Genomic DNA, 115,343 nt, shown 5'->3' on the forward strand with positions numbered 1-115,343 from the left:
GGCGATGCGGCACGCGATGGTGCCGGGGTCGTTGCATGTGGGTGAGCCGTCGGGGTTGGTGGATTGGTCGTCGGGTGCGGTGGAGGTGGTGCGGGAGTCGCGGGAGTGGGTGGTGGCTGAGGGGGGTCGTCGGCGGGCGGGGGTGTCGTCGTTCGGGATCAGTGGGACCAACGCGCACGTGATCGTGGAGGAGCCGCCGCCGGTGGAGCCGGACGATCCGGAGCCGGACGCGGTGGTGCCGGGTTCGTCGGTGCCGGTGGGGGTGACGCCGTGGCCGGTGTCGGCGCGGTCGGTTGCCGGAGTGCGGGAGTTGGTCGAGCGGTTGCCGTCGGCGGTGGCTGGGGTGTCGGGGGTGGATGTGGGGTGGTCGTTGGCGTCGACGCGGTCGGTGTTCGCCGAGCGGGCGGTGCTGCTCGACGGTGAGACTGTCGCGGATTCGGCGTCGCTGATCCCGGAGATCCGGGAACTGGCCGCAGGCGATGGTCCGGTGACGGTCCCAGCCGCCGGTCTGGGCCTGGTGTTCGGGGGGCAGGGTGGTCAGCGGGTGGGGATGGGTTCGGGTCTGTACCGGGCGTTCCCGGTGTTCGCGTCGGTGTTCGACGAGGTGTGTGACCTGTTGGGTGCGGATGTGCGGGAGGCGATCTCGTCCGGGGTTGGTCTGGAGGGGACGGGTGTTGCGCAGCGGGCGCTGTTTGCGGTGGAGGTGGCGTTGTTCCGGCTGGTCGAGTCGTGGGGTGTCCGCCCGGCGGTCCTGGTCGGCCACTCGATCGGGGAGATCGCCGCCGCACACGTCTCGGGGGTGCTGTCCCTTGAGGATGCGGTGACGTTGGTGTCGGCGCGGGCCCGTCTGATGGCCGCGCTACCCGCCGGGGGAGCGATGGTGTCGCTGCGGGCTTCGGTGGAGGCGGTGGAGCCGTTCCTGTCGGGTGATGTGGTCATCGCGGCGGTGAATGGGCGGTCGGCGGTGGTGATCGCCGGTCCGGAGCGGGAGACGCTGCGAGCGGCGGAGGCGGTGGCGACCGCGTTGGGGGTGCGACAGCGGCGGTTGTCGGTGAGTCATGCGTTTCATTCGCCGTTGATGGAGCCGATGCTCGACGAGTTCCGCACGGTGGTGGAGGGGTTGTCGTTCCATCCGGCACAGATTCCGGTGGTGTCTACGGTGACCGGGCAGGTCGGGGATCTGGCGGACCCGGATTACTGGGTGCGGCAGGTGCGTGAGCCGGTGCGGTTCCACGACGCGATCGAGGCTGCCGGTCCCCGGTCGTGGTGGGAGTTGAGCGCGGACGGTGGTTTGTCGTCCCTGCTGGCCGACGGCATCCCGATGCTCCGCCCGACCCTCGACGAGGCGACGTCGGCGGTGACCGGGTTGGCGCAGGTGTGGGTGCGGGGGCACGAGGTCGACTGGCGGGCGTACTACGGCGGCGGGAGGGTCGTCGACCTGCCGACGTACCCGTTCCAACGCCAGCGGTACTGGCTCGACGCCGTACGCCGCGGCGACGAGCCGTACCTGATCCAGGAAACCTGGCACAGCATCGACCTGCCGGCGGCCCCGACCCTCGACGGCGACTGGCGCATCGTCACCGACGGCACTATCGACGCGCGTCCGTTCGCCGAGCTGCTCACCGGGCACGGTGCCCGGGTCGAGGTCGCCGACGGCCCTGGCAGCACCCCGGTCACCGGCATCCTCGCCCTCACCGCCGACCCGGTCCCGGTGCTCGCCGCCGGCACCGGCCCGGTGTGGCAGATCACCGGGGACGCCGCGACCATCGGCCGGGGCCGGGCCCTGGGCTGGGCGTGGCCGGACACCTGGCGGGGCACCCTCGACCTGCCCGCCGGCCCGGACCCGCGCACCGGTGCCCTGCTGGTGGCCGCCCTCGCCGCCACCGGCCCGGTCACCGAACACCTCGAACTGCGTCCCGGCGGGGCCCGCGCCCGTCGACTCACCCCGGTGCCCGTCAGCGGGCCCGAGTGGACGCCACACGGCACGGTGCTGGTCACCGGCGACGGCCCCGGTGTCGACCTGCTCACCGACCTGCTCACCGCCGAGCGGGCGACGGTCCGCCGGGTGCACCCGGACGACCTGCCCGCCGCACTGGCCGGACCGGAGGTGACCGCCCTGGTGCACGCCGACCCGGGCATCGACGCCGACGCCCTCGACCTCACCGGCGGGCCGGACACCGTCGTGCTGCTCACCCCGCTCGCGGGCGTCCTCGGCGCGCCCGACCTGCCGGCGGCGGGACAGCGGCACGCGGTCGCCGTCCACACCGCCCGTAAGCTGGCCGCGCAGGGCCGTACCGCGAGCGTCGTGGCCTGGGCCGACCCGGCCGACCGTCCGGTGACGGGGGTGGACGCCGCACCGGCCGACGCCGCCGTCGCCGCGCTGCGGCGCGCGGTCGGCGGTCGGCTACCCGCCGTGGTGGTCGCCGCCCTCACCCCGGCCACCCTCGCCGTCGCCGACCTCCCCCCGGGCGTACGCGGCGTGCTCGGCGGGTACGTCGGCCCGCCGCCCGAGCCCACCGCCGGGCAGGTCGACCCGGCCGACCTGCTGCCCCTGGTACGCCGGGAGATCGCCGTCGCCCTGGGGCACCCGGACACCGACCGGGTCACCGCCGACCGGCCGCTGGGGGAGCTGGGCATCGACTCGATGACGGCGGTCACCATCCGCAACCGCCTCGCCGCCGTCACCGGGACGGACCTGCACACCACCGTCGTGTTCGACCACCCCACCGCCCGTTCCCTGGCCGGGCACCTCGCCGCCGCCGGAACCCGCCCCGCCGACGCCCCCACCACCGTCGCAGCCCCCGACGAGCCGTTGGCGATCATCGGGATGGCCTGCCGGATGCCCGGCGGGGTGCGCACCCCCGAACAGCTCTGGCGGCTCGTGCTCGACGGTGTCGACGCCATCTCGTCGTTCCCCACCGACCGGGGCTGGGACCTCGCCAACCTGGTCCACCCGGACCCTGACCATCCCGGCACCAGCTACACCGACCAGGGCGGGTTCCTGACCGGGGTGGCCGAGTTCGACCCGGGGTTCTTCGGCATCTCCCGCCGGGAGGCGCTGGGCATGGACCCGCAGCAGCGGCTGCTGCTGGAGACGGCGTGGGAGGCCGTCGAACACGCCCGGATCACCCCGGAGTCGCTGCGCGGGACCAGGGTCGGGGTGTTCGCCGGGGGCAACGGCAACGACTACGCCACCACGATGACCCGCGTCCCGGAGGGCGTCGACGGCTACCTGATGACAGGCAACGCGGCGAGTGTCGTCGCCGGCCGGATCGCCTACCTGTTCGGGCTGGTCGGCCCGGCGCTGACCGTCGACACCGCCTGCTCGTCGTCGCTGGTGGCGCTGCACCTGGCCGGGCACGCGCTGCGCGCCGGGGAGTGCACGATGGCGCTGGTCGGCGGGGTCACCGTGATGTCGACCCCGGGCACGTTCGTCGAGTTCAGCAGGCAGCGGGGCCTGGCCCCGGACGGGCGGTGCAAGGCGTTCGGCGCGGACGCCGACGGCACCGGCTGGGCGGAGGGCGCGGGCATGCTGCTCGTCGAGCGACTCTCCGACGCGCACCGCCACGGCCACCGGATCCTCGCCGTGGTCCGGGGGTCCGCGGTCAACCAGGACGGGGCGTCGAACGGCCTCACCGCGCCGAACGGCCGCTCCCAGCAGGCCGTGATCTCCGAGGCGCTGCGGACGGCCGGTGTCGCCGCCACCGACGTCGACCTGGTGGAGGCGCACGGCACCGGCACCCGGCTCGGCGACCCGATCGAGGCCGAAGCGCTGCTGGCCACCTACGGTCAGGGGCGACCGGCCGACCGGCCCCTGTGGCTGGGTTCGCTGAAGTCGAACATCGGCCACACCCAGGCCGCCGCCGGGGTGGCCGGGATCATCAAACTCGTCCACGCCCTGCGTGACGGCGTACTGCCCCGCACGCTGCACGCCGACGAACCCACCCCGTTCGTCGACTGGCGGCGCGGCGCGGTGGAGCTGCTCCGCGAGCAGCGCCCCTGGCCGGCCGGTCCGGAGCCGCGCCGGGCGGCGATCTCCTCCTTCGGGGCCAGCGGCACCAACGCCCACGTGATCGTCGAGGCCGCCCCGCCGACCGTCGACCCGGCACCCCCGACCCCGCCGCCGGTCACCCCGTGGGTGGTGACCGGGCGGGACGAACGCGGCCTGCGCGCCGTCGCCGCCGACCTGCTCACCGTCGCCGACCGGGTCGACCCGGCCGACCTTGGGTTCTCCCTGGCAGCCACCCGCCAGCCGCTGCACCGGCGGGCGGTGGTCACCGACACCGTCGGCCTGCGGGCGCTGGCCGACGGGGACCTTCCGCTGGTCACGCCCGGCCCCGGCGACCTGGGGTTCCTGTTCACCGGGCAGGGCGCGCAGCGGGTCGGCATGGGCCGGGGACTACGGGCCGCCTTCCCCGTCTTCGCCGCCGCGTTCGCCGAGGTCTGCGCCGCCTGCGACGGGCACCTGGACCGCTCGTTGGTCGACCTCGTCGACACCGGCGACGGCCTCGACGACACCACCGTCACCCAACCCGCGATCTTCGCCGTCGAGGTCGCCCTGTTCCGGCTGCTGGAATCCTGGTCGCTGCGACCGGACGTGCTGGCCGGGCACTCCATCGGGGAGATCGCCGCCGCGCACGTCGCGGGCGTGCTGTCGCTGGCCGACGCGGCCACCCTGGTCACCGCGCGGGGCCGGCTGATGGGCGCGCTGCCGTCCGGCGGTGTGATGGCCGCCGTCCGGGCCGCCGAGGCCGACGTGGTGCCGCTGCTCACCGCCGAGGTGGGCATCGCCGCCGTCAACGGCCCCCGTTCCCTGGTGCTCTCCGGCACCGCGTCCGGCGTGGCCGCGGTGACCGACGCCCTCGGTGTGCCGGGCCGGCGGCTGACGGTCAGCCACGCGTTCCACTCGCCGCTGATGGCGCCGATGCTCGACGACTTCCGCGCCGTGGTGGGCGGGCTCGCCTTCCACCCGCCCCGGATTCCGGTGGTGTCCACGGTGACCGGGCGACCCGCCGACCTGACCGACCCCGACCACTGGGTGGCCCACGTGTCCCGACCGGTGCGGTTCGCCGACGCGCTCGCCGCGCTGCGCGACACCGGCGTCGACACCCTGCTGGAGGTCGGCCCGGACGCCGCCCTCACCCCGCTGACCGTCGACCTGCTGACCGGGGACGCCACGGTCACCGCGACGATGCGCCGGGACCGGGACGAGGCGGCCACCCTGGTCGCCGCCGTCGGCGAGGTGTTCGCCCGGGGGCACCGGGTGGACTGGGCGGCCTGCTACCGGGGCAGCGGTGCCCGCGTGGTCGACCTGCCCACCTACCCGTTCGCCCGGGAACGGTACTGGCTCACCGCCCGCCCCACCGGCGGCGTCGACGCCGCCGGCCTCACCGGCACCGACCACGGCCTGGTCGGCGCGCTCGTCGAACACGTCGACGACGACGGGCTGACCCTCGCCGGCCGGATCTCCACCACCACCCACCCGTGGCTCGCCGACCACGCCGTGCTCGACACGGTGCTGCTGCCCGGCACGGCGTTCGTCGATCTGGCGGTCACCGCCGCCCGTCGCGTCGACTGCGCCGGCGTCGACGACGTCACCCTGGCCGCGCCGCTGGTGCTGCCGGCGGGCAGGGCCGTCGACCTGCGGGTCACCGTCGCCCCACCCACCGACGACGGCCGCCGGGCGGTCACCGTCCGGTCCCGGCCGGCCGGCGGCACCGGGTGGACCACCCACGCCACCGGCACGCTCACCCCCGACGGCGGCCCGGTGGAGGCGCTGCGCCAGTGGCCGCCGCGCGACGCCACCGAGATCGACGTGTCGGCCGCGTACCCGGCGCTCGCCGCCGCCGGCTACCGGTACGGCCCCACCTTCCAAGGGCTGCGCCGGGCCTGGCGACGGGGCACCGAGGTGTACGCCGAGATCGCCCTCCCCGAACCGGCCCGCCCCGACGCCGCCGGGTACGCCCTGCACCCCGCCCTGCTGGACGCGACCCTGCACGCGGTCATGCTCGACTCCCTCACCGCCGCCGAACCGAGCCTGCCGTTCGCGTGGAGCGGGGTGCGGGTGGTCCGTCCCGGCGGCACCGCGCTGCGCGCCCGGTTCGTCCCGGTCGGCGAGTCCGCGGTGGCGGTGACCCTCGCCGACGGTACGGGCGAACCGGTGGCCGTCGCCGAACGGTTGGACTGGCGGCCGGTGTCCGCCGGAGCGCTGCGTCCCACCCACCACGAGTCGCTGTACCGGCTCGACTGGACCGAGGTCGCCGTCGGCGTGGCCGGGGACGACCCGCCGTCCTGGCAGCGCCCCGACGGCCCGGTCCGGCTGGTGACCCTGACCGGCCCGGACGGCACCGACACCGTCGCCCGCACGCACGCGGCCACCACCGGGGCACTGCGTCTGGTCCAGGAATGGCTGGCCGCCGACGACGACCGTACCCTCGTCGTGCTGACCACGAACGCCGTGCCGACCGCCGGCGGTGAACCCCACGACCTGCCGCTGGCCGCGGCGCTCGGCCTGCTGCGTACCGCCGCCACCGAGAACCCGGGCCGGGTCGTGCTGGTCGACCTCGACGGGTCCGCCGCCGCCCGCCGGTTGCTGCCCGCCGTGGTCGCCGCCGCCGAACCCCAGGCCGTGGTACGCGGCGAGCGGGTGCTGGTGCCCCGCCTGGTCCGGTTGGAGACCGTCGACGGGCCGGGCACCACACTCGACCCGTCCGGCACCGTGCTGCTCACCGGCGGTACCGGCGGCATCGGCGCGGCCCTGGCCCGGCACCTGGTCCGCCGGTACGGCGTGACCCGGCTGCTGCTGACCAGCCGCCGGGGACCCGACACCGACGGCGTCGGGAAACTCGTCGCCGAACTGGCCGAACTCGGCGCGGAGGCCACCGTCGTCGGCTGCGACACCGCCGACCGGGACGCCGTCGCCGCGCTGCTCGCCGGCATCCCCGACGAGCACCCGCTGACCGCCGTGGTGCACCTGGCCGGAGTCTCCGACGACGGCGTGCTCGGCTCGCTCACCCCGGACCGGGTCGACGCCGTGCTACGGCCCAAGGTCGACGCGGCGTGGCACCTGCACGAGCTGACCGCCGGGCGGAACCTGTCGGCGTTCGTGCTGTTCTCCTCCGCCGCGTCGGTCTTCGGCGCGCCCGGGCAGGGCAACTACGCCGCCGCGAACGCGTTCCTCGACGCGATGGTCCACCACCGTCGCGCCCGGGGGCTGACCGCGACCACCCTGTCCTGGGGGCTGTGGGAGGGCGTCGGCGGCATCACCGGGCACCTCACCGAGGCCGACTTCCGCCGGATGGCCCGCTCCGGTGTGGCCGCCATCCCCGTCACCGACGGCCTCGACCTGCTGGACGTCGCCTTGGCCCAGCCCCGGGCCTGGGTGTTTCCGCTGCGCCTCGACCCGGCGGCGTTGCGGGGGCAGGGCGACGCGCTGCCCGCCGTGCTGCGCGGCCTCGTCCCCGCCGCCCGGTCCACCGGCGTGCCCGTCACCCCGACCGTCGACCTCGCCGCCCTCCCGCCGCAGGACCGGGACCCCGTCCTGCTGGACCTGGTACGCGGCCAGGTGGCGGCCGTCGTCGGGCTCACCGCCGGTGACGTCGACCCGGGCCGGCAGTTCCGGGACCTCGGCTACGACTCGCTGACCGCCGTGGACCTGCGCAACCGGCTCGGCACGGCGACCGGGCTGCGGCTGCCCGCCACCCTCGTCTTCGACCACCCCACCCCGGCCGAACTGGCCGCCTACCTGGCGGAACGGTTCGCCGACGGGGCCGGGGACACCGGCCCGGCGGTGCTCGGCGGGCTGGACCGGTTGCACGCCGAGGTGCTCGCCGCGGATCTCGCCGCGACGGCACGGGCGGCGGCGCGGGCCCGGCTCAAGGACATCCTCGCCCTGCTCGACGAGCCCGCCGCAGCGGGGGAGAACGTCGACGCGGAACTCGCCGACGCCTCGGCGGAGGAGGTCTACGCCTTCGTCGACCGCGAACTCGGCATCTCCCTGGAATGACCCGACGGGCACACCGACCGACCCCATCTGACGACCAAGGGCGGAAGAGACCGACATGGCCGACGAGAAGCTGCTCGGATACTTCAAGAAGGTCAGCGCCGACCTGTACAAGGCCCGGCAGCGGCTGACCGAGCTGACCGAACGGGACCGGGAACCCATCGCCATCGTCGGGATGGCCTGCCGCTACCCGGGTGGGGTCGGCTCCCCGGAGGACCTGTGGGACCTGGTCGCCGAGGGCCGGGACGCCATCTCCGACTTCCCCACCGACCGGGGCTGGCCGGCGGACCTCTACGATCCCGACCCGGAACGGGCCGGCCACAGCTACGCCCACGAGGGTGGCTTCCTGCACGACGCCGCCGACTTCGACCCCGCCTTCTTCGGGATGAGCCCCCGGGAGGCGCTCGGCGTCGACCCGCAGCAGCGGCTCCTGCTGGAGATCACCTGGGAGGCGTTCGAACGGGCCGGCATCCTCCCCGCCTCGGTGCGGCGTACCCCGGTCGGGGTGTTCACCGGCATCATGTACGGCGACTACGGCCTGCGGGTCCGCGACGTCCCCGAGGAGTTCGAGGGCTACCTGCTGACCGGCAGCGCCGGCAGTGTCGCCTCCGGCCGGATCGCCTACACCTTCGGCCTGACCGGTCCCGCCGTCACCGTCGACACCGCCTGCTCGTCGTCCCTGGTCGCCCTGCACCTCGCCGCCCGGTCGCTGCGCGCCGGGGAGTGCACGCTGGCCCTCGCCGGTGGCGTCACCGTGATGGCGAGCCCCGGCACGTTCGTCGAGTTCAGCCGGCAGCGGGGGCTGGCCCCGGACGGCCGGGCCAAGTCGTACTCGGCCGCCGCCGACGGGGTCGGCTGGGCCGAGGGCGCCGGCATGCTGCTGTTGGAGAAGCTCTCCGACGCCCGCCGTCACGGCCACCCGGTGCTCGCCGTCGTCCGGGGTTCCGCGATCAACCAGGACGGTCCGTCGAACGGGCTCACCGCACCCAACGGCCCCGCCCAACGCGCCGTCATCCGGCAGGCCCTCGAATCCGCCGGCCTGACCCCGACGGACGTGCAGGTGGTGGAGGGTCACGGCACCGGCACCCGGTTGGGTGACCCGATCGAGGCGCAGGCGTTGTTGGCGACGTACGGGCGGGGTCGGTCGGTGCCGTTGTGGTTGGGGTCGGTGAAGTCGAACATCGGTCATGCGCAGGCGGCGGCGGGTGTCGCCGGGGTGATCAAGATGGTGTCGGCGATGCGGGCGGGGGTGGTGCCGGGGTCGTTGCACGTGGCCGAGCCGTCGGGGTTCGTGGACTGGTCGTCGGGTGCGGTGCAGGTGGTGACCGGGTCGAGGCCGTGGACGGCGGAGGGCCGGCGGCGGGCGGGGGTGTCGTCGTTCGGGATCAGTGGCACCAACGCGCACGTCATCCTGGAGGAACCGCCCGCCGTGACGGACCCGTCGCCCGACGGGTCACCCGCCGAAGCGGGCCCGTCGGCCGGGGCCACAGGCGAGTCCGACGCCGTACCGGTGACGCCGTGGCCGGTGTCGGCGCGGACGACCGCCGGGGTACGGGACCTGGTCGAGCGGCTCCGCCCGTGGAGCGCCGCCGCCGACCCGACGGTGCCGGCGGCCGACGTGGGTTGGTCCCTGGCGTCGACCCGGACGGTGTTCGACGACCGCGCCGTGCTGCTCGACGGCGACGTCGTCGCGGACTCGGCCTCGGTGCCCCCGGAACTCCGCTGGTCGGCGGCGGTCCCACCGGCAGGCGACGCCGAACCGTCGTCCCCGGCCGGGACGGACGTCGACTCCCGGGTGGTGGCCTCCGGCCTGGGTCTGGTGTTCGGGGGTCAGGGTGGTCAGCGGGTGGGGATGGGTGTGGGGTTGTGTGGGGCGTTTCCGGTGTTCGCGTCGGTGTTCGACGAGGTGTGCGCGCTGTTGGGTGGGGAGGTGCGGGAGGCGGTGACCTCCGGGGTGGGTTTGGACGACACGGGTGTGGCGCAGCGGGCGTTGTTCGCGGTGGAGGTGGCGCTGTTCCGGCTGGTGGAGTCGTGGGGTGTGCGGCCTGCGGTTTTGGTGGGTCATTCGATTGGGGAGATCGCGGCGGCGCATGTGTCGGGGGTGTTGTCCCTTGCGGATGCCGCAACGTTGGTGTCGGCGCGGGCCCGTTTGATGGCGGGGCTGCCGGTGGGTGGGGCGATGGTGTCGCTGCGGGCCTCCGCTGATGCGGTGCAACCGTTTCTGTCCGACGACGTGGTTGTTGCGGCGGTGAATGGTCCGTCGGCGGTGGTGATCGCCGGCCCGGAACAGCAGACCTTGCGAGCGGCAGATGCGGTGGCGACCGCGTTGGGGGTGCGGCAGCGGCGGTTGTCGGTGAGTCATGCGTTCCATTCGCCGTTGATGGAGCCGATGCTCGACGAGTTCCGCACGGTGGTGGAGGGGTTGTCCTTCCGGCCGGCGCGGATTCCGGTGGTGTCGACCGTCACCGGAACGGTCGAGGATCTTGCGGATCCGGGGTATTGGGTGCGGCAGGTGCGTGAGCCGGTGCGGTTCCACGAGGCGATCGAGGCGGCTGGTCCCCGCTCTTGGTGGGAACTCAGCCCGGATGGTGGTCTGTCGTCCCTGCTGGCCGACGGTATCCCGATGCTCCGGCCGGGAGCCGACGAGGCGGTGTCGGCGGTGACGGGGTTGGCGCAGGTGTGGGTACGCGGCCACGACGTGGACTGGCGGGCGTACTACGGCGGGGGGAAGGTCGTCGACCTGCCGACGTACCCGTTCCAACACCAGCGGTACTGGCTCGACGCCGGGGCCGGGCGGGGCGACGTGACCAGCGCCGGCCTACGCTCCGCCGGGCACCCGCTGCTCGGCGCGACTGTCGAACTGGCCGCCGGTGACGGCGTGCTGCTCACCGGACGGGTGTCCCTGCGTACCCATCCGTGGTTGGCCGACCATGCGCTGCTCGACACCGTGCTCCTGCCCGGGACGGCCTTCGTGGACCTCGTCCTGCGCGCGGGCGACCACCTCGGCGTCAGCGTCGTCGACGAGCTGACCATCGCCGAGCCGCTGGTGCTCACCGATGAACCGGTGGAGATCCAGGTGGCCGTCAGCGCGCCCGACCCCGACGGCAGACGACCGGTGACCGTCCACTCACGCCCGCACACCACCGGCGGCGAGGACCCCGCCTGGACCACCCACGCGGAGGGGCTGTTGACCGCCGCGCCCCCCACCACCCCCACCGGGCAGGAGACCTGGCCGCCACCCGGCAGCCGCGAGGTCGACGTCACACACGCCTACCCCCGCCTGGCCGAGGACGGCCACCGGTACGGCCCGGCGTTCCGTGGCCTGCGCCGGCTGTGGCACCTCGGCGACGAGATCCTCGCCGAGGTGGGCCTGCCCGCCGACCGGCACGCCGACGCCGACGCGTTCGTGCTGCACCCCGCCCTGCTCGACGCCTGCCTGCACCCGCTGCTGCGTGGCGTACTCGACGACACCCGCCCCGGTGGCCTGCCGTTCTCCTGGAGTGACGTGCAGGTGCACCGTGGCGGCGCGACCACCCTGCGGGTACGGCTGCGGGAACAGTCGACCGGCAGCCTCACCCTGACCGGCTACGACGAGTCCGGTGCGCCGGTGGTCACCGTCGGAGGGCTGCTGTCCCGCCCCGTCTCCGCCGAGGCGCTGCGGTCCGCCGGGCGGCCCCACCAGGAACACCTCTACGAGCGGGTGGCCGTGCCGGTGGCGGCCCCGCCCGTCGCCGCCCCCGCTCCGGCCTTCGACGCGGGCCCCGCCCCGGTGGCCTGCCACCACCTGACCGTCGACCCCGGCCACCCCGACCTCGCCGGCCGTACCCACGCCGCCGTCGCCGCCGCCCTCGCCCTGGTCCGTACCCTGCTGACCGACGCGTACGCCGACACCCGGGTGGTCGTGGCCGGTGAACGCGTCGCCGACGATCCCGCCCTGGCCGCCGCCTGGGGGCTGCTGCGCAGCACCCAGACCGAGAACCCCGGACGGCTCGTCCTGGTCGACACCGACGACCCGGCCACCGTCCCCACCGTCGCGGCCGGGCTCGCCGCCGGTGACGAACCGGAGGTGAGCGTCCGGGCCGGCACCTGGACCGCCGCCCGGCTGGCCCGGGTCGCCACCCCGACGGCCCGACCCGTGCGCCTCCCCGGCCCGGTGCTGGTCACCGGCGGCACCGGCGGGCTGGGCGCGCTGGTCGCCCGCCACCTGGTGACCACCCATGGCGTACGCGAACTCGTGCTGGCCAGCCGCCGGGGCGTCGGAGCACCGGGCACGGGCGAACTGGTGGCCGAGCTGACCGGCCTCGGTGTCACCGTCAGCGTCGCCGCCATCGACGTGGCCGACCGGGACGACCTGGCCCGGCTGCTCGACAGCCATCCCGTCCGTTCGGTGGTGCACACCGCCGGGGTGCTCGACGACGCGGTCGTCGGCGCACTCACCGACGAGCAGCTCGCCCGGGTGCTCCGCCCCAAGGTGGACGCCGCCTCCCACCTGCACGAGCTGACCGCGGACCGGAACCTGGACGCGTTCGTCCTCTACTCCTCGTCGGCCGCCGTGTTCGGCGGCCCCGGGCAGGCCAACTACGCCGCCGCCAACGCGTTCCTCGACGCGCTCGCCGCCCACCGCCGGGCCCGGGGGCTGCCCGCGCTGTCGCTCGGCTGGGGACTGTGGCAACAGGACGGCGGCATCACCGCCGCCCTCACCACCGCCGACCGGGACCGGATCACCCGGGCCGGCATGACCCCGCTGGACCGGGCGGAGGGGATGGCCCTGTTCGACACGGCGGTCAACCTGGCCGCCGCGACCGGCCACCCGCACCTCGTACCGATGCGGATGGACCTGCCGAGGATCACCGGTGAGCCGCCGGCGGTGCTGCGGGGGCTGGTCCGTCGCCCGGCCCGGCGGGCCGTGGCGGCGGCCGACCCCACCGCGGTCTTCGCCGGGCAGCACGGCGCGGAACTCACCGCCACCCTGCTCCAGGTGGTACGGGAACGCGTCGCGGGCGTCCTCGGTCACTCCGGCGTCGACGCGGTCCCCGCCGACCGGCCCTTCACCGAGCTGGGCTTCGACTCGTTGACCGCCGTGGAACTGCGCAACGCGCTGGCGACGGCGACCGGGCTGCGCCTGCCCGCCGGGTTGGTGTTCGACCATCCCACCCCGTCGGCGGTCGCCACCTGGCTGACCACGAAGATCGCCGGTGCCCCCGCTCCCGCCCCGGTCGCCACCCCGATCCGTACCCACGACGACCCCGTCGTCATCGTCGGGATGGCCTGCCGGCTGCCCGGCGGGGTACGCAGCCCCGAGGACCTGTGGCGGGTGGTCGCCGAGGGCACCGACGCGATCGGTGACTTCCCGACCGACCGGGGCTGGGACCTGGACCACCTCTACCACCCCGACCCGGACCACCCCGGCACCACGTACGCCACCCAGGGTGGCTTCGTCGACGGGATCGCCGACTTCGACCCGGCCCTGTTCGGCATCTCACCCCGGGAGGCGTTGGCGATGGACCCGCAGCAGCGGCTGCTGCTGGAAACCTCGTGGGAGGCGTTCGAGCGGGCCGGGATCCCCCCGCTCGCCGCCCGGGGCTCGCGGACCGGTGTCTTCGTCGGGGTCAGCAGCCAGGACCACGGCTCGCTGCTCGCCACCGTGCCCGAGTTCGAGGGGCAACTGCTCACCGGCAGCGCCAACAGCGTCGCGTCCGGCCGGCTCGCGTACCACCTCGGCCTGGTCGGCCCGGTCCTCACCCTGGACACGGCGTGCTCGTCGTCGCTGGTGGCCCTGCACCTGGCGGCGAACGCCCTGCGCGCCGGGGAGTGCGATCTCGCCCTCGCCGGTGGTGCGCTGCTGATGTCCACCCCGACCCTGTTCGTCGAGTTCAGCCGGCAGGGCGGGCTGTCGCCGGACGGCCGGTGCAAGGCGTTCTCGGCCGACGCGGACGGCACGGGATGGGCCGAGGGCGCCGGGATGCTGCTGGTGGAACGCCTCTCCGACGCCCGCCGCCACGGCCACCCCGTGCTCGCGGTGGTGCGGGGCAGCGCGGTGAACTCCGACGGCGCGTCGAACGGCCTGACCGCGCCGAGTGGCCCGTCCCAGGAACGGGTGATCCGCCAGGCGCTGGCGGTGGCGGGCCTGTCGGTGTCCGACGTGCAGGTGGTGGAGGGCCACGGCACCGGCACCCGGTTGGGTGACCCGATCGAGGCGGAGGCGTTGTTGGCGACGTACGGGCAGGGTCGGTCGGAGCCGTTGTGGTTGGGGTCGGTGAAGTCGAACCTCGGCCACACGCAGCACGCGGCGGGTGCCGCCGGGGTGATCAAGATGGTGCTGGCGATGCGGCACGCGACGGTGCCGGGGTCGCTGCACGTGGCCGAGCCGTCGGGGTTCGTGGACTGGTCGTCGGGTGCGGTGGAGGTGCTGCGGGAGTCCCGGCAGTGGACGGTGGCTGACGGTGGTCGTCGGCGGGCGGGGGTGTCGTCGTTCGGAATCAGTGGGACGAACGCGCACGTGATCGTGGAGGAGCCACCGCCGGTGGAGGCGGACGCGGTGGTGACGGGGTCACCGATCCCGGTGGGGGTGACGCCGTGGCCGGTGTCGGCGCGGACCGCCGCCGGGGTGCGGGAGTTGGTCGGGCAGCTCGGCGCGTTGACGGTCGGTTCGGGACCCGGGACGGGGGCGGACGGCGGTCCGTCGATGCCGACCGCCGTTGACGGGGTCGACGGTGATCCGCCGGAGTCGACAGTCGTTGGCGGGGTGTCGGGGGTGGATGTGGGGTGGTCGTTGGCGTCGACGCGGTCGGTGTTCGACGAGCGGGCGGTGCTGCTCGACGGTGTGGTGGTCGCGGATGGGGCGTCGCTTGCATCTGGGGTGCGGGCGTTGGCGTCGGGTGGGTTGGGTCTGGTGTTCGGGGGTCAGGGTGGTCAGCGGGTGGGGATGGGCTCGGGTCTGTATCGGGCGTTTCCGGTGTTCGCGTCGGTGTTCGACGAGGTGTGTGGCCTGTTGGGGCCGGATGTCCATGAGGCGATCGGCTCTGGTGTGGGTCTGGATGGGACGGGGGTTGCGCAGCGGGCGTTGTTCGCGGTGGAGGTGGCGCTGTTCCGGCTGGTCGAGTCGTGGGGTGTACGCCCTGCGGTTCTGGTGGGTCATTCGATCGGGGAGATCGCCGCCGCGCATGTGTCGGGGGTGTTGTCCCTGTCGGACGCGGTGGTGTTGGTGTCGGCGCGGGCTCGTCTGATGGCGGCGCTACCCGCCGGGGGAGCGATGGTGTCGTTGCGGGCCTCGGTGGGGGCGGTGGAGCCGTATCTGTCTGGTGGCGTGGTTGTTGCGGCGGTGAATGGTCCGTCGGCGGTGGTGATCGCCGGTCCGGAGCGGGAGACCCTGCACGTGGCGGAGACGGTAGCGACCGCGTTGGGGGTGCGGCAGCGGCGGTTGTCGGTGAGTCACGCGTTCCACTCGCCGTTGATGGAACCGATGCTCGACGAGTTCCGCACGGTGGTGGAGGGGTTGTCCTTCCGGCCGGCGCGGATTCCGGTGGTGTCGACCGTCACCGGAACGGTCGAGGATCTGGGGGAGCCGGATTACTGGGTGCGGCAGGTGCGTGAGCCGGTGCGGTTCCACGAGGCGATCGAGGCGGCTGGTCCCCGCTCTTGGTGGGAACTCAGCCCGGATGGTGGCCTGTCGTCCCTGCTGGCCGACGGTATCCCGATGCTCCGGCCGGGAGCCGACGAGGCGGTGTCGGCGGTGACGGGGTTGGCGCAGGTGTGGGTACGCGGCCACGACGTGGACTGGCGGGCGTACTACGGCGGGGGGAAGGTCGTCGACCTGCCGACGTACCCGTTCCAACGCCAACGGTACTGGCTGACGCCGGCATCCCGTACGGACGTGGCGGGCGTCGGCCTCGACCCGGTGGAACACCCGCTGCTGGGCGCGGCCGTGGAGCTGTCCGACGACTCGTTCGTCCTCGCCGGCGTACTGACCGCGTCGGCGCTGGCCGAGGCCGGGCCGCACGTCGTCCTGGCGGAGGCGGCGCTGGCGGCGGCCCGTCACGCGGGCGTCACCGGCGTCGCCGAACTCGTCCCCGAGGTGCCGCCCGAGCACCCCGGCCCACTGCGGGTCACCGTGGACGGCGTCGGCTTCACCATCGCCTCCCGCCCCAACGGCACCTGGGTCGAACACGCGACCGGGCAGCTCTCCGCCGAACCCGGCGACGGCGGCGCACTGCCCACCGCCGTGCTCCGCTCCGCACTCGACGACCTCGCCCCCGCCCGGCCCGTCCGCTGGACGAACCTGACCGTGCACCGGGCCGACCCTGCCGTGGACGTCGAGATCGCGCACCACGACACCGGACACGTCCGGATCGCCCTGGTCGACCACGACGGCACCGTCACCACGGAAGCCGAACTCGAACTCGGCGGCGACGCCGGCCCGTCCGTCGGCGACGCCCTGTTCCACCTGGAGGACCGGCGCGTCCCGACGCGGGAGACGGGCGGTGTGCCGGGTGACTGGGCGGTGCTCGGTGACGACGAACTCGGGCTGCTCGACGGGCTGGACGGCCTGCGCCGGCACCGTACCCTCGCCGAACTGCTCGACTCGGCGGCCGGCCGGCCGGACGTGCTGCTCCACCCGCTGACCTACCCGGACACCGGGGACCCGGCGGCGGACGCGCACACGGTGGCGCAACGGGTGCTGAAGCTGTCCCAGCACTGGCTCCGCGACGGGGCACTCGCCCCGTGCCGCCTGGTGTTCGTCGCCTCCGGGGTGGACCGGGACGTCGTGCTCGCCACCGCCTGGGGGCTGGTCCGCTCGGCGATCAGCGAGTACCCGGACCGGTTCGGCCTGGTCACCCTCGACGGGGACCGCCGCTCGGCGCGGGCGTTCCCGGACGCCCTGCTAGCCGGCACCACCGAACTCACCGCGACCGGCGGTGTGGTGACCACCCCGACGCTCGTCCGCAGCCGGGGTGCCACCCCGACGTCCCGCCGGTGGGCCGGACCGGTGCTCGTCACCGGCGGCACCGGTGGGCTGGGGGCGCTCGCCGCCCGGCACCTGGTCACCACCCATGGCGTACGCCGCCTGCTGCTGGTCAGTCGGCGCGGGCCGGCGGCCGCGGGCGCGGCGGAACTCCGCGCGGAACTGCTCGACCTGGGCGCACAGGACGTCACCGTGGCCGCCTGCGACGTGACGGACCGGGACGCCCTCGCGGAACTCCTCGCCGGGACCGACCCGGCCCACCCGCTACGCGCCGTGATCCACACCGCCGGGGTGCTCGACGACGGTGTGCTGCCCGCGCTGACCCCGGAACGGCTGGACGGGGTGCTGGCCCCGAAGGTCGACGCCGCCTGGCACCTGCACGAGCTGACCCGGGATCTCGACCTCGACGCGTTCGTGCTGTATTCGTCGATCTCCGGGCTGCTCGGCCCGCCCGCCCAGGCCAACTACGCGGCGGGCAACTCCGGGCTGGACGCGCTGGCCCGGCTGCGCCGCCACCTCGGCCTGCCCGCCGTGTCGCTGGCCTGGGGACTGTGGGCGCAGGACAGCGGCATGATCGGCACTCTGGACGCGCACGACCGGGAACGCGTCGCTCGGACCGGTGTGGTGCCGATGACCGAGGCCGAGGGCATGGCGCTGTTCGACCTGGCGCTGGCCCACGACCGGGCCGTGCAGGCGCCGGTCCGGCTCGACCCGGCCGCGCTGCGGGCGATCGACATGCCGCCGCCCGTGCTCCGCGCCCTGGTCCGCACCCCCCGTCGTACGCCGGGGGAGCAGCGACCGGCCGCCGACCGGCTCGCCGCGCTCGCTCCGGCCGACCGCCGCCAGGCGGTGCTGGACCTCGTCACCGCCCAGGCGGCGAAAGTGCTCGGCCACGCCGACCCGACCGAGGTCGACCCGGGCCGCCGCTTCGCCGACCTGGGGGTGGACTCGCTGGCCGCCACCCAGCTCCGCAACGCGGTCAGCACCGCGGCCGGTGTGCCGCTGCCGGCCGGGGTGGTGTTCGACCATCCCACCCCCGCCGCGCTCACCGACTTCGTCTGCGGGCTGCGCTGGCCGGACCAGGAGCGGGAGGACGGTTCGGCGATGGCCGCCCTCGACCGGCTGGAGGCCGCGCTGCGCACCGGGGACGCGGGCGGCGACGAGGTGGTCGACCGGCTGGAACGCCTCCTGATCGAACTGCGTCCACCCGCCGACTACGGCGACCCGGACACCGACGACCTGGACACGATCCCGGTGGACCGCCTCTACGACATCATCGACCAGGGAACGGAGCTGTGATGGCCGAGGACAGCGCCAAGCTCGTGGAGTACCTGCGCAAGGCCACCACCGACCTGCGCCGGTCACGGGCCCGCGTCGCCCAGTTGGAGAGCCGGATCAGCGAGCCGGTGGCGATCGTCGGAATGGCCTGCCGGCTGCCCGGCGGGGTACGCGGCCCGGACGACCTGTGGCGGGTGGTCGCCGAGGGGGTCGACGCGGTCGGTGGGTTCCCGACCGACCGGGGCTGGGATCTCGCCGGGCTTTACCACCCCGACCCGGACCACCCCGGCACCACGTACGCCACCGGTGGTGCCTTCCTCGCGGACGTCGCCGGCTTCGACGCCGACTTCTTCGGCATCTCCCCCCGGGAGGCGTTGGCGATGGACCCGCAGCAGCGGCTGCTGCTGGAAACCTCGTGGGAGGCGATCGAACACGCCCGCATCGACCCGGGTTCGCTCGCCGGCAGCCCCACCGGCGTGTTCGTCGGCACCATGTACCAGAACTACGCCTTCGGCGGTCAGGACGTGCCCGACGAACTCGAAGGGCTCCTGATCAGCGGCAGCGCCGGCAGTATCGTCTCCGGCCGGATCGCCTACCAGTTCGGCTTCACCGGGCCCGCGGTCACCCTCGACACCGCCTGCTCGTCGTCGCTTGTCGCCCTGCACCTGGCGGCGTCGGCGCTGCGTGCCGGGGAGTGCTCGCTGGCGCTCGCCGGGGGCGTGACGGTGATGCCCACCGCCGACCTGCTGGTGGAGTTCGCCCGGCAGCGTGGCCTGGCACCGGACGGCCGGTGCAAGGCGTTCGCCGACACTGCCGACGGCGTCGGCTGGGGTGAGGGCGTGGGCCTGCTGCTGCTGGAACGCCTCTCCGACGCCCGCCGCCACGGTCACCGGGTGTTGGCGGTGGTGCGGGGCAGTGCGGTGAATTCGGATGGTGCATCGAACGGCCTGACCGCGCCGAGTGGTCCGTCGCAGGAGCGGGTGATTCGTCGGGCGCTGGCGGTGGCGGGCCTGTCGGTCAACGACGTGCAGGTGGTGGAGGGTCATGGGACGGGTACCCGGTTGGGTGATCCGATCGAGGCGGAAGCCCTGTTGGCGACGTACGGGCGGGGTCGGTCGGTGCCGTTGTGGTTGGGGTCGGTGAAGTCGAACATCGGTCATGCGCAGGCGGCGGCGGGTGTCGCCGGGGTGATCAAGATGGTGTCGGCGATGCGGGCGGGGGTGGTGCCGGGGTCGTTGCACGTGGCCGAGCCGTCGGGGTTCGTGAACTGGTCGTCAGGCTCGGTGGAGGTGGTGCGGGAGCCCCGGGAGTGGACGGTGGCTGAGGGGGGTCGTCGGCGGGCGGGGGTGTCGTCGTTCGGGATCAGTGGCACGAACGCGCACGTGATCGTGGAGGAAGCACCGCCGGTGGAGGTGGGCGGTCCGGCGGGGTCGGATGTGTCGGTGGTGGGGTCGCGGGTGGTGGTGACGCCGTGGCCGGTGTCGGCGCGGTCGGTTGCGGGGGTGGGGGAGTTGGTGGGGCGGTTGCGGTCGTTGGCGGCGGGGTCGGAGGGGCCGTCTGCTGCGGATGTGGGGTGGTCGTTGGTGTCGACGCGGTCGGTGTTCGCGGAGCGTGCGGTGCTGCTCGACGGTGTGGTGGTCGCGGATTCGGCGTCGCTGACCCCGGAGTTCCGGGTGTCGGTGTCCGGTGCGGTTGCCGCTTCCACAGTGGACCCGGTTGCGGCGTCGTCAGGTGGTGCCGCGTCTTCAGTCGCGGTGTCGTCCGGTGGTGTTCCTGTCGGGTTGGGTCTGGTGTTCGGGGGTCAGGGTGGTCAGCGGGTGGGGATGGGTGCGGGTCTGTACCGGGTGTTTCCGGTGTTCGCGTCGGTTTTCGACGAGGTGTGCGACCTGTTGGGTGGGGAGGTGCGGGAGGCGGTGACCTCCGGGGTGGGTTTGGACGACACGGGTGTGGCGCAGCGGGCGTTGTTCGCGGTGGAGGTGGCGCTGTTCCGGCTGGTGGAGTCGTGGGGTGTGCGGCCTGCGGTTCTGGTGGGTCATTCGATTGGGGAGATCGCGGCGGCGCAGGTGTCGGGGGTGTTGTCCCTTGAGGATGCCGCAACGTTGGTGTCGGCGCGGGCTCGTTTGATGGCGGGGCTGCCGGCGGGTGGGGCGATGGTGTCGCTGCGTGCCTCGGTGGAGGCGGTGGAGCCGTTCCTGTCGGGTGGTGTGGTGGTGGCGGCGGTGAATGGTCCGTCGGCGGTGGTGATCACCGGCCCGGAGCAGCAGACCTTGGAAGCAGCGGAGGCGGTGGTGACCGCGTTGGGGGTGCGGCAGCGGCGGTTGTCGGTGAGTCATGCGTTTCACTCGCCGTTGATGGAGCCGATGTTGGATGAGTTCCGCACGGTGGTCGAGGGTCTGTCGTTCCACCCTGCACAGATCCCGGTGGTGTCGACGGTGACGGGTCAGGTCGGTGGTCTGGGGGAGCCGGATTACTGGGTGCGGCAGGTGCGTGAGCCGGTGCGGTTCCACGACGCGGTTCAGGCGGCGGGTCCCCGGTCGTGGTGGGAGTTGAGCCCGGATGGTGGTCTGTCGTCGCTGCTGGCCGACGGTGTCCCGATGCTGCGGCCCGGGGTCGACGAGGCGGTCAGCGCGGTGACGGGGTTGGCGCAGGTGTGGGTGCGGGGTCATGAGGTGGACTGGCGGGCGTACTACGGTGGCGGGCAGGTCGTCGACCTGCCCACGTACCCGTTCCAACACCAGCGGTACTGGCTGGCCGCCGGTCCGGCGACGCCGCCGCTGTACGCGGTGCGGTGGACGCCGACGGACCTGCCCGCCGGGGAGGCGCCGGTGCTCGACTGCGCCGGCAGCGGCACCGCCGAGGTGCTCGCGGTCCTCCAACGGCGGCTCGCCGAACCCACCGGTGGTCGGCTCGTCGTCGGTTTCGACGGCACCCTGCCGGCGGCCGACGGGGTGGCCGGTCTGCTACGTGCCGCCCGGACCGAGCATCCGGGCCGGGTGGCCCTCGTCGACCACGACGGCAGCCCGGCGTCGCTGGCGGCACTGCCGGCCGCAGCCGCCGCCGGCCACGACGAGGTCCGGCTGCGTGCCGGCGTCGCCAGCGTCCCGGAGTTGACCGCCGCCGCCACCGGACCCCGCCCGCCGGTCGACGGCACGGTCCTGGTGACCGGGGCGGCGGGTGCCCTCGGCAGCGCCGTCGCCCGCCACCTGGTCACCGCGTACGGCGTCCGCGACCTGGTGTTGCTCGGCCGCCGTGGGGCACCGGACCTGGCCGCCGAACTGGCCGCGCTCGGCGTCACCGCCACTTCGGTCAGCGGCGACGTCACCGACCCGGACGCGGTGGCTGCCGCGCTGCACGGGCGCACCCTGCGCGGGGTGGTGCACGCGGCGGGCGCGCTCGCCGACGGGGTCCTGTCCGGGCTCACCCCCGACCAGCTCGAGCTGGCCTGGCGGGCCAAGGTGACCGGCGCGCGGGTCGTCGACCGGCTCACCCGCGACACCGACCTGGCCTTCTTCGTGCTGTTCTCGTCGGTCGCCGGCCTGTTCGGGGCGGCCGGTCAGGCCGCGTACGCCGCCGCGAACAGCGCGCTGGACGCCCTCGCCGAGCGTCGCCGGGCGGCCGGGCTGCCGGCCACCTCGATCGCCTGGGGGCCGTGGTCCGGTGCGGGCATGACCGGGGACCTGGGCGTCGCCGACCGGGCCCGGCTCGCCGCCGCCGGCCTCGACCCGCTGCCGGTGGCCACCGGGCTGGCCCTCTTCGACGCGGCGCTGACCAGCACCGAACCGGTGGTCGTCGCGGCGGCCCTGCGCACCGCGACCCTCGACCCGACCACCGCCCCGGCCCTGCTGCGGACCCTGCTGCCGGCGGGGGAACCCACCTCCCCGCCCGTGCTGGACCTGACCGGCCTGGACGCGTCGGGCCGTCGGCAGGCGGTCACCGACCTGGTCCGGGCCACCGCCGCCACCGTGCTGGGCCACCAGCCGGGCACGCTGCTGCCGGTGACGGGCGCCTTCCACGACCTCGGCTTCGACTCGCTGACGTCGGTGGACCTGCGCAACCGGCTGAGCGCGGCGACCGGGGTGCCGCTCGGTGTGGGTGCGGTGTTCGACCATCCCACCCCGGCGGCACTCGCCGCGTACCTGCTCACCCAGCTCGACGCCGCCACCGACACGGACCCGGAGGACGAGCGGATCCGCGCGACACTACGCGCCCTCCCCGTGGACCGGCTGCGCCGCGCCGGCCTGCTGGACCGGCTGTTGGCCCTGGCCGACGAGCCGCCGCGACCGGACGAGCCGCCGCGACCGGACGAGCCGCCGCGACCGGACGAGCCGCCGCGACCGGACGAACCGGCGGGGCGGACCGACAGCCCGGACGACCTCGACGCGCTCTCCGGCGAGGAACTGCTCGCGCTGGCCGCGCAGACAGTGGGGCAGCAGTGAGCGCCGGCACCGAACAGTACGTGGCGGCCCTGCGTAACGCGCTGCGCGAGGTAGACCGGCTGCGCGGGGAACTCGACCGGGCCACCGCCCCGGCCGCCGAACCGATCGCCGTGGTCGGGATGTCCTGCCGGTTCCCCGGCGGCGCGGACACCCCGGACCGGTTCTGGGAACTGCTCGACGAGGGCCGCGACGCGGTCGTCCCGTTCCCCACCGACCGGGGCTGGCCGTCGGACCTGCACGATCCGGACCCGACCGCTCCCGGGCGCAGCTACGTCGACTCCGGCGGGTTCCTGCCCGACGTCGCCGGGTTCGACGCCGGCTTCTTCGGGGTGTCACCCCGGGAGGCCTCGGCGATGGACCCGCAGCAGCGGATGCTGCTGGAGTTGGCGTGGACGGCGGTCGAAGACGCCCGCATCGACCCGGAACGGCTGCGCGCCACCGAGACCGGGGTGTACGTGGGCACGAACGGCCAGGACTACCCGCTGCTGCTCGCCCACGCCGCCGGTGACACCGAGGGTTTCCTGCTCACCGGCAACGCGGCGAGCGTCGCCTCCGGCCGGATCTCGTACGTGCTGGGGCTGACCGGGCCGTCGCTGACCGTGGACACCGCCTGCTCGTCGGCGCTGGTGGCCGTGCACCAGGCCGTCCGCGCGCTGCGCTGCGGCGAGGTGCCCCTGGCCCTGGTCGGGGCGGCGACGGTGATGTCGACACCGGTCGGGTTCACCGAGTTCAGCCGCCAGCGGGGATTGGCCGCCGACGGCCGGTGCAAGGCGTTCTCCGCCGCCGCCGACGGGGTCGGCTGGGGGGAGGGTGGGGCGGTGCTGCTGCTGGAACGGCTCGGTGACGCGCTCGCCCACGGGCGTACCGTGCACGCGGTGCTGCTCGGCAGCGCGGTCAACTCCGACGGGGCGTCCAACGGGTTGACCGCGCCGAACGGCCCCGCCCAGCGGCGGGTGATCGAACGGGCGCTCGCCGACGCCGGGCTCACCCCCGGTGACGTCGACGTCGTGGAGGCGCACGGCACCGGCACCCGGCTCGGCGACCCGATCGAGGCCGAGGCGCTGCTGGCCAGCTACGGCCGGGGTCGGGACCGACCACTGTGGCTGGGCTCGGTGAAGTCCAACCTGGGCCACACCCAGGCCGCCGCCGGCCTGGCCGGGCTGGTCAAGCTGGTGCTGGCGCTGCGGCACGGGCGGTTGCCGCGTACGCTGCACGCCGCGACCCCGACCACGGCGGTGCGCTGGGACGACTCCCCGGTGCGGCTGCTGACCGCCGCCCAGCCGTGGCCGCGTGGGCCGCGCCCGCGCCGGGCGGCGGTGTCGGCGTTCGGGATCAGCGGCACCAACGCCCACGTCGTCGTCGAGGAACCACCCGCACCGGCCGCCGACGGGCCGGCTGTCACCCCGCTGCCCGCGGTGCCCTGCCTGCTCTCCGCCGCCGACCCGCAGGCCCTGCGGGAGCAGGCCGGCCGGTTGGCGACGCTGGTGCGGGCCGACCCGACGCTCACCCCGGCGGGGCTCGGCCTGGCGCTGGCCACCGGGCGGGCGGCCCTGCGACACCGGGCGTGCGTCACCGCGACCGACCGCGCCGGGCTGCTCGCCGGTCTCGCCGAGCTGGCCGATGCCGGGGTCGGCGCGGGCACGACCTGCGGTGGTGACCTCGCGGTCCTGTTCACCGGGCAGGGCGCGCAGCGGGTCGGGATGGGCCTGGCGCTGGCCGAGCGGTTCCCCGCCTACGCGGAGGCGTTCGCCGAGGTCTGCGGGCACCTCGATCCGCTGCTGGACCGGCCGCTGGCCGACGCCGTCGCCGACGGCGGCGGACTCGACGACACGGGCACCGCGCAGCCGGCGATCTTCGCGGTGGAGGTCGCCCTGTACCGGCTGCTGGGCGCGTACGGCCTCGCCCCGGCCGCCGTCGCCGGGCACTCCGTCGGTGAGTTGACCGCCGTGCACGTGGCGGGCGCGTTGTCGCTGGCCGACGCGGCCACCGTGGTCGCGGCCCGGGGCCGGCTGATGGCCGCGCTGCCGGCGGGCGGGGCGATGCTCGCCGTACGGGCCGACGAGGCGGAGGTGACCCCGCTGCTCGGCGACGACGTCGAGTTGGCCGCCGTCAACGGTCCCCGGGCGGTGGTGCTCTCCGGCACGGTCGACGGGGTGGAGCGGGCGGCCCGGCTGCTGCGGGCCGGTGGTCACCGGTGCCGGCGGCTCGACGTCAGCCACGCCTTCCACTCCCGGCTGATGGAGCCGGCCCTGGCCGGGTTCGCCGAGGTACTGGCGGGGGTACGGTTCACCGCGCCCCGGCTGCCGGTGGTGTCCACCCTGACCGGGGCGGTGCTGACCGTCGAGGACCTGGCCGGGCCGGGGCACTGGCTGGCGCACGCCCGCCGGCCGGTGCGGTTCGCCGACGCCGTACGCGTGCTGGAGCGGCGCGGGGTACGCACCTTCCTGGAGGTGGGGCCGGCCCCGGCGCTGACCGGCACGGTGGTGGACTGCCTGCGTACGCCCACCGACGCGGTGGCGGTCCCGACGTTGCGTCCCGACGTGCCCGATCCGGTGTCGGTGCCGGTGGCGATGGGCGCGTTGCTGGTCCGGGGGCACCTGGACCGGGCGGCGGTGTTCGCCGGCACCCGTGCCGCACCGGTGGCGCTGCCCGGTTACCCGTTCCAGCGGACCCGGTTCTGGCCCGACGCCCGTTTCGGGTCCGTCACCGGGCGCACACCGGCGGTGCCGTCGGCACCCCGGCAGACGGCTGCGGCGGTCGGCCCGGGGGCGCTGCGTGACGTGGTGCTGCGGCACGTGGCGGCGGTGCTCGGCCACGGCGCGGCCCCCGTCGACCCGCACCGGTCGCTGGCCGAGCTGGGCCTGACCTCGCTCAGCGCGGTGGAACTGCGCGACCGGCTGACCCAGGCCACCGGGCTGCCCGTCGGCACCGCCGACCTGCTCACCGCCGTCACCGCCGACGAACTCGCCGGCACCCTCGCCGGGCGGGCCGACGAAGACCCCGGCGACGGCGCGGTGCGGGCGGCGTTCGCGGCGGCGTGCGCCAGTGGTGACGTACCCGCCGGGTTGGACCTGCTCGCCGCCGCGGCGGACCGGGCGTCGGCCGGCGGCGCCGCCGCCCCCGCGCTGCCGCTGGTGTTCGCCGAGGGCGACGGCCCGCTGCTGGTCTGCCTGCCCAGCATGGTCGCCCCGGCCAGTCCCTACCAGTACGCCCGGCTGCTGGCCTGCCTGGACCGGCCCGCCGTGGTGCTGCCGCTGCCCGGCTACCGGCCGGGGGAGGCGCTGCCGACCACCCGCGCCGAGGTCGTCGACGCCCAGGTCGCGGCGCTGCGGGCGCACCTCGGCGACCGGCCGTACGTGCTGGTCGGCTACTCCTCGGGCGGCTGGCTGGCGCACGCCGTGGCGGCGGCCCTGCACGACCTCGGCACACCGCCCGAGCGGGTGGTGCTGGTCGACGTGCACGTCCCGGGCGGGTCCTGGTATGCCGCGACGATGCCGACCCTGTTCACCCGGCTGGCCGCCGACCGGAGCGTCACCGAACTGGTCACCGACCGGCAGCTGCTGGCCATGGGACGGCACCTGGCGCTGTTCGCCGACTGGCGACCGCAGCCGCTGGCGGTCCCCGTCACCCACCTGCGGGCCGCGGCGGCGCCCGGCGGGCGGGAACCGGGCTGGGCGGCCGACACCGGGTGGCACACCGTGCCGGGCGACCACCTGGGCGTCCTCACCGGCGACGCCCCGACCACGGCCGCCGCGCTGGCCGACTGCCTGCGGCCGGCACCGACGAACACCCCACTGATCCCCTCACCGACAGGGCGGAGCCGATGACCATCGGACAGCAGGAAACCTCGACCCCCCACCCGGCGGACATGCTCACCGAGGAGTTCGCGCAGGACCCGTACCCGGGGTTCGCCCGGCTGCGTGACGGCGGCACGGTGGACCGGTTCCGGCTCAAGACGTTCTCCACCGCCGTGTACGCCTGGCTGGTCACCCGGCACGCCGACGCGCGCCGGCTGCTGGCCGACCCGAGGCTGTCCAAGGACGCCGGACGTATCGCCTCGGTGATCCGCGCCCAGGCCGTCGACCCGGACGAGCACGTCACCGACAACCCGCCGAGCATGCTGTTCAGTGATCCGCCCGACCACACCCGGCTGCGCCGGATCGTCGGCGGCGCGTTCACCACCCGGCGGGTGCAGAGCCTGACCCCGGTGATCGAACGGTTCACCGACGCCGCGTTGGACCGGATCGTCGCGGGGGAGACGGTCGACTTCGTGACCGACGTCGCGCTGCCCGTGCCGATGGCGGTGATCGGCTCGCTGCTAGGCATCCCCGAGGAGGCGTTCGACGACTTCCGCCGGTGGAGCGCGGAACTCGGCAGCGTCGGCACCTCGCTTTCCGACAAGCAGCAGGTGATCGCCGACGCCTACGGCTACGTGCGGGACCTGATCGCGGTCAAGCGCACCGCGCCGGCCGACGACCTGATCAGCGCGCTCATCGCCGCCGACGACGAGGGCGGCCGGCTGGCCACCGACGAGTTGCTGTCCACCGTGTTCCTGATGATGAACGCCGGCTACGAGACGACCGCGGCGATGCTCAGCAGCGCTGTGCTGCTGCTGCACCGGCGGCCGGAGCTGCGTGCGGAGCTGGCCGCCGACCCGGGGCGGGTGCCCGCGTTCGTGGAGGAGGTGCTGCGCTACGAGAGCCCGTTGAACCTGAGCACGATCCGGTTCACCGAGCAGGAGGTGACCGTCGGCGACACGGTCATCCCGGCCGGGGAGATCGTGTTCATCTCGCTGTGCGCGGCCAACCGCGACGCCGACCGGTTCCCCGATCCCGACGCGGTCCGCCTCGACCGCGACGGCCATCTGGCGTTCGGGCACGGCATCCACCACTGCCTGGGCGCACCGCTGGCCCGGCTGGAGGGCCGGGTGGTGTTGCAGCGGCTGCTGGCCCGCCACCCGCACTGGCGGCTGGCCGTCGCCGACGACGAGGTCGCCTGGCGGCACAGCCTCCAGTTCCGCGCCATCGAGTCGCTGCCGGTGCGCTTCGACTGAACCCCACCATCCATCCGAGCAGAGGGGACCCCATGACCGACACCAGCCCGGTGGCGGCGTTCTTCGCCGCCTGTGACGCCGACGACCTGGACGCCGCCGCCGACTGCTTCGCCCCCGACGGGGTGTGGATCGTCGCCGCCGGCCCCGAACCGGGCCATACCTACCACCGCAAGGAGATACCCGGGTTCCTGGCCGAGATCATCGGTAAGCGCGACGAACTCGACGCCGCCGGCGCCCGGATGGTGTACGGCGAGCGCGTCGTCGTGGCGGACCGGGAGTTCCTGGAGTTCCGCTGCGAGTCCGCGACCGGCGAGGTGCTCGAACGAGGCGTGGACGTGTTCACGCTGCGCGACGGCAAGATCCTGGTCAAGGACGTCTTCCGCAAGGCCTGACCCCCCACCACGGAAAGAGGCGACCATGTACGACAACCTCCACGAGATCCTCACCTCGTTCGGCGCGGACATCGACTTCGAGGACCCGAAGCTCGGACAGAGCGGGTGGTACAAGGCGGACCTGGTGGTCCCGGACGAGGGTCGGGTGGGCACCGTCGACGGCGGGTACCGGCTGGTCATGCACCGTGGGTCCGACGGGATGCCGATGGTGCACCTGGCGGAGACGCTGTCGTTCCCGCAGGGGGACGTGCACGTGCAGGCGTGGGCGGAGTTCCCCAACCTGAGCAACGGCAACTGGTTGTACTGCCCGGCGGTGGGGATCAGCGGGGAGCTGACCGGCCGGCAGGGGTTCCGCCAGTGGCGTCCGTTGGAGCTGGGCAAGCTCGCCGAAGCCAAGGTGATCTTCTATCCCAGCCCGACCCAGTGACGCCCGCCCGCCGCCGTCAGCCCTTCAACGGGTACGGGATGAAGGTGCTGCGGTTCTCGTCGAGATCGAGCCGGCCGCTGATCGGCGCGGCGGCCCGCTGCGGGCAGGTCATCCGCTCGCAGGTCTTGCACCCCGGGCCGATCGACGTGACGGCGTCGGCCGCGTACAGGTCGATGCCCCGGGAGTAGACCAGCCGGTCGGCGTGCCGGATCTCGCAGCCGAGCCCGATCGCGTAGACCTTGCCGGGCTGGTTGTAACCGCCGTGGTGCCGGGTGATGGTGCGGGCGATCCACAGGTAGCGCTGCCCGTCGGGCATCGCCGCCACCTGCACCACCACCCGGCCGGGCGCACCGAACGCCTCGTAGACGTTCCACAGTGGGCAGGTGCCGCCGGTGAGCGAGAACGGGAAGCCGGTGGCGGACTGGCGTTTGGACAGGTTGCCGGCCCGGTCGACCCGGACGAACGAGAACGGCACCCCGCGCGCCCGGGGCCGTTGCAGGGTGCTGAGCCGGTGGCAGATGGTCTCCCAGCCCATGGTGAAGTGCTGGGCGAGCAGCTCGATGTCGTAGCGGTGCTGTTCGGCCGCCGCCAGGAACGGCCCGTACGGCAGGATCAGCGCGGCGGCGAAGTAGTTGGCCAGGCCGACCCGGGTGAGGATCTGGGTCTGCGGGTCGTCGAACCGTTCCTCCTCCACGATCTCGTCGATCACGTCGGCGTACTCCAGCAGGGCGATCTGCGCGGCCATCCGCATCGCCTCCTGCCCGGCGCGCAGCGACGTCGACAGGTGCAGGGTGCGGGTCTGCGGCCGGTAGCGGTGCAGCTCGTCGCCGAGCAGGCTGGCGTCGTCGTGGCGGACCTGCACGCCGTGCCGTTGGGCGAGCCGGTCCTGCAACCCGGCCCGGACCTCGCCACGACGCAGGTCGATGGTGGCGGCCAGCCGCTCCGCCGCCTCGTCCAGATCCGGCACGTAGTTCTGCCGCCGGTAGAAGAACTCGGTCACCCGGTCGTGCGGGCTGCGCCCGACCGTCTCCCGGTCGCCCAGCAGCTCGGCGAGCTGCTCGTCGGCCTGCCGGTAGCGGCGGTGCAGGTCGAGGACGGCCTCGGCGACCTCGGGCAGCCGGGTGGCGAGTTCGGTGAGGTCGGCGACGCCCGGCCGGCCGGGCAGCGCCTCGCGCAGCCCGGCGACCAGCCGGGGGGTGTCCCGGGGCGCGAACACGGTCGGGTCGACGCCGAACACCTCGGTGATGCGCATCAGCACCGGCACGGTCAGCGGCCGGGTGTCGTGCTCGATCTGGTTGAGGTAACTGGGGGAGATGTTGAGCAGCCGGGCCAGCCGGGACTGGCTCAACGCCCGGTCCTCGCGCATCCGGCGCAGTCGGGCACCCGCGAAGGTCTTGCTCACCACGCTCACCTCCCCGCTGCTCTTTCAGCAGCCCAGCACCCCTTGGCAGAGTGCGAATATACCTGTTCGCAACTTCGCAGAACCGGGGGTGAACTTCTCAGAACTTGGCTTCTTCCGTCCCTCGACCACGTCCCGGACACCGTGTGACCGTGGGTGACACGCCGGCCGGGCGACGCGTTCGCACCGCCGGACGGCACGACGGCCGGTGCCGGCGTCACGACATCCGAGGAGACGAGATCATGCAGAACGACGTGGAGCGGTTGCGTACCGAGTGGGAGACCGACCCCCGCTGGCAGGGGGTGCGCCGCAGCTACCGCGCCGAGGACGTGGTCCGCCTGCGGGGGGCCATCCAGGAGGAGCACACCCTGGCCCGACGCGGGGCGGAGCGGCTGTGGGAGCTGCTGCACACCGAGGACTACATCCACGCCCTGGGCGCGCTCACCGGCAACCAGGCCGTGCAGATGGTCCGGGCCGGGCTCAAGGCCATCTACCTCTCCGGCTGGCAGGTGGCCGCCGATGCCAACCTCGCCGGGCACACCTACCCCGACCAGAGCCTCTACCCCGCCAACTCGGTGCCCGCCGTGGTGCGCCGGATCAACAACGCGCTGCTGCGCGCCGGCCAGATCACCACCGCCGAGGGCGACGACGGCGGCGTCGACTGGCTCGCGCCGATCGTCGCCGACGCCGAGGCCGGCTTCGGTGGCCCGCTCAACGCCTACGAGCTGATGACCGCCATGATCGGGGCCGGCGCGGCGGGCGTGCACTGGGAGGACCAGCTCGCCGCCGAGAAGAAGTGCGGCCACCTGGGCGGCAAGGTGCTCGTCCCGACCGGCCAGCACGTCCGTACCCTGGAGGCGGCGCGGCTCGCGGCCGACGTGGCCGGGGTGCCGTCGGTGGTGATCGCCCGCACCGACGCGCAGGCCGCCACCCTGCTCACCACCGACGTCGACGAGCGGGACCGGCCCTTCGTCACCGGCGAGCGCACCGCCGAGGGGTTCTACCGGGTGCGCAACGGCATCGAGCCGTGCATCGCCCGGGGGCTGGCCTACGCCCCGCACGCCGACCTGTTGTGGATGGAGACCTCCACCCCCGACCTGGAGGTGGCCCGCCGCTTCGCCGAGGCGGTCAAGGCCGAGTACCCGGACCAGCTCCTCGCCTACAACTGCTCGCCGTCGTTCAACTGGCGCAAGCACCTCGACGACTCGACCATCGCGAAGTTCCAGCGCGAACTCGGGCACCTGGGCTACCGGTTCCAGTTCATCACCCTGGCCGGCTTCCACGCCCTCAACTACTCGATGTTCGACCTGGCCCGGGGCTACGCCGCCGACGGCATGTCCGCCTACGTGGCGTTGCAGGAACGCGAGTTCGCCGCCGAGGCATCCGGCTACACCGCCGTCAAGCACCAGCGTGAGGTCGGCACCGGCTACTTCGACCTGATCAGCACCGTGCTCAACCCGGCCGCCGAGACCACCGCCCTGCGCGGCTCCACCGAAGAGGAGCAGTTCGCATGAGGTACGAGATCATCGGAGGGCTGGCCGACCGGTTCGACGAGGTCCTCACCCCCGGGGCGCTGGAGTTCCTGGTGGCGCTGGACAGTGAGTTCGCCGCCCGCCGGGTGGCCCTGCTGGACACCCGCCGGGCCCGCCGCGACCGCTACGCCACCGGCCAGTTCCCCGACTTCCTGCCGGAGACCGCCGCGATCCGGGCCGACCCCGACTGGCGGGTGGCCCCGCCCGCACCCGGCCTGCTCGACCGGCGGGTCGAGATCACCGGACCGACCGACCGCAAGATGACAGTCAACGCGCTCAACTCCGGGGCCCGGGTGTGGCTCGCCGACTTCGAGGACGCCACCGCCCCGACCTGGCACAACGTCATCTCCGGCCAGCTCAACCTGATCGACGCCCTGGACCGGCGCATCGACTTCACCGACCCGCGCGGCAAGCGGTACGCCCTCGGCGCTGACCTGGCCACCATCGTCGTGCGGCCGCGCGGCTGGCACCTGGTGGAGAAGGGCATCGTGGTGGACGGCCGGCCCATCTCGGCCAGCCTGGTCGACTTCGGGCTCTACCTGTTCCACTGTGCGCAGCGGCAGCTCGACGCGGGCGCCGGACCGTACTTCTACCTGCCGAAGCTGGAGGGTCACCGGGAGGCGCGGCTGTGGAACGACGTCTTCGTCTTCGCCCAGCAGCGCCTCGGCCTGCCCCGGGGCACCATCCGGGCCACCACGCTGATCGAGACGATCACCGCCGCCTTCGAGATGGAGGAGATCCTCTACGAGCTGCGGGAACACTCGGCGGGGTTGAACGCCGGCCGGTGGGACTACATCTTCAGCGTGATCAAGAACTTCGGGCAGTGGCCGGACTTCGTCCTGCCGGACCGGTCCGAGGTCACCATGACGGTGCCGTTCATGCGCGCGTACACCGAGCTGCTGGTGGCGACCTGCCACCGGCGCGGGGCGCACGCGATCGGCGGGATGGCCGCGTTCATTCCGAGTCGGGACCCGCAGGTCAACGAGGTGGCCCTCGACCGGGTCCGGGCGGACAAACGGCGGGAGGCCGGCGACGGGTTCGACGGCTCCTGGGTGGCCCACCCGGGCCTGGTCGAGACCTGCCGTCGGGAGTTCGACGCGGTGCTGGGTGACCGCCCGCACCAGCTCGACCGGCTGCGCGACGACGTGGCCGTGACCCCCGCCGACCTGCTCGCCGTCGACAAGACCCCGGGCCAGGTCACCACCGCCGGGGTGCGGGCCAACATCGCCGTCGCCGTGCGTTACGTCGACGCGTGGCTCGGCGGCACCGGCGCGGTGGCACTGGGCAACCTGATGGAGGACGCGGCCACCGCCGAGATCGCCCGCTGCCAGGTCTGGCAGTGGCTGCACCACGGCACCCCGCTGGCCGACGGCGGCTGCGTGACCGAGGAGCTGGTCCGGTCGATCCTCGCGGCGGAGCTGGCCGCCCTGGTCGACGGGCGGGTGGGCGCCAACCGGGACCGCGCCGAACGGGCCGCCCGGATCGTCGAGGACACCGCTCTCGGCGAGGACCTGCCGGCGTTCTTCACCACCGGCGCGTACGCCCGGCACTTCGGTCCGACCCGGCGGCCCGTGCCGGTGGGCTGACCCGCCACCGCGCGGCCGGGAGGGGCCTGGCCCCTCCCGGCCGGTGCCGGCCCGGCGGCGCTGACCCGCCGCCCGGTGGGGCGGGGGCCGGAACGTCGGGGCCCGGTGGGGCGGCGGCCGGAGTGTCGGGGCCCGGCCCGGCGGGCGGAATCCGGTGGGGCAGCAGGCGGTGCCGCCCACATGGGATCGTGGGCCGGGTATCCATCCCGGTCACGATCCCAGGAGGTTGGCGGATGAATCCGGTCGGGGCCGACGCGGTGCCCGAGGGGACGGTGGGCTGGGCCGGCGGCACCTTCGCCAATCCGGTGCTGGCCGGGTTCCACCCCGATCCGAGCGTCTGCCGGGTCGGCGACGACTACTACCTGGCGTGTTCGAGCTTCGAGTACTTCCCCGGGGTGCCGCTGTTCCACAGCCGGGACCTGGTGCACTGGGAGCAGATCGGCAACGTGCTGGACCGGCCGGGCCAGCTCACCCTGCCGGTGACGATGCCGTCGTCGGCCGGGGTGTACGCGCCGACCCTGCGCCACCACGACGGCCGGTTCTGGCTGATCGTCACGAACTGCGCCGACGGTGGCGGCACGCTGATCTGCACCGCCACCGACCCGGCCGGTCCGTGGTCGGACCCGGTCCGCGCCCTCGGAGTGGACGGCATCGACCCCGACCTGGCCTGGGACGACGACGGCACCTGCTGGTGCACCTACGCCGGGATCGCGCAGGTGCGTCTCGACCCGGAGACGGGCCACACCGTCGGCCCGCCCCGGCGGCTGTGGTCCGGTGCGCCGGGCGCGCAGGCCCCGGAGGCGCCGCATCTCTACCGGATCGGTGACCACTGGTACCTGCTGATCGCCGAGGGCGGCACCGAGCGCGGGCACGCCGTCTCGATCGCCCGCGCGGGCACGCCCGACGGCCCGTTCGAGCCGGGCCCGGCCAACCCGATCCTCACCCACCGGGGCACCCACCGGCCGATCCAGAACACCGGCCACGCCGACCTGGTCGAGGGGCCCGACGGGTCGTGGTGGCTGGTGCTGCTCGGCGTCCGCCCCGGCGGCGGCACCCCCGGCTGGCACGTGCTCGGGCGGGAGACGTTCCTGGCCCCGGTGACCTGGGTGGACGGCTGGCCTGTGGTCGGTGCGGTCACGCCGGAGATGGCCGCGCCGCCGTGGGCCGCGTACCCCGTCGCGCCGCCACCGGTGCGCGACGACTTCGACGCCGACCGGCTGCATCCCCGGTGGGTCTCGGTGCGGTCCCGGCCGGCCGACGTGTGGTCGTTGACCGAACGCCCCGGCTGGCTCACGCTGCGGGCCCGGGGCGCGTCGCCGGACGCACCGGACGTCACGTTCGTCGGCCGCCGCCAGCAGCACCCGTCGTGCCAGGTCCGCACCCTGCTCGACCCGGCCGACGGGCACGGCGGTCTGGTGGTACGCCTCGACGAGCGGCACCACTACGACATCGAGGCGGGCGGCGGTGAGGTACGGGTCGTGGCGCGGATCGGGTCGGTGCGGTCGACGCTCGCCACCCGCCCGGTCGGGGCCGGCCCGGTCCGGCTGCGGATCGAGGTGCTCGCCCCGTCGCCCGGCGACTGGCACCCCGCCAAGGAACCCGACCTGCTCCGGCTCGGCGTCGAGCAGCCAAACGGGGCCTTCGAGGTGCTGGCCGAACTCGACGGCCGGTACCTGTCCACCGAGGTCGCCGGCGGCTTCACCGGGCGGGTGATCGGCATGTACGCCGCCCGGGGCACCGTCGCCTTCGACTGGTTCGACTACGAGCCGCGCTAGCCACCCACGTCCGGCGTGCACCGGTGCCGGGCCGACCGGGTTATCCTGGTCCCGTCGACCAGGACAGGGAGCAGATCGTGGCAGGTGACGACGACATCTCCGGGTGAACACCCGGTCGCGGTGACCGACGGCGGATGACCGCCCCGTCGCGTCGCCCCTGTCGTCCTGCCCTGTTCACCCCGGGCAGCGCCCGCGCGCCCGGACCACCTGCCTCCGAGGTTCACCATGTCCGACAGTTTCGTCGTCTGCTCCCACCTGTCCTTCTCCTGGCCGGACGACACCCCGGTCGTCGAGGACCTGTCGTTCTCCCTGCCCGGCGGCCGTACCGGCCTGGTCGCGGCGAACGGCGCAGGCAAGTCCACCCTGCTGCGGCTCATCGCCGGCGAACTGCGTCCCACCGCGGGTAGCGTCACCGTCGAGGGGGTGCTGGGCCACCTGCCGCAGCACCTGCCCTTCGCGACGCGACAGACCGTCGCCGAGGTGCTCGGGGTCGACCGCGTCGTCGCCGCGCTGCACGCCATCGAGGCCGGTGACGCCACCGAGGAGCACTTCGCCACCGTCGGCGACGACTGGGACGTCGAGGACCGCACCCGCGTGGCCCTCGACCGGCTCGGCCTGACCGGGGTGACGCTGGACCGCCGGCTCGGCACCCTCAGCGGTGGCCAGGTGGTCTCCCTCGGCCTCGCCGCCGAGCTGCTCAGACGCCCCGACGTGCTGCTGCTCGACGAGCCCACCAACAACCTCGACCGGCCGGCGCGGGCCCGGTTGCTCGCCGTGCTGCGGTCCTGGCCGGGCGCGCTGCTCGTGGTCAGCCACGATCGGGCGCTGCTGGACGAGATGGACCGCATCGCCGCCCTCGACCACGGCGACATCCGCTGGTACGGCGGCAAATTCACCCACTATGAACAGACGGTACGGGCCGAGCGGGAGGTCGCCGAGCGGCAGGTGCGCCAGGCCGAGCAGGACGTGAAGCGGCAGAAACGGGAACTCCAGCAGGCCCGGGAGCGGGCGGCCCGCCGGGCGTCGACCGCCGCCCGGAACCTGTCCGACGCGGGGCTGCCCCGGATCGTCGCCGGCAACCTCAAGCGCGACGCCCAGGTGTCGGCGGGCCGGGCCGACGACGTGCACACCGCCCGGGTCGCCGACGCCCAGAACCGGCTGGACCAGGCGGGCGGGGCGGCCCGCCGCGACGACCAGCTCGTCCTGGACCTGCCCGACACCACGGTGCCCGCCGGGCGCACGGTCTTCGCCGGCCACGCGATGCGGGTCGGCTACGCGGGTCGGCCGGTCTTCGCCGGTGACGGGGTCGACCTGACTGTCCGGGGGCCCGAACGGATCGCCCTGACCGGGCCCAACGGTGCGGGCAAGTCGACGCTGCTGCGGCTGGTCGGTGGTCGGCAGGAGCCGGACGCGGGCACCGTCGCGCGGGCGTCGGGGCGGGTGGCGTACCTGTCGCAGCGCCTCGACCTGCTCGACCCGGCCCGTACGGTCGCGGAGAACCTCGCCGGGTTCGCGCCGTCGAGGACCGAGGCGGAGCGGATGAACCTGCTGGCCCGGTTCCTGTTCCGGGGTGCCCGTGTCCACCTGTCGGCCGGCGTGCTCTCCGGCGGTGAGCTGCTCCGCGCCACCCTGGCCTGCCTGCTGTCCGCCGAGCCGGCACCGCACCTGCTGCTGCTCGACGAGCCCACCAACAACCTGGATCTGGTCAGCGTGGCGCAGTTGGAGAGCGCGCTGCTGGCGTACCGGGGGGCCTTCGTGGTGGTCAGTCACGACGACCGGTTCCTGGCCGGGATCGCCGTGGACCGGTGGCTCCGGCTGGCCGACGGCCGGCTCACCGAGACCGGGCCGCCGCGCTGACCCGGCCCGGAGGCCCGAGGCAGGGGAGCCGTCGCGACAGGGCAAAAATAGACGTTCGTCCATGGTAAAAAGAGGGCGCACTGCTACTGCTACGGGGAGGTAACCGTGCGTCACCTTGTCATGCGAACAGTTCGCAGTCGTCCGGCCCGGTGGTCGTTGGCCGTTCCGGTGGTGGCCGCCTGCGTGGCGGCGGCCCTGGCCGGCCCGCCGGCGGCCCAGGCCGGGCCGGGCTGTCCGGCGGGAGCGATCATGAACGTGGTCGCCCACCAGGACGACGACCTGCTCTTCCTCAGCCCGGACCTGCTGCACGACGTGCAGGCCAACCGCTGTGTCCGGACGGTCTTCGTCACGGCGGGCGACGCCGGCCGGGACAGCACCTACTGGGGCGGCCGGGAGACCGGGGCCAAGACGGCCTACGCCCAGATGACCGGGGTCGCCAACACCTGGACCCAGGCGGACGCCGGCATCAGCGGGCATCCGATCCCGGTCTTCACGCTCACCGGCAAGCCCACCGTGTCGCTGGCCTTCCTGCGGCTGCCGGACGGCTACCCCGGCGGCACGGGGCATCCGAACACCGGCTCGCAGAGCCTGCAGAAGCTCTGGCTCAACGACATCTCCACGATCACGTCGCTGGGTGCCGGCGCGTCCAGCTACACCCGCTCCGGCCTGATCAGCGCCCTGGCCGGGCTGATGACCGCCTACCAGCCGACCGCCGTCAACACCCAGGACCACGCGGGCGGGTTCGGCGACGGTGACCACAGCGACCACCACGGCGCGGCCTACTTCGCCCAGGCCGCCGAGCAGGCGTACGTCGGTTCGCCCACGTTCACCGGCTACCACGACTACAAGATCAAGAACTATCCGGCGAACCTGGGGTCGACCGACGTCGCCGGCAAGTCCGCCGCCTTCTTCGCCTACGGCCAGTACGACGACGGGGCCTGCACCAGCCTGCCCACCTGCGCCGGCTACGACTACCCGGCCTTCCTCCAGCGGCAGTACAAGGTCCTCGGCCCCAACCTGGCCCGGACGGCCACCGTCACCGCGACCAGCCAGGACACCAGCAGCGGGCAGACGGCGGCCAAGGCCGTCGACGGGGTGATCGCCGGCTGGCCCGACGACCAGACCCGGGAGTGGGCGACCGTCTACGGGGGCGTCGGCACCCAGCTCACCCTGAGCTGGCCGGGCCCGCGCACCGTCCGCCGGGTCGTCCTCTACGACCGACCCAACCCCAACGACCAGATCACCGGCGGCACCCTGCTGTTCAGCGACGGCACCTCCACGGCCGTCGGCGCCCTGGACAACGGCGGCGGCCCGACGGAGGTCATCCTCCCGGCGGCGAAGACGGTGACCAGCGTCAAGCTCACCGTCACCGGGGTCGGCGGCGGCACCGTCAACGTCGGCCTCGCCGAGATCGAGGTGTTCGGCAACGCCGGCCCGTGAACGGCGACCCGGTCCGGTGGGGTCGGACACCCCACCGGACCGGGCCACCGTACGGCGCGTCAGAAGTCGTCGTCGAAGGTGACGCTGCCGCTGACCCCCACCTGGTACGCCGACACCCGTCGCTCGAAGAAGTTCGACAGCTCCTGCACGTCCTGCAGGTCCATGAACGCGAACGGGTTCTGCGCGCCGTAGCGCGGCGCGATGCCGAGCTGGGTGAGCCGCCGGTCGGCCACATGCTCCAGATAGGCCCGCATGTCCGCGAGCGACAGCCCCGACACGCCCTGGTCGAGCAGGTCCTCGGCGAACTGCACCTCACACTCGACGGCCTCGGCGAGCATCTCGGTGACCTGCCGTTCCAGGTCGGCGTCGAACAGGTCCGGCTCCTCCCGCCGGGCGGTCTCCACCACGTCGAAGGCGAACGCCATGTGCATCGACTCGTCGCGGAACACCCAGTTGGTGCCCGACGCCAACCCGTTGAGCAGACCCCGGGACCGCAGGAAGTAGACGTAGGCGAACGCGCCGTAGAAGAACAGCCCCTCGATGCAGGCGGCGAAGCAGATCAGGTTGAGCAGGAACGCCCGCCGGTCCGCCCGGGTACGCAGCTCCCGCAGCTCGAAGACCGAGTCGATCCAGCGGAAGCAGAACTCGGCCTTGCGCCGGATCGACGGGATGTTCTCGATCGCGGCGAACGCGGCGAACCGCTCCTGCTCGTCGGGGACGTACGTGTCGAGCAGGTTCAGGTAGAACTGCACGTGCACGGCTTCCTCGAACAGCTGCCGGGACAGGTAGAGCCGGCCTTCGGGAGAGTTGACGTGCTGGTAGAGGTTGAGCACCAGGTTGTTGGCGACGATCGTGTCACCGGTGGCGAAGAACGCCACCAACCGGGACACCAGGTGCCGCTCGGCCGGGGACAGCCGCTCCAGGTCGGCCAGGTCGGAGTGCAGGTCGACCTCCTCCACCGTCCAGGTGTTGCGGATGGCGTCTTTGAACCGGTCGAAGAAGTGCGGGTAGCGCATCGGCCGCAGGGTGAGGTCCATGCCGGGGTCGAGCAGCAGCTGCCGCCCGGCGGTGCGGGGTTCGTCGACGGTGGTCACTGGCACGCCTCGCAGCTCTCGGGGTTCTCCAGGGAACAGGCCAACGCCTCGGCGTCGGCCGCCACGACCGGGGCGACGGTGACGGTGGCCTGCTGGATCCGGGTCGCCGGACGCGACCGCAGGTAGTAGGTGGTCTTCAGCCCGGACTTCCAGGCGTACAGGTACATCGAGGACAACTTGCCGATGGTCGGCGCGCTGAGGAACAGGTTCAGCGACTGCGACTGGTCGATGTACGGCGCCCGCGCGGCGGCCAGGTCGATCAGCGCCCGCTGCGGCAGCTCCCACGCGGTCCGGAACAACTCCCGCACCTCGACGGGCAGGTCGACGATGCCCTGCACCGAACCCTCGGCCCGCTTGATCTGGTCGCGGATCTCCGACGTCCACAGGCCGCGCGCCTTCAGCTCGCGTACCAGATAGGTGTTGATCTGGAGGAACTCCCCGGACATGGTCTCCCGCTTGAACAGGTTGGACACCTGCGGCTCGATGCACTCGTAACAGCCGGCGATCGACGCGATCGTGGCGGTCGGGGCGATCGCCACGAGCAGCGAGTTGCGCAGGCCGTGCGCCGCGATCCGGGTGCGCAGCGCCGCCCACCGCGCGGCCTGGGTGGGCTCGACCCCCCACAGGTCCGGGTGCAGGTCACCCCGGGCCGCCCTGGTCTGCGGGTACGCCGGGTGCGCGCCGAACCGTTCGGCCAGGCCGGCCGAGGTCTCCAGGGCGGTCAGGAAGATCTCCTCCTGGACCCGGGTGGACAACTCCCGGGCCCCGGCCGAGTCGAACGGCAGCCGCAGCGCGAACAACGCGTCCTGCAAACCCATCAGCCCCAGCCCGACGGGCCGCCAGCGCGGGTTCGACGCCGCCGCCTGCTCGGCCGGGTAGTAGTTGATGTCGATCACCCGGTCCAGGAACACCACCGCCGTCCGGACCGTTGCGCGCAGCTTGTCCCAGTCGACGCCGTCGCCGGTGAGGTGCGCGCCGAGGTTGACCGAGCCGAGGTTGCACACCGCCGTCTCGGTGTCGCTGTTGACCTCCAGGATCTCGGTGCACAGGTTGGACAGGTGGATCGTGTTGCCCGGCACGCCGGTCTGGTTGGACAGCCGGTTCGACGGGTCCTTGAACGTCATCCACCCGTTGCCGGTCTGCGCCAGGGTGCGCATCATCCGCCCGTACAGGTCCCGGGCCTTCACCGTGCGGACCGCCTTCTTCTCCGCGACCCGGTACGCGGCGTCGAAGTCCTCGCCGTACAGGTCGGGCAGCTCGGGGGCGTCCGACGGGTCGATCAGCGACCAGTCGCCGTCGGCCTCGACCCGGCGCATGAACTCGTCGGGGATCCAGTTGGCCAGGTTGAGATTGTGGGTACGCCGGGCCTCCTCACCGGTGTTGTCCCGCAACTCCAGGAACTCCTCGACGTCCGGGTGCCAGGGTTCCAGGTAGACGCAGGCGGCGCCCTTGCGCCGGCCGCCCTGGTTGACCGCCGCCACCCCGGCGTCGAGGGTCTTCAGGAACGGCACGATCCCGTTGGACCGGCCGTTGGTGCCCCGGATCAGCGCGCCCCGGCCCCGCACCCGCGTGAAGGAGATGCCGATGCCGCCGGAGAACTTCGACAGCTTCGCCACCTGGTGGTAGCGCTCGTAGATCGAGTCCAGCTCGTCGCGCGGCGAGTCGACCAGGAAACACGACGACATCTGGGTGTGCCGGGTGCCCGAGTTGAACAACGTCGGGGAGCTCGGCAGGTAGGCAAGCGACGACATCAGCCGGTAGAACCCGACCGCCTCGTCGGGCGTGGTGGACAGCCCGCAGGCCACCCGCAGCAGCCAGAACTGCGGGGTCTCCACCACCAGCCGCGACTGCGGGTGCCGCAGCAGGTAGCGGTCGGCCACCGTACGCAGCCCGAAATACTCGAACCGCAGGTCACCGGCCGGGTCGACGGCGTCGTCGAGCTGCCGGGCATGCCGGGCCACGAATGCCGCCGTGTCGTCGGCGATCAGGCCGAGGCCGTGGGCGTACCGGATGGACTGGCTGAAGCTCTCCACCGCCTGCCCGCGGACCTCCTCGTCCACGTACGCGGCCAGCAGCCGGGCCGCCAGCCGGGAGTACTGCGGCTCCGTGCCGATCAGCTCCGCCGCCGTCTGGATCGACAGCTTGTCCAGCTCGGCCGTGGTCGCCCCGTCGTAGAGGCCGCTGATCGTCCTGGTGGCCACCCGCAGCGGATCGACCTCGTCCAGGTCGGTGGCCCACCGGGCGACGGCCGTGACGATCCGGTTGACGTCGACCGGCTCGGTGTCGCCGTCGCGCTTGCGTACCCGCATCGCCGGCCGGCGTGACTCCGCGCCGTCGACCTCGGACGGTGGGCGCTCCGCTACGTTCGTCATGACCTCTCCTCGCTGTCACCGATGGCCATCGGACGCGGGAGAACGCCAACGGGCACGGCACGACGGCCGGCCCGGGTGCTGGCGTCGGTCGTCCCGCGCGACCTCCGACCGCCGCGCGCAGCAGCGCACGGCGCACTGGCAGGTCTTCGGACTCGCGGGCGTGACCGGGGTCGCCGGTCGCCTACTGGCCGTCGCTTCCCAGACCTGGCGGTCCAGTGCTCGATGACGGCGGTCGTTCCCACTTACCGCTGCGGGGCAGTCCCGGATTTCCACCGGGTTCCCTGTTGCCTCGACCGGACCACCGGGCCCGGTCGAACCAGCTGCGTGGCACACCATATATGGCGTGGATGGGGGAGAGGCAACACTAGATGTCGCGTCGGCGTGTCAGATAACTCTCCTCCGACCGGTCGGTGGCCCGCAGTGACGCCAGCAGCCGCAGGGCGTCCGCGTCGGCGCTGCCGGGCTCGGCGGTGAAGACCAGCAGGACCGGGCCGGGGTTGCCGGGCAGCGGGTAGGTGTCCCAGTCCAGGACGATGTCACCGACCCCGGGGACCTGGAAGGTCTTGGTGCCGCTGACCGACCCGCGCACGTCGTGCCGCGACCACAGCCGCCGGAACTCGGCGCTGCGGATGCTCAGCTCACCGACGATCGCGGTGGCCCGGGGATGGGTGGGGTCGGTGGCGACGGCGGCACGCATCATGCCGATGTAGTCCAGTGCCTGCTGCTCCCAGGACGCGCAGCGCCGCACCGGGGACGCCGCCTCGTCGAACATCAGCAGCAGCATGTTGAGCCGGCCCGGCGGGAGGTCCGCCGGATCGCCGAGCAGCGCCACCGCCCACCGGTTCCAGGCGAGCAGGTCCAGGTGGCGGCCGAGCACCACCGCCGGGGTGTCCAGCACCCGCAGCAGCCGTCGGGTGCTCTCCGGCACCCGCTCCGGGCCGTGGTCCACCCGGGCCGGTACCGGCCGGCGGGCGGCGCGGGCCAGGGTGAACAGGTGCCGGCGTTCCTCGTCGTCGAGGGCGAGCGCGGCGGCGAGCGCGTCCAGCACGTGGTCGGACGGGCGGACCTCCCGGCCCTGCTCCATCCGCTGGTAGTAGTCGGTGCTCAACCCGGCCAGCAGCGCCAGCTCCTCGCGGCGCAGCCCGGTGACCCGGCGTCGCCCGCCCGGCTCCAGGCCGACGTCGCGGGGGTGCAGCCGGCCGCGTCGGGCGCGCAGGAAGTCACCGAGTTCGCGGGCGTACGGATGGGTCATGGGGCCAGTGTGACGCGGCCCGGACCGGGGTGGGTAGGACTGCGGGACCTAGGCGACCGGGGACGACCGAGCCCGGCCGGGCGGCCCCTAACGTCGGCGTCCCCCACCCCGACCGCTCAGGAGCAGCAGATGACCTGGACCGCCGACCACATCCCCGACCAGCACGGCCGTACCGCCGTGGTGACCGGCGCGAACTCGGGCCTCGGCCTGGTCACCGCCACCGCGCTGGCCCACCGTGGTGCGCACGTCGTGCTCGCCGTCCGCGACACCGCCGCCGGCCGGCAGGCCGGCAGGCGCATCGGCGGGAACGTCGAGGTACGTGAGCTGGACCTCGCCTCCCTCGCCTCGGTCCGGGCGTTCGCGGCGGGACTGGCCGCCGCCCATCCGAGGATCGACCTGCTGGTCAACAACGCCGGTGCGGTGCTGCTCGGCCCGCGCCGCACCAGTGCCGACGGCCACGAGCTGCACCTCGCCACCAACCTGCTGGGCCACTTCGCGCTGACCGGTCTGCTGCTGGACAACCTGGCCGCCGCGCGGGCGGCCCGGGTGGTCCACCTCAGCTCGATCACCCACCGCAACGCACACCTGGACTTCGCCGACCTGATGGGCGAGCGCGGCTACCGGGGCGCCGCCGCGTACGGCCGGTCCAAGCTCGCCACCACCGTCTTCGGCGTCGAGCTGGACCGGCGGCTGCGCGCCGCCGGAGCACCGGTGCTCAGCGTGCTGGCCCATCCCGGTGTCACCCGCACCAACCTGACCCCCCGGGCCATGGCCCACCGGGGCCGGCGTGGCCGGGTGGTCGCCTGGCTCGGCCTGCTGGCCACCCAGCCGGTGGAGTGGGGTGCGCTGCCCCAGCTGCGCGCCGCCACCGACCCGGCGGTCCGGGGCGGCCAGTTCTTCGGCCCGGCCCGGCTCTTCCAGACCTGGGGTCCGGTCACCGAGGTGCGGGCCAGCCCGGAGGCCACCGATCCCGCTGTCGGCCGGCGGCTGTGGACGGCGGCCGAGGAACTGACCGGCGTGAGCTATCTCTGACGCAGGGTCGCACTAGCATGGCTGCGGTCGGTGACGGTGGCGGAGACGAGGCGACATGGGATGGCTCGGGCGGGTGCTGGGCGGCGGGGGCCGGCAGGTCCAGGAGGATCCGGTCCGGCAGGCGGCGCTGTCGGCCGAGGTGCGGCAGCGGTACGGCACCCACGTGGCCGTCGCGCCGGCCGACCAGGTGGCGGGAATCGTCGGCCTGCTCGACGACGGTGACGGCCTGGCGGTGGCGGCCAGGATCGTCGGCGAGTTCGCCGACGCGGCCCACGCGGACCTGTCGGCCCAGACGGCGGAGCTGTACCGGCGCACCGGTCACCGGTTCCCGGTGGACCGGCGCAACTACCGGCCACTGTGGCGGGCGGCCGGTGGCCGGCTGCACTGGCCGCTGTTCGCGCTGCCGGGCGGCCTGCACCCGTACGTGCACGTCGCCGCCGCCGCCACGGTCGTCGGGACGAGGGCGACGCAGTTCGTCCGGGCGACCGACCCGCATCCGCTGCTCGCCCGCCTGTTCGAGGTGCTCGACCTCACCACCTGCGGCTGGGAGTACGGCCGGGTCCGGGTGGACCACGACGGGGCGTCGCTGGTCGGTCGGCTGATCTCCACCACCCGGGACGTCCGGGCGGCGATGAAGGAACCCCCGCCGCTGCCGCCGTCGGTGCGGGAACTCATGCGCACCAACCGGGCGGTCGACGTCTTCGACCTCACCGGCGACCGGGTCATCGGCACGATCAACGTGGGTGGTGAGCTGCGCCCGGCGCTGTTGACCTGACGCCGTCGGGTCGACCTGCGGGTCCGGCCTGCCCGGGGTGGACGCGGTTGCCGTCCACCCCGGGCTGCCGGGTCCCGTCACACCTGCGCACCGCTCGAATCGTCGAGGGGCACGCCGTGCCGGGCCGGCAGCCTCGGTCAGGCCACGCGGTGCGGGGCGAGCCCGTTGGCGCAGTCGTCGATGGTGACGGTCTGCGAGAAGCGCAGCGCGTCCCGGCGGGCCCACCCGTTGATCCCGGTGGAGGTGTTGCGGACGAAGAACCACAGGTCACCGGTCAGCGTGGCGCAGTGGACGTCGATGTTCTGACTCGGGTACCCCTGGCCCTTGGGCTGGCAGTCCTGGTGGGGGTAGGCGCGGATGAAGGTCCCGTCGCCCCAGGAGATCCCGCCGCCGCTGTACAGATCCGGGTGCTGCCCGTGGCCGTCGCAGTGTGCGCTGGCCGGGCTGGCGGGTATCAGGGCCAGCACCGAGCCGCTCGCGGCGAGGGTCAGCGCGGAGGCGATGGAGAGGAGCCGAGATCGCATGGAAGTCTCCTGTCGATAGGTGACGATCACTGTCCACAGAGGATTGCACGGGTCGGCCAAGCCCGCACGGCGAGCGGTCCGCGCCGGGGCACCGCCGACCCGTGGGACGCCGCCTGCGGTCAGGCGAAGAGCAGGTCCAACTGGTGGTCGAGGACCGCGGTCGCCTGCGCCGGGGTGTACTGCCCGCCGAGCAGGTACACCCCCAGCCCCTCCACCAGCGCCAGCAGCCCCGCCGCGTCGTCCGACGCCGGTGACCGCGGCAGCAGCCCGGCGATGAACTCCACCAGTTGCGCGGTGTCCGGCCGCAGGCCGGGGGCCGCCGCCGGGTGCAGGGCGGTCCAGGACAGGAACGCCAACGCCACCCGTCCGTCCTCGCGCGCCGCCTCGTCCAACGGCAGCAACGCCGCAAGCAGGGTGCGCAGCAGCAGCCGGGGCCGCGGGTCCGACCCGAGCGCCGCGACCGCCGCCTCGACCCGGGCCCGACCCCGGTCCCGGACGACGGACAGCGCGAAGGCCATCATCTCGTCCTTGGTGGTGAAGTAGTGCTGCACCATGCCGGCGGACACCCCCGCCTCGGCGGCCACGTGCCGCAGGCTCACCGCCTCCAGACCCCGGTCGGCGGCGACCCGCATGAGCGCGTCCGCGATCAGCGTGCGGCGCTGACGGGGATCGACCTTCCTGGGCATCGGGGCCTACCGCGCCGTCGTCACGGTGCCGGCCGCGCCGTCCACGGTGATCATCTGACCGGTGACGATCCGCGAGGTGGCGCCCGGCACGCTGATCACGGCCGGGATGCCGTACTCGCGGGCCACCGTCGGGCCGTGCGCCATGATCGCGCCGGTCTCGGTGACCAGCGCCCCGGCGGTCAGGAACAGCGGCGTCCAGCCCGGGTCGGTGGTGGCGGTCACGAGGATCTCCCCGGGTTCGAGGTACGCGGTGGCCGGGTCGGTGACCACCCGGGCCGGGCCGGTCACCCTACCCGTCGCCGCCCCCACGCCCCGCAGCAGTCCCGCCCCGTCGGTGGGGGCCGGCAGGGTGCTCTCCACGTCGGTCCCGTCGGACAGGAGCGCCACCGGCACGACCCGGCGGCGCAGCTCACGCCGGTGGGTCGCCCGGCGTCGGGCGACCAGCCCGGTCAGGTCGGCACCGGCCAGGGCCGCCTCGACCTCGTCGAGGGTGAGGAACATGACGTCGTCCGCCGTCGGGAACAGCGTCGCCCCGATGAGCAGCAACTGCTCGCGTACGGTCCGGAGCCGGTACAGCCCGGCGAACTTGCCGGCCTCCCGCAGTCCCGCCAGCCGTCGTGCCCGCCGCAGCAGGAAGATCGCGATCCGGCCCCGGACCGGGCGACGTCGGCGGACCCGGGCGGCCAACTCGTCGAGCGCGGCCCCGGCTGCTGCGGCGGCCTCGGCGAACCGGCGGTCGGGTGCCTGCGCGGGGTCGGTCAGCCGCAGGTAGTTGGCGACGGCGGCAAGGACCGGGGTGGGGTCCTCGGCCCAACGCGGCACACCGACGTCGGCTTCGGCCGCCGCCCGGTGGCCGTAGCGGGACAGGAACCCGGACAGGCCGATCTCGGGGAGCGCGCCCCGCAGGTACCGGGCCGCCAGTTCGGCCGGTGGCGTGTCGAGGAGCAGGTCGCGGTGCTCGCGGGCGGCGCTGGCCAGCGCCCACAGTGCGAGGTCCATCTCGATCGTCACGTTGTGCGGGACGCCACGCAGCACCGCATGGACGTCATCCTCGGTGGCGACGCCCTTGAGCAGGTGGGCGGGCAGGGCCGAGGCGAGCATCCCGGCCACGATCGGCCAGGTGATGTCGTCGGCGGCACCGCCGTCGCCGTGTTCGCGGACGAACCGCAGCCGCTCGTGGGCCGTCCGCAGGTGTGCCGGTGCCACCGACTCGGCCCGTAGCCGGTCGACGGCAGCGACCAGCCGACGCCGTGCCGCGTCCGGTCGCGTCAGCGCCCGCAGGATGCCCCGCAGGGCCCGCAGCGCCGTGCCCAACGAGGCGTCCGCCGGGCGGCGGCGGGAGCCGTCACCGGACGGTGCGAACCGGGGGTCCCGCAGGACGTGCTCCATCACCGCCTGGGCGCGCGGCCCGAAGTCGACGGCCATCAGCCGGACGAGCCGTCGGCGGCCGGCCGGCCGGCGGACCAGGTCGGTCAGGTCGCCGTAGAGCCGTCCGCCGATGTCGACGATCTCCACCCGCATCCCGAGCGAGGCGACCATGGCGGCGATCATCGCGCGGAGCGTGGCCATGCCCATCGGGGTGACCGGTCGCAGCATCCCCTGCACGTTGCCGAACTCGACGTACACCCGCAGGTCGTCGGTCTGCGGCGGCGCCGGGAACAGCGTGCTGACCGGCCGCGACTGGAGCAACCACAGGGTCCCGTCGTGGTCGATGGCCCACTCGACGTCCTGTGGCCCGCCGAAGTGCGCCTGTACCCGCCGGCCGACGGCCCACAGGTCGCCCTGCCACCCGGGCTCCGACCGCCCCCCGTCGCTACCGGCCGGATCGGCGAGCACGACGCGCGTCACGTCGGTGCGGCCGTCGACGACCGTCGTGCCCGGCCCGACCTCGACGAGCATCTCGGTGCGGTTGCCGGTGACCGGGTTGGCCGTGTAGAGCACGCCGGCCCGGACCGGGGCGACCATCCGCTGCACCACCACCGCCATGCGCACGTCGGCGGGGTCGGTCCCGCGCGCCTCCCGGTAGGCCGCCGCCCGGCTGCCGTGCAGCGACTCCCAGCAGGTGCCGATCGCCGCCAGCAGGTCCGCCTCGCCCTCGACGTCCAGCACCGTGTCGTGCTGGCCCGCGAAGCTGGCGTCCGGCAGGTCCTCGTCGGTCGCGCTCGACCGCACCGCCACCGGCCCGCCGCCCAGCCGCGCGTACGCCGCCCGGACCTCGTCGCGCGGCACCACCCCGGCGCGGTGCGCCTCGGTGGTCACGCAGAAACCCTCAGGTACCCGCTCGCCAGCGCGGATCAGCTCGCCGAGACCGGCCGCCTTGCCGCCGACCAGCGGGACCAAGTCGGCGTGTGCCTCCGACAGGGGGATCACCGACACCTGCGCCTCCCGTTTGCAATACGACTGCATTGCAAAGAAGGTACGCGGGTTGCAGTGCAACTGCAATGTAAAAATCCGGCCGCACCCGGAACCAGCCGCCGGTGGGCGTGACTGACGGCTGCGGCGTTCAGCCCAGCGCCGGGACGACGATCGGCAGCCGGACGGTGAAGGTGCTGCCCTGACCCGGGACGCTCTCGACGCCGATCGTGCCGCCGTGCGCCTCGGCGAGCTTGCGGGCGATCGACAGCCCGAGCCCGCTGCCACCGGTGCTGCGGGTGCGGGAGTCGTCGGCCCGCCAGAACCGGTCGAAGATCTTCGCCTGGTCGGCGGGGGCGATGCCGGTGCCGGTGTCGGACACGGCGATGGCGAGCTGGTCGTCGCGTACCTCCAGGCGTACGACGACCGACCCGCCCGCCGGGGTGTGCCGTACCGCGTTGGCGACGATGTTGCCGACGATCTGGCGCAGCCGGGCCCCGTCGACGGCCATCTCCAGGTCGGTGCCCACCGAGGTGCCCAGCCGGACCCCGGCGGCCTCGGCCGCGCCCCGGTGCGCCTCGACGACCTGCTCCAGCAGGTCGGCCACGAAGTACGGCTCGCGGTGGATACGCAGGTCACCGGCGTCGGCGGCAGCCAGGTCACGCAGGTCGTCGATGATGTGCTGCAGCAGCAGCGCCTCGTCGAGCAGCAGGGTGAGCAGCTGCGTGTCGAGCTGCGCCAGACCGTCCTGCGCGGCCTCCAACCAGCTGCGCATGTTGGTCAACGGCGTCCGCAACTCGTGCGCCACGTCGCTGACCATGCTCCGGCGCAACGCCTCGGTCTGCTCCCGGCGGGCGGCGAGATCGTTGAGCGCGGTGGCCAGCATGCCGATCTCGTCGCGGGTGGTCACCGGCACCCGGGCCGGTTCGTCCATCGGCTGCCGGGTCGCGTCGGTGAGCGCCCGCAACGGCCGGACCAGTCGCCGCCCGACCAGCACGGTGATCAGCACGGTGGCCACCAGCACCGCCCCGGTCACCTGGGCGATGCGGACCACGTTGGCCCGGGACAGGTTGAACACCGGCTCGGAGCCGCCCTGCGCCTCGTCGGTGACGAACAGCAACGCCGGTGGCGCCACGTACGCCCGGAGCTGGGCCGTCCGGGCCTGCTGCAGGCAGCCGGCGACCTGCTGGTCGAAGCGGGTGTCGCGGCTCGGTGCCGCGGTCCGGTCGGCGCGGATGTCGACCCGGGTCGGTGCCCCCAGCTCCCTGAGGCAGGTCTTGGTCAGGGTCTCCAGCTGGGCGATCCCGGCGGCCTCGCTCGGCATCGGGCGGGTCAGCTCGTCGGGCAGGCAGAACCCGACGATGCCCCGGTCCTTCGGGTCGCTCACCTGCACCGAGGCGCGGCCGGCCGGATCCACCACGACCCGCGCGTCGGCCCTGGACTCGGCGCGCACGCAGCCCAGTTGCCGCTCGGCCAGCTCCCGGATGTTGTTGCTCTCCCGCTTGGTCAGCCGGTACGGCCCGACCGCGCGCGGATCGACCCGTTCGGTCCCGCCGGTCAGCCCCAGGTCGACCTGCAGCGGGTCGACGGTCGCCGACGGCCGGGCGGTCTGCAACGACGGGCCGTCCGGGGCGGAGTCGGCGATCACCTGCCGGTCCGGGGTCATCAGGGTGATCCGCCGTTCGAGCCGGTCGGCCTGCTCGGCGAGGACCGCGTCGACCCCGGTCCAGTCCCGGTGGGTCGCCGCGTGGTCCAGCAGCGTGTCGTAGATGCTCTTGTCGTCGGCGAGCGAACGCCCCTGCTCCTGTTGGATCGCCCGCGTGGTCGACTGCACGGCCAGCCAGGTCGTCGCCAGGATCGCGCAGATCGCGACCAGCAGCGAGGTGGCCAGCAGCCGCACCACCAGGCTGCGGTGCAGGGGGACCCGCTGCTGCCTGGTCACGACGTGCCGGCGCTGAGCTTGTAGCCGACGCCGTAGACGGTCAGCAGCTGCTGCGGCCGGCGCGGATTCGACTCGATCTTGCGGCGCAGGTTCATCACGTGGACGTCGATGGTGCGTCCGGTCGACTCCCGGTCGACGCCCCGGGTGTGTTCGAGCAGTTGCACCCGGCTGAACACCCGGCCGGGCTGCCGGATCATCGCGGCGAGGATGGCGAACTCACCGGCGGTGCAGTCGACGGTGGTGTCCCCGGCGGTGACCAGGCGTCGGGACTCGTCGACGGTGAGCCGCCCGAGCCGGTGCACCGGTGACTCCTGGGGCGTCGTGCGCACCCGCCGCAGCAGGGTACGCACCCGGGCCACCAGCTCACGCGGGCTGTACGGCTTGGTCATGTAGTCGTCGGCGCCCAGGTCCAGCCCGCGCAGCAGGTCGTCCTCGGCGGACCGCGCGGTCAGCATCAGCACCGGCACGTCCGACTCCTGCCGCAGGATCCGGCAGACCTGCATGCCGTCCAGTTTCGGCAGCATCACGTCGAGCAGGAGAAGGTCGAACACCTGCTCCCGGGCCTGACGCAGCGCCGTCTCACCGTCGGCCACCACCGTCGCCCGGTGACCCGCCGCGGTGAGGTAGCGGCGCAACGCCTCGGCCTGCCGCGGATCGTCCTCCGCGAGCATCACGTGTGCGCACATGCTGGGGAATATAGAGCAGGTCAGGGGCGACGCGGATCCAGCGGAAGGCGGTGACACCGGGCACCTCTCGGTCCGTGCGCAGTTCGTCGGGCGGGTGACGGGGAGATCCGACGTTCGTGAGAAAAAGGTCATGCCCGGCCTTGACCGGTTCCTGACAAACCGGTGGCACCATCGCCGGCGGACGACCGTCGGCGGCGTCGCCCGGGGGTGGGCGACACCGCCGGCCGGGGCGGCTACTTCCGCTTCGCGGCGACCTCACGCTCACACGCCGGGGAGTACTTCAACCCCTTGGAGATCGACTCGGAGTCGTTGTTCTTGCCGCCGAAGGCCCAGCCCGTGCCGTCGGCACCCACCTCGACATACCGGACGCCCTTGCCCTTGAGGCACTTCACCACGTCCCGGGCGAAGTCCTTCGCCTCCGGGTTGGCCGGGTCGAACTCCCACGGCGGCAGCGGCATCAGGTGCTCACACGCCTTTCCCGCCTCGCTGATCCCGTCCGCGCCGGTGCCGTCGCTGCGCCGCTTGGTGATGTCGACGCCGTGCTCGGTCAGGCACTTCGTATACGGTTTGAGGCGTTCCTTCTGGTCCTCCGGGGTGTCGTCGAGGCGTTCCCGTGGCCGCTCGTCCTGCGGCGTCGTCGCCGACGCGGCGGGGATGGGCGTGCTGGTCTGGAGGGTGGCCACCTCCGCCCCACCGGTCTTGCCGGCGGCGACGGGCGGGTCCTCGTCAGCGGCCGAGCACCCGCCGACCAGCAGTACGGCGCCGCACAACGCAGCCATCAGTTGCTTTCTCATCGTCACGCCTCCGGTCAGCTCTGCGGCGATCTCGCCGGGGCCCAGCATCACCGTCGACTGTCAGGAAGCTGTTTGCCGCGACGGGCCTGCCCCACGGGTGTCGTACCGGTGGGGAAGACTGGCGGGCATGGCGGAACGGGACGATCCGAAGGCGGCACTGCGGCACTACCTCCAGACCACCCGCGACGACCTGGTGTGGAAGCTGGAAGGGCTCGACGAACGCGAAGCCCGGCTGCCCCGCACCCCCACCGGCAACAACCTGCTGGGCCTGCTCAAGCACTGCCTGAACGTGGAGGCCGGCTACTTCGGCCCCACCTTCGGCCGGGAGTTCCCGTCGCCCGGCGAACTGGTCCCCATGGCGGCGTACGACGAGGACCCGCAGGCGGACTGGTACGCGCGGGCGGACGAGACGAAGGACGGACTGCTCGACCTGTACCGCCGGGTGGCCGAGTTCGCCGACCTGACGATCGCCGAGTTGCCGCTCGACGCGCCGGGGCGGGTGCCGTGGTGGCGGCCGGGGCACCAGGAGGTGACCCTGCACCAGATCATCATCCACGTGACCTGCGATCTCGCCCGGCACGCCGGCCACGCCGACATCCTGCGCGAGCAGCACGACGCGACGGTCGGCTGGCGACGGGAGAACCCGCAGGTCATCGACGACCAGGAGTGGCCGGCGTACGTCGCCAAGCTGACCGCGCTCGCCGACCGGTTCGCCTGACGCCGACCGGTCCACCCCCCGGGGGGAGGGGGACGGTCCGTCCCGCCTGCGCTCAACCGGTGGCGGCGAGCGTCGCCGGGCGGGCCGCCGCGACCGGACCGGGCCGCCGCCGCCGGATCAGCCACTCGGCGACGAGCAGGTTGAGCGTCCAGGCCGCCCCCATGAGCAGCGCCCGGGACAGCTCGGTGGTCGGCCCCACCGCCAGCGCCCAGGTTGACAGCAGCACCGCCTGGGTCCCCGCGCCCTGCGCGATCGCGTAACCCCGCATCATCCAGGCCCGGTGCTGGGACAGCCGTCGCCGTCGGACGGCCACGAAACCGGCGGCGACGGCGACGAACATGCCGGCGGCGAACAGGTACCGCAGCACCATGAGCAGCGGGCCGTCGCCCGGCGGCAGCGGATAGGTGGCGTTCATCCACCATCCGGACGCGGCCACCACCAGTCCACAGCCGACCAGCGCCCGGCCCGCCCGGCGGTGCCACGCCCGGTGGCGGTCCCGGAACCCCGGTGCGAACTGGAACGCCCCCAGCAGGCTGAACGTGACGGCGGCGACGATGTGCAGCAGCACCGGGACCGGCGCGGCGAAGAAGCGTTCGTTGGCGGGGGTCACCTCGGCCCCACCGGACAGGGATGCCACCCGCAGCGCGCTGCCGAAGGTGGGGGCCGCGCTGAGCACGATGAGCCCGGTGAGGAGGGGCCAGTCCCGTCGTCGCGTCGTCATGACCCGAGCATGGCGACCGGGGCCGGCCGGCTCATCGGTCCACGGGCCGCCGTCGGACCGGCCGATGGTCGGGGTCGTCGGCCGTACTTTCGGCGGCGTCCACCCTCGACCGTCCCGCCGGGGCCACGCCGCCGTTGGAGATCGGCTCAGCCGCCGCGCAGCCGGTCGGTCTCGTACGCCCACATCGCGACCTCGACCCGGTTACGGGCCCCCAGCTTCGCCATCAGGCTGGCGACGTGCGTCTTGACCGTGCTCAGCGTGATGTGCAGCTCGGCGGAGATCTCGGTGTTGGTGCGTCCCCGGGCCACCGCGCCCAGCACCTGCTCCTCCCGGTCGGTGAGCCGGTCGACCGGCTGGCGGGGCGGGGTGGCCGGGCCGGCGTCGGCGAACGCCCGCAGCAGCCGGGTGGTGACCTGCGGCGCGATCAGCGCGTCCCCGGCGGCCGCCGCGTGGACGGCCTGGGTGAGCAGGGCCGGGCCGCAGTCCTTGAGCAGGAAGCCCCGGGCCCCGGCGCGCAGCGCGGCGTAGACGTACTCGTCGAGGTCGAACGTCGTGATGACCACCACCGCCATCGGGTCCGCGACCCCCGGACCGGCCAGCAGCCGGGTCGCCTCGATCCCGTCCACGCCGGGCATCCGGATGTCGAACAGGCACACGTCGGGGCGCAGCCGCCGGGCCAGCTCGACCGCCCGCTGCCCGGTGGCCGCCTCGCCGACGACCTCGACGTCGGGCTGCGCGGCGAGGATCATCGCCAGCCCGGTCCGCACGATCTCCTGGTCGTCGGCCACGAGCACCCGTACCCGGGTCCTGCCGCTCATGCCACGGCCCGGGGCAGCGCGGCGGTGACCGTCCACCCGTGGTCCCGGTCGGGGCCGGCGTCGAGGGAGCCGCCGAGCAGGTGGGCCCGTTCCCGCATCCCGACCAGCCCGTAGCCGTCGCGTCCGGGTGCCGGCGGGCCGATACCGTCGTCGTAGACCCGCAGCCGCACCGTGTCCTCGTCGGCCACCACCCGGACGGTGATCCGGGTCGCGTCCCGGGCGTGCCGGCGGGCGTTGGTGACCGACTCCCGGGCCAGCCGGCAGATCGTGGCCGCCACCGGGGCCGGCAGTCCGTCCAGGTCGCCGACCAGGTCCACCTCGACGGCCGGACCGTCCCCGGTCCGGTCCGCCAGCTGCCGCAGGTCGGCGATGCGGAGGCTCGGCTCCCGGTCGGCCGGCTCGTCGCGGCGCAGGGCCCGGACCAGGGTGCGCATCTCGGTCAGGGCCTGGCTCGCCTCCGTCTCGATCAGCCGTAGCGCGTCGGCGGCGGCCGAGGGTCGGGTCTCCAGCAGGGCGAGTCCGGCCTGGGCCCGGACGGCTATCGCGGACACGTGGTGGGCGACGGTGTCGTGCAGGTCGCGGGCCAGCCGTTCCCGCTCGCGCAGCGTCACCTGCTCGACCTCCCGCCGTCGGGCCCGGTCCCGCCAGCGCAGCGCGGCCCCGACCGCGAGCGCCGCCGCGACCACCCCGGCCCCGCCCAGGGCGTCGTCCGGGCCGAGGTGGCCGACCACAGTCGACCAGGTGAGCTTCGCGGCGACGAGGGTCGCGCCGAACCCCGCCTCCCGCCCCGACCCCCAGCGGGTCAGCGCGAACACCGCCAGCAGCAGGTAGGCAAGCGTGTGCAGGCCGAGGTCGCCACCGACGACGACCTCGCCGACGGCGCAGACCGGGAAGGCGACGAGCGTCACGAGCAGCGGCCGGCTCCGCCGCCACAGCAGGACCGGGGCGAGACCGACACCGATCAGGACCGGCACGGCCGCCGGCTGCGGCAGGGTGCCCCACCGGGCGAGCCCCTCCACCAGCGCCGCCGCCGCGAGCAGGGCGACCAGCGCCCCGTCGCGCCACCCGTGCGGCGCAGGGCGTGCCGGGCGGGGCTCACGCCACCAGGATCGCAGCAGCTCGCGCACGGGGAAATCGTACGGGCGGCGGGCATCTGTCCGGTGCCCCGGCGGCGCGGGTGGGCAGCGTCGTCGGGGTGCCCTCCCGGGGTCAGCCGGCCGGCAGCAACCGGGCGAGCGCGTTGCGGACGGCGACACCCGGGCGACTCCTCGGGACCAGCACCGACGCCACGAGGCCGGTGGTCCGCCCGCGACGGTCGGTGCGGCGTCGGTGCTCGGCCTCGTAGCGGCGCAGGGCGGCGGCGGGTTCGTTCCCGGCGAGGGCGGCGGCCAGGGTACGGGCCCCGGCGATGGCCAGGCTCGACCCGTCGCCGAACAACGACACCGAGGCCGCCGCGTCGCCGAGCAGCGTCACCCGCCCGCTGGACCAGCACGGCAGCACCACCCGGGTGACCGCGTCGAAGTAGAGGTCGTCTGCCTGTCGGGCCCGGGCCAGCAACTCGGGGATCCGCCAGCCACCTTCCCGGGCGTACGCGTCGGTGAGGATCTGCCGGTGCCGGGCCGCGTCGGTGTGGTCGAAGTCGACGACGGCGGGGTGCCGGAAGATGAAGGCGACCCCCGCCTCGCCCCGGACCGGGTGGATCGCGACGAGCCGGCCCGGTGTGTTGTGCAGCAGGACGTCGTGGGGGTGCTGCGGTGCCTCGCCGAGCAGTGTGGTGGCCACGTAGAGGCCGAGGTGGCGGACGACGTCGCGCTCCGGCCCGAAGGCGAGCCGGCGGACCGTCGAGTGCAGTCCGTCCGCGCCGACGACCAGGTCGAACCGGCGGGGCGGGCCGGTGGCGAAGGTGACGTCCACCCCGTCGGGGTCCTGGTCGAGTCGGGTGACCGTGTCGTCGTACCGGAACTCGGCGTCGTCGCGGGCCGCGTCGTGCAGGATGCGGGCGAGGTCGGCGCGGGGCACCTCGATCTCCGCCGTGCCGGCCGGGCTGCGGGTGGCGGGCATCGCGATGCGGCGACCGGGCCGGCCCGCCGGGTCGACGATCCGCAGCCCGGTGGCGTGCGTGGCCGCCGCCCGCAGGGCATCCACCACGCCCATCTGTTCGACCACCGGCAGGGCCGGTCCGCGGACGTCGACCGGGTTGCCGCTGGAGCGCTGCCCGGCGGCGCGCTCGACCACCGTGGGCCGCCACCGCGCGCGGGCCAGCCAGTAGGCGAGGGTCGGGCCGGCCACGCCGGCCCCGGAGATGAGTACGGTACGCATGACCCGAACTTTTCCGCACTCAGTGCAGAAATGCAATGAGTGCGGATTTGCGTTCGGTGCGCTAAGGTGTGCCGATGTCCCTCCGCGACCGCAAGCGGGCCCGCACCCGGCAGGCGCTTGTCGACGCCGCCGTCGACCTGTTCGGACGCCAGGGCTACGAGGCGACCACCATCGCCGAGATCGCCGCCGCCGCCGACATCGGCACCCGCACCTTCTTCAGTTACTTCCCGAGCAAGGAGGATCTGCTCTTCCCGGAGGCCGACCGTCGGGTGCGCGTCGCGGTCGACGCCATCGCCGGCCGGTCGCCGGGCGAGGAACCGGCCGAGGTGCTGTTGCGCGCGCTGCGGCAGGCGAACGACGAGAGCGGGGACATGACCGGTCCCCTCGCCGCGCTGCGGATCCGGCTGACCATGGAGGTGCCCGCCGTCCGGGGTCGGTCCCTGCAACTGCAGTGGGAGAGTCAACGCGAGATCGCCCGGCACCTCGCCGCCGCCTATCCCGACCGCCTCGACGAGGTCAGCGCCGCCGCCCTGGTCGGCGCGTTCGTCGGCGCGGCCACCGCCGCCCTGACCACGCTCCTGGAGGACCCGCGCCGCCGCGCCGACCCGGCCGCGATCCGCGCGTCCCTCCAGCAGGCCACCGAGGTCGCCCTGCGCCCGTGGACGCCCCGGCCCTGAGCCGCGCCCCACCCACCGGGGCCGGTCCGTCGGCGGTGCCGTGATCCGCGCGGGGCCGACCGTGTCGGCGGATCCGGGTACGGTTTCCGGTGCCCGGCCGGCACGCCCGCCGGCGGCACGTCGCCGGCCGACCGGCGGTCGACCGTGGAGGGAGCGAGCGTGACGCAGCGCAGAGCACTGGTGGTACGCGGCGGCTGGGAGGGGCACCAGCCGGTCCGGGCGACGGAGCTGTTCCTGCCGTTCCTGGCGGACAACGGCTACACGGTACGGATCGAGGAGTCCACCGCGGTCTACGCCGACGCCGACGCGATGGCCGGCACCGACCTCGTCGTGCAGTGCATGACGATGGCCGAGATCACCGCCGACGAGGTGGCCGGCCTGCGCGCGGCGGTCGTCGCCGGGACGGGCCTGACCGGCTGGCACGGCGGCATCGTGGACGCGTTCCGCGCCTCGTCGGACTACCTGCACCTGGTGGGCGGCCAGTTCGCGACCCACCCCGGGCGGGAGCCCTGCGAGCGGCAGGGCGGGGAACAGGACAACTTCCTGCCGCACACGGTGACGGTCACCGACCTCGGCCGGGAGCATCCGATCACCGCCGGGATCGCCGACTTCGAGCTGGTCACCGAGCAGTACTGGGTGCTGCACGACGACCTGGTCGACGTCCTCGCCACCACCGTCCACCCCACCCGGGACTGGCACCCCTGGCACCGGCCGGTCACCTCACCGGCGATCTGGACCCGACGCTGGGGCGCCGGCCGGGTCGTCGTGACGACCCCCGGGCACAGCCTCGACGTGCTGGAGCACCCGTCCGTGCGGACCGTCATCGAGAGGGGCATGCTGTGGGCGACCCGCACCGCGTCGGCGTCGTAGGGCTCGGGGTCATCTCCCGCGCCTATCTGGACACCCTGGCCCACCACCCCGAGCTGCGCATCGTCGCGGTGGCCGACCTCGACGCCGACCGGTCGGCCGCGGCCGCTGCGGCCCTCCCCGACGCCGAGGCGATGAGCGTCGCGCGCCTGCTCGACCACCCCGACGTGCAGACGGTGCTCAACCTCACCATCCCCGCCGCCCACGTGGAGGTCTCGCTCGCCGCGATCGACGCCGGCAGGCACGTGTACGTCGAGAAGCCGCTCGCCGTGGAGTTGCCGCAGGGCCGCACGGTCCTCGACCGGGCCGCCTCGGCCGGGGTGCGGGTGGGCTGCGCGCCCGACACCGTCCTGGGCACCGGCACCCAGACGGCCCGCGCGGCGATCGACGGCGGGCTGATCGGGCGTCCGCTGGCCGCCTCGGCCGTCATGGTCACCCCCGGGCACGAGCGGTGGCACCCCCACCCCGACTTCTACTACGCCCCGGGTGGCGGCCCGTTGCTGGACATGGGTCCCTACTACCTGTCAGCGCTGATCCACCTGCTCGGTCCGGTGCGCGCGGTGACCGGGGCGGCCAGCCGGCTGCGCCCGGAACGGGTCATCGGCAACGGCCCGCGCCTCGGCGAGCGCGTCCCCGTCCTGGTGGACACCCACGTGTCGGGCGTGCTCGAACACGACAGCGGGGTGCTGTCCACCATCACCACCAGTTTCGAGGGGGTGACCACGACGGCCGCGCCGATCGAGGTGCACGGCGAGACCGGCACCCTCGCCGTACCCGACCCGAACTACTTCGACGGCGAGGTCCGGCTGTGCCCGCTCGGCGGCGACGGCTGGCAGGTGCTCGCCCCGTCGGCGGGTTACCAGGCCGGTGCCCGGGGCCTCGGGCTGATCGACGCGGTCCGGGCCGACGCCACCCGGGCCCCCCGGGCGGGCGGTGACCTGGCGTTGCACGTCCTCGACACGATGACCGGGCTGCTGCGGTCGGCGGCCGAGGGCCGGCGGATCGCACTGGGCACGACGGTGCGGCGACCCCATCCCGTGCCGTTCACCTCGGCCGAGGACTGGCAGGGCCGTGCGGGGACGACAGGAGGCGGCGCGGGCTCCCGCTGACCCGCACCGCCCGACCCACCTCGACCGTCCGGGTGTCCGACCTGGACGAAAGGCCACTTCCATGTGCGTCGGGCGGCGTCACCTGCGTAGAACGGAGGCATGGCCGACGAGGTGACCGTTCCGCTGCTGCCCTGTGCCTCCATCGACGACACCCTCGCCTTCTACGAGGCGCTCGGTTTCCACACCACCTACCGGCAACGCCGACCCAACCCGTACGTGGTCGTCCAATGGGAGGACCTGTGCCTGCACTTCTTCGAGCTCGCCGGCTTCGACCCGGAGCAGTCGTACGGCTCGTGCCTGGTCGTCACCCCCGACATCGAGGGCATGCACCGGGCGTTCGCCGCCGGACTGCGCGCCGCCTACGGCAGGGTGCCGGTGTCGGGCCGGCCCCGGATGACCCGGCCCCGGGCGCGTCGTAACGCCGACGGGGTGACGGGGTTCAGCATCGTCGACCCGGGCGGCAACTGGGTCCGTGTCGTCCACCGGGGTGGCGCTTCGTCGGCGCCGCCCGTCGGTCGGCTGGCCCGGGCGTTGGCCGACGCCGTGGTGCAGGCCGACTCGCGGGGTGACCTGCGTCAGGCCGTCCGGATCCTCGACGGCGCCCTGACCCGCCACGGCGCGGCTGACGATCCGGTCGTCCACGTGGAGGCCCTGGTCTACCGTGCGGAACTGGCGCTGGGCCTGGACGACCCGGCGACCGCGGCCGAGCTGTTGGACCGCGCCGGTCGGGTGGCGCTCACCGCCGACGAGGCGCGACGGACCGCGTCCGCCCGGGAGAACGCCGCCGCGCTGGCAGCCACCCTGGGTTAGCTAGCCGTCGGACAGGTCCCGGGCGAGGCAGACGGTGCCGTCCGGGCTGGCCACCGGCACCGGTCGGTAGCCCATCCGCTGGTAGAGGTCGATGTTGCGCCGGCTCCGGACGCCGGTGAACAGCAGCATGCGGCGGCACTGCGGCCCGGCGGTCGCCTCGGCGGCGCGCAGCAGCCACCGGCCCAGCCCCCGACCGCGCAGGTCGGGTACGACGGCGAGCCGCCCGAGGTGGCAGTCGGTGCCGTCGGTGCGGGTCCGCACCATGCCCAGCAGCCGACCGTCGCGCCAGAGGCCGATCGTGTGCCAGTCCGCCAGCCACTGCCGCACCTCCGGCACCGACTCGTGCAGCGGGGGGATGGCCAGGGTGTCGTTGACCAGTGCCTCCTCCGTCCAGCAGCACCGTTGCAGCACGGTGACCTCGGGCGCGTCGTCACCGGTCAGCCGTCGGGCGTAGGAGCCGGGTAGCGGGCCGGGGGTGGCCCGGTCGCGTTCGCGCATCGGCCGCAGGGCGTGGGCGAGCCGGACCACCTCGTCCAGCAGGGCGGCACCGGCCGCATCGCGGTCGGCGTCGGGCCGCAGCCGGCCGTCGCGTACGGCGTCGCTGATGCGGACGGCGACCGTGGTGCCCGTCGGGACCATGCGCAGGGCGGTCACCACCTGCTTGGCGTGCTCGACGGCGCGGGTGCCGGCCGAGGTGTGGCCGTAGCTGACGAAACCGATCGGCTTCCACGCCCACTCGACGGCGAGGTAGTCCAGCGCGTTCTTCAGCGTCGCCGGCATCCCGTGGTTGTACTCCGGGGTGACGGCGACGAATCCGTCCGCCGCGTCGACTGTCGCGCTCCACCGGCGGGTGTGGTCGTGCCGGTGGACGCCCGACGACGGTGATTCCTCCTCGTCGAGGAACGGCAGGTCAAGGTCGCCGAGCGCCACCGGGACCACCTCGACGTCGAGTGCCGCAGCCCGGGGGGTGACCGCGTCGAGCAGCCACCGGCTCACGGCGGGACCGAGTGCGCCGGGACGGGTGGCGCAGGTCAGCGCGAGGATACGGAGCGGTTTCGTTGACATGGAAACGAAGGCTAGATGCTAGATTGATTACATGTCAACAAAGTCGGGGTCTGTGCGGTGGCTGACGCCCGCCGAGGAACGCGCCTGGCGGGCCCTGCGACGCGTGATGGTCGCCGTCCAGGCCGGCACCGCGCACGACCTGGCGACGATCGGCCTGTCCGAGGCCGACTACGAGGTGCTGAGCACCCTGTCGGAACAGCCAGCGCAGACCAGCACCCTCGGCGTGCAGGCCGACAAGATGGGCTGGTCGCGCAGCCGGCTGTCCCGGCACGCCAGCCGGATGGAAGCGCGCGGACTGCTGCGCCGCGCACCCGACCCGGCCGACGGACGTGGTTGCCTGCTCGTGCTGACCGGGCCGGGGATGACCGCCCTGCGCGACGCCGCACCGGTCCACGTCGAGTCGGTACGGCGGCACCTCGTCGACCGGCTCACCCCGCAGGACTTCGCCGCCCTGGAACGGATCGCCGGTCGACTGGCGCAGCCCCGGCCCGACGACGACCCCGACGGACCACCGCCCGCTCGACACCCCCCGGCATGACCACCCGCCCGGGTCGGCATCGTCCGTCGTGGACCCCACGCCGCGTCCGGAGCAGTGCCGGGCCCACGCTCACTTGACGACGTGAAACTCAGGGTGGGCGATCCAGGCGGTCATCGCCGGCGCGTCAAGATAGACGGCATCGCCGACGCGGACGCAGCGGCCCGCGCCGGCAAGGTGCGCAAGCAGCTCCGCCGAGGGTGGAGTGCGGAACTCCACGAACACCCAGCCGTCGGTCCGCCGTGCCACCCGCTCGGCGACGCGGGCCAGGGCGGGCCGCCCGGCGACATCGTTGACGAGGATGTGCAGCACGACGTCACAGCGCATGACGGCACCGGCCACCCGCGCAAGCAACTCGAGCTCGGCGGCGTCGACCTCGCGGTCCGGTGCCTGAAGGTCGTATCCGTAGGGCAGACCCCCGGCGGACAGCCAGTAGTCGGGGTCGGGTTCGTACCGGACGAGGCCCTCGGCCGCTATCTCCTCCAGCAGGACCGGCTCGACACACCCGGCGGTGCACGGACTCAGCACGCTCAACGCCGTCCCACCCACGGCGTGCAGTAGACAGCATCCGGCCGGGCTACCGCCACCCGGCACCGCAACGTCCGCGGCACGCCGTCGTCCGAGGCATCCGCACACCGGGCACCTCCCGACCACGAGGACGGTCCCGGGACGCCTGCGCTAGATCGGGAAGCGCCCGTGCCGCCAGTGCCAGTGGCCGCCGGCGGCCAGGTGGTCGATGATCGCGCGTTGCAGCACCGTGCGCCGGGGCAGTTGGTCGAGCGGCGTGCTGAGCGTACGGAAGGCGAACCGGCGCACCTCGACGTCGGCGTCCGGCCCGTCGGCCGGCACGTAGGGGAGCAACTCGAACCGGCGCTGGAACCGGATGATGTTGGAATCCTCGGGCAGGTAGTCGCGCAACTGCGGGTCGAGCAGCCAGGAGCCGCAGGAGAACGCGGTGTGGTGCTCGTCGGGGAAGTGCCGGGGAAAGAACTCGCGGGCCGCGTCGAGCGACGCGTCGACCGCCTCCGGGCTCATCGGCCCCGCATCGGGGACGTGCAGGCCGATTGTGGTGCCGGACCGCTCGTGCTGGAGCCGGCCCAGCTCGTAGAGGCCGCCCCGGACGTGCAGGGTGAGCCAGCTCTGCATGACCGGCCAGCCCTCGCCGCGCATCCGCCTGTCGATCGCCAGGTTACGACCCAGGTCGGCGAGGGTCGCCCAGGTGACGGACCCGGCGACGCCGTGCTCGCGGTGGAACCCGCGGACCACGTCGACCAGGGCGAGGTAGGCGTACACGTAGAGGTGCCGCCAGGCGGGCCCCCGGTCGCGGGGCAGCTCCGGGCCGGGCGACAGCCACTCGTGCCCGCCGAGGTCGGCGCGGACCAGGGCGGTCGAACGGTCCAGCAGCCAGCGCAGCTCCGGCGTCCACAACGGAGAGCCGGGGTCCGGCCAGCCGGCCATGATCTCGGCTGCGTCGTCCGGTCGTACCGCCAGCCGGTCGAGCATCGGGGGCGCGTCGGCCTTGGCGGGCAGCGGGGCCGCCGGCCGGTCACCGGCGAGCCGGTGCACCCGCTCGACCTCCGCGACGGGCACCCCGAGTCGGGCGGCGGTGTCGTCCAGGTCCACCGGCTGATCCTACCGGCCGGCCGTCGGGCGACGACCGCGAGCGGGAGCGCGAAGACGGCCGCCGTCAGCCAGGCGTACGGCTGCCAGTGGTGGTGGGGCGCGCACGGTCGGCACCGCGCGGAGGCCGCCGACTGATCCCCGCGACACCGGCCGTTCCCACCCTCACCTGTTGCCGTTCCCGGCGGGCCGGGTCCGGCGGGAGCGGGCGGTGGCGGCCACGAGCAGGGTCGTCACGAGGGCGCCGACGGTGGTCAGGCCGGCCACCCGTGCCGAGCGGGACGGCCCGGGGACGGTGGGCACGTCGACCGGCCCCGCCGGGACCGGCACCGGCGGGCTGGCCTGACGGGGGGCGAGCGCGGCGACCGCCGCGTACGCGTCGAGTGTCCCACCGCCGACGCCCAGGTCCGGCCCGCCGCCCGGTGGGGGGATCGCGGTCCGTTCCAGGCGGGCGCGGACCTCGGCCTGGGACAGCTCCGGGTGGTACGACCGGACCAGCGCGGCGACCCCGGCGACGTAGGCGGCGGCCACGGCCGCGCCACCGACGGTGTAGTGGCCGGACCCGCGTGGGGCGACGCCCAGCCCGGCTCCCGGGGCGGCGAGGTCGGTGCCCGCGCCGGCCGCCACCGGACCGGACCCCCCGTCGACACCGACCGCGTTCACCGCCAGCACCGCTGCGAACCCGGCGGGATAGCCGACCGGCGGGTCCCCACCGTTGTCCCCACCCCGGTCGGTGACGGCGGCGACCACCAGGATGTCCCGGTCCACCGCGGCCTGCACGGCAGCGGCCAGGTCGGGGGTCGCGGTGGTGACCCCGGTGGCGACGAGGATCACGTCCGCCCCGGCGGTGGTGGCCCGCCGGATGCCGGTGGCGAGCCGGGCCGGGCTGATCCGGCGGTTCGCGTCGGTGATCCGGACCGGCAGGATCCCGGCCTCCGGGGCGAGGCCGGTGGGGCCTTCGCCACTGGCCGGCCGGGCCGCGACGATCCCGGCCAGCGCGGTGCCCCGGCCGGCGCAGTCGCTGTCCGCCCGCCCGCCGGTGACGTCGACACCCGGTCGTACGGCACCGGCCAGGGCGGGTGCGGCGGCGCTGACGCCGGAGTCCACGACGGCGACCAGCACCCCGGCGCCCCGGGTCAACGGCCAGATGGTCTGCGGGGCGAGCAGGCGCAACGCCCAGGGGGTTTCCCGGGCCGTCACCGGGGACGGCCCGACACAACCGCCCGCCGTCGTGGGTAGCGGCGGCGGCTCCCCGGCACCGGCGGCCGGGACCGGTGGGGCGACGAGCACCCCGACGGTGACGAGTGCCCCGGCCACGACGGCGCGACCACGACGGCGGCCCGCACCGGTCACGCCAGTGCCCCCGGCTCGCGCAGTGCCCCCGGCTCGCGCAGTGCCCCCGGCTCGCGCAGTGCCCCCGGCTCGCGCGGCACCACCGGTTCCTGTGGTGCCAGCGGTTCCTGCGGCACCAGCGGTTCCTGTGGTGTCATCCGTGCCTGCGGTGCCGCCGGCACCTGCGCAGCGACTGGTGCCGCCGGTTCGTGCCGGACGTCCGGCACGTGCAGGCTCCGCCGTTCGTGGTGCGTCGCCGGCACCGGAAGGACCACTGGTGCGGCGACCTCGACAGTGGCCGGTCCGTGGTGGGTGAGCCGTCGGGCCCGTCTGGCGAACACCCCCACCACCGCCAGCAGGAAGAGCCCGAGCCCGCCGGCCACCAACGCCGGCCAGAGAGCGGAACCGGATCGGGCCGGTGACACCGCCTGGGCCGGGTCGGGGCTGACCGCCGCCAGCGGATCGATCAGGCCCCAGCCGTTCTCCGGGCTCGGACTCGACCGGGTCCCCGGGTCGGCGGTGGCGCTGATCCGACGCGCCACCTGCACGGCGTTCGTCCCGGGCCGCGCCGAGCGGACCAGCGCGGCCACCCCGGCGACATAGGCCACGGCGTACTCGGTGCCGGTACGGGCCCGGGGGGCGGGGTCACCGACACCGAGCGTCGCCACGTCGAGGCCGGGCGCGGTGACGTCGACCCCACCAGCCGGGTACGCCAGCACGGGCCGCAGGTCGGGGCCGACCCCGGCGACCCGGAGCAGACCCTCCTGGGCGACGGCCGCGGTGCCGTCGGTGGTGGCCGGGGCGACCACCACCACGTCGTGCGCCACCGCCGAGCGCACGGCCTCCGTCACGGCCGGGTCGGTGAGTCTGGCGTACCCGCCCAGTGCGATCACTGTCGCGCCGGCCGAGACGGCGACCTCGATCCCGAGGGCGGTTCGTGACGGATCGGCGCCGGTGCCGTCGGCGACGATCCGGACCGGCAGGATGGCCGCCTCCGGGGCCACGCCGACCGCCGGCGGTGCGGGCGAGCCGGCACCGGAGTCCGCCCCGATCACGCTCGCCATCGCGGTGCCCGTACCCAGGCAGTCGGTGTCGGCGCGGGCCTTGCCGGTGATGACGTCCGACCCGGGCGCCACCCGCCCGGCCAGGGCCGCAAGCTCGCCGTCGACGCCGGAGTCGACCACCGCCACCAGCGCCCCGGCCCCCGTGCCGTGCTCCCAGGCGCGTGCCGTGGAGAGTTTCGTGGCGGCCCAGTTCGACCCGCCGCCGCCGGAGATGGCAGCGGCACACGTCGGGGTGCCCGCCCGGGGAACAGGCCGGGCCGGTGCCGCCTTCGGCGGGTCCGTCGGCAGCAGACCGTAGCGGACCTCGTCGCCGAAGGCGTCCCAGGGCAGCACCAGCAACCATCCGGCGACCAACTGCTGCCCGACGGCGGTGAGCCGCCCGCCGTCGGGTTGACGGCGGCCCTCGTTGAGCCGGTAGATCTCGTCGGCCCGGTCGGGGTCGGCCAGGAACCGGGCAGCCACCCCGGCCAGGTTCGTCACCGCGCCCTCCGACCCCGTGCTCTCCGACCCCGCGCCCACCGGGTAGTACTTCACATAGGTCGGGGGCGGCGGTGGGGCCGCCCGGACCGGGGTGAGGGGGGCGATCACCAGCACGCCGGTCGCCACGAGGCAACCCAGCGAACGGGCCCAGGAAAGCAGCAACCGGGTCATGCACCGTCTCCTCGTCGTGGGTGGGCAGCGGTCGGCGTGACGCCCCGGACCGGAGGTGCCGTGGACGCGGCCCCCCGGGCCCACAACGGTGCGCGACCGGTCACGGTTCACCACGCTCGACGGGAAAACCGCCCTCGCGGGCCGAGCGACCTCCGCTGCCCGGGACGACGGCACCGACGAGCTCGGCGACAGCAGCGGGGGCGGTGGTCGGCCGGACGGTCACCGCCCAGCGGGCCCGCAGCGCCCGGCCGACGACGACCGGCACCAGCCGGTGCCCGGTCAGGGTGGCGATCCGGTGGGCGAAGGTCAGTTCCGGGCCGGACAGGGCGGCCATGCACAACACCCCGGGGCCGTCCGGCAGATCCGCCTCGTCGGTGGGGAAAGCCGCCCGGTGTGCCCAGCCTTCGGGCAGGTCCGGTCCGAACAGGTCGCCGACCACGGTGACCGTGTGCCCGGCGGCGTACACCTGCTCGGCGAGCGTCCGCGCCCGCTGCCGGGCGGCCCCGCCCGGGCCGGTCACGGTGAACACGTCCGGGGTGCCGGCCAGGTCGATCCAGAGCGCCCAGCCCCGCCGGTGGCCCAGCCGGACCGGCAGCCGCATCGACGGCGGGGGTTGTGTCGGGAGCTGCCAGGCGTAGTGCGGCCGGCCGCCCGGTGCGCCCCCGGGCACCCGGACCGCGAGGGTGCCCGAGGGTGAGGTCACCTCGGTGTCGAGGTCGTCGGCCACGCAGGGCGGGGGCTGCGGGATCACGGCGGCGACGGGCACCGGGCCGGGCCGGTGCACCGGATCCGCCGGTGCCGGCCGACCCGCCCGTTGCGGCGGACCCTCCGGCAGAGGTGCGACGACCACGACGGTGGGCACCCCCTCGGCGGGCGGATCGACCTCGGCGGGCGGATCGACCTCGATGGGTGGGTCGACCTCGACGGTCGGTGGTGGAGACGCCACCCGGCCCGCGTCGAGGGCGAGCGGCGGGGGCCGTCCGGGCAGGGCACGCCGCCGGACCGGCCGGCGCAGCAGGGTGGCGACGAGCAGGGCGACGGCGGCGAGGCCGGCGAGCCCGACCAGTCGACCGTGCTGCCCGGGGTCGGCAGTCTCCGGTGGTGCGGGGGCGGCCCCGCCGGTCGGCGGGAGCGGACCGGTGCGTACGCCCGTCCCCCGCGCGTCGGGCGGCAGCGCCAGCACCCAGCCGGGGCGCAGCTCGGCCGGGTCGGTGAGCCGCCCCCCGTCGGGCTGCCGGCGGCCCCGGTTCAACTCGAAGATCTCCCGGTACCGGTTGCCGTCGCCGAGGGTGTTGGCCGCGATCTGGTAGAGGTACTCCCGCTGGCCGGCCACCGGTGGCCCCACCACGTAGTACCGCCCGGCCGGTGTCGCGCTGGCGGGCGTCGGACCGTTCGGGGTCGCGCTGGCCGGCGTCGGGCCGGCCGACGCCGCACCGGCTGCGGCGGGACCGGCGGTGAGGGTGAGGGCGGCCAGGACCGCCACCACCGGCAGGAGTGTGCCGAGCCACCCGTGGTGGGTGGCGTGCCGGGTCGCCTGTTGCTCCGGTGGTCGCCCGCCACCGGGGGCGGTCGGGATGTGCACGGTTCCCTCCTCCGTCCGCACCGGGGGAGCCCTTCCCCGGCCGGTGCCTACAACGGCGGCGACCGGCGATCTGTTCAGCACGGGTTCCCGCCATCCGTGGGGGTTGGTCGAATCGCAATCGACCGGACATCGGGGGCGCGAGCAGGACGCCGTAGCCTGGGCGGGCCACGACGACGCTGGGAGGTAGCGCTGTCCCGCCCGCTTGCGGTGACCGGACGCCACCGGGTCCGGTGGCCCCGCCCACTGCCCGCAGTGCTGCTGTGCTGGCTCGGCCTCCTGGCCTCCACGATGGTCCCGGCGGTGCCGGCGGCGGCCGTGCCCGCACCCACCACCGCCCCGCCGGACCTGCCCGGTGGGGCCGTCGCACCTAACGGCTTCGTGAAGTACGTGGTGGTCGGCGCGGCGCAGGGGAGGGTCGAACACCTCTGGGAGGTCGCGCTGCGGGTCCTGGGCGACGCGGAGCGTTACCTGGAGATCTTCGCGCTGAACAAGGGGCGCGTCCAGCCGGACGGCGTGCCGGTCACCGATCCGGCGGTGCTGCGGCGGGGCTGGCTGCTGGTGGTGCCGTGGGACGCGGTCGGTGCCGAGGTCAGCTACGGTCCGTTGCCGGTGTTCACCCCGGCCAGCCCGACGGCGTCGCGCCGCCCCCGACCGACCGTACCGCCGGCCAGCGAGGTGGTCTGCACGGTGGCCCCGGGCCGGCGGATCGGCGGAGTGCCCTGGGCGCAGTTGCGGCTGACCCCGGAGGTGGCCTGGACCCGGGGTCGGGGGGCGAACGTCACGGTCGCCGTCCTCGACTCCGGGGTGGACGGTGCCCTGCCGGCCCTCGACGGCCGGGTGCGGCCCGGGGCGGACGCCACCGTGGACCCCACCGACGGTTCCCGGGGAGACCGGGACTGCACGGGCCACGGCACCGCGATGGCCGGCATCGTCGCCGCCAGCCGGCAGCGGGGCACCGACTTCGTCGGCCTCGCCCCGGAGGCGACCATCGTGCCGGTCCGGATCGGCCGGTCCGCCGGGACGGCCGACTCGGCCAGCCTGGTGACCGCACTGCGGGTGGCGACGGCGGCAGGTGCGGGGGTGGCCCTGATCGGCGCGTCGGTGGACACCACCGACAAGCGGGTGGTGGCGGCGCTGCGCACGGCGGTCGCCCGGGGTACCACCGTGGTGGTGGCGGCCCGGGCGGCGACGGCCCCCGCGGGCACCACCCTGCCGGAGGGGGTGCTGCGGGTCGGCGCGGTGGGCCCGGACGACCGGTTGGCCGAGGTCTACCGGTCGGGCGAGGTCGACGTGGTGGCACCGGGGGTGGACGTGGTGAGCCTCGGCATCGGTTCGGGGGAGGTGCAGGGCACGGGTACGGACTACGCCGTCGCCTTCGTCGCCGGTCTGGTGGCCCTGGTCCGGGCCAGCGAGCCCCGGCTGGATGCCGTCGCGGCGGCGGCCCGGGTCAGGGCCACGGCCGACGGGGCCTCGACGGCGGCGGCGGGCCGACCCGACCCGTGGTACGGCTGGGGCATGATCAATCCGGCGGCGGCGGTGAACGCGACACTGGCCGGCCCCGCCACCACCGTGGAACGCAGGAGCCCTGCCGGTGCGATCGCCGTGCTGGCAACGATCCTCACGCTCGCCACCCTCACCGTCGGCCTGCGTCGGCGCCGCCGCCACTGACCCCGGGATCAGGCTCGACGTATGCGGTCTGGATCACGCGGTGTCCCCGACGGGTGAGCACCATCGCCCGCCCCGGCGGCAGGTGCCGACCCTTCACCCCGCCCAGCAGCGGCCCCTCCGTGGGTGGGCAGGACAGCGCCAGGTCCGGGCTGCTGGCCTCCTGGAGCCGCCGCAGCAACGGGTCCATCGACATCCGCATCAGGTTCGCGGTGCCCCGGACGACCACCACGTGCAACCCGATGTCGACGCCGTGCGGGACGTACGGGATCAGTGGTTGCAGGGGGTTGTCCTGCCCGGCGAGCATCTCGAAGTCGTCGACCAGGACGAACAGCCGGGGCCCGGTCCACCAGTCGCGGCGGCGCAGCTGCTCGGGGCTGACGTCCTTACCCGGCAGCCGGCCCTTGAGCCCCACCACCGCGTCGGCGACGGTCTCCCGGGTGGAGTCCGTCGAGACCGAGTAGCCGAGGCGGTACTCGGCCGGGACCGAGTCGAACAGTTGCCGCCGGTAGTCGACGATCAGGATCCGGGCCTCGGCCGGGCTGAACCTGCCGACGATCAGGCGGGCCAGGTGCCGCAGCAGGTTGGTCTTGCCGCTCTGGCTGTCACCGAGCCCGGTCAGGTGCGGCAGCTCTGAGAAGTCGTGCCAGTACGGCTTCAGGTCGGCCTCGTCCAAGCCGAGCGGCACCCACAGGTCACCCTCGGCCGGCGGCAGCTCGGCGGCGGGCAGCACCGCCGGCAGGGTCCGCACCGGCGTCGCCACCGGCCCGGACCAGAACTCGGCGACCGTACCGGCGAGTTCCCGTGCCCCGTCGGCCGTGCTGTCCGGGTCCGGGTTGCCGTCGATGCGCGGCAGGGCCCCCAGGAAGTGCAGCTTCTCCGGGGTGAGGCCGTGCCCCGGTGCACGCGGCACGGTCGCCGCCAGCCGCAGGTCGATGGCGGAGTCCACGGCGTCGCCGAGGCGCAGCTCCAGCTTGATGCCGAGCTGGTCACGCATGCTGTGGTGCACCTCCGACCAGCGGGCCGCGCTGACGATCAGGTGGACGCCGAAGTTGAGCCCCCGGGCGGCGATCTGCCGCAGCGCCACCTCCAACGCCTCGAACTCCTGCCGCAACGTGAACCAGCCGTCGACCACCAGGAACACGTCGCCGTACGGGTCGTCGGCGACCCGGCCGTCGGCCCGCAGCTGCCGGTAGGTCTGGATGCTGTCGATGCCCTGCTCGGTGAAGCGCCGCTCCCGCTGGTTGATCAGGCCGGTGACCTCGGCGACGGTCCGGCCGACCCGGTCGGTGTCGAGCCGACCCGCGACACTGCCCACGTGCGGCAGCCCGGCGACGGTGCCCAGCGTGCCGCCGCCGAAGTCCAGGCAGTAGAACTGCACCTCGGTGGGGCGGTGGGTGAGCGCCAGCGCGCAGATCAGCGTACGGATCAGGGTGCTCTTGCCGCTGCGGGTGCCGCCCGCGACCCCGATGTGCCCACCCACCCCGGACAGGTCCACGGTGAGCAGGTCACGCAGCTGCTCGTAGGGCTTGTCGATGAAGCCGAGCGGGACCACCAGCCGGCCGTTGCCGGGCCAGTCCGTGGCGATCAGCCCGAGGTCGGGATCGGGGGCCAGGGCCGGCAGCAGACTGTCCAGGGTGGGGGAGTCGGCCAGCGGCGGCAACCAGACCTGGTGGGCCGGCGGCCCGGAGTCGACCAGCTGGTCGGTGACGATCGCGAAGACACTGCGCGCGGCGGGCGCGTCGGGCACGGGCGGCCCGTCCGGGTCGGTCGGCGGGTCGGCAGGAGCCGGCGGGGTCGGGTTCTCCGCCGGTACGAGGTCCAGCCGGTAGGGCACCACCTGCCGCTGGACCACGTCCTGGCGGACCCGGGCCCGGCGGGGGCGGTACTCCCCGGAGACGTACGCGGCCTTGAACCGGAGCAGGGTCGACACGTCCATCCGCAGGTAGCCGTTGCCCGGGGCGGCCGGCAACTCGTAGGCGTCGGGCACCCCGATCACCGAGCGGGACTCCATCGCGGAAAAGGTCCGCAACCCGATCCGGTACGACAGGTGCGACTCCAACTGCCCGATCCGGCCGTCGTCGACGCGCTGGCTGGCCAGCAGCAGGTGCACGGCCAGCGACCGGCCGAGCCGGCCGATCATGACGAACAGGTCGATGAAGTCCCGGTGCGCGGCGAGCAGCTCGGAGAACTCGTCGACGACCACGAAGAGGGTGGGCAGCGGGTCGAGCGGGGCACCACCGGCGCGCGCCTTCTCGTAGTCCAGCACCGAGCTGAAGCCACCGGCGGCCCGCAGCAGCTCCTGCCGGCGTACCAGCTCGCCGTGCAGGGCGTCGCGCATCCGCCCGACCAGTGCCGCCTCGTCGGCCAGGTTGGTGATCACCGCGGAGGTGTGCGGCAGTCGGTCCAGGCCGAGGAAGGTGGCGCCGCCCTTGAAGTCGACCAGGACCAGGTTGAGCGTCTCCGAGGAGTGCGTCACGGCCAGCGCCAGCACCAGCGTACGCAGCAGCTCGCTCTTGCCCGAGCCGGTCGCGCCGATCAGCATGCCGTGCGGACCCATGCCACCCCGGGCGGACTCCTTGATGTCCAGCTCGACCGGGGTGCCGGTGGCGTCGACCCCGATCGGCACCCGCAGCCGCTCGTCGGGGCCGCGCCGCTCGCGTAGCGCGGCCAGCTCCAACCGTTCCAGGTCGGGGATACGCAGCAACGTGCCGAGGTCGAAGTCGGCCTTCATCGGCTCGGGGGCCAGCTCGGTGGCGACGGCCAGCCGGTAGGGCGACAGCAGCCGGGCCACCGACCGGGCCGACGCCGGACCGAGCAGGTCGGGGGCGGCGAGCACCTGCCGGGTCTCCTGGCCCACCCGGTCGCGCCCGAGCATGGTCAGCGTGCCGTCGGCGACCTCCAGGTTGATGATGCCCTTCCCGGTCGCCACCGGCGGGTCGTCGAGGTCGACGAAGACCGCGTTGCGGTAGCCGCCGGTGGTCAGCCGGTGACCGGTTGGCACCCGGCCGCCGTCGCGGATCACCACCACGTACGGCTCGTCCCGGTCGGGGGTGGCGCCCGCCTCGTAGCGGGGGCGGCCGGTGAACTCGGCGCCGAGCAGCCGTTCGAGGCGTTCGATGCCGTCGGCGGCCAGCCGGAGCCCACCGGCGGCGTCCTGCTCGGCGGGGTGCTGGGCGTGCGGCAGCCACTTGACCCACTCCCACGCCGCCGACCCGTCTGGGTCGACGCAGAGCGCCACCCGCACCTCCTCGGGCGCGTGCAGTGCGGCGAGCTGGGTGAGCAGGGCCCGCAGCAACGCCCGCGCCGCCGCCCGGTCCCCGGTCACCCGGATCTCGGCGAAGCCCGGCAGGAACAACGCCACCGGCTGGTCGGGCAGGGTGCTGTAGGCCCGGATGAACCGGCGCAGCGCCTTCGCGGCGACCGGTTCGAGATCCTCCACCGGTTTGGTCTGCATCGGCGCGATCCGGACCGCCAACCGTTGCTCACCGGTGCCGACCCGGATCTCCAGGAAGTCCGGGTGGGTGGGGCGGCGCTCCCAGCGGCGGGTGGTCATCGCCAGCGACCACAACGACGCCGGGTCGGGGTGCCGCCACAGGCTGGAGTCGCGCTGGTCCTGGGCGAACCGGCGGGCCCGGCGGCGGTGCTGGGCGAGGTAACGCAGGTAGTCGCGGCGGTCACCGCCGTGGCGTTGTTTGCGTTCCCCGCTGCTGGCGATGACCGAGCCGATCATCACCCCGCCCATGGCCACCGCCATCATGCCGGCCATCACCCAGGTCAACGGGCCCCGCGACGGGCCCATGAACATCAGCATCATCACGCCGGTCATCAGCGCCATCGGCAGCACCATCATCGCCTGCCGGGCACCGTTCTGCTGCGGCTCGCTCAGCTCCGGCGGCTCCTGGAGGGTCAACTCGCCGGTGGGCATCTCCGGCCCGCTGCGTCGCGCCGGCCGCCGGAACAGCACCGTACCCATGGTCGTCTCCCTCCACCCGGGGCCGTCGGCCCCCCTCCACAACGGAGCGCGGGCCGTTGCGGGTCGATCCGGTTTCCCGGGGCGACGGCGAAAAGAAAATTCCGCAGAGCCGTTGAACGATCTCCGGGCGGCTGTCGTTGAAGGGGCCGTGACGGGCACCGAGACCGAGCAGATGTGCCGGCTGGTCGTACGCGGACCGAGCCGGCAGATCGAGGTGGCCGTGCCGGTCGGGGTGGTCGTCGCCGACCTGTTGCCGGCGCTGCTGCACCACCTCGGCGACGGGTTGGCCGACACGGGGTTGAGCCACGGCGGGTGGGTCCTGCAACGTGCCGGCTCACCCCCGCTGGACGAGGAGAGCACCGTCACCGCGCTCGACCTGCGCGACGGTGACCTGGTCCACCTGCGTCCGCGCGCCGACCAGTTGCCCGAGGTCGACTTCGACGACCTCGTCGACGGGATGGCGACGGGGGTGCGGGACCGGCCCGGCCGGTGGCGTCCCGAGCTGATCCGCCCGGTGGTGCTGGCGCTGGCCGGTCTGCTGCTCGGCGTCGGCCTGGTGGCCCTGCTCATGCCGGGACCGGTGCTGCTGCGGGCGGTGGCGGCGCTGGCGGTGGCGACGGTGGCGCTGGGTGGCGGTGCCGCGGTGGTCCGGGCCGGCGGTGAGCGCGGGTTCGGCGTGTTGCTGGCCGTCGCCGCTACCGGCTACGCCGGTCTGGCCGGGCTGGTGCTGCCCGGTGACGGCGCGGCCGTCGGGCCGGGGCTGACCGGGCCGCAGGTGCTGGGCGGGACCGCGACCGGGGCGGCGGTGGCGGTGCTCGCCGCCGTACTGCTCGGCGCGGCCACCCCGGTCTTCGTCGCCGGGTCCACCGCGCTGCTGCTGGGCGTGCTCGGCGGGGCCGTCGCCACGGTGGGTGGGCGCACCGGGCCGCAGGCGGGCGCGGTGGTGGCGGTGGCCGCGACCGCGCTGGTGCTGATGGTGCCCCTGTTCGCGTTCCGCCTCGCCGGGCTGCGCCTCGCCCCGTTGCCGACCCGACCCGAACACCTCCAGGAGGACATCGACCCGGAACCGGCCGGCCCTCTGATGGACCGGGCGCGGGCCGTCGACCGGTTGATGACCGCCCTGTACGCCGGGCTGGCGGCGGCCACCGCCGTGGCGCTGCTGTCGGTGGCGTACCGGGCGGGCTGGGCGGAGACGACCCTGGTGCTGCTGGTCGCGCTGGTCTGGTCGCTCAACGCCCGACCGATGACCAGCGCCTGGCACCGACTGACCCAGGCGGTGCCCGCGCTGGTCGGACCCACTGCGGTCGCCGTGCAGGCCCTGGCCGGTGCGGGACCGCTGGGGCGGGTGGTGGCGCTCGGGGTGCTGCCGGTCGCCGTACCGGCGCTGCTGCTGGCCGGTCGGAGCCTCACCGGGCGGCGGCTGACGCCGTACTGGGGGCGGGTCGGGGACCTGACCCTGACCGCGGCGGCGGTGGCCCTGCTGCCGATCGGCCTCGCCGTCCTGCACGTGTACGACTACTTCCGGGCGATCGGGGGCTGACGTCGTGCAGTCCCGACGTGACCAGGTGCAGGCGCAGTCGCACCTGCTGGGCCGGCTCACCGCCGCACTGGTGGCCGGCGAACCGGACGGCCTGGAGACGCCGCACCGGCGTACCACCGTCGGGCTGCTCGCCGGGGTCCTGGTCGCCGCACTGGTGATGGGCGGCTTCACCCTGTACGGCTTCTTCTCCCCCGGTGGGGCCACCGCCTGGCGCAAGGCCGGATCGCTGGTGGTGGAGAAGGAGACCGGCTCGCGCTACCTCTACCTGGGCGGGCGGCTGCGCCCGGTGCTCAACTACGCCTCGGCCCGGCTGCTGCTCGGTGAGGAACTCGCCGTCGTCACCGTGTCGGCGAAGTCGCTGCGCGGGGTGGCGCACGGGCAGCCGCTGGGCATCGTCGGCGCTCCCGACGTGCTGCCGGCCGGTGGCCTGGCCGGGGTCGGGTGGACCGCGTGCGCGCCCAGCGCCACGGATCTGGCCGGCACCGAGACGACGGCGTTGACCCTGTCCGTCGCCCCGGCGGCCGATGGGACCCCGTTGGCCGCCGACCGGGCGGTGCTGGTCCGGCCCGCCGGTGACCCGACCGCCGGCTATCTGATCTGGAACGGTCACCGGTTCCGGCTCACCGCGCCGTGGCTGCCGGCGGTGCTGGGCCACGACGGGCCGCCGGTCACCGTACCGGCGGCCTGGTTGGACCTGATTCCCGCCGGGGTGGACCTGGGGCCGGTCGCGGTGCCGGGGCGCGGGGAGGCCGGGCCGGAGGTGGACGGGCAACCGACCCGGATCGGTCAGCTGTTCACCGCCCGACCGGCCGACGGAGCGGAACGGCACTACCTGCTGCGCCGCGACGGGCTGGCCCGGCTGACCCCCCTGGCGTACGCGCTGCTGGCCGCCGACCCGGCGACCGTCGCCGGGTACGGCGGCCGTGCGGTGGTCCCGACCGTGCTGAGTCCGGCGGCACTGGCCCGGCTGCCCCTCGCGGCCCGACCACCCGTGGCCGAGGAACTGCCGGCGGTGGCGCCGGCGGCGGCCTCCCGGGCCGCCGGCCTGGCCTGGTGCCTGCGGTTCGGTGCCGACGGTCGCCCCCGGGTCGTGGCGGCCCGGCCGGTGCCGGCGACCGGCATCGTCCGAGGCGGCGTCGGGGTGACCCGGACGGCGCACACCGCCGACGCGGTGGCGGTCACGCCGGGACGGGGTGGGCTGGTGGTCACCGGTCGCGCCGGACAGCCCGGCACCGGCTACCACCTGGTGACCGACGCCGGGGTGAAGTACCCCCTCGCCGGTGCGGCGGTGGCGGAGCGGCTGGGTTACGCCCCCGCGACCGCGACCGTGGTGTCACCGGACCTGATCGATCTGCTGCCGACCGGACCCGCCCTCGACCCCGCCCGGGTCGTCGGGTGAGACCGGCCGGTCAGCGGAACCGGCGACGCGGAACCGCCGCGGCCGCCCCAACCGGAAGGAGCGCCGATGCCACTCGGCAATGAGGTAGACGAGCAGACTATCCGCAGCACCATCTCGGCGATGAACCAGACCGACGCCCAGTGCGACGCGGCGCAGCGCGCCGTCGACAACACGTCCAGCTTCCTGGACACCCAGTGGCGTGGGGAGGCCAAGACCGCCTTCACCACCTCCATCCAGCAGTGGCTGGAAGGGCTGAGCAAGGTCAAGCAGGGGCTGCTCGACCTGAACACCGCGATGACCTCGCACTACCAGACCAGCGCGCAGGTGGAGCAGGACAACGCCCTCTCCGCGAGCTGGACCTGACCACCGACCGACCCCTCACAAAGGACGACCCATGCCGTCGTACGGACTCAACCCCAACGGTCTGCTGGACAGCTCGGCCGAGTTGCAGGGCGTGACCAACAGCATCCAGAACTCGATCGACGAACTCAACACCGTCGTCCAGACGTACGTCAGCGCCAACTCCGGCGACACCCGGGAGGCGTTCACCGCGGCGCAGGCGAAGTGGAACGCCGGGATCGAGGAGATGCGCCGCGCGCTCGCCGACGCCTCGTCCCGGCTGGACCAGATCCACGACAACTACCGGCTGGGCGACGCGCGGGGTGCCGCGCTGTTCCAGGGCAACGTCTGACCTTCGGTGTGGCGGGCGGTACCGGGCCGCCCGCCCCCCACCTCACGGAACGGAGCACCAGATGCCGATCGTCATCGACGAGCCCTACATCACCCAGCTCGTCGCGAAGCTGAACAGCCTGCGGGACGCGGTCGACACCGCCACCTCCGGGCAGGGCCAGTACGTCTCACAGACGCTTCGTGACCTGGTCGTCTCGGCCGGCACGAACAACTTCGAGCCGGGCAAGACCATCCGCGACCAGCTCAACAAGACCGGCGACACGCTGCTGGCCCGGATGACCACGCACCGGACCACGATGAACAGCCTCGCCGTGGGGCTGACCGAGCTGCTGGCGAACTCGGAGTACATCGAGTCGCTCAACTCGATCACTGCCGAGCGCTTCCTGGAGTTCCTGCCCGGCACCGGCACCGGCACCGGCACCGGCACCCCGCCCAACCCCACCCCGAACCCGACGGCGTGATCCGGTGACCGCGCCGTACCAGGACATGTCCCAGTGGACCTGGGAATCGATGCTCCAGAACGTGTTGGGGGAGGGCCGGGACGGTCCCGACGGCACCGGTGGCACCATGCTGGACCGTAGGTTGGTGGCCGGCCCGGACGTGCGGTGGCTGCGTCTCGTCGACCACCTGGACGACGTGACCGAGTCGTCACAGCCACCCAGCGACGGCGACGTGACCAACCGGATCGACTCGCTCGACGGCAACGAGTTCTTCCTCTACCGGATCAGCTCGGTCGGCTCGGTGCGCGACGGGAAACCCCACTACACCACCCGGACCCAGTTCATCCAGGTGAAGATCGTCTTCAGCGACTCGCAGACCGAGGGGGCGCCCTCCCCGCGCGGCGCCTTCGAGACCTTCTACAAGTCGAGCGAGGGGGCGTTGCAGCGGCTGACCAGCGGCACCAACCCCGTGTTCAGCTGGAAGAGCTTCGCCGACGCCGCCAAGATGCTGCACGACGTGGAGAACAGCCTGATCAGCACCGAGCGGGAGCTGAAGACCATCCTGGACCGGGTCGGCGACGACGCCTCCGGGTTCCAGGGCAACGCCTCCGGCGTGTTCATCGGGGCGGTGGCGAACATGCGTCGGGACGTCCACCGGCTCGCCGTCGACATGAATGCGAACAGCGCCGACCGGGCCTGGTCCGATCAGGTCGACGACGTGGTCGACGACATGACGACCTTCCGTAACAAGATCGCCAGCTCGTTCCGGGAATTCAGCGACCACACGTTCCAGTGGTTCAACGGCTACAACCCGACCACGCTGATCGACTCGTTGAAGAAGATCGTCACCGAGGTCAGGACGGGCAACTTCAGCCAGGTCACGGTCACCCTGCCGGACGCGTACGGCAACGGCACGGTGAACAGCGGCACCTTCAACCTGATGACCGAGGCCGGCTGGCAGAGCGTCGACAACATGATCAAGGGTGCCTGGCTCGGCCAGTTGCGGGAGCTGGACGCCACGATGCGTACCGAGCTGGCGCGGTTGACCACCCGGCTGCGGTCCGTCACCCACCTGGTGAGCGTCATCTCGCCCCCACCGACCACCACCGGCACCACCCCGCCGCCGGGCGGCACCCCCGACCTCAACGGTCCGGATCTGAACGGCGGTGGTGGCCCCGACATCGGCGGTGGCGGTGACCTGGGTATGGGCGGTGGTGGTGACCTGGGCGGTGGCGGTGACCTGGGCATGGGTGGTGGCGGTGACCTGGGCGTGGGCGGTGGCGGTGGTGATCTGGGCGTGGGCGGTGGGGGTGACCTCGGCGGGGGGTCCGGCCTCGGTCTCGGTGGCGATCTGGGCCTGGGTGGTGGGTCGGGCGTCGGGAGCGGGACGGGTGGCCTGGGACTCGGTGGCGGCGACCTCGGTGCCGGTGGGTCGGCCGGCGGGCTCGGCGGCACCGACTGGGACGACCTGCTCGGCGGTGGCACGGGCTCCGGCTCGGCCGGTGGCGGCAGCGGTGGTGGGCTCGGTGGTGGGCTCGGCGGCCCCGGCCTGGGCGGCGGTGTCGTCGTTCCCGGCCTGCCCCCCGTGCTGGGTGGGCCGGGCAGCCTGGGTTCCTCCGGCGGTTCGGGTGGCGTGGGCGGGGTCAGGGGCGGCGGGGCGGGTGGCCTCGGCGACGACACCACCAATCCGTCGGCGCAGTTCCCGACCGACGTGGACGGCGTGGACGTCGGCAACCTGGGCGGCGGCTCACCGGCGGGCGAGTCCTCGACCAGCGGGGTGGCCCTCGGCAGCGAACTGGCCGCGTTGCTCGGCGAACCGGCCGGCGTCGGGCCCGGCGGCAGCGGGGCACGGGGCGTCGACTCCGCCGGCTCGGCGGCCGGCGGGTTGCCGATGATGCCGCCGATGGGCGGCATGGGTGGCATGGGTGGGGGCGGTCAACAGGGGGAGAAGGACCGTGAGCGCAAGACCTGGCTGGAAGAGGAAGAGGACGTCTGGGGCACCGACCCGGAGTGCGGGATGGCCGTCATCGGCCGGTCCGGACAGTCCGAGGAGCCGACCGTCACGGTGCCGGCTGCGCCGCGCCGACCCGGTCAGTCGCCCGGCCCCACCCGTACGACGGGACGTCGCCGTGGCTGACCGGCGACCCGGGCGGGTCGCGCGGTGACCGCCCCGAACCCGCAGTACGCCGGCTGGACCTGGGAACGGATGCTCCAGGACGTCCTCAACGAGGGTCGCGACGGCACCGACCAGGGCAGCGGCACGCTGATCGACCGCGACCTGGTCGCCGGCCACGGGGTCTCCTGGGTCCGGTTCGTCGAACGACGGACCCAGGAGCTGGACCGGGGCACCCGCCCCACGGTCGACCCGGGCGACCGGGAGCTGATGGGTTACCGCCGGGTCGGACCCGGGGTGGACGACCCGCAGCGGGACCTCTGGGAGATCGTGCGGGGCCACGTCACCTTCTGGGAGGGGACCGGCGGCCCGCCACCGGCCACCGCGTTCGACAGCTTCTACCGGGCGAGCGTCAACGCCCTCACCCGGTTGTACGCCGGCACCAACGGCTGGTTCAGCGAACGCAGCTTCACCGACGCCGGCAACCTGCTGTGGCGGGTCGAGCAGACGCTGCTCACCACCGCCGCCGAGCTGCGGGTGCTGCGCGACGGGATCAGCGGGGCCGGTTCCGGGTTCGAGGGCTCGGCCTCGGCGGTCTTCGTGGCGGCCCTGAACACCCTGCACGCCGACATCGACCGGCTCACCCGGGACATGAACGCCACCAACGAGGCCAACGCCTGGTCGGACCGGGTCTTCCGGCAGTCCAACGACCTGCTGATGTTCCGCGAGCGGATCAACGACGCCTGGCGGGAGTTCAGCGACCACACCCACGAGTGGTTCAACACGTACCACCCGACCGCGCTGTTCAGCACGGTCCGCAGCATCCTCGCGCAGGTCGACCAGGGCAGCCTGAACGCGGTCGGAGTCACCATCCCGGACACCTACGGCACCGGGCCGGTCAGCGGCACCTTCGACCTGACCACCGCGGCCGGCTGGACCGCTCTCGACGTGCTGCTGCGCACCGCCTGGCTACGCCAGCTCGTCCGGCTCGACCTGGCGATGCGCGACGCGTTGGCGCAGCTCGTCACCGCGTTGCGGGAGACCAGCGGGATCGTCAACCGGTTCGCGGGCCCGCCCGGCGGCGGTGACCAACCGCCCCCACCACCGGGCACCTCGGACGGCCCCACCGGCGGTCCACCTCCCAACGAGGTGCACTCCACCACCCAGTTCGGCGGCACCGGATTCGACGGGACCGGCGGCGGTGGTGCCGGATTCGACGGGGCCGGTGGCGGCGTACCGGACCTGTCGTCCTCGTTCTCGTCCTCGGGAGCCGGCGGGACGGGCGCCGCTCTGGGCGGCGGCCCGACAGCCATCGGTGCGATCGGCGCGTCGGGCGGGGGCGGGTTCGGCGGGGCGGGTCTGTCGGCGCTCGGTGCGGCGAGCCTGGCCGGCGGCTCCGCAGACCTCAGCGTCCTCGGCACCTCCGGTGTGGCCGGCGACGGCGTCGGCGCGGTCGGTGCCCTGGGGCGTACCGGCGTGGGCGGCTGGGGCGGCGGTGCGCTGGCCGGGGTTGGTGGTCTGGCCGGCGGCGTTGGTCCGGTGATCGGCGGACGGGCCGGCGGTGGCGCTCCGGACGGCGACCGCCGCTCCGGCGGCGCGCTGGGCGACTGGGCCGGCGGCGTCGACATCGGTGACCTGGCGGACGGGCCGGTCGCCCCGCCGTCGCGGGCGGCCGTCGGCGGCTCCGCCGTCGGCCGGGAACTCGCCGCCCTGCTCGCCGGCCCGCTCGGCGGTGCCGGCGGCGCGGGGCTGCCTGCGGGCACCGGGTTGCCCGCAGGCACGGGGCTGCCCGGCGGTGCCGGGTCGTCCGGTGCGGCCGGTGGCCCGGGGTTGTCGGGCACGGCGGGCAGCGGATCCCCGGTACCAGGACAGCTCGGCAGCCGGCCGTTCGGGCCGCCCGTCGTGCCGTCGATCGGCGCACCTGGTGGTCGGGACAGCGACGCGGGCGCCCGCCGCACCACCCGGTTGACCGAGGACGAGCAGGCATGGGGAGCCGACCCGACGTGTACGGCGGCCGTGGTCGGCCGGACCGATCCGCCGAGGCGGCAGCCGGTGGCGACGCCGGTGCAGGCGGAGCAGACCCCCGCCACCGGCCCGGTGGTGCACGGCCGGGAACAGGCGCGCGGCCGGGGTTGACCGCCGTCGGCACGCACGACGGGTCGACCGTCGTGGTGCCCCGCAGCAGACGAACCGCAGAGACAACCGGAGGTGAGGACAGATGTCGAGTCCGTTGTCCAACCAGGTCGAGCAGGCGCTCGCCGAACTCGAACGGCAGAAGGCCGCGATCGACGAGATCCAGGGTGGCCTGCACACCGTCTACAGCACGGTCACCGCGAAGAACCGGGCGGTGGCGGTGACCGTCGACAGTCGGGGAGCGGTCACGGCGATCAAGTTTCCGACCTCGGCGTACCGGACGATGGCCGGTCCGGAGTTGGGGGAGTTGCTGGTCGACACGATCGAGGCGGCCCGGGGCGAGGCGATGGCCCGTACCGTCGCCGCGTTCGAGTCGCTGCTCCCCGCCGGCCTGCCCATGATGGACCTGCTGACCGGCGGGGCCGACCCGGAACACGGCCCGCTGCCGATGGACCAGCTGCTCAACGAGATGTTCCGGACGGCCGGGCCGGCCGACGACCCGACGCCGACGCCCCCGGCCGGAGCCCACTGATGCCCCCGGCCGTGGGGCCGATCGGTGCGGACACCGGCCGGCTGACCAACCCGAACTTCGACCCGTTCACCGAGGAACTGGACCGGGTGCAGCGGGCGCTGCGGCGCAGCGACACCGACCATCCCGGACTCGTCGGGGAACCGTACGCGGACATCGACGAGATCGTGGCGAACCTGCCGAAGGCGTCGGTCGGCGCGGACCTCATCCGGCTGCTCGGCGCGGTGCCCCAGGGCTACCAGGAGGACCTGCGGGAACTGGGCCGACTCCTGGCGAGCATGGAGGCGACCAACGCCGACATCTCCGGCGGGGTCAACAGCGGGCGGCACACCTAACGGCCGACAGCACTGCCCGCCCCGGCGGGCAGTGCTCCGGCGCACGGGCCTTCAGTGCTCCGGCAGCCGGGCAGACAGTGCTCCGGCGGGTGGCCGGGCAGTGCCCTGGCGCAACACCTGACAACGGCATGACGACGAGGGGTGGTCTCCGGTGGCGATCGAGGTTTCGGCCGAACTGGCCAACTTCCTGCGGTTCCTGGTCGGCGAGAAGTTCCCGAAGGCCGACGAGACCAACCTCTTCGCCACCGCCGAGGCGCTGCGGCGGGCCGCCGAGCAGGTGGCCACGTCGAGCGAGACGTTCGGCGACGGGGTACGGGCGTACCGGGCGGGGGTGAACGGGCAGGCCGAGGACTCCTTCGTCGACACGATGGAGCGCTACGTCCTGCACAGCCCCGGCTACCTCGGTCTGGTGTCGAAGTACACCAACCGGATGGGGGACAGCTACCGGGGCACCGCCACCGAGGTGCAGTACGCCAAGCTGATGATCATCGCGGCGCTGCTCGCCCTGATGGTGGAACTGCTGACGGCGCTGGCGATCGCCTGGATCAACCCGGGCGCCGCGCTGGCCCGACTGACGGTCGGCCGGGTGATCATGCGGGTCATCTTCCAGAACGTCACCACCCGGGTCCTGTTCCAGGTGGCCATGGCGCAGGCCGTCGGGATCGGCCTCCAGACGGTGATGGACCGGCTGGTGCAGCTCTACCAGATCCGCAACCACACCCGCGACGGCTGGAACAACGAGCTGACCCGTGCCGCCGCCGAGGTCGGCTCGCTCGGCGGCGCGGTCGGCCTCGGCCTCGGCGGGCTCATGCAGGGGCTGGAGCGGCTGGTCCGGTCGACGAACATCGGCCGGCGGGTCGGGCTGACGGAATCGTCGAACACCCCCGAACCGCACGGCTTCCGGCCGGGTGAGGCGGCCCAGGAGATCGCCAACGAGGGCGTCAGCGAGTGGCTGACCGAGTTCGTCTACAACGGCATGACGACCGGCGAGTGGGACGCCGACGGGGCGGCCGTCATCGCCGGTGCGCTGTCCGGGGTGGCGGGTGTCGCCGGCACCGCCATCGGCCAGCAGCTGAACAGGGCCACCGCCGGTGACCGGGACCGTAAGGCGGACCCGTCGGCGTCTACGGACCCGGTGCCGGACGAGCAGTTGCCCGCGTACGACCCGGTCCGCCTGCCGGCGTACGACGAACCACCGTCGTACGCCGAGGCGGTGGCCGCAGTGCCCGAGGCGGGTGCCGGCGGCACCGGCACCGACGGCACGACCCTCGGCCCGATGACGCCCGGCGGGGCGACACCGGGCGGTGCGGGCCGGGGCGGTGCGGTGGGGGGCGCGGGCTCCGGGGCCGGCGGGACCGGGCCGACGGCCCGTCCGGGTACCGGCGGTGGCGCTGGCGACGCCGGCACGGCCGGGCCCCGGCCGGCCGACGGTGTGTCGACACCGCCGGGAGAGCCGGCCGGGCCCGCGCCGGTGGACCCGGGCGGTCTCACCGCCGGTGACAGCCCCGGCCTGGCGGACCTGTTGACCGCACCCGACCTGTTGACCGCACCCGACCTGTCGGGCGCACCCGGCCCGTCCACCGCCTCGGACCTGTCCGCGGCGCCCGGTGCGTCCGCGCCGGTGGACCTGTCCCCGTCGGCCGGTTCCTGGGCGGGTGGACCGCAGCCGGTCGGCGCACAGGTGCCGGGCGGGTCGGGACCTGCCACCCAACCGCCGGGCACGTCGCCCGGGGCCGGGTCGGGGACGCAGCCAGCAGCCGGATCGCAGCCCGGCGGGCAGCCGGGGGCCGGATCGCAGCCAGCGGCCGGATCGCAGCCCGGGGCGCAGCCAGCTGCCGGGTCGGGGTCCCGGGCGCAGCCGGGGAACGCCTCCGGGCCCGGTGCGTCGTCGGGCGTACCGGCGGCGGGTCCACAGCCGGTGCCGGTGGGTGCGGTGCCCGCCGCCACCGGGACGCTGGTCCAGGGCCGTGGGGCCGTCCTGGAGCAGCGGCTGACCGGGGTACTTCCCCCGTACGACGGTACGGCGCTGGACTGTGTGATCCGGCTGGCGGCCGTGGTCGGTGAATTCTCGGCCCTGCCCCGGGTGACCCGGGACGACACGGCGGTTGACCCCGCGCGTCCGGAGCGGGACCTCGCCGCGCAGCTCGGCACCGAGTGGCAGCCGGTCTCCGACTGGGCGCAGGTGCTCGGCCCGGTCCGTGCCGCCGGCCCGAACGCGGTGGCGGCGGTGCTGGTGGAGCCACCGAACGCCCCACGGCACGCCTTCGCCCTGGTCAATGAGGGTGGCGAGCTGTTCTGGGTGGAGACCCAGGCGACCGAGGGCCGACGGGTCCGGCCGGTCGGCGAACCGCCGGAACTGCCGGTGGGCGCTCGGGTCATCGTGCGGGACGGGCAGGGAATGCCGGTGCCGGTGACGCCGGGCGGCACGGCTACCGTGAGTGCCCTGGTGGACCCCGCCAGCACCAGCCGGTACGGCATGTCCCGGCCGGACCCGACACCCCCGGACCCCACCACGACCAGCCAACCCGTCGAGCCGGCGACCGTGCCGACGGTCGAGCCGGCCACCCGGACCGTCCAGGAGCTGCCGGCGGACCTGGTGCGGGTGCCGGCCAACGGGCGGTGTCTGCCCTACGCGGTCCTGACGTCCGCGCCGGGGCTGGTGTCGCATCGGTTGGCGGCTGCCGAGCTGCTGTCGCCGCAGGTGGGTGGGTGGCTGGCAGAGCCCGACGACGTGCGTGCGGCGGTGGGTTGGCATGCCGAACAGCTCTCCATCGGCGCGGTGCCCGTCCCCGCCGACGCACCACTGGACCGCACCGCCGACGCCATGATCGATCTCGTCGCCGGATATCTGACCATGCACCGCGACGCCCTACCGTCGGTGATCCCCGAGGTCCGTCAGGCACTGGCCGACCGGGAACGGGTGGAACCCGACCTGGTCTCCCGCGCCGACCGGATCGCCGTGCTGGAGCGGCACGGGTTCACCGACCTGACCGGGTTGACCGACGACGACCTGCGCACCACCTACCTCGACTGGTACGGCTTCCATGCCGGGCCATTGACCGACCAGGAGTTCGACGTGCTCCTGGCCGCCGTACGCGACTGGTCCCGCTCCTGGTCGGAACCGGTCGGTGTGGCCCTGCTGCCCCTGCTGGCCTACGCGCTCGACGTGTCGTTGAGCGTGCGCAGCCGTGCCGACGGCCGGGTCCGCGCGGTCTACGGACCGGCGGACGCCGCAGCGGTGTCGGTCTACCACAACGACCGCGACCACTTCGACGCCTCGTCCGCCGGGCCGGACACCCCCGCCACCAGCGGTCTCCCTGCCACCGCCACTCCCCACCGCCAGGCGGCCCGGGACGATTCGGCCCCTCCTGTCGTCGCCGACCTGCCGGTCTCCCCGGAGGCTTCGGCTCCCCGGGTCGTCGCGGACCTTCCGGCTGCTCCGGTCGTCGTCGACCTTTCGGCCACGGCCGACGCTCCGGCCGCCCCGGTCGTGGTCGACCTCTTCGGCGTGCCGGGCACCCCGGCACGACCGGTGACCCCCGCCACTCCCGACTCACTGACCGCCGCCGACGTCCCGGACGAGTCGCCGGTCGGCGTGGATCTCGACGAGACCTACGGGCCGGCGGTACGGGCGGCCCGCATCACGCCGGGGGAACGCGACGACGCCGGGGACGTACGCCTCAATCCGCTCTGGTACCGGCTGGCGGACTTCCCCGCCCACCTGCTCGACCCGGCGCGGGCGCGGTCCTGGCGCTACGTGGTGGCCGAGGACGGCGAGATATACCTCGGTGCGGCCGACGCCGCCGCGGCGATGCGGCCCCGGGACTTCCGCGCCCTGCTGGCGGGGATGCGGCAGCACGATCCGGAGTTGACCGCCGAGCGGTTGCGGGAGCAGCTCGGCGGGCAGGGCCACGCGGGCCTCGCCGTCGGCTTCGACGCGCGGGGCCGGGCCATCGAGCGGCACGCCCGGGTGGGTGGCGAACTGACCTGGAACGAGTCGGCCCGGCGCTGGCAGGTCGACGACCGTTCGGCCCAGTACATGGGGGCGACCCGCCCGACGGTGCACCCCGACGAGGTGCAGGGCTGGTTGGGCACCGTCGCGGCGACGGTCGGCGACCGGCTCGACCGGGACGTCACCGTGGTCCGGCACACCCCCGACGACGCCGACCCGGTGGCCACCGTCACCGTCGACTTCGCCCCCGGCCAGCGGGCGGCCGAGGACGGGCAGTGGCCCGAACTCGACCTGTTCGTCGACCAGGTCGTCGCCCAGGCCCGCCGGGCGTGGGAATCCGACCGGCCCCGGGTGGTGCGGGTCCGGATCGAGGGCGGCGGCAACGGCGGCCGGCTGCTGCGGCGGGGGGCCGCCCGCACCGGACGGCGGCGGGCGGCCTCGCTGGCGGAGCTGGTCGGCACGATGGTGGCGGCGCGACTGCGGACCGAGGGGATTCCGCCACGGATGGTGCGGGTCGACCAGAGCAGCCGGGGTGCCGGCCGGTCGAAGGCACCCGGCGGCACGCAGCGCCCGGCGACACCCCGGCAACGCCGCCGGGCGGTGCTCTGGACCGAGCCGGGGGCCGCCTACGCCAACCGGATCCGCCGCCGGGGGCCCGCACCGGCCGACCGTGCCGGCCAGGACCGCACCGACCAGGACGGGCGACGGTTGCGCAGATCCACCCCGGCCGGTCGGGTGGACCGGTCCGCTCCGGGTCAACTGCGCAAGGAGCCTGACGGGACCTGGTGGTTCGGAGGCGCCCAGGTCGTGACCCACGACCTCCCCGGCCGACCGGGGAGTATCGCCCTGCTGTCGGACCGGGAATGGCGTCGGCTGGCCCGCGACCCTCGGCTACCCGCCGCGACCGACGGGGTGACGGTGCTGGTGCATGGGGCCGGCGACCGGTTCCGGGTGCCACTGCGGCACACCGACGGCCGTACCGGCGAGGTGACGCTGAGCGTCGACGAGCTGCACACGATGCTGGAGTCGCCCGAGCGGGACGGCCGGCGACTGGCGCTGCTGTCCTGCGCGGCGGGTCGGATCGGCGCGCGGTCCGTGCAGCGCCTGGCCGACCTGCGCGACACCGACGTGTACGCGCCCGAGGGTGACCTGGTGGTGGCCGGGACGACGGGGCACCTGCCGGTGTCGGTCGACGGCCGGCCGTGGACACTGTTCGTGCCTGACGGCACCGGGGCGTGGGACGTGGTCAACGACGAGATCGTCGACCCCGACCGGTCGGACGCGCCGTTCGCCGTGCCGTTCGCCGGGTACGCCAGCCGGGCCGGTGACGCCGACCCGGACGGCGTACGGCTGACCAACGCCCCGCTGCCGCCGACCGGGTGGGACCGGATCCGCATCATCGGCGACGGGCTCTGCCTGCTCAGCGCGGTCGCCGTCGCGGCACCCGAGGCGATGGCCGACATCCCCGGCATGCCGGCGGACGCCGTGGACCGGCTGCTGCGGGTACGCCGCGCGGGCGTCCACGACACCGACCTGACCGATATCGACACGGCGCTGCGGGAGGAGATCCTGCGGCGGGTGGCCGACCCCTCCCCGGCGATGGTGGAGCTGTTCGACCAGGTGGCCACGACCTGGCTGTTCCCGGTCGGATACGACGTGCAGACCACCCTGCTCGACGCGGTCGACACCTGGGACTGGCAGCGGCTGCTGCCCGGCCAGGACGATCTGGACGACGGCGGCCGGGTCGGTGACGTGCTGCCCCTGGTGATCGGTGCGGCGCTGGGCCGGCCGGTGTGGCAGGGGCGGCTCGACCCGCCGTCGGTGACGGTGCTCTGGCCGGACGGCGACGGGACGCCGGTGCGGTTGCTCTACAACGGGCACGACCACTACGACGCCTGGGTCCCCGACGCCCTCGTCACCCCGGCCGCCCCGGTCGGCGTCCCCGACGACGACGGCGGCCGGACCGTCGACACCGGCGACAGCGGCAAGGAGCCCGACTGGCGAGGGGTGGCCAGCAGCCCGAAGCGGCGGGGGGTGCTGTGGCCCTGGGACGGCGAGGAACTGGCCACGACGGTGACCACGCTCATCCGGCAGGTCGACGCGGTGGACCTGCCCGGCCAGCACCTGCTCGTCCTGCTCGCCGACGCCGAACGTGCACTGCTGCTCGGTGGACGGGTGCTGCCCGAGGCGATGCTGGACGCCTTCTTCGCCGGCGGGCACAACGGCGGGCCGTGGGCGCCGACCATCGACGTCGATCCGCGGGCGCCGCTGGTGCTCACCGTGGTCAGCGACGACGACGCGAACGCGGTGGCGTTCGGTCGCTCCGTCGAGCGGGAACTACGCCGCCGCCTGGACGTGGGCCAGGCGGCACCGGCCCACCTGAGCGTGGTGGTCATGCAGGAGTCCCAGGTGCCTGCCGAGCCGGTACGGATACCCCGGCTCCGCTTCCGGCTCCCCGTACCCCCCGCCGGGCGGCTGTCCCGGGCGCAGCTCGCCGGCCTGCCCGAGCGGGTCCGGCAGGCGTACGTCGCGCTACCTGACTACACGGCCGGCGACCCGGCCCCGGCGTACGAGCGACTGTCGCAGGACCAGCGGGAGCAGCCGCGGGTGGCGGCGCAGCAGGCGACGCCGCCGCACGCGGAGTCCACCCCGCCCGGCCCGGTGCGGCGGGTGACCGTCGCGGACACCGGTCTGGCCGACGGTCTCGGCGGGCACCGGGGCTGGTTGCTGCGCGGCGGATGGCCGTCGACGGTGGCGGACACCACCGGGGCGGCCCCGGTGGAGCTGGCCGTGGCGGCCCCGGCCGACACCACCCGGTTGGTCCGGCTGTCGTTGCCCGCGATCGAGGACCAGCCGGCGCTAGAGGTGGACGCGCTGGTGGAACCGCCGGCAGGGGCGTCGCTCGACGTCGACCCACGCCTGATCACCGTGGTCCCGCTGTGGCGCAACGACTTCGTCGATGGCCCGGTGGCCCAGCCGATCACGGACCCGCCCGAGATGGTCCGCCGGGCCTGGCAGTACGTGATCGAGGACACGGAGCAGACCGAGACCGCCGGGATCCTGGCCGAGCGGTCCGACCAGCACGACGACAGCCCGCTCGACGGGATCGAGCGCCGGATGCTGCAGGCCCGGGTCCTCGCCGCGATCCGGGAGACCTTCTGGGAGACGTTCGGGGAGACCCCGGCGTACGCCGCCGGGCTGGCCGCGTTCCTCGAGATGCCCGAGGACACACCCCTGGCCGACTACTGGCAGCACGAACCGGTCCGCGAGCTGATCCTGCGGCGTCCATGGCAGCTGCTCTCCGGGGTGCTGGTGACCTACGTGGACCGGTACGGCTGGCAGGGCGCACACCGGATCGTCGTACAGCCCGGCCGGCTGGACGCGGAGTCGTCCGACGCGCTGGTCACCCCGGACGGCACCCGCTACACCGCAGCCGACTACCTGGCCCGGCTGCCGACCACCGGGGGCACCCGGGTGCTGTTCTTCCCGGACCTCGACCACGCCGCCGTGGTGGATTCCGCCTTCATCCAGGGGGTACGGGCCTCCGCCATCGTCGTCCTGCCGACGCTGCTGCCCGCCGACGTGCACTGGATCGTGCTCGGCGCCAGTGCCGTCACCGGCGCCGAGGTGAGCCAGCTCGTCACCCAACTCGACGGAGCGCTCGCCCGGGCCACCCTGCACGCCGCGGACCCGGTCGAGGGCCGTGAGCTGGCCCAGGCGCTGCTCGCCGACCCCGCCCTGCGGATCTACGAGGACGACGACTGGCTCACCGAGATCTTCGACAGCGAGCTGCTGGCCACGCCGACCGAACCCGTGCGGCTGCTGCTCGCCCGGGCGGAAAGGGGAGACGCCGCAAGCATCCTAAGGGAGTTGCGGGAGGCCGGGGTCCTGTTGATCGATCCAGCCGTGCTACCGAGGCACCGCGTGCTGATCGAGATCACCGATCCCCATCCGGAGCTGGTGCAGTCCTTCCAGACCACCCGTGGTGGGACACGCTGGGCGCAGTTCCTCTTCGACGGCAGGTACGCCGCCGACCATCCCGACACGTGGCGGGTGATAAGCGAGCCCTGGTCGCGCATCCAGTCCTGGCTGGCCGTCCTCGACCCGGGCCGGACCTATCCCTGGGACCAGTTCCTGCTGGCCATGGCGCATCGGGACCAGGTTGCGCGGCGCATCGGTGAAACCCCGGGCGCCTGGCCGGGGGCCGGTCACCGCTTCGCCCCGGTGTCGCCCGCCGCACTGGCGCAGGTGCAGGAACTGTTCGCCGGCCGGTCCGACCGGGAGGGGGTGATCTGGACCGAATCCGCCGAGTCGTCGAGCCCGACGTTGTTGCTGGTCGACGCGGCCGCCCGGAGAATCGTCGATCATCCGATGGTCTACTTCGTCCCGCAGCCGCCGGAGGCCCGGGCGGTGGTCACCATCCCGCAGCGCGAGGACCTGAGCGGCCGGGGGTTGGTCGTCGCCACCGGGCAGCTCGACGGCGACCGGCTGACCGGCGACGGCTGGGAGGTGACCGCCGACGAGGTGATCGGGAGCGAGGCGTTGCGGGCGCATCCCCGGGTCGTCCTGCTCGACCGGTCGCCGCCGGAGGGGAGCCCGTTCGTCGAGCGGCTGCTGGAGCGGGGCGTCGGCGTGCTCGCGCCCGACGCCGATCTGGCCGGCTGGACCGCCGTCTATCAGCTCCCCGGCTGGCAGCTGGAGTTGACCGGCCCGGACAGCGCGGACCTGCTGCGCGAGCTCCGGCACGAGTTCGACGCGGTGGTGCTCAGCGCGGCCGAGGCCCGCCGCCGGACCCCGACACAGACCGCGCTGGTCCGCGCGGTCTTCGACCTGCTCGGTCGGCCGTACGGGCAGGAGGTCGTCGACGGTCACCTGCACCTGCACCTGGACCGGTGGGCCTCGGCCGAGGCGTTCGCGGCCGAGGCCGGCCACGACGGGCTGCTCCTCGTCGGCGACTCCGACCAGCACCAGCACGACCTGACCCTGCGGGTCCCCGTCGACCAGGTCCGGGTGTTCCAGCGCTGGTCCGGCGAGGAGCTTCACCTGGTCACCGTGGACCCGGCCACGATCGCCCCCGTCACGGACTTCCTCCGCGACCGGATCGCGACCGGCCCCGTCGTCCGCTGGACGCCCGACCTGGGCCGGGCGGCGCGGGCGGCGGACGTGGGCCAGCCCTATGCGGACCACGTCACGCTGGGCGGGCTGCCGATCTCGGCCGGCCACGTCGACGACCTGATCCGGACGACCCGCGACAACCCGTCGTGGCGCGGCCTGGGCTGGGCGGTGGACCCGGATGCGGACGACGATGCCCTGGTGTGGCTGGGCCCGGAGATGGCCGCCATGGAGTTCCCGGTCGACGGGGGTGAATCCCTGCTCGCCGTGGGCATGCCGGCGTCGGCCGTGCCCACCGCCGACCGGTACGGCAACGGCGCGGTGCTCTGGTCGGCCGGTCGCTCCGGGCTGCCGGCCTCCCTGCGTGCGGCGTTCCGGGTGGCCGTGGTGCCACTGTCCGAGCTGGACGACATCGTCGACGGTGTGCGGGCGGGTTTCCCGGCGTCCGACGCGGTCGCCGTCCTGACGGAGCGGCTACCCGAGGGGACCCGGATCATCGTGGTGCCCGGCGAGGTCGAGTCGATCGCGGAGATCCCCGAGATCTTCGACGCGGTGTTCGCGGTGGTGACCCGCTCCACCGTCGGCGACCCCGGAACGTGGACGGCGTACGCGTGGTCCGAAGACGAACAACGGATCGGTGTGCTGACCGGCGCGGATCTGTCGTACGTCGTCGCTGGCGTGGCCGCCACGGACCCGGCGCTGCGGGAGCAGGTCGTGCCGGCCCCGACGATGCTGGCGCTGCCGCAGACCGCCGTGCGGTTCCTGGCCGACCGGGTGGCCGCCCGAGACGCCGACCCACCCGTCGGGCACGCCGTCACCGATGTCGCCTTCGTCGCCGTCGAGGAGATCAGCGCCGACGACCGCGTGTACACCCTGCCGGAGGGTTCGGTGATGCGCGTGATGGCACCCGGTCCGGACGGGGAGCACGTCCTGCACGGCTGGTTCATCGACGGGGACATCCTGGCCGAGGCCGAGCACGACATCCTGGGTGAGGAGGACGGATCGCTGGCTACCTCCCTGCCGAGCCAACTCGCCGACGACTTGTCCTACGACCGGCGGCTCGCGATGCTCGAACTGGCCCGTCTCGTCGGAGTCGGACAGCCCGTCACCGAGAATCCGCTGCGTCAGCATGGGATCCGCCCGGCCGACCGGACCTTCGTGCCCGACTGGACGGTGCCGGTCGGCCCGCCGGGCGGACCGGCCTGGTGGGTCGGCGCGGACGTGTCGGTCATCGAGATCACGTCGGCCCCCGCCGGCCGGCTCCCCGCCCGGCGGGTGCTGGCGTGGGAGGTGACACCCCCCGCCACCGGCACCGGGCAACCGTCCGACGACGTGCCGCCGCCGCAGCTGGTGGCGGTCCCCTACCGGGACGGACCGCTGCTGGGAGTCATGCCCGACCAGGTCTGGGCGTGGGGGCTGGGCCCGCTGCTGGGCGAACGGGGCGTCCTCGTCGAACCCGGCGTGGTGAGCGGTGACGGGGTGACCACCGGGCGTCCCGACGGGCGCGGCGCGCTCCCCGCCGACGACTACCGGGCGATCCTGCCGGACACCGCCGCCGGCCTCCCCGTCGTCGTGCTGCTCGACACCGGTACGGCGGCCCAGGAGTTCGCCGGGGCGCTCGCCGCGCGGTCGGCCGTGGTGCTGGTCCGTACCGGCGACGGACAGTGGCAGGCCCACCATCCCCGGCCGGGCACCGGCGTTCCCGACGTCATGACGGGACCTCAGGCGTACCAGCTGGCCAACCGGGCCGTCGCGGCGGTCACCGCCGAGCTGGCCGAGCTGGCGGGCGCGGTCAACGACCTGGGCCAGGAGTGGGGCGGGACCATCCCGCCCGACGGCGTCAACCTGTGGGGCCGGCTGTCCGGGCTGCCCGCCAGCACCTTGGCGGACCGGGCCGCCCGGCTCGCCTCGGCCCTGTTCGGGATGGACCGGCTGAGGGCCGCTGTCGACGGCCCCTCCGGCGAACAGTCGGTGGGCCGGGTGCTCACCCACCTCGGTCTGCCCGGAGCGGCGGGGCAGCACCCGGCGTTGCTGGCCCGACGGCTGCACGCGCTGCAGTTCGCCCCGGTGCCGGTCACGGCCCTGGGGCTGCTGCCGGCCAACGCGGTCGCCCTGGTCTGGCTGGGCGACGCCGTGGTCCTCGTCCATCGTGCCCCCGACGGCACGCTGACGCTGGTGCGGCCGCAGGCCGGGCCAGCCGACCGGCTGACCGCGCTCGACCCCGACGGGTTGACCGAACCACCGTGGATGCTGCTGGCGCAGGGACGGCTGGTGGCGGTGCGCGTCGCGAGTGGCCACCGGATGCTCGGCGGCCAGGTCGTATCCGACCCGCCCCCGTACCCCGCCCAGGAGCGGCCGGCGGACCAGGACCCGGACCTGCCCTCGGACCCCGACCAGGACCCGTCGTCGGACGCCGACCAGGACCGGTCGTCGGACTGGGAGCGGGATCAGGACCGGTCGTCGGATTCTGACCAGGACCGGTCGTCGGAGCCCGACCAGGACCCGTCGTCGGATGCCGACCAGGACGCGCCGTCGGACCGGGAGCCGGATCAGGACGCCTCGTCGGACCGGGACTCGGATTCCACGTCGACCGGCGCGGCGGGGACGGAGCCCGGCCCGGTCGACACCGCGTCGGTGTCGACCAGCTCGACGGAAGGGACCACAGCCGCCGCAGCCGGCCCGTCCCCGGCGGCGCTGCACGCCGCCGGGGAGGCGCTGCGCCGGCTGCCGGCGGCCCGCCTCGCGGTCGGTCGGCAGGTCCGCCGGGGCAGACCGTCCCTGCCCCGCCTCGCCGGGTGGGTCGACGCGGTGCAGACCGACGAGGCCGGTGCCACCGAGGACAGCTCCCGGGTCCGGGCGGTCAGCGCCCACCTCGTCCTGCACGGGCGGATCGGCGACCTCCCGGTGACCGAAGCGGCGGTGACCACGCTCAGCCTGGCCGGGTTCCACCAGGCACTGGGCGGGCGGCCGGTGGCAACCGACGTCGGCCGTCCCGGTTCGCTCGTCCAGGCGTTGACCCGCCGGCCGGGGGCGATGGTCCTGGTCCACGAACGACCGCCGGGTGCACCTGCCCGGGCGTTCTGGCTGGTCGCCGACGACCGGGACGGTGCCGTGGTGCCTCGGGTGGTCGACCCCGCCCGGCCGGGTGCGTTCGCCCGGTCCGCCGCCGCCGACCCGGTCACCGCCACGGCGCTGACCCGCGCCGGCACCACCGTGCTGGCGGTGGACGCCCACGGCGACGCGATGGACCTGGCCGACTTCCTCACCCCGTCGCCGGCCGGTCTCACCCGGGCCACCGGTGACCCGGCGCTGGTCGTGTCCGACGCCACCGACCTGGTCCAGGCCATGGTGCGGCTGGTCGACGACTACTTCGGACGGACCCCGCGCGCGCTCGGCGGGCAACTCACGGTGACCCCGGAGACGATCCCCGGCACCCTGGCCGCCGCGCTGGGTGGGCAGTTCGAACCGCTGCACGACGTCGAGGCCACCGTCACCGCGCTGCGCGCCGCACCAGGCTCGGTGGCGCTGGCGTACCTGCCCCGGGCGGAGGAGCCGGGACATCTGCTCATGTTCGTCGTCGAGCCCGGGTTGGCGACGGTGCCGGCCCAGCTCATGGTCGTCGGGGTCGACGCCGTCGGGCTCAGTGACGCCGACCTCACCGAGGCGCTGTCCACCGGCCGGGCCCAGGTGCTGCTGCTCGACGCGACCGGCGAGGCCCGCCAGGTGCCCGGTCGGGAACCCACGGCGGAGCAGGTCACCGCGGTACGAACCGCGGTCATCGCGCAGCCCCTGCTGATCGGGGTGCCGCACACCGGCCACCCGGCCTGGAGCGACAGGCTCACCGCCCAGGTGACCCGGCGACTGGGCACACTGGGCGTGACCATGGCCAGCGCCCGGCCCCTGCTGCACGCGCTGGCCACCGACCCCACCGGGTTCCTGCACCACGGCGCCGGCCACCCGGTCCGGGTGGGCCGGGACAAGCGGTTCGCCTGGGTGCGCCTCGTACCCCGGCCGAGCGACACCGACGAGGTGCGGCTCGCCCCCGGCCTGGGTGGTATCGAGGACCGGCGGACCGCAGGTGTGTCGGCGTCGACGTGGGCGCAGCCACAGGCCACCACCGCCCGGGTCGTGGTGCCGATCCCCGCCGGGGGTGTCGGGGTGACCGTCCTGGGTGGCGTGCTGAGCAGTCGGGCCGTCCGCACGATCGGGCAGTCCCTCACCACCGGTGACAACGGCATGGTGATCGGGGTGCCCGACTCGTTCCTCACCCGCAGCGCGGTGTTCGTCCAGGTCGAGATCACCGAGCGGCCCGCCCCACCGGCCTGGGCCGACGTCCCGGCCACCTGGGTGCCCGGCGACGGCGACCGCTTCTGGTTCCGTACCCCCGAGGTGTTGGCCACGATGCGACCGATCAGCGACGGCACCACGCTGACGGTGAGTCGCGCCGGGGCGGCGCTCCTGCGGGACGCGAGCTACCCGGTGGAGGTCGTCGACGACGGCGCCCTGGCGACCACCGTGCAGTCCGGCATCCCCGACGTGGTCCGCCGGGGGAGCAACCTGCGGGTCTGGCGGCTCTGGGGCGGCCAGCGGGCACTCGACGCGGTGCAGCCCGGGGCGACCGGCCTGACCGCGACCAGCTCGTCGTGGCTGCGCCGACCCGCCTACGCCCAGGGGGTCCGGCCCGCCCTGCGGCTCACCCGGCTGACCCCGATCGGTGAGCTGCCCGAATCGGCGCTGCTGCGCGCGGCGGCCTCGGTCACCACCGGTCAGTCGGTGCAGTCCGCCTCGGACCGGGGTGGCTTCCTCGCGGTGCTGATCGGTCGGGCGTTCGGCCTGTTCCGGCTCTCCGCCGGACCGACCGTCTCGGTCGTCGACCGCCGGGCGCAGGCCCTCGCCCCGCAGGTCGAGACCACCGCCGGGCAGGAGACGGGCGACCACGTCCTGGGGCTCTACCTGGCCGAGTACACCGGCACGGTGCAGTGGAGCATGCACCGGTCGGTCACCCGGTCGCTGGCGTACCGGGGGCTGCGGCGCGGGTCGCAGCCGGTGTCGGTGCGGACACTGCTGGTCGTGCCGCAACAGCACGCGGCGGCGCTCGCCGGGGTCACCCCGTCGGCGCGGCCCGACCGCGACCTGGTGGCCCTGCTCGCCGGCACCGTCGAGGACGACCCGGACGACCCGCGTACCCTGCCCGACTACCTGTGGCAGGGTGACCGGCTGCGGATCGGACGCGGCTTCCTGCACGGCGGGGACCTGGTCGCCGGCCTGGTCGCCGACCGGCTGCGGCGACTGCTCGACGACGACCGCAACGCGGTGTACCGGCAGTACCTGCCCGACTGGGACAACCCGCGGGTGCAGACCGACCGGATCCGGCGGGCCCTGGACCGGCTCGGCAACGAGGAACGCCTCGCGGCGCAGAACAGCCCGAGCCGCTACTCGGCACGCCTGTTGGCCACCGCCGACGGGGAACTGCTGATCGAGCTGCGGGTGCGGGACATCTTCTCCGGCCGCACGCTGGAGGTGCGGATCGGGGTCCGGCGTCGCCACCCGGACACCGCACCCCGGTACCTCGGCCGGCGGGGCACCCACCCGGACCCGGTCACCGCCGACCTCCCCGAGCCCAGCGACAGCGGGTCGGGCGAGTCGGAGGACGACGAGCCGACGGTGAAGCTGCGCACCAGCCAGGGCCGGGCACAGGCGGCGACGAACCGGGCCGTCCGCAGCGTCGCGTCGGGCGTGCAGGCGGGCGCGTCGGTGGGCAGCGACGCGCTCGGTGGTGCCGCCGGCATCGGGTTGCGACTCCAGGGCGTCTGGCGGGACGTCATCGAGGTGACCCAGGGCAGCCAGGCGGGCGTCGTCGGCGTCGGCGGCGGCGCGGTCGCCGTGTTCGCCGACGACGTCCGGTTGGAACTGTCGGCGTCGGTCATCGTCGAGTACCGCGGGTTCCTCGCCGACGCCTGGCGGTGGCTGGCCGACCACCCCGTGCAGGCGCAGCCACTGCGCTTCGCCGGCGACGCCACCATCGACCTCGAACTCGGTTTCTCGGTGCCGTTCACCCAGACCATCGCGGTCGGGCAGCCGCAGCCGGTCGTGCTGCCCACGCCGGCCGGCGCCCCGAGTGCGGGCATCGTGCTGCGCGAGGCGCTCGGTGAACTCCTGCCCGCAGCCGTGACCCCGCAGCGGCAACGGCTACGCCACCTCGGCGCGGCACTGGCCCAGCACACCGTCGCCCACCATGTCCACGGCCTGCCCGAGCTGCGCGAGCAACTGCTGGACGCGTTGCGGGGCGCCACCGCGGACTACATGGACGCCGGGCACCTGCCGTCCGGCACCGGCGGTCGTCGGCGGGGCACGGCGTTCAGCGGCGACATCCCCGGCACCCCCCTGCACCAGTGGCTCAACGCCTTCGTCGACCAGGGCCACCTGGCGGCGCTGCTGGCACCGGCGACCCAGCAACCCCAGCCGGTGCACGCCCCCAGCGTGGTCGTCGGCGACGACGTGCCGGTCACGGTCTTCGTCTTCGCCGAGGTGATCGGCCACGACCAGACGCCGACCGGCGCGGTCACCGGCGACGGGTACGAGAGCGCGGTCGCCGGGTACGCGGTCCGCCGCTCGGCCGCGGACCGGGGTGGACAGTTCCGGCTGGAGGTCGGCGGGGGCGGCGCGGCGTGGCGGGCGGACGAGCCCAGCGCCCCCGCCCAGCCCGGTGACGCGGGTGGGGGAACGCCCGGCGGTCAGGCACCCGCCCCGAACCCCACCCAGCCGCCCGCCCGCACCCCCACCCAGCCGCCCGCGACCCTGGCGCTGCGGCTGTTCGGCCGGCGGCAGATCGAGTGGACCAACGGCGAGACGGTCCTCGCCGTCGCCGAGGTCGAACGGACCGTCAAGCACTCCGAGTCCCGGACCGTCCTGCTGGGTGTGCACGGTCGGCTGCGGGTCCACCTCGCCGTGGTGCTCACCGAACCCAAGTGGGTGCTGCCCGACCGGTCCTTCACCCGCTACCGGCAGGTGGGTGACGTGTCCCTGCTGGGTCAGATGTCGGCCGAGGAGTACCGGCAGGCCCTCGGCCTGACCCCCGGTGGCTGGCGGCTGCCGCGCGAGGTCACCCCGCCGGCGGCGCAGGTGATGCACCAGACCAGCCGGCTGGTGGACGTCCCGGCCATCGGTCAGGCCATGCTGGGCTGGCTGCGTGCGCTGCGCCTCGGCGGCGACGAGGGAATGGAACTGGTCGGCCACGACCGGAACACCGGCATGAACATCAGCACCGTCCTGCACCACACCGACCCGGTCACCGTGGCCGCGCACCTGGGCGACCTCTTCGACGGTGGCCTGAGCTTCGTGCTGCGCTACCCCGGACTGCTCAGCCGTCCGGCGGTGCAGATCATCGTCCGGGCGGTACCGGCCACCGACCCGCCACAGGTGGGTGAGCTGCGGGCGGGCACCAGCAACCTCGAGTTGAGTACCGTCAGCGAGGTCGGCGGCGGACGCCAGTCGGGCGAGGCCGTCACCGACGAGGTGGTCCCGGTGGCGCACGTCGGAGAGCGGGCGGCGCTCAACGCGCTCGGGGCGCTGGGGCGTACCGCCGCCGGCCGCTCCAGCGACGTCACCCTCGGCCGGGCGGTCAGCGCCGTCGAGACCACCGGCCCCTGGCTGCCGGTCGACTACGGGCCACAACGGCTGGTCTTCACCGCCCACCGTCGCCGGCAGGAGATCGGCCGGCACGAGATCACCGTGCCGCTGCGCACCGAGACCGCCGCCGAACACCTCAACCTCACCTACCGGCCGACCGGCCCGGCCGCCGTGCTGCCCGACCCGGCCGCGGTGACCGACGCCCCGTTGACCCTGGGTGGAACGGACGGGCCGCTGCGGCTGGTGCCGATCCCGGCCGACAACTGGCTGGCCTGGCGGGGCGACGCCGTGCCGGTGCCCGACCGCTATGCGGCGCTCGGCTTCAACGGCGCCGCCGCCCTCCAGGCCACCGCGCTGCGGGCGCTGCGGATCGTCGGCACCGCAGCGACGATCGGGATGCCCGGAACGACACTCAACTACCAGCTGATGACCCTGCTGGGACGAACCCACCTGTGGGCCGCCACCCCACACCGGATGGCCGGCCCCTACGAGATCACCCTCGCCGACGGGTACCGGCTCGTCCTGCACACCCGGGTCACCGCGGTACGGCTGGACACCGTGCTCGTGCCCGCCGAGGGAAACTCCGGTGTCGGTGGGGCCGGCCGGCACGGCGACGCCCGCCTGGTGGCCCGCGCCGACGCCGCCCTGCCGGACACCCTCGGCACCTCGGTCGGGGTCGTGCCGGCGCTCGGCGTCTCGGTGCCGGGCAACTCCAGCCACCAGGAGGCCGCCGCGCACCGGACCGACGTGCTGCGGCTGGGACTGGACGACGAGGGCGCGCGGGCGAAGGTGTGGTGGAGCACCGAGACGGTCGTCGTCGCCGAGCACACCGACCTCACCGGCACCCGCCGTACCGCGCTGCAGGTGACCATGCCCGACTCGCAGCCGGTGCTGGTCGATCAGGCCGAGGCCCTGGACCACCTGCTGGCCGGTGACGCCCCCGGGAGCGCGCCCGTCGACCGGGTGGTCGTGGCCGCGCTCCTGGAGCAGGCGGTCCACGCCGCGAAGCAGGCGCAGAAGGCGCTGAAGTCCTGGCGGGAGCTGGAACGGATCGCCCTGGTCGCCGAGTTCCCCGGGGACGCCGGCAGCACCGCCGACACGCTCGCCAGGGCCGCCGCCGAGAACGCGGCGGAACGGGCCGAGGCGGAGGCGTCGGCCCGTCGCCGCTGGTGGGAGGCCCGAGCCGAGGTCGAACGACTGGTGGCGTTGGCCGCCGGACACCTCGGCCGGGGTTCCGCAGCCGACCCGGTGCTGCTTCCCCCGACCGACGGCACCGATCCGACGTCGCCCGGTGGGCGACCCGCCCCGCCAGCGGCCGGGCGGCGCGACCCGGTCGACCCGGTTGACCCGGTTGACCCGGTTGCCCCCGTCGACCCGGTTGACCCGGTTGCCCCCGTCGACCCGGTCGTCGACGACCGTGCGCCGGCCGGGTCGGTCGTAGCGGCAGCCCCGGCCGGGCCGTCACCGTCACCGTCACCGTCGATGGTCCGTGCGGGCACCGACAACCAGTTCACCGCACTTCCTCCCCCCGCCGTCGGGGAGGTCGTCGACGTCAACCGCAACGGCCTCTGCCTGCTCGAATCCGTGGTCGTCAGCGCGTTGCCCGAGGTGCGCGGCCTGTTGCCCGACGGGTACCACGGGCAGCTCGACGAGATCCAGGCATGGCGGGACGCCCGTGGGCCCGTCGACGTGACCCTGCCCTCCCGCCTGCGCCCCCTGGTCCTACGGGTTGCCGACGGCCTGCGCGCCCAGATCCATGCCCTGCTCGTCGACGGCCGGCTCGCCGAGGTGGAACAGGTGATCGCCGACGGCGGACTATTGGGCCGGGGCGTCAGGGCACAGCGGCGGGTACGCGTCCAACTCGCGCGGACGGTCAACAGGTGGCAGGCGGACTGGGCGGCCGACACCGGCGACTACCTCGTCCTGTTGGTCGGAGCGGCGCTGCGCCGGCCGGTGGTGCTGGCCACCCCCGTCCCGTCGGCCCGTCCGGCCGCTGGCTCCCGGTCGACCGGCGACACGGCGACGGCGGTCCGTGATCAGGCCGCCGACGACGTGCAGGCGAACGTCGGAGGCTGGTCGATCCGGACGGTCTACAACCCGCGCTTCGACGGTGCCGAGGCCCGGATCAGCGAGGGACCGGTGCTGCTCTACCTGGCGAACGGCCACTACCGGGCGTGGCTCCCGGAACCGGACGTGCTCGATCTGGCCCGGGCCCGGGAGGAGGCGCTCGAACTGCCCCGCCCGACGGTCGACCTCTGGCGCGAGAGCACCGATCCGGCGACCCGCCGACCCACGACGACCGGGAGCGATCCCGGGTACGGCGCTGCGGACAGCGACGTCGTGCTCAGCGACACGGACAGCGACGCCGAGAGCGGTGCCGGGTCCGACGGTGCCGTCCTCGGCCATCCGGGCGGTCACCCCGGCGTACCCCGGTCGACCGGCCGGGGACGGCACCCGTTGACGCTGGCGGGGTTGGAGACGGCCGTGCAGGAGACCCAGGACGTTCAGGCCGCCGTCCGTCCGGCCGGCTCGGTGACGGATTGGCGCCCGCCCGAGGATCCGTTGTCGTGTCTGGCTCTGGCCCGTCGGTTCGCGGTCGTCCTGCATCCGGGCATCGACGGGTTCGTCCGGCCGGGCCTGCGGGTCGGTCGGACCCGGGACGACGCTGCGATCGGTGCCCGGTGGGCCGGCGACTTCGCCGGTGACCGGTCCGACTGGGCGGTGGTGGATTCCTGGGCGCAGGTCGAGCGGGCACTCGTCGCCGCCGTGCCCGGGACCGCCGTCTTCGTCCTGCTGGAACGTCCGGGCAGCGCCCCTGGGCACGCCTTCGCGGGGTACCGGTTGGACCGGGAGACCGATCCGGTGCGGTGGGTGCAGTTCGGCGGCGACCGGGGCGCGGTGCTGCTGCCCCGGGCCGCAGCGGACAACCGGCTGCCCCGGCTCAACGCCCTCGGCCCGGAGGTCGCCGCCCGTGCGGTCCTGGTGGATCCCGAGGGCACTGTCGATCCGGCGGCGCTTGTCGACGCCGGGACGTTCGCGCCCGTCGCCTCGACCTCGGTGGCGCGGGCGATCGTGGACGCGCCGGTGAACCGGACCTTCCTGGGCCATGGCACGGAGTTCGAGTTCTTCGAGATGCTCGACCTCAGCGCGGCCGCCGACATGTTCACGGGAGCCACCGCCGAGACGCTGCCCGATCTGGCCCGGACGAGAGCGCTCGCCAGGGACCCCGCGGGAACGACAGTCATCGAGGTGGAGACCAAGACCTACTTCCGCGACAGCGGCGACGGCCAGCTCTACCGGCGACCGGCCCCGAAACGGACCAAGGAGGCCGTCGCCATCCTGGAGGTCATCGTCGGCGTCGTGCCCGACACCGACGCCGAGATGGACGCCCACCACGGCGGCGAGTCGTTGTACCCGGCGATGACCGCGTTGGGTCAGGCCCTGTCGGCGCTCACCGGGCCCGTCCCGTTCGCCGAGCTCCTGGGCACGGTGCAGGCCGCCGGTCACCTCCCCCAGGTGGTGCTGACACCGCTCGGTCGCAAGGCGAACGTCGGCCCGCGCCCGTCGGACAGCGAGCCCGGCGCCCGGGTGCACCACAGCATCGGGGTCCCGCTCGCCGGTGCCCACTCGTTCCTGAGCTACGTCGCCCGGCACACCTGGCGCAGCCCGACGAGTGTGTCTCCCTCCTACGCCCGCCCCCACCTGGAGGACGCGTTGTCCTTCGCCGACACCGTGGCCGACCACTTCGCCGACGGGGGCGGCAGCCCTCGGGACGTCGCGGAGCTACGCGGGTTCGCCACCGTGCTGTACTCCAACACCGCAGGCGTCGCCGGAGCCTGGCTCCACCGGGGTCTGGTCAAGGAGAACGTCGCGGCGTTGTCCCGGCAGGACATGCGGATGCTGCTCGACGCGTTGTCACCGGCGGCACAGGCCTATTTCCAGGCCAACTTCACGGAGATCGCGCAGTTGTTCCGCGGGATGTTCACGGACCGGTTCCCGGATCTCGAAGAGCGCTTCGAGCTGAGGACCGGGGTCAAGCTGGCCGGTGACTTCTTCCAGAACGGCGCCTTCGTCGACAAGAAGAACAACAACAAGCAGCAGTCGATCATCGACTACCTCCGCGGAGACGTGCGGCAGCATCTCGGGTACGGCGGAATGACCGTGATCAACGGTTTCGACACGTCGAACGGTGCGCTGCCGCTGATGGTGCTGGAGGTCCGGTACTTCGGCGCGCAGCACGTCGACGGCGCCACCGCCCAGGTGGAGGCAGCGGTCCTGCGCCGGGAGGCCGGGGCGGCCTTCGACGAGGCGCTGCAGGTCACCGGCGTGGCGGTGGAGCGTCCGGGGGGCCTCCAGCTGGCCCTGCCCGACCGGGAACTCTGGCCGATGTGGCGGCACGCCGGCCCGCCCGGCCTGCTCACCGTCGAGTTGCCGCTGTACGCGCCGAACTGGTCGCTACGCCCCCTGTTGCCGGTTGCCGACGACGTGACGGCGATCCGGGTCGTCCAACACGTGAGCCTCTCCGAGCACTACGTCTTCCTGCAACGCCTCGCGGACCTCACCGGCCGGCCCCTCTACGCGTTGGCCGGGGAGGCGACGCCGAGGTGGGATCCGGATGCGGGGGAGCTGCGGGTCGACTGGCCCGACGGCACGCGGCCCTGGCTGGAGTTCCTGCCGGCGTTGTACGACGCCGACAGCGACCGGGGAATCCGGCGGGGTGTCGACCCCGACGGGGTGCTCGTCCCGCTGGACGACCGGGTCGACCTGCTGGAGCCGACGACGGTCCACCTGAACCTGTATCCGCCGGACGTGGCGCACGTCCTGCCGCCCCTCTTCGGCACCGAGGACCCCGACGTGCTCGACCTGGTGCCACTGATCCAGGCGTCCGACAGCCGCCAGCTGATCTTCGCCGGTCCCGACGCACCGACGTACCTGCCCGGCTGGGCGACGACCGTCGTCGAGACGGTCATCGCCCAGTCGACACCGGTCGAGGGTCTCGTCCTCGTCGGGCACCCGCTGCCGCACGCGGCGGCGCAGACCCTGGTCGACGTGCTCGGACAGGCGGTGGCCGAGCAGCCGGGACTTCTCGTCACACCGGTGGTCCTGACCCACGGGGCGGACATCGACATCACGACGCGCGCCGGCGCGGCCCGGATGGTGTCCACCGACGACGGCCTCGGCGGATGGCGGGTGTTCCGGCCGGACCAGAAGGGCCGCACGAGTGCCGTCCCCGACGACCTGCGCGCGGTGATCACCACCCCGACCGTGGCACCGGAACAGCCGCAGGACACCGCGGACCCGCTGGGGCCCGACGGGGCGGAGCCGGCCCCGCCCCGCAATGAACCCCGCACGGTGCCGCGCGGGGAGGACGAGCCGTTGGAGTGGACGATCCGGCGCGCGATGGCACAGGTCGCGGTCCGCGAGCACCACTGGGTCGACCCGGTCAGCCGGCCCGGACCCGCCCGGGACGACCGCTACGAGGTCGTGTCGCGGTTCGAGGCCCGCTGGTTCCACTACGGCGGCCAGCCGGTGACCGACCTGACCGTGCGGGTGTGGCTCGACGACGACACCGGTCGGGCGATGTTCGCCGCCCTCAAGCGGGGGGTGGACCGGGTGTTCAACAGCAGCGCCGATGCGACGGCGTACCGGCTGCCCAACCGGTTCGGCGACCTGCTGCACGTGACCGTGGAGCGGGCCGCCGCCCCGCACGACGCCCACCTGCGGGTCCAGGTGATCGACGAGGGGCCGACCGACCAGTTCCACTGGCGTCGCGACGCCCTGGAGGAGGACCTGGTACACGAGTTCGCCCACCAGCTCGGCCTGCGCGAGGAGTACCGCGACGACACCGCACCGCACCGCCCGCACGTGCCGGGCAGCCTGCTCGGCGACCTCGCGGGTCGTCCCACCGACGCCCTGTCCGACGAGGAACGGGCGGCGCTGTCCGACGAGGAGAAGGCCCAGCTGCGCGGCATGCGGTGGGCCGGGCTGCGCTCGCGTCACCTCCACCTGCTGGCGGCGCTGGTCGGCGAACCGGACACCGATGGGGAGTACCGGGCGGTGGACCCGGTGCTCCGACCGATCGGTGTCGCGCCCTTCGCACCGCAGACCACGACGGACCAGCCGGGGCAGCAGCCTCCGGCAGCCGATCCGACGGTGCCGCCGGTCAGGGCGGCCCAGCTGGAACGCACCTGGCGCACCCGGCCCGAGCGCCTCGACGTCGAGGCCCCGGTCCGGATCGCCGCGGACCACGCCGTCCGGGCGGTTCTCGACCGGGTGGAGCTGCTCCGCCGGCCGTGGGACCTGGAACTGCTCGGCGACAACCTGCCGTCGGCGGCCGCTGGGGACCACCAGCGGCTCACCCCGGCTGAACCGGTAGCCGACTGGGCGGTGTTGACCGGACCGACCCGCGACGCGATCGCCCGGCGGGCCGCGCTGGTCACCTCCTGGTTGGCCGGCCTGCCGCAGCCGGCGACAGCCGGCACGGCGGTGGAGTTCGGGCTGGTGCTGGGGGTGCCCCCGGAGCTGCTTGCCGATTCCCGGGACAACGCCGTGGCCCGCGTCCTCGCCGACGCCGCTGCCGACTTCCTCCGGGGCCAGCTCGACGCCCGGCTCCCCGTCGGGATGCTCCCGGTACGGGTCCTCGTCGAGGTCACCGACTTCGACGGGGTCGTCGACGGGGTCCGCGACCAGATCCGGATGCAGGTCGAGTTGTCCCTGCGCCGGGTGCTCCCCGGCCCGGTGTACGCCGACGACCCGACGTCCGGCAGCGCGGTCGGCGGAGTCCACGACGGTCGGGACCTCCGCAACGACGTGCTGCTGCGCGTCACCGAGGCGCGGCAGGCCCTCGAAGGGCTGCCCGCCGGGGAACCGGAGACCGCGGCGGCGGTCGTCGTCCACCAGCTCGGCAGCGTCCTGGTCCGGCTGCTGCCGGTGCTCGTCACGCCGGCCCTGGCCGTCCCCTTCGCGGCCCACGCCGTACGGGTGCGCGGCGTGCTGGACGACTTCCGGTGGCTGGTGGGCCGGTGGGCGCAGCAGTGGCGCACCGGCGACGTCGAGGTCGCCGAGCTGGTCACCCGCGCGACCGGGACGCTCGACGCGATCGTCGACCTGACGCCGCTGATCGAGCTGGCCCCGGCCGCCCATCGCGACCTCGACCTGACACCGCTGGTCGACGGCCACCAGGCGGACGACGCGGACCACGTCGCGGCGCTGGCCCGGTTCCGTGCCGAGCTGGCCCGGCTGCGCGACGCCACCGGGATCGCGCTGGACGGGCCGATCATGCAGGTCTACGGCTGGCAACTGCTGACCCAGGCACTCGGGGCGCTGTGGTTCGGCGTGACCGAGGGTCCCGGACCGGTCGCGGATTCACGCGCCCTCGGGGCTGCCGCTGCGGCGCTCGACGCGTACCACGAGGTGGTCGGCGGGCTCGGTGCCGGCACCGCCGATCTCGCGGCGTTCGACCGGGCCGCCGGGGCCGTCGGGGTGCTGGCCGGCTGGCTGCGTCCCCACCCCGACCAGGCGGCGACGGACCGGGAGCTCGCCCGGCTCGACGACGCGCTGGCGGTGGTGGGTCTGCGCACCGACGCGCAGCTCGACCGGCTCGCCCTGGACACCCGGGAGGCGATGCTCGACGGGCTCCTCGACGCGGCGACCGCCGCCCTGGACACGTTCCGGATCAGCCGCGACCCCGGCCGTGGCGCTCTCGCCGGGATCCCCGGGGCGCCGGGCCCGCTCGCCGACTGGATGACGCTGCTGCGCACCCTGCAACAGATGAGCGCCCTCTGGAACGGCGGGGAGCCGGACCGGCCCCGGCTGCGTGCCATGCACGGCCTCGCCGGACAGGTCCGCGACGGCATCGCGGCCGGTCGGGCCGACTTCGTCCGACTGGCCAACCGGGAGGATCCCGGTGGCGACCCGCGTGCGGTGTCGGACCGGGTGCTCGACGCGCCGGCTGCCGGGGCCCGCCGTCCGGCCACCCCGGTCCGGTCTGCCACGGGCGTGACCGGACCCGGGACGGTGCGGCCGGGCCCCGGTCAGGTCCTGCTGCATCTGGTCGTCGAGGTGCCCCGGGGGCAGCAGAGCGGGTCCACGGAGCCGGTGTCGACCGACCTGTACCAGGACCCGGCCACCGGACGGGTACAGGTCGCGACCGGTGACCCGTACGCCCCCGTCGCCGTGTTCACTCGGCCGGAGACCGCGTACGGGGTGGCCCGGGGGATGGCCGACCACCTCGCGCAGGTGGGTCTGCTCTCCGGCGACGGCCCGGTGGTACGCCGGTTCGTGGTCGACGCCGACGCGTTCACCGCCCCGGACGACGCGCAGGTGTACGTCTTCCCGGCCCGTGACTTCGCGGCCCTGGTCGGCCGGGCCGAACCCGGCTCGCTGGACAGCTACGCGACCGACCCGGAAGCGGTCGACGACACCACCCGTGCCCTGGACGCGCTCGCCCCCGCTGACACCCCGGTCGTCACCGTCGACGAGGCCAGCCGGATGCTGCCGACGCGGGAGCCGAACGCCCGACACCGATCGCGCCCGGACCCGGCCCCGGTCGCCACCGGCGACCGACCTGCCGGCACCGCCGTCCCCCCGGTCGTCCGTCGGAACGCCGGTCCGGCTGCCGCCGTCCCGCCGGGCACGGTGCCGGCCGGTCCGGTCCCGCCGGGCACGGTGCCCCCGGGCGTGGTCCTGGCGGGGATGGTCCTGGCGGGGATGGCCCTGCCGGACACCGTCGTCGTGCCGGGACTCGGTGACATCCTGGTCACCGGACTCCCCGGACTGCCGGTGTACCCGCCCGGCGCGCGGTCGACCACACCCGCCCCGGTACCGGACCGCCCCGGCAGCCCGCCACGCCGCCGACGGCGCACCCCGCGACCGGCGGCCGATCGGGGGTGAACCGGCACGCCCCGGGGGCCGTTGTGGGGGCATGACCACGACGACCGGGCCGACCACCGATCGGCGTACCGCCGTGCACCGGCTGCTGCTGCGCCTCGCCGGGCAGGCCCCGGACGAGGTGGTCAGCGCGGCCCGGCAGTGGCTCGCGGCGGATCAGCTGGCCGAGGTGGCCCAGGCGGTGGTGTTCACCTGCCTGACCGGGGGCGTCGGGCTCACCGCGCCCGAGCACGTACTGCTCGCCGGGCTCCTGGCCGACGCCGGTGCGGACGGCGACGTGCTCGCCGGGTTGTCCACCGGTGAAGCCCCGCCGGTGGCGTACGGGATGGCCCCGGTGGGCCCGCAGGTGCTGGCCGGGGTCGGTGGGCGGGTGCCGTACAGCATGGACCTGACCGTGGGTGGGGACGGCCCGGGCGGGCCCGACGACCTCGACCGGGTCGCCATCGCCACGGTGGCTGCCTCGCCTGGGCCGGTGGGGCTCTGGCGGGCCTGGCGGTACCCGGCCGTGGACACGCCGTATCCGGTGCCGAAGCGGCTCTACCTCGTGCAGGGCGCGCAACCGGTCGCCCTCGCCGCCCGGATCGGGTCCACCCTGGAGGCCGCCGGGGAACAGCATCCGCTGGTGGAGGCGTTCGGTGAGCCGGTGGAGCTGCCGGAGTACCAGCGGCGGGCGTTGGCCTACTCGGCGCTGCTCTGGGCCGACCGCCCCGCCGGGCCGCTGCGGACGGCCACCCCACCGGACCCCGCCGACCCACCCGGCACCCTCAGCGACGACGAGGCGGAACGGGTCGTCGCCTACCTCGGCGCGGGGGTGCCGCTGCTGACCAGCCCGCACCGGTCGGCCGACGGCTTCGATCCGGCGTCGGCCGTCGACCCGGTGCCCACGGGTGTCCGGGGCGACGGGCGGTGGCTGTGGTCGGAGGCGGTCACCTACTACGCCGACCAGTACGGGTTCGCCCCCGAACCGGACCTGCTCGCGGCGATCCGGGCCGCCGACTACACCGCCCCGACCCTCGACGCGGTGGCGGTGCACCGTTCGCTGTCGTACCTCTTCGCGGCGATGTGCGACCCCGACCGGACCGGGGTGAACCATCACGGCGGGCCCCCCGTTGTGGAGGCATGAGCGTGCCGTCGGCGATGCACCGGCTCCTGCTGCGGATCGCCGGGCAGGCCCCCGCCGCGCTGCTCGGCACCGCCCGCGCCCGGCTGGCCGACGGTGCGGTGACCGAGGTGGCCCGGATGGTGGCCTTCGCCGCCGTCGCCCGGCAGATCCGGCTGACCGACCCCGACGTGCTGCTGCTCAGCGGGGTGCTCGTCGCCGCCGGTGCGCCCGACGACCTGCTCGCCGACCTGCCCCGCGCCGGGGACGACCGCACCCCGCCCTACCTCTGGACACCCGACCCACCCGCCGACCCGGGCCAGCCCGGCAACGGTCCCGCCGCCGGCCCGCCCGGGTCGGCCAGCTCCGCTGTGCACCCGCCCGTCGGGGACGTCGCGTCCGACGGCGTGGACGAGGTCGACCGGGCCGCCGTCGACGCCCTCGGTGGCGGGGCGGCACAGCCCGCCGGGCTGTGGCGGGTCTGGCGACGCCCGGCGTCGGCCACGCCGTACCCGTCGGCCACCCGGGTCTATCTGGTCCAGGCCCGTACCGGGGCGGTCGCGCTCACCGCGCGGCTCCAGGCCGCCCTGGCGGCGGTGGGCGAGACCGAACCGCTGGTCGAGGTCTTCGGGCACCTCGCCGGGCTGCCGGCGTACCACCGGCGGGCGCTCGCGGAGGCCGTCCTGCTCTGGGCCGCCCGACCGGCCGAGCGGGTACGCGTCGCGGCGACCTTCGACACCCTCGACGCGACCGGGAACCCGACGTTCGGCTCCGACCGGGCCCGACTGTCGACCGCGGAGGCGAACCGGGTCGCCGGCTACCTCGCCGCCGGGTTCCCCCTGCTGACCGGCCCGGCCGGGGTGCCCGACGTGGTCACCCCGGGCCGCACGGTGCCGGTGGACCTGCTCGGCGACGGCCGGTGGATCTGGTCCGCCGCCACCGCGCACTACCTCACCCGGTACCGGATCGCCCCGGACGAGGGCCTGCTGGCGGCGATCCGGGCGGCCGGCTACGCGCCCCCCGACGTGGACGCGGTGGCGGTGCACCGGTCCCGGGCGGCGCTGGTCGAGGCCACCGGCGTGGTCCGACGGACGGCGGGCTGACCGACGATGACCGACCCGCCCGAACCCGTACACGCCGCCGTCGTCGGTGCCGTGCTCCTCGTCCACGCCGCCGCGGAGCCGTACGCCGCCCTGGCCGGGGTGGCCGCCCGGCTGCCGACCGACCCGGACCGTACCGTGGTGCTCTGCTCGGCGGCCGTGTCGGCCCGACCGGACCTGTTCGGGCTCCTGGCCGACCTGCTGCCCCGCCAGCTCGGCGGGTCGGCCGCCGGGTTCCGGCTGGCCCCGCTCGGCGGTTACGCCGACCCGGTGGCGGTGCCGGACCTGGCGGCCGGGCTCGCCACGGATCTCGGGATCGACGGGGCGGTTCCGCTGGACGCCCCGGCCGTGTCCACCCGGGGGGTGCCGGCGGCCCGCCGGTGGATCGTCGCCGACGGCGGCACCGCCCGACCGGAGCACCCGCCCGCCGCCTGGTGCCCGCCGCCTGCCGGGCCGTCCCGGCCGGTCGGCGGCCCCGAGGGCTGGCTGGTCGCCCCGGTCGGGGACGGCTACACGTGGCTGCCCGCCGCCTGGCCGCCGCCGCCCGCCGCGCCGCGCCGCCCCGGTGTCGCCGAACCCGCCCTGCCTGCCGTGCCCGCGCTGTCCGCTGAACCCACCCTGCCCGCCCGGTCCGTCGGGCCCGCCCGGTCCGTTGAGGACGCGGGACGGCCGGAACCGACGGGTGATGGCGGTCCGGGTGCTCCCGGCGGGCAGCCGGCCGGTGACCGGGGCCGCCCGCCGGGACGACCGGTCCCCGGTGGCTGGTCCTTCCTGCCCGACCCCGTCGGCCCGCCGACCGCCGGCACGCCGGTGGGGCGGGACGACGTCGCGGGCCCGGGCCGGCAGGCTCCGGTGCCGCTCGACGTCTACCTGGTCGAGGTGGCGCTCGGCGCGGGCGGCTTCCAGGTGGACGGGCGGCCGGTGCCACCCGGGGTGCTCGCCGGTCACCTGGCCGCCCTGCGGAGTGCCGGGCGACCCGTGGTGCTCTGCGGTGACGCACCGTACCCAGCCACGGCCGGGATGCTGTTCGGGGCTCTCGCCGACGCCCTCGGCGCTCCGGTCGTCGCCGGTGACGCCCGGGTCGAGGTCACCGCCACGGGGCTGCTGACCACCACGGGCACGTTCCGCCGGTGGCGTCCCCGGCCGGCGGCGGGCACCGCCCGCACGGTGACCGACCTCGGCCCGGTGCTCCCCGCCCCGGCGGACCTGCCCGCCGCGTCCCCCACGCCACCCGTCGCGCCCGCCACCTCCGAACCACCTGACGACGCGCAGGCCATGACCGGTGCCGCGCCCGCCATGACCCGTGCCGGGCCCGTCGTGACCACCGCCCGCCCGGTCGGGCCGGTCGCCGCGCCGTCGGACGGTTCCGGTACGGCCCGCGACACCCCGGGCGTGCTCCTGGTCGGCGTGTCCGCATCGGCCGTCGACCCGGCAGCCGTGCCGGCGGACGGTGCGGACCGGTGGCGGCACCTCGCCGCTCCCCGGCTGGACCTGATCCGGGTCGGGTCGCCGGAGGTGACCGGGGACGGTCGTCCGCCGGCCCCGGAGCCGACGGACCCGCCCCCGCCCGGCCCGGAAGGCCCCCGCCCCGACCCGCCCCCCGACCCGACCGTGCCACCCGCCGCAGCCCACGACAGATCGGCCCTGACCCCCGGTCGTCCGGACACCCCGGTCGGGACCCCCGACGCGGCGCCCGGCCGACCGGAACCGGCACCCGGCGGCCCCGGCGTGCCGCCGGCCGCCGTCCCCGGACCGCGACCGGCCCCGCAGGGCCCGACGCGGGTCCCGGTGACGTTCCGGCTGGACGGGAGTGCGCCCACCGCCGGGGACCGGACGGCGCTGCGGCGGATCCTCGCCGGCCGCTACGACTCGTACACGCAGGTGGTGACCCGGACCCTGGCGGAGGAACCCGGCCTGCGGGTGGCTGCGGTGAGCGCGCCGGACCTGCCGGCGGGCCTGGTCGCCGTCCGCGCCTACTGCGTCGGGGAACGGCAGACGGTGAACGCGGTCCTGCGGGGCGATGCCGTGCCGGCCGACGATGCGGCGGTGCTGGCCCGCTGGGTGGGGTACGGGCTGCGTCGCCTGCCGGTGGTCTTCGGTCCGGTCTTCCGCGCCGCGGCCGTCGCACCGCCGGGCGGCTACCCGCCCGGCACACTGCTGGTGGAGCCGGCCTTCCTCGACGTCGACCCGACGCCCGCGCCGGTGCCGGACGCCGGGGTGCAGTTCGTGATCTGGTCCGTCGGCGCCCGCCGGCTGGGTGGTCTCGGCACGGCCGGCACCGGGGCCCGCACCACATCCGCCGGCGTCCACACCGGACCCCGGACCGACGGTACGGCGGTCTTCCCCGCCGGGACCTGTTTCCAGGTGTTGGCGGACGAGCCGGTGGGTGACCGCGAGCTGCGGCAGGTGTTCCTGCGGGAGTTGCCGGCCGGCCGGCCTACCCCGGGCGGCGAGCAGACGCTGCAGCGGTTGCGGGCGGTCGCCGGGGTGGGGGACGTGCCGGGCGGCGGCACCCCGCCGTTGCCGGTGGGGGTCGGCGTCGACGGGGCGGGGCGGCTGTTCGTCCCGCCGTCGGGGTGATGCCGGTGGCGGGGCGGGCCGGTACGACGAAACCCGCCGACCGTCGGCCGGGCGGCGGCGCGCGGGGTGCGGTGGGCGGGGGATCAACCAGACGAGAGGGTGGTGAGGGGTGAACAGCACCGTGATGGCGGTCTCCCAGACGGAACCGGGGTGCCCGCCGACGATCGCCGGCGCGTTGGCCGTCGCCCCGTTCGGCGCCACCGTCGTCGTGCAGCCGGGGGTGTACCGGGAACAGCTCCAGCTCGGCGGCGACGTCACGCTGATCGCCGAGGAGGGGCCGGGCACGGTCACCATCGACGGGGGCGACGGGGTGGCGTTGCACGTCGGCGCGGGAGAGGTGACGCTGCACGGGATCGAGCTGCTCGGTGGCGGCGGGCACATGCCGGCCGTTCAGGTCGGCGGCGGTCGGTTGGACCTCACCCGGTGTGGCGTACGGGCCGGTGGTGTCGTGGCGGTGCACGTGCCCCGGGGGGAGCTGACCATGCGGGACTGCCGGGTGGGCAACCCCGCCGGGGCGGGTCTGCTGTTCGAACGCGCCGGCACCGGTGAGGTCGTCCGCACCACGGTCGCCGGGATCGGCACCGTGGCGGTGGCCGTCACCGGCGGCGACCCGGTGCTGCGCGGCTGCACGATCACCGACGTACGCGGCAGCGGGCTGTTGTGCACCGGCGGCGGCCGGGGGCTGGTGGAGCAGTGTGTGATCTCCGCCGTCGACGGCCCCGGCGTGGTGGTCGAGGACGGCGCGATCCGGCTGGTCGACACCCGGATCGTGGACACCGGTGGCACCCCGGTGCTGGTGACCGGGGGCAGCCCCGAGCTGACCGGCTGCGAGATCCGCACGGCGACCGGCCCGGCGGTGCTGGTCGACGGGACGGCCGACCCGACGTTGCGCGACTGCGTCGTCGGGGCCGGCAGCGGGCACGGGCTGAGTGTCCAGGCCGCCGCCACCGGCAGCTACCTGGGGTTACGGGTCGAGGTGGAGACCGGGGCGGCGGTGGTGGTCAGCGGTACGGCGGCGCCCCGGATCGAGGGCGGCACGCTGAGCGCCACCGACGGGGTCGGCCTGCTCTTCGCCGACGCGGCGACCGGCAGCGCCCGGGAGGTGACGGTCGTCCGGGCCCGGTCCGGGCTGCTGGCCCGGGGCACCTCCCGGCCCGAGGTCGACGACCTGACCGTCACCGCGCCGACGCAGGAGGGGCTGCGGGTCGCCGAGTCGGCCCGGCTGCGGGCGCGAGGGGGAGCGGTGACCGACGCCGGGTCGGCCGGTGTGTCGGTGACCGACGGGGAGCTGACCGTGGAGGGCATGACCCTGCGCGACTGCGGCACCGGTCTCGTCGTGTCGGCCGGGCGGCTGCGGGCCACCGGCGTGGACGTGCTCGGCAGCCGGGGTGCCGGGCTGACCGCCCAGCGCGGGGCGACGGTGCAGCTGCGGCGCAGCCGGGTGCGGGGTAGCGACGGGCCGGGTGTGTGGCTGGCCGGGGAGTCGCAGGGCGAGGTGACCGGGTGCGAGGTGTTCGGCAACACCGGCCCGGGGGTGCTGGTGCAGACGCGCCGGCCGGTGCGGCTGGTCGAGACCGAGCTACGGGGCAACGGGGGTGGTCGGCTGCGTACCACGGTCGACGCCGCCGCGGTCGAACTCGTCGGTACCGACGGTGGGCAGCCGCCGCCGGGCCCGGCAGCGGACGGGACCGGGGCGACGCCGGTGTCCCCGTCGTCGCCACCCGCGGCACGCCCCGACCCGACCGGCCCGGTGCGGGTCGCCGACCCCGCCCCGGTGGTGTCGGCGACACCACCCGCCGGCTCGCCCGCCGACGACCCGGCCGCGCCGTTGCTGGCCGAACTGGACGCGCTGGTCGGTCTGGCCGGGGTGAAGCGGGAGGTGGCGACGCTGGTCGGGCTGCACCGGATCAGCCGGCGGCGGGCCGCCGCCGGGCTGCCCGCCCCACCCATGTCCCGGCACATGATCTTCGCGGGTGCGCCGGGCACCGGGAAGACCACCGTGGCCCGGCTCTACGGCCGCATCCTGGCCGCCCTCGGCGTGTTGCCCGGCGGGCAACTGGTCGAGGTGGCCCGCGCCGACCTGGTCGCCGAACACATCGGCGGTACGGCGGTGAAGACCACCGAACGGTTCACCGAGGCGATCGGCGGTGTGCTGTTCATCGACGAGGCGTACACCCTGGCCCCGGTCGACGGTGGCGGATCGGGGCACGACTTCGGTCGGGAGGCGATCGACACCCTGGTCAAGCTGATGGAGGACCACCGTGACGAGGTGGTGGTGATCGTCGCCGGCTACTCGGCGCAGATGCGCACGTTCCTGGCGGCGAATCCGGGGCTGGCCTCCCGGTTCTCCAAGACCGTCGAGTTCGAGAGCTACACCTCCCCGGAGCTGGTGCAGATCGTCGAACGGCTGTGCAGCAGCCACCACTACGCCCTGGAGTACGACACCCGGATCGCCCTGGAGTCGTGGTTCGAGTCGATGCCGCGTACCGGGTCGTTCGGCAACGCCCGGGTGGCCCGGCAGACCTTCGAGGAGATGGTCAGCCGGCAGGCGTTCCGGCTGTCCGACAGCGGTGCCGCCTCGGGAGTGGAGCTGGCCCAGTTGCTGCCGCAGGACCTCGACGAGACG

56 protein-coding genes and 1 riboswitch (1 of these 57 running past the window's edge) are annotated in these 115,343 nt (G+C 74.5%); of the genes, 35 read left to right on the forward strand and 21 right to left on the reverse strand.

The genetic code is table 11. The features are described from left to right. Positions 1-16: 16 nt before the first annotated feature. Genes AB0C22_RS07375 through AB0C22_RS07405 form a run of 7 tightly spaced genes read left to right on the forward strand, consistent with a single transcriptional unit; the run spans position 17 to position 28,550 of the window. On the forward strand, positions 17-8,005 hold the full coding sequence (locus AB0C22_RS07375; protein WP_357534051.1) for an SDR family NAD(P)-dependent oxidoreductase: 7,989 nt from the start codon (positions 17-19) through the stop codon (positions 8,003-8,005). A 55-nt stretch (positions 8,006-8,060) separates the two neighbouring features. Next, on the forward strand, positions 8,061-18,263 hold the full coding sequence (locus AB0C22_RS07380) for a type I polyketide synthase (protein ID WP_357534053.1): 10,203 nt from the start codon (positions 8,061-8,063) through the stop codon (positions 18,261-18,263). Further along, on the forward strand, positions 18,263-22,678 hold the full coding sequence (locus AB0C22_RS07385) for a type I polyketide synthase (protein WP_357534055.1): 4,416 nt from the start codon (positions 18,263-18,265) through the stop codon (positions 22,676-22,678). The genes AB0C22_RS07380 and AB0C22_RS07385 overlap by 1 nt, the downstream gene beginning before the upstream one ends. After that, entirely contained in the window at positions 22,675-26,505 is a 3,831-nt protein-coding gene (locus AB0C22_RS07390; RefSeq protein ID WP_357534057.1) for a beta-ketoacyl synthase N-terminal-like domain-containing protein, read from the forward strand. The genes AB0C22_RS07385 and AB0C22_RS07390 overlap by 4 nt, the downstream gene beginning before the upstream one ends. After that, the gene (locus AB0C22_RS07395; protein WP_219463249.1) at positions 26,502-27,731 is read left to right on the forward strand and encodes a cytochrome P450; all 1,230 of its coding nucleotides are present in this window, start codon (positions 26,502-26,504) and stop codon (positions 27,729-27,731) included. The genes AB0C22_RS07390 and AB0C22_RS07395 overlap by 4 nt, the downstream gene beginning before the upstream one ends. A 32-nt stretch (positions 27,732-27,763) precedes the next feature. After that, on the forward strand, positions 27,764-28,123 hold the full coding sequence (locus tag AB0C22_RS07400) for a nuclear transport factor 2 family protein (RefSeq protein ID WP_219463246.1): 360 nt from the start codon (positions 27,764-27,766) through the stop codon (positions 28,121-28,123). Between the two features lie 25 nt (positions 28,124-28,148). Then, the gene (locus tag AB0C22_RS07405) at positions 28,149-28,550 is read left to right on the forward strand and encodes a hypothetical protein (RefSeq protein WP_357534060.1); all 402 of its coding nucleotides are present in this window, start codon (positions 28,149-28,151) and stop codon (positions 28,548-28,550) included. A gap of 16 nt (positions 28,551-28,566) precedes the next feature. On the opposite strand, the gene AB0C22_RS07410 is transcribed toward AB0C22_RS07405, so the two are convergent. Beyond that, positions 28,567-29,952, reverse strand: a complete 1,386-nt coding sequence (locus AB0C22_RS07410) for a short-chain fatty acyl-CoA regulator family protein (RefSeq protein ID WP_308290816.1) — start codon at positions 29,950-29,952, stop codon at positions 28,567-28,569. Positions 29,953-30,191: 239 nt separating this feature from the next. Between AB0C22_RS07410 and aceA the strand changes: the two genes are divergently transcribed. The 5 genes from aceA (at position 30,192) to AB0C22_RS07435 (ending at position 38,139) form a co-directional block, all read left to right on the forward strand. Then, a complete protein-coding gene (gene aceA / locus AB0C22_RS07415; protein WP_357534062.1) occupies positions 30,192-31,463 on the forward strand; it encodes an isocitrate lyase in 1,272 nt (423 codons plus the stop codon). Beyond that, on the forward strand, positions 31,460-33,067 hold the full coding sequence (gene aceB / locus AB0C22_RS07420; RefSeq protein ID WP_357534064.1) for a malate synthase A: 1,608 nt from the start codon (positions 31,460-31,462) through the stop codon (positions 33,065-33,067). The genes aceA and aceB overlap by 4 nt, the downstream gene beginning before the upstream one ends. A gap of 233 nt (positions 33,068-33,300) precedes the next feature. Continuing rightward, positions 33,301-34,842 (forward strand): glycoside hydrolase family 43 protein, encoded by a 1,542-nt coding sequence (locus AB0C22_RS07425; protein WP_357534066.1) that lies wholly within the window; start codon positions 33,301-33,303, stop codon positions 34,840-34,842. A 225-nt stretch (positions 34,843-35,067) separates the two neighbouring features. After that, positions 35,068-36,699, forward strand: a complete 1,632-nt coding sequence (locus tag AB0C22_RS07430; RefSeq protein WP_357534068.1) for an ABC-F family ATP-binding cassette domain-containing protein — start codon at positions 35,068-35,070, stop codon at positions 36,697-36,699. 105 nt (positions 36,700-36,804) lie between these two features. Continuing rightward, positions 36,805-38,139, forward strand: a complete 1,335-nt coding sequence (locus AB0C22_RS07435) for a PIG-L family deacetylase (protein ID WP_357534070.1) — start codon at positions 36,805-36,807, stop codon at positions 38,137-38,139. Between the two features lie 59 nt (positions 38,140-38,198). Here AB0C22_RS07435 and AB0C22_RS07440 read toward each other — a convergent pair whose 3' ends face one another. The 3 genes from AB0C22_RS07440 to AB0C22_RS07450 form a co-directional block, all read right to left on the reverse strand. Next, positions 38,199-39,176: a ribonucleotide-diphosphate reductase subunit beta gene (locus AB0C22_RS07440; protein WP_357534462.1), complete on the reverse strand. Its 978-nt coding sequence runs from the start codon at positions 39,174-39,176 to the stop codon at positions 38,199-38,201. Positions 39,177-39,229: 53 nt separating this feature from the next. Beyond that, entirely contained in the window at positions 39,230-41,605 is a 2,376-nt protein-coding gene (locus AB0C22_RS07445; RefSeq protein WP_357534072.1) for a ribonucleoside-diphosphate reductase subunit alpha, read from the reverse strand. 119 nt (positions 41,606-41,724) lie between these two features. Continuing rightward, positions 41,725-41,941, reverse strand: a riboswitch (cobalamin riboswitch). 28 nt (positions 41,942-41,969) lie between these two features. After that, on the reverse strand, positions 41,970-42,857 hold the full coding sequence (locus AB0C22_RS07450) for a helix-turn-helix transcriptional regulator (protein ID WP_219463229.1): 888 nt from the start codon (positions 42,855-42,857) through the stop codon (positions 41,970-41,972). A 129-nt stretch (positions 42,858-42,986) separates the two neighbouring features. Here AB0C22_RS07450 and AB0C22_RS07455 point away from each other — a divergent pair, with 129 nt between their 5' ends. Together AB0C22_RS07455 and AB0C22_RS07460 are read left to right on the forward strand one after the other, a co-directional pair. Next, a complete protein-coding gene (locus AB0C22_RS07455; RefSeq protein ID WP_357534074.1) occupies positions 42,987-43,889 on the forward strand; it encodes an oxidoreductase in 903 nt (300 codons plus the stop codon). A 55-nt stretch (positions 43,890-43,944) separates the two neighbouring features. After that, positions 43,945-44,664, forward strand: coding sequence for a hypothetical protein (locus AB0C22_RS07460; protein ID WP_357534076.1), 720 nt, complete (start codon positions 43,945-43,947; stop codon positions 44,662-44,664). Between the two features lie 137 nt (positions 44,665-44,801). On the opposite strand, the gene AB0C22_RS07465 is transcribed toward AB0C22_RS07460, so the two are convergent. The 6 genes from AB0C22_RS07465 to AB0C22_RS07490 all read right to left on the reverse strand — a co-directional run bounded on the left by AB0C22_RS07465 (position 44,802) and on the right by AB0C22_RS07490 (position 51,648). Beyond that, positions 44,802-45,188 carry a hypothetical protein gene (locus AB0C22_RS07465; RefSeq protein WP_208567516.1) on the reverse strand — a complete coding sequence of 129 codons (387 nt, stop codon included), beginning with the start codon at positions 45,186-45,188 and terminating at the stop codon, positions 44,802-44,804. Positions 45,189-45,307: 119 nt separating this feature from the next. Then, positions 45,308-45,874, reverse strand: a complete 567-nt coding sequence (locus tag AB0C22_RS07470; protein WP_219463223.1) for a TetR/AcrR family transcriptional regulator — start codon at positions 45,872-45,874, stop codon at positions 45,308-45,310. A gap of 6 nt (positions 45,875-45,880) precedes the next feature. Beyond that, positions 45,881-48,280 carry a PEP/pyruvate-binding domain-containing protein gene (locus tag AB0C22_RS07475; RefSeq protein ID WP_357534079.1) on the reverse strand — a complete coding sequence of 800 codons (2,400 nt, stop codon included), beginning with the start codon at positions 48,278-48,280 and terminating at the stop codon, positions 45,881-45,883. Positions 48,281-48,377: 97 nt separating this feature from the next. Then, positions 48,378-50,168, reverse strand: a complete 1,791-nt coding sequence (locus AB0C22_RS07480; protein ID WP_357534081.1) for a HAMP domain-containing sensor histidine kinase — start codon at positions 50,166-50,168, stop codon at positions 48,378-48,380. Then, positions 50,165-50,854: a response regulator transcription factor gene (locus tag AB0C22_RS07485; RefSeq protein WP_357534083.1), complete on the reverse strand. Its 690-nt coding sequence runs from the start codon at positions 50,852-50,854 to the stop codon at positions 50,165-50,167. The genes AB0C22_RS07480 and AB0C22_RS07485 overlap by 4 nt, the downstream gene beginning before the upstream one ends. Before the next feature lie 233 nt (positions 50,855-51,087). Beyond that, positions 51,088-51,648, reverse strand: coding sequence for a hypothetical protein (locus AB0C22_RS07490; RefSeq protein ID WP_357534085.1), 561 nt, complete (start codon positions 51,646-51,648; stop codon positions 51,088-51,090). A gap of 127 nt (positions 51,649-51,775) precedes the next feature. Between AB0C22_RS07490 and AB0C22_RS07495 the strand changes: the two genes are divergently transcribed. Then, positions 51,776-52,366 (forward strand): DinB family protein, encoded by a 591-nt coding sequence (locus AB0C22_RS07495; RefSeq protein WP_219463218.1) that lies wholly within the window; start codon positions 51,776-51,778, stop codon positions 52,364-52,366. 52 nt (positions 52,367-52,418) lie between these two features. Here AB0C22_RS07495 and AB0C22_RS07500 read toward each other — a convergent pair whose 3' ends face one another. The 4 genes from AB0C22_RS07500 to AB0C22_RS07515 form a co-directional block, all read right to left on the reverse strand. After that, positions 52,419-53,087 carry a DUF2306 domain-containing protein gene (locus AB0C22_RS07500; protein ID WP_357534087.1) on the reverse strand — a complete coding sequence of 223 codons (669 nt, stop codon included), beginning with the start codon at positions 53,085-53,087 and terminating at the stop codon, positions 52,419-52,421. 146 nt (positions 53,088-53,233) lie between these two features. After that, entirely contained in the window at positions 53,234-53,905 is a 672-nt protein-coding gene (locus AB0C22_RS07505; protein ID WP_208567505.1) for a response regulator transcription factor, read from the reverse strand. After that, complete coding sequence (locus AB0C22_RS07510; RefSeq protein ID WP_357534089.1) at positions 53,902-55,032, reverse strand: sensor histidine kinase; 1,131 nt, start codon at positions 55,030-55,032, stop codon at positions 53,902-53,904. The genes AB0C22_RS07505 and AB0C22_RS07510 overlap by 4 nt, the downstream gene beginning before the upstream one ends. An 82-nt stretch (positions 55,033-55,114) precedes the next feature. Further along, positions 55,115-56,224 carry an FAD-dependent monooxygenase gene (locus tag AB0C22_RS07515; protein ID WP_357534091.1) on the reverse strand — a complete coding sequence of 370 codons (1,110 nt, stop codon included), beginning with the start codon at positions 56,222-56,224 and terminating at the stop codon, positions 55,115-55,117. 74 nt (positions 56,225-56,298) lie between these two features. Here AB0C22_RS07515 and AB0C22_RS07520 point away from each other — a divergent pair, with 74 nt between their 5' ends. From AB0C22_RS07520 to AB0C22_RS07535, 4 genes are all read left to right on the forward strand, one after another. Continuing rightward, a complete protein-coding gene (locus AB0C22_RS07520; RefSeq protein WP_208567502.1) occupies positions 56,299-56,901 on the forward strand; it encodes a TetR family transcriptional regulator in 603 nt (200 codons plus the stop codon). A gap of 159 nt (positions 56,902-57,060) precedes the next feature. Beyond that, on the forward strand, positions 57,061-57,771 hold the full coding sequence (locus AB0C22_RS07525; protein ID WP_219463212.1) for a ThuA domain-containing protein: 711 nt from the start codon (positions 57,061-57,063) through the stop codon (positions 57,769-57,771). Continuing rightward, the gene (locus AB0C22_RS07530) at positions 57,741-58,877 is read left to right on the forward strand and encodes a Gfo/Idh/MocA family oxidoreductase (RefSeq protein ID WP_219463210.1); all 1,137 of its coding nucleotides are present in this window, start codon (positions 57,741-57,743) and stop codon (positions 58,875-58,877) included. The genes AB0C22_RS07525 and AB0C22_RS07530 overlap by 31 nt, the downstream gene beginning before the upstream one ends. A gap of 99 nt (positions 58,878-58,976) precedes the next feature. Then, positions 58,977-59,687: a VOC family protein gene (locus AB0C22_RS07535; protein ID WP_219463209.1), complete on the forward strand. Its 711-nt coding sequence runs from the start codon at positions 58,977-58,979 to the stop codon at positions 59,685-59,687. Here AB0C22_RS07535 and AB0C22_RS07540 read toward each other — a convergent pair whose 3' ends face one another. Continuing rightward, positions 59,688-60,752, reverse strand: a complete 1,065-nt coding sequence (locus tag AB0C22_RS07540) for a bifunctional NAD(P)H-dependent oxidoreductase/GNAT family N-acetyltransferase (RefSeq protein WP_219463207.1) — start codon at positions 60,750-60,752, stop codon at positions 59,688-59,690. Between the two features lie 31 nt (positions 60,753-60,783). Between AB0C22_RS07540 and AB0C22_RS07545 the strand changes: the two genes are divergently transcribed. After that, positions 60,784-61,290 carry a MarR family transcriptional regulator gene (locus AB0C22_RS07545; protein WP_219463205.1) on the forward strand — a complete coding sequence of 169 codons (507 nt, stop codon included), beginning with the start codon at positions 60,784-60,786 and terminating at the stop codon, positions 61,288-61,290. 69 nt (positions 61,291-61,359) lie between these two features. Here AB0C22_RS07545 and AB0C22_RS07550 read toward each other — a convergent pair whose 3' ends face one another. The 5 genes from AB0C22_RS07550 to AB0C22_RS07570 all read right to left on the reverse strand — a co-directional run bounded on the left by AB0C22_RS07550 (position 61,360) and on the right by AB0C22_RS07570 (position 67,536). Further along, positions 61,360-61,821: a hypothetical protein gene (locus tag AB0C22_RS07550; protein ID WP_357534095.1), complete on the reverse strand. Its 462-nt coding sequence runs from the start codon at positions 61,819-61,821 to the stop codon at positions 61,360-61,362. A gap of 144 nt (positions 61,822-61,965) precedes the next feature. After that, entirely contained in the window at positions 61,966-62,910 is a 945-nt protein-coding gene (locus tag AB0C22_RS07555) for an acyltransferase domain-containing protein (RefSeq protein WP_219463201.1), read from the reverse strand. Between the two features lie 162 nt (positions 62,911-63,072). Further along, a complete protein-coding gene (locus AB0C22_RS07560) occupies positions 63,073-64,224 on the reverse strand; it encodes a S8 family serine peptidase (protein WP_219463199.1) in 1,152 nt (383 codons plus the stop codon). 32 nt (positions 64,225-64,256) lie between these two features. Continuing rightward, positions 64,257-65,954 carry a S8 family serine peptidase gene (locus tag AB0C22_RS07565; RefSeq protein ID WP_219463197.1) on the reverse strand — a complete coding sequence of 566 codons (1,698 nt, stop codon included), beginning with the start codon at positions 65,952-65,954 and terminating at the stop codon, positions 64,257-64,259. Between the two features lie 100 nt (positions 65,955-66,054). After that, positions 66,055-67,536, reverse strand: coding sequence for a hypothetical protein (locus AB0C22_RS07570; RefSeq protein ID WP_357534098.1), 1,482 nt, complete (start codon positions 67,534-67,536; stop codon positions 66,055-66,057). A gap of 252 nt (positions 67,537-67,788) precedes the next feature. Between AB0C22_RS07570 and AB0C22_RS07575 the strand changes: the two genes are divergently transcribed. Then, complete coding sequence (locus AB0C22_RS07575) at positions 67,789-69,204, forward strand: S8 family serine peptidase (RefSeq protein WP_357534100.1); 1,416 nt, start codon at positions 67,789-67,791, stop codon at positions 69,202-69,204. On the opposite strand, the gene eccCa is transcribed toward AB0C22_RS07575, so the two are convergent. Beyond that, entirely contained in the window at positions 69,170-73,177 is a 4,008-nt protein-coding gene (eccCa, locus tag AB0C22_RS07580; RefSeq protein ID WP_357534102.1) for a type VII secretion protein EccCa, read from the reverse strand. The two genes, AB0C22_RS07575 and eccCa, sit on opposite strands and share 35 nt — an antisense overlap. Positions 73,178-73,325: 148 nt before the next feature. Between eccCa and eccD the strand changes: the two genes are divergently transcribed. The 14 genes from eccD to AB0C22_RS07650 all read left to right on the forward strand — a co-directional run. Further along, positions 73,326-74,717, forward strand: a complete 1,392-nt coding sequence (eccD, locus tag AB0C22_RS07585) for a type VII secretion integral membrane protein EccD (protein WP_357534104.1) — start codon at positions 73,326-73,328, stop codon at positions 74,715-74,717. 4 nt (positions 74,718-74,721) lie between these two features. After that, positions 74,722-76,116, forward strand: a complete 1,395-nt coding sequence (gene eccB / locus AB0C22_RS07590) for a type VII secretion protein EccB (RefSeq protein WP_219463187.1) — start codon at positions 74,722-74,724, stop codon at positions 76,114-76,116. 66 nt (positions 76,117-76,182) lie between these two features. Next, on the forward strand, positions 76,183-76,479 hold the full coding sequence (locus tag AB0C22_RS07595; protein ID WP_204923310.1) for a WXG100 family type VII secretion target: 297 nt from the start codon (positions 76,183-76,185) through the stop codon (positions 76,477-76,479). Between the two features lie 31 nt (positions 76,480-76,510). Further along, a complete protein-coding gene (locus AB0C22_RS07600; protein ID WP_208567484.1) occupies positions 76,511-76,807 on the forward strand; it encodes a WXG100 family type VII secretion target in 297 nt (98 codons plus the stop codon). 61 nt (positions 76,808-76,868) lie between these two features. Further along, positions 76,869-77,267: a hypothetical protein gene (locus AB0C22_RS07605; RefSeq protein ID WP_357534106.1), complete on the forward strand. Its 399-nt coding sequence runs from the start codon at positions 76,869-76,871 to the stop codon at positions 77,265-77,267. A 4-nt stretch (positions 77,268-77,271) separates the two neighbouring features. Further along, positions 77,272-79,383, forward strand: coding sequence for a hypothetical protein (locus tag AB0C22_RS07610; RefSeq protein WP_357534108.1), 2,112 nt, complete (start codon positions 77,272-77,274; stop codon positions 79,381-79,383). 24 nt (positions 79,384-79,407) lie between these two features. Next, positions 79,408-81,495: a hypothetical protein gene (locus AB0C22_RS07615; protein WP_357534110.1), complete on the forward strand. Its 2,088-nt coding sequence runs from the start codon at positions 79,408-79,410 to the stop codon at positions 81,493-81,495. 82 nt (positions 81,496-81,577) lie between these two features. Further along, positions 81,578-82,024, forward strand: coding sequence for a YbaB/EbfC family nucleoid-associated protein (locus AB0C22_RS07620; RefSeq protein ID WP_357534112.1), 447 nt, complete (start codon positions 81,578-81,580; stop codon positions 82,022-82,024). Then, positions 82,024-82,356 carry a hypothetical protein gene (locus AB0C22_RS07625; RefSeq protein ID WP_357534114.1) on the forward strand — a complete coding sequence of 111 codons (333 nt, stop codon included), beginning with the start codon at positions 82,024-82,026 and terminating at the stop codon, positions 82,354-82,356. The genes AB0C22_RS07620 and AB0C22_RS07625 overlap by 1 nt, the downstream gene beginning before the upstream one ends. Positions 82,357-82,507: 151 nt before the next feature. After that, the gene (locus AB0C22_RS07630) at positions 82,508-107,941 is read left to right on the forward strand and encodes a toxin glutamine deamidase domain-containing protein (RefSeq protein WP_357534116.1); all 25,434 of its coding nucleotides are present in this window, start codon (positions 82,508-82,510) and stop codon (positions 107,939-107,941) included. Positions 107,942-107,972: 31 nt separating this feature from the next. Continuing rightward, positions 107,973-109,061, forward strand: a complete 1,089-nt coding sequence (locus AB0C22_RS07635) for a hypothetical protein (RefSeq protein ID WP_357534118.1) — start codon at positions 107,973-107,975, stop codon at positions 109,059-109,061. Beyond that, positions 109,058-110,140: a hypothetical protein gene (locus AB0C22_RS07640; RefSeq protein WP_219463166.1), complete on the forward strand. Its 1,083-nt coding sequence runs from the start codon at positions 109,058-109,060 to the stop codon at positions 110,138-110,140. Before AB0C22_RS07635 ends, AB0C22_RS07640 begins: the two co-directional genes overlap by 4 nt. A gap of 6 nt (positions 110,141-110,146) precedes the next feature. Next, on the forward strand, positions 110,147-112,717 hold the full coding sequence (locus AB0C22_RS07645) for a hypothetical protein (protein ID WP_357534121.1): 2,571 nt from the start codon (positions 110,147-110,149) through the stop codon (positions 112,715-112,717). 109 nt (positions 112,718-112,826) lie between these two features. Next, positions 112,827-115,343, forward strand: the 5' portion of a protein-coding gene (locus AB0C22_RS07650) for an AAA family ATPase (protein ID WP_357534123.1). It continues 849 nt past the right edge of the window; only the first 2,517 of its 3,366 coding nucleotides appear in the window; it begins with the start codon at positions 112,827-112,829; its stop codon lies beyond the right edge, outside the window.

This window comes from Micromonospora sp. NPDC048894 (assembly GCF_040649765.1).
Classification (GTDB): domain Bacteria; phylum Actinomycetota; class Actinomycetes; order Mycobacteriales; family Micromonosporaceae; genus Micromonospora; species Micromonospora antibiotica.

Coding starts and splice junctions, on each gene's coding strand:
- AB0C22_RS07375 (WP_357534051.1), top strand. CDS start 17: ATGGTGCCGGGGTCGTTGCATGTGGGTGAGCCGTCGGGGTTGGTGGAT.
- AB0C22_RS07380 (WP_357534053.1), top strand. CDS start 8,061: ATGGCCGACGAGAAGCTGCTCGGATACTTCAAGAAGGTCAGCGCCGAC.
- AB0C22_RS07385 (WP_357534055.1), top strand. CDS start 18,263: ATGGCCGAGGACAGCGCCAAGCTCGTGGAGTACCTGCGCAAGGCCACC.
- AB0C22_RS07395 (WP_219463249.1), top strand. CDS start 26,502: ATGACCATCGGACAGCAGGAAACCTCGACCCCCCACCCGGCGGACATG.
- AB0C22_RS07400 (WP_219463246.1), top strand. CDS start 27,764: ATGACCGACACCAGCCCGGTGGCGGCGTTCTTCGCCGCCTGTGACGCC.
- AB0C22_RS07405 (WP_357534060.1), top strand. CDS start 28,149: ATGTACGACAACCTCCACGAGATCCTCACCTCGTTCGGCGCGGACATC.
- aceA (WP_357534062.1), top strand. CDS start 30,192: ATGCAGAACGACGTGGAGCGGTTGCGTACCGAGTGGGAGACCGACCCC.
- aceB (WP_357534064.1), top strand. CDS start 31,460: ATGAGGTACGAGATCATCGGAGGGCTGGCCGACCGGTTCGACGAGGTC.
- AB0C22_RS07425 (WP_357534066.1), top strand. CDS start 33,301: ATGAATCCGGTCGGGGCCGACGCGGTGCCCGAGGGGACGGTGGGCTGG.
- AB0C22_RS07430 (WP_357534068.1), top strand. CDS start 35,068: ATGTCCGACAGTTTCGTCGTCTGCTCCCACCTGTCCTTCTCCTGGCCG.
- AB0C22_RS07440 (WP_357534462.1), bottom strand. CDS start 39,176: ATGGACCTCACCCTGCGGCCGATGCGCTACCCGCACTTCTTCGACCGG.
- AB0C22_RS07445 (WP_357534072.1), bottom strand. CDS start 41,605: ATGACGAACGTAGCGGAGCGCCCACCGTCCGAGGTCGACGGCGCGGAG.
- AB0C22_RS07450 (WP_219463229.1), bottom strand. CDS start 42,857: ATGACCCATCCGTACGCCCGCGAACTCGGTGACTTCCTGCGCGCCCGA.
- AB0C22_RS07455 (WP_357534074.1), top strand. CDS start 42,987: ATGACCTGGACCGCCGACCACATCCCCGACCAGCACGGCCGTACCGCC.
- AB0C22_RS07460 (WP_357534076.1), top strand. CDS start 43,945: ATGGGATGGCTCGGGCGGGTGCTGGGCGGCGGGGGCCGGCAGGTCCAG.
- AB0C22_RS07465 (WP_208567516.1), bottom strand. CDS start 45,188: ATGCGATCTCGGCTCCTCTCCATCGCCTCCGCGCTGACCCTCGCCGCG.
- AB0C22_RS07470 (WP_219463223.1), bottom strand. CDS start 45,874: ATGCCCAGGAAGGTCGATCCCCGTCAGCGCCGCACGCTGATCGCGGAC.
- AB0C22_RS07475 (WP_357534079.1), bottom strand. CDS start 48,280: ATGCAGTCGTATTGCAAACGGGAGGCGCAGGTGTCGGTGATCCCCCTG.
- AB0C22_RS07485 (WP_357534083.1), bottom strand. CDS start 50,854: ATGTGCGCACACGTGATGCTCGCGGAGGACGATCCGCGGCAGGCCGAG.
- AB0C22_RS07490 (WP_357534085.1), bottom strand. CDS start 51,648: ATGAGAAAGCAACTGATGGCTGCGTTGTGCGGCGCCGTACTGCTGGTC.
- AB0C22_RS07495 (WP_219463218.1), top strand. CDS start 51,776: ATGGCGGAACGGGACGATCCGAAGGCGGCACTGCGGCACTACCTCCAG.
- AB0C22_RS07500 (WP_357534087.1), bottom strand. CDS start 53,087: ATGACGACGCGACGACGGGACTGGCCCCTCCTCACCGGGCTCATCGTG.
- AB0C22_RS07505 (WP_208567505.1), bottom strand. CDS start 53,905: ATGAGCGGCAGGACCCGGGTACGGGTGCTCGTGGCCGACGACCAGGAG.
- AB0C22_RS07515 (WP_357534091.1), bottom strand. CDS start 56,224: ATGCGTACCGTACTCATCTCCGGGGCCGGCGTGGCCGGCCCGACCCTC.
- AB0C22_RS07520 (WP_208567502.1), top strand. CDS start 56,299: ATGTCCCTCCGCGACCGCAAGCGGGCCCGCACCCGGCAGGCGCTTGTC.
- AB0C22_RS07535 (WP_219463209.1), top strand. CDS start 58,977: ATGGCCGACGAGGTGACCGTTCCGCTGCTGCCCTGTGCCTCCATCGAC.
- AB0C22_RS07540 (WP_219463207.1), bottom strand. CDS start 60,752: ATGTCAACGAAACCGCTCCGTATCCTCGCGCTGACCTGCGCCACCCGT.
- AB0C22_RS07545 (WP_219463205.1), top strand. CDS start 60,784: ATGTCAACAAAGTCGGGGTCTGTGCGGTGGCTGACGCCCGCCGAGGAA.
- AB0C22_RS07565 (WP_219463197.1), bottom strand. CDS start 65,954: ATGACCCGGTTGCTGCTTTCCTGGGCCCGTTCGCTGGGTTGCCTCGTG.
- eccCa (WP_357534102.1), bottom strand. CDS start 73,177: ATGGGTACGGTGCTGTTCCGGCGGCCGGCGCGACGCAGCGGGCCGGAG.
- AB0C22_RS07595 (WP_204923310.1), top strand. CDS start 76,183: ATGCCACTCGGCAATGAGGTAGACGAGCAGACTATCCGCAGCACCATC.
- AB0C22_RS07600 (WP_208567484.1), top strand. CDS start 76,511: ATGCCGTCGTACGGACTCAACCCCAACGGTCTGCTGGACAGCTCGGCC.
- AB0C22_RS07605 (WP_357534106.1), top strand. CDS start 76,869: ATGCCGATCGTCATCGACGAGCCCTACATCACCCAGCTCGTCGCGAAG.
- AB0C22_RS07620 (WP_357534112.1), top strand. CDS start 81,578: ATGTCGAGTCCGTTGTCCAACCAGGTCGAGCAGGCGCTCGCCGAACTC.
- AB0C22_RS07625 (WP_357534114.1), top strand. CDS start 82,024: ATGCCCCCGGCCGTGGGGCCGATCGGTGCGGACACCGGCCGGCTGACC.
- AB0C22_RS07635 (WP_357534118.1), top strand. CDS start 107,973: ATGACCACGACGACCGGGCCGACCACCGATCGGCGTACCGCCGTGCAC.
- AB0C22_RS07640 (WP_219463166.1), top strand. CDS start 109,058: ATGAGCGTGCCGTCGGCGATGCACCGGCTCCTGCTGCGGATCGCCGGG.
- AB0C22_RS07645 (WP_357534121.1), top strand. CDS start 110,147: ATGACCGACCCGCCCGAACCCGTACACGCCGCCGTCGTCGGTGCCGTG.